Origin of the sequence: Reyranella sp. (genome assembly GCF_965249915.1) — a bacterium.
Classification (GTDB): Bacteria; Pseudomonadota; Alphaproteobacteria; order Reyranellales; family Reyranellaceae; genus Reyranella.
The window spans coordinates 2,453,171-2,563,939 of sequence record NZ_OZ252257.1 but is presented as its reverse complement, the minus strand read 5'-3'; the positions used below and the strand labels follow the sequence as shown (position 1 = coordinate 2,563,939).

Sequence of the window (110,769 nt, the reverse complement as noted above, 5' to 3'; positions counted from 1 at the left end):
CAAGACCGTCAGCTACGGCAAGGAGCGTCCCGATCCGGTCGGCTCCGACGAAGCTTCGTGGGCGCGCAACCGCCGCGCCGTGACGGCCCTGGAATAGAACCCGCCTCGAACCGAGGCGGAGTACAGGAAACGCCGGTCGTCATGCGACCGGCGTTTTCGTTTGGAGGCAGGACGGTCATGCCTGAAAATGGCCGCGTTTGATGTGAACAAAGCGTTGGCCATGAAGATCCTTTCGTCCCGGCTCGTCCTCCTGATTGCCCTCGCTTTGCCCACGGCAGCGGCCGCGCAGCGTGGGGGCGACGCGGTCTACCTCGAGGACCGGTTCAATCAGCTCCAGCAGTCTCTCACCAACCTGACCGGCCAGATCGAGCAGCTGCAGAATCGCAACGCGAAGCTGCAGCAGCAGATGGAGAAGATGCAGACCGACTACGAGTACCGGATCGAGCAGCTGGAGAAGGGCGGGGGTGCCCGCCCTGGGGCAGCCGCGCCGCGTCCGGGCGCGCCGGCCGTCGCCTCCGGGGCGCCCTCGGCGCCGACGCCAGGCCCGGCGCCGGCGGGGGCCACGCCCGAGCAGCTCTACGACGAGTCCGTCAAGAAGCTGCAGGACGGCGACTACGCGGGCGCCGAGCGCGGCTTCAAGACCTTCATACAGCGCAGTCCACAGAACAAGCTGGCCGGTAACGCGCAATACTGGCTTGGCGAGACCTATTACGCACGTCGCGACTACAACAGCGCCCTGACCGCCTTCGCCGAGGGCTACAAGGTCTACAAGACCAGCCCGAAGGGCCCAGACAATCTCCTGAAGCTCGGCATCACGATGTCGGTGCTGGGCCGCAAGCCCGATGCCTGTGCGGTGTTCGCCCGGTTCAACCAGGACTATCCGCGCGCGACCGACCTCCAGAAGCGGCGGATCGAACAGGAGCGCCAGAAGAACGGTTGCGGGTGATCGAGCTCGCCGAGCCGCGGCCCGTCGACGGAGCGACCTTCGCGCGCCTGATGGCGCCGTTCGACCCATTCGAGAGCAATCCCGATCTCGCCGTCGCCGTCTCCGGCGGCCGCGATTCGCTCAGTCTCGCCCTGCTGGCGCAGGAATGGGCGGCCGGGCGGGGCGGCCGGGTCGTTGCGCTGATCGTCGATCACGGCTTGCGACCCGCGGCGGCGCAGGAAGCGCTGACGACCGCGGGCGTGCTGCAGCGATGTGGAATCGAGAGTGTTCTCCTGCATTGGACGGGGGACAAGCCGCAGGCGGGCCTGCAGGAGGCCGCACGCGCTGCCCGTTATCGGCTGCTGCGGGAAGCCTGCCGGGAGCGGGGCATCCTCCACCTTCTCGTGGCGCACCACGCAGACGACCAGGCCGAGACGATCGCAATGCGGGCTGCGCGGGCGAGCGGTGCCGACGGGCTTGCCGGCATGGCGGCGCTGGTCGAATGGCCGGAGGTTCGTCTCCTGCGACCGCTGCTCCCCGTGCCGCGTGCGCACCTGACAGACACACTCCGCTCTCGCGGCATCGCCTGGATCGACGATCCCTCCAACGGCGATCCGCGCTTCGAGCGGGCCCGTCTGCGCCGCGCCGGGGCGGTTGCAGTCAGCTCGCCGGATGCAGATCGTGTGAGGTCTGGCCACGAGCTGCAGGCTGCCCGTACCGGTGTGGCGCTGCTCCAGGCGCGTGAGGATGGCAGCATCGCGCTCGACCGCGCGGCCATCGAGCGCCTGCCCCTCGATCTACGTCGCAGGTTGGCCAGTCGCGTCGTGCAGGCCCTCGGCGGCGGCGATCATCCGCCGCGGCGGGAACGGCTCGACCGGGCGCTGGCCCGACTGTCCGGAGCGCCGGAGCGCGGCAAATCGGGCCGGGGGCAGGATTTTACCCTGTCGGGCTGCCAGTTTGCCCTGCGGCAAGCGACCGGCTCGCGGCAGCTTGAGTGGATTGTCCGACCTGAAAATGGCAGGAAAGGAAGGCAGCCCTTGATTCCAGCTGCATTTTTCGCTTGCTACCCTGCGGCCGCAACCCATCTTGATCGTAGCCCCACTTAACGGAAGCCATCAGTGAACCCGTTCAATCGCAACGCCGCCCTCTGGATCGTCATCGTCCTGCTGCTCGCGCTGCTCTACAGCGTCTTCCAGGGTGGGGCCACGCGGACTCCCGGCAACACGATCTCCTACTCCGAGTTCGTTCGCGCGGTTGAGCAGCGGCAAATCCAGGATGTCCGCATCCAGGGCAATACGATCAACGGCACCTTCCGCGAGCCGCGCAACGGCGTGCAGAAGTTCTCGACCTACGCGCCCAGCACCCCGCCCGACGACCAGCTGATGCCGATGCTCATCAAGAACGTCGATCGCGTCGATGCGGGGCCGGCGGAAGAGGGCATGAACCTCGGCAGCATCTTCGTGAGCTGGCTGCCCGTGCTCGTGCTGGTCGGCGTTTACATCTTCTTCCTGCGCCAGATGCAGAGCGGCACCGGCCGCGCCATGGGTTTCGGCAAGTCCAAGGCGCGCCTGCTGACCGAGAAGCACGGCCGCGTCACCTTCGACGACGTCGCCGGCATCGACGAGGCCAAGGGCGAACTCGAGGAGATCGTCGACTTCCTGAAGGACCCGCAGAAGTTCCAGCGTCTGGGTGGCAAGATCCCCAAGGGCTGCTTGCTGGTCGGCCCTCCGGGTACCGGCAAGACGCTGCTGGCGCGCGCCATCGCCGGCGAGGCCAACGTGCCGTTCTTCACCATTTCCGGTTCGGACTTCGTCGAGATGTTCGTGGGCGTCGGCGCGAGCCGCGTGCGTGACATGTTCGAGCAGGCCAAGAAGAACGCACCCTGCATCGTGTTCATCGATGAAATCGACGCCGTCGGCCGCCATCGCGGTGCGGGCCTGGGTGGCGGCAACGACGAGCGCGAGCAGACACTGAACCAGTTGCTGGTCGAGATGGACGGCTTCGAGGCGAACGAGGGCGTCATCCTGATCGCCGCCACCAACCGTCCCGACGTGCTCGATCCCGCGCTGCTGCGTCCGGGCCGCTTCGACCGCCAGGTCGTGGTGCCGAACCCCGATGTCGGCGGCCGCGAGAAGATCCTCAAGGTCCATATGCGCAAGGTGCCGCTGGCGCCCGACGTCGATCCGCGCGTGCTGGCCCGCGGCACGCCGGGTTTCTCCGGCGCCGATCTGGCCAATCTCGTGAACGAGGCCGCGCTGCGCGCCGCGCGCGTCGGCAAGCGTCTCGTGACCATGGGCGATTTCGAGTACGCCAAGGACAAGGTGCTGATGGGCACCGAGCGCCGCTCGATGGCGATGACCGACGAGGAAAAGACGCTCACGGCCTATCATGAGGCAGGCCACGCGCTGGTCGCCATGCATGTTCCCAAGAGCGATCCGCTGCACAAGGTGACGATCATCCCGCGCGGTCGCGCGCTGGGCGTCACCATGCAGCTCCCCGAGCGCGATCATCTCAGCCACACCAAGCAGTATCTTGAGTCGCGGCTGGCCATCATGTTCGGTGGTCGCCTGGCCGAGGAACTGGTGTTCGGCCCGGAGAACGTCACGACGGGTGCCGCCAGCGATATCCAGGTCGCGACCCAGACGGCGCGCGGCATGATCACGGCCTACGGCATGTCCGAGAAGCTCGGCCGCGTGCGCTATCAGGCGAACGAGCAGGAGGTCTTCCTGGGCCATGCCGTCACGCAGACGCAGAACGTTTCCGAGGCGACGTCGCAGCTGATCGACCAGGAGGTTCGCCGACTGATCGAGGAGGCCGAAGGCCGGGCCCGGACGATTCTGACCGAGCGGCTCGAGGATCTGCATACGATCGCCCGGGCGTTGCTCGAGTATGAGACGCTGAGCAACGACGAGATCGGCACGATCCTGCGCGGCGAGAAGGTCGTGCGCGACGACACCGGCGGTGCCGGTACGACCGATCGCCGTCGCCGCGCCTCGGTTCCGACCACCACCGGTCCCGCGCCGGGTGCCAATCCCGAGCCTCAGCCGGGCGTTTGACGCGAAGCTTCGCGGGCCTCGCGCTCGATCGCCCTCTCGTGATGGCGATCGTGAATGTGACGCCCGACTCCTTTTCCGACGGCGGTGAACGCCTCGACCCGGCGCGGGCCATCGACGATGGCCTGCGCTTCGTGGCAGAGGGAGCCGACATCCTCGATGTCGGCGGAGAGTCCACCCGTCCCGGCTCGGCCGCCGTTTCGCCCGAGGAGGAATGCCGGCGGGTTCTTCCCGTCGTGGAAGGCCTGGTGCGGCAGGGCGCCGTCGTCTCGCTCGATACACGTCGGGCCCTCGTTGCAGAGGCGGGATTGGCGGCCGGCGCTCGGATCGTGAACGATGTGTCGGCGCTGCGCGATGACGTCGCCATGCTGCCCGTGGTGGTGCGAAGCAAGGCTTCGGTCGTCCTGATGCACCGTCGGGGAAGGCCGGAGGAGCGCTATGCCGGCCCGGCCTATCAGGATGTGGTCGAAGACGTCCGGCGGTTCCTGCTCGATCGCGCCGCGGCCTGCGAAGCGGCGGGCGTGGATCGGGAGCGCATCGCTCTCGATCCCGGCCTCGGTTTTGGCAAGAAGGTCGAGGAGGAGCTCGCGCTGATCGCGGGCACGAAGCGCCTGGGGGAGGAGGGCTATCCGGTGTTGATCGGCTGTTCCCGAAAGAGCTTCATCGGCCGGCTGACGGGCCTCGATAAGCCCGCCGATCGCGATCCGGCCTCGGCCTGGCTGGCGGCGGAGGCTGTGCGTCGCGGCGCTTCGATCGTGCGCGTTCACAACGTCGTGGCCACCCGGCAGACCCTCGCCGTTTGCGAGGCGATGCGCTAAAAGCCAGTCAGATGGCTCGTTCACTCTTCGGCACCGACGGCGTTCGCGGTCGTGCAAACACCGCTCCGATGACCGCCGAGATGGCCATGCGCATCGGCATGGCTGCCGGCCAGGTCTTTCACCGCGGCGCCCATCGCAACCGCGCCGTGATCGGCAAGGACACGCGCCTGTCGGGCTACATGCTGGAGCAGGCCCTGACGGCCGGCTTCCTCTCGGTGGGCGTCGACGTGTTCCTGCTGGGTCCCATTCCCACGCCCGCGGTCGGCTTCCTGACGCGGTCGATGCGCGCCGATGTCGGCGTGATGATCTCCGCGTCGCACAATCCCTATGAAGACAACGGCATCAAGCTGTTCGGCCCGGACGGCTTCAAGCTGTCCGATGCCGTCGAGAGCGAGATCCAGGCGCTGGTGATGAGCCCCTCCGACCTCGTGCTTGCCGACGCCGCCGCGATCGGCCGCGCCAAGCGGCTCGACGACGTGCAGGGCCGCTACATCGAGTCCGTCAAGGCATCGGCCCCGCGCGGCCTCGACCTCAGCGGCCTCAAGGTCGTCGTCGATTGCGCCAACGGGGCCGCCTACAAGGTGGCGCCCACGGTGCTCACGGAACTGGGCGCCGAGGTCGTTCGCGTCGGCGTCGCGCCTGACGGTTTCAACATCAACGGCAATTGCGGCTCGACGCATCCCGGCGTTCTGCAGGAGCAGGTCGTCGCCCACCATGCCCATATCGGCATCGGGCTGGACGGTGATGCCGATCGCGTCATCCTGGTCGACGAGACGGGACGCGTGATCGATGGCGACCAGCTGATGGCAACGATTGCCGATCAATGGAAGCAGAGCGGCCTGTTGTCGGGCGGCGGCGTCGTGGCCACGGTCATGTCCAACCTCGGGCTGGAGCGCCACCTCGACGCGCGGGGTTTGAAGCTCGTGCGCACCCAGGTCGGCGACCGCTACGTCCTCGAGCGCATGCGGGCGGACGGCTACAATCTCGGCGGCGAGCAGTCGGGCCACATCATCATGACGGACTATGCCACCACCGGCGACGGGCTGATGGCGGCGCTGCAGGCGCTGTGCGCGCTGATCCGCTGCGAACGTCCGGCCAGCGAGTTCTTCCGCGCCTTCGAGCCGGTGCCGCAGCTGCTCAAGAACATTCGTGTCGCCGATGCGACGGCCGCGCTCGATGCCGCCTCCGTAGCAAAGGCCATCGCCTCCGGGGAAGAACGCCTCGGCAAGGGCGGGCGCATCCTGGTCCGTAAGTCGGGTACCGAGCCTTTGATCCGCGTCATGGCCGAGGGCGACGATTCCGAACTCGTGCGCAGCGTGGTCGACCAGATCATCGACGCGATCCCCCGGCAGGCCGCATGAAGGGCCGGGTGCTGATCGTCGCCGGATCGGACTCCGGCGGCGGGGCCGGTATCCAGGCCGATATCAAGGCGGTCACGGCGATGAACGGCTTTGCGGCGACGGCCATAACGGCGCTCACGGCACAGAATACCGAGGGCGTGCATGGCGTGATGGGTATCGAGCCTTCCTTCATTGCCCAGCAGATCGAGGTCGTGCTGAGCGACATCGGCGCGGACGCGGTGAAGACCGGCATGCTGCACAGCGCCGAAGTGATCGCGGTGGTGGTGGCCGGCATCGCCCGGCATGCGGCCGGCGTGCCGCTGGTCGTCGATCCGGTGATGGTGGCAAAGGGCGGGCACCGGCTGCTGCTCACCGAAGCCGAAGCGGCGCTGCGCGACACGCTTCTGCCGATGGCGGCGCTCATCACGCCCAACCTGCCCGAGGCCGAAGTGCTGGTGGGCTTTCCGGTGAGGGTCGAGGCCGACATGAAGCGCGCCGCCGAACGTCTGGCCGAACTGGGCGCCGGCGCGGTGCTGATGAAGGGCGGCCATCTCGAGGGCGACCGCGTCGTCGACCTGCTGTTCCATCACGGCAGGTTCGACCGCTTCGAGGATGCGAGGATCGAGAGCCGCAGCACCCATGGGACGGGCTGCACGCTGGCCTCCGCGATCGCGGCGGGACTCGCCCAGAAGATGACGCTGCGCGATGCCGTCGCGCGGGCCCGCGACTATGTTCGCAGGGCCATCGAGACCGCGCCGGGCTTCGGGCGCGGTCATGGGCCGCTCAACCACGCCGTTACGGTCAGATAAGACCGGCGCCCTTGGCGACCGGTTGTCGGCCCGTCCACTTGCCGGCTTCCGCCAGGACGATGAAATTCCAGAGCTCGCGGTTGAACGCGTCCGGCTCCTCGAGGTTCACCGCGTGGCCGGTCTTGGCGAACATCGCGAGGCCGGCATTCGGCAGGACCTGTTTCAGATACAGGCTGGTCTGCAGGCAGGGATCGTCCTCGTCGCCGCAGATGATCAGCGTCGGCAGGTCGAGCTTCTTCCAGTCCTGTTCGAAGTCGTAGAGCGATGGCCGCTTGCCCTGGTAGTTCTCCATGGTGTTGGCGGCGCCGACGGCTGGATGCTCGGAGAGATGCTTGGTGAACTCGTCGAAGCCGCGCGGATCCTTCACCTTGAAGCGCGAGCGCGTCGGGTTGGTGGTGAGGCTTTCGGCGTACGTCGCCATGCCCTCCTTGCGGATCAGCCCGGCCGTCGTCACGGCATCCTTCTTGAACTGCTCGTGCCCGTCACGGCCCGCGCCGGAACCGACACCGGCGAGGGTGAGCGAGAGGGCGCGGTCGGCATAGCAGCGGCCGAAGTGGACCGTCGCGAAGGCGCCCTGCGACAGGCCGACGATATGCGCCTTCTGGATCTTCAGGTGATCCAGCATGTGCAGGGCATCGTCGACGGCAGGTTGCTGACCGTACATTTCGCCGTTCGGCGGCACGTCCGATCCGGGATAGCCGCGGAAGGAATAGGTGATGCAGCGGTGACGGCGTGCGAAGAAGCGCATCTGCGGCTCCCAGGCTCGCCAGTCGCCACAGTATTCATGGACGAACAGGATCGGCGTGCCGCTGCCGGCTTCCTCGTAATAGAGCTTCACCCCGTCGGGCGTGGTGGCGTGCGGCATGGCGCGGTTCCTCTTCGCAGCGTTGATGGCGGCGGCCAGGCTGGCATTCCTACACGCCGAAGCGCTCCAGTCGCTCCAGCACCGTCGGGATCTTGTCGTCGGTGACGTTGGCGAAGGCGAGGCGGATGAAGCGCTCCTGGCCCGCGCCGAACATGTCGCCCGGGATGGTGAGCAGGTTCTCCTCGTCGGCCATGCGCTTGGCGACCTCCGTGGAAGCCGTGCCCGCGAAAGGATGCTCCACGTAGGCGAAGTAGGCGCCGATGCTGACGAGGCGCCAGCGGTTGGACCGTTCGAGGCCCTGGCCCAGCAGGTCGGCGCGTGCCTTGAGGCCGGCCGTGTTGTTCCTCGCCCACGGCAGCAGGTTGCGCAGGCCGTACAGCGCGGCCTCCTGCGCAAGGCGCGGCGGGCAGATCGAGACGCAGTCCATCGCTTTCTCGATCTCGGCCATCAGCCCGGTGCCCGCGGTGACGGCGCCGACGCGATAGCCGGTCAGCGCGAAGACCTTGGAGAAGCTGTAGAGATGCACGAGCGTGCCGCGCCAGTCCGGCCGGCTGAAGAGATCGTGCGGACGCTCGCCGGCGGGGAGGAAGTCCTTGTAGGTCTCGTCGAGCAGCAGCGCGATGCCGTGCTTCTTCGCGAGCTCGAAGAAGGCGTGGATCGTCTCGGGCGGGTAGACCGCGCCCGTCGGGTTGTTGGGCGAGATCAGGATGATCGCGCGGGTGCGCGGCCCGATCAGCTTCGCCGCATCCTCGGCGTTCGGCACCGCGCCGGAGCCCGGCCGGAAGTCGAGCGGCACGGGCTCGACCCCCTGCATGCGCATCCACATGTCGTGATTGAAGTAGTGCGGCCGGGGCACGATCACCTGGTCGCCCGCCTTGGCGATGCTCATCAGCGCGAGGCAGAAGGCCTGGTTGCAACCCGACGTGATGCCGACTTCGGCGGGCGTGACAGGGGCGCCATAGAAGTCGGACAGATGGTCCGCATAGGCCTCGCGCAGCACGGGCAGGCCGAGGATCGGCGTGTAGCCGTGCATCGTCGGATCGAGCAGAAGCTCGCCCAGGTGCTGGCGCAGCTCGAGCGCCGGCGGATAGCCCGGCACGGCCTGGCTGAGATCGACCAGCGGCCGGTCGGCGGGAAAGGTGCGGCCCAGCACCCAGCGCTTGGTCTCGCCGATAGGCGAGGGGGCGACGGCGGCGAGCCAGGGATTGGGTGTCGGAACGGTATTCATAAGCAGCGAACGCTTCTTTCAGGACAGGTGGCCGGGAATTCCGGCGATCTTGATGCGCGAGGGTAATTCACAGCAACTTCTCGCAGGAATTGCAGGCCTCGCATGGGCTTGGGGCGCGGAGCATCCAAGGCTCTCGCTGGCCTGTCAAATCGATCCCGAGTCCGTCTCTCATGTCAAAATGCGTTGCTTGCCCGGCTTCTTGTGCATAGCATCGCCTCAAGGCTCCGAATGAGAGCCATTGCCTTTGCGTCACAGCAGGCCCGGGTCAATCGGCCGTACGAAACGGCTCTGAGGAGGAAACATGGTCTCGAGGAAGGTCAATCGTCGTCGATTCGTGGCCGGTACCGCCGCGGCTTCTGCAGCCTTCGTGGCTGCGCCCTTCGTCCGCGGCGCTCACGCCGCCGGCAAGCTCACCTGCGGCTTCTGGGACCACTGGGTCCCGGGTGCGAACAAGGCCACCGAGGATCTCTGCAAGGAGTGGGGCGAGAAGAACAAGGTCGAGGTCCAGATGGACTTCATCACCTCGCAGGGCAACAAGCTGCTGCTGACTACCGCCGCCGAAGGCCAGGCCAAGTCCGGCCACGACGTACTCGCCTTTTCGACCTGGCTGCCGGCACGTTACTCCGACCAGCTCGTCGCCATGAACGATGTCATGGAGCCGCTCATCAAGGAGAACGGCGCGGTCAACGGCACCGTCGAGTATCTCGGCAAGCTGAACGGCAAGTGGCTCGCGGTGCCGGCCACGGCGGGCAGCCAGATCAAGGGACCGTGCTCGCGCATCGACCTTCTGAAGAAGCATGCCGGCATCGACATCCAGGCGATGTATCCGGCCGGGCAGGCGCCCAAGGCAGACGACTGGAACCTCGACAATTTCCTCAAGGCGGCGGAAGCCTGCCAGAAGGGCGGCAACCCGTTCGGCATCGGCCTCGGCACGACGTCCGACAATGTCGACACCGCGGGCGCGCTGTTCCATGCCTTCGGCGCCCAGCTCGTCAATGCCAAGGGTGACATCGTCGTCAAGAACGACCAGGTCCGCCAGGTTCTCGACTACTACAAGAAGCTGATGCAGTTCCTGCCGCCCGACGTGCCGTCGTGGGACGACGCCTCGAACAACAAGTTCCTGGTGTCGGGCCAGGGCACGCTGATCATGAATCCCCCTAGCGCCTGGGCCGTCGCCAAGCGCGATGCGCCGCAGATCGCCGAGCAGCTCTGGACGCACGGCTTCCCGGCCGGTCCGAAGGGCCGCTACGCGCCGTTCCTGCCGTATTTCTGGGGCATCTGGAACTTCAGCAAGAACCAGTCGGCGGCCAAGAGCCTGATCACCTTCCTCTCGCAGGCCAGCTCGGCCGAGAAGATGACCAACGCCTCGCAGGGCTACGACCTGCCGTCGTTCGAGAAGCTGACCACCTTCAAGGTCTGGTCCGAAGAGGGCCCGCCCAAGGGCACGCTCTATCACTACCCGAACCCGCACAACCACCAGACGCTCTCGATCGCCGCCGCGCCCGCGCCGCACAAGATCGCCGAGCAGATCTACACCCAGGCCATCCAGACACAGATGGTCGTGCGCTACGCCAAGGGCGAAGCGATGGACAAGACCATCGACTGGGCGGCCAAGGAGCTCGAGGGCTTCACCCGCAACTGATGCGTGGCCGTCTGCCGGGTCCCTCGAGAGGGTCCGGCAGGCGGTTCCGAGATCGGTCCCGGAATCGGCCTGCAGGACCGGTTCGGGAAGGAGCGGCGGCCGGTCCGCCGCTTCCGACAAGGCGGCCCGGTCCGACGTCGTTCTCGTAGCTGTTTCAACCTGGCGTTTCCCGCATGGCCCGACGGGGCCTGGAGTACCCGATGGCAGACATCGCCGCCCGCAATCCGGCCGGGCACCCGACACAGCAGCGCAGCGGCCTGCACAAGCTCATGCAGCGCAAGTCGACCATCGCCTTCCTGATGGCCCTGCCGCTGATCCTCCTGATCGCCATCCTGGTCGCCTATCCGGCGGGCTATGCCGTCTATCTCGCGACCCTCAACAAGGGCATGACCCGCTTCGTGGGCTTCGGGAACTTCGAGTTCCTGTTCGGCCGCGACACGTTCTGGCTGGTCGTCTACCAGTCCTGCCTGTTCGCCATCACCGCGGTGATCTTCAAGGCGATCATCGGCTTCGTGGTCGCCCATTTCGTGCACAACATTCCGGCCAAGGGCCAGCGCAAGTGGCGCGGCATGCTGCTGGTGCCGTGGGTCATTCCGCCCGCCATGAGCACGCTCGCCTGGCTGTGGCTGTTCGATCCGTCCTACAGCGCGCTGAACTGGCTGCTGGCGATCTTCGGCTTCGAGGGCATTCCCTGGACGGGCGAGGCGGGCTGGGCGCGTTTCTCGGTCATCCTGGTCAATGTCTGGATCGGCTCGCCGTTCTTCATGATCATGTATCTCGCGGCGCTGAAGTCGGTGCCCGAGCAGCTCTATGAGGCGGCTTCGATCGATGGCGCCACCTGGTGGCAGCGCATCTGGTACGTGACCCTGCCGATGATGCGCAACATCATCGCCATCACCGCGCTGTTCTCGCTGATCGTGACCTTCGCCAACTTCGACATCGTGCGCGTGCTGACGGCGGGCGGACCGCTCAACAGCACGCACATCTTCGGCACCTGGGCGTTCCGCGTCGGCATCGAGGGCGGTGACATCCCGCTCGGTGCGGCCGTGTCGCTGTTCATGGTGCCCATCCTGGCCGTCGCCGCGACCTTCATCCTGCGCGACATCACCAAGCGGGGGAGTGAAGTCTGATGGCAAACGCCACAATCGCCGCCGGAGAGCCGGGCCGACCCAAATACGGCAGCATGAGCCGCGACCGGACCTGGGCGCTGCGCTGGTCCTATTTCTTCCTCGTGCTGTTCGCCGTCTTCTTCCTGATGCCGCCGGTCTACATGCTGATCACCTCGCTGAAGACCAGCGCGGAGATCTCGGCAGCGTCCAACCCGTGGTGGATCAGCAATCCGACGCTGCAGAACTACATCGACCTGCTGTCGCAGAACCAGTTCCTGGTCTTCTTCCGGAACTCGGCGATCGTCTCGATCTGCGTCGTCATACTGACCATGCTCATCAGCGTGATCGCCGCCTTCGCGCTGGCACGCATGAAGTTCTGGGGATCGGCCACGCTGGCGACCGGTGTGTTCCTCACCTACCTGATCCCCGAAACGCTGCTGTTCATCCCGCTGTTCAAGATGTTCGCCTGGGTGAACGAGGTGTTCGACGTCCAGCTGATGAATCACTGGTGGACGATGATCATCCTCTATCCGACGCTGACGGTGCCCTTCGCCACCTGGATCATGATCGGCTACTTCGCGTCGATCCCCAAGGAGCTCGACGAGGCGGCCCTGATCGACGGCGCCACCTGGATGCAGACCTTGACCAAAATCTTCATTCCGGTGGCCCTGCCGGGGATCATTGCGGCGACGATCTTCACCTTCACGGTGGCCTGGGCCCAGTTCCTCTATCCGCTGGCCTTCACCACCTCCACCAGCGAGCTGGTACTGCCGGTGGGCATCATCACGACGCTGATCAAGGGCGACGTGTTCAACTGGGGGCAGATCATGACGGGCGCACTTCTCGGCGCGGCGCCGCCGCTCATCATCTACGCCTTCCTCATGGATTACTACATTGCGGGTCTGACCGCGGGCGCGACAAAGGGATAGTCGACACATGGCTCAGGTAACGTTGCGTAAGGTCGTCAAGAAGTACGACGAAGTCCTCGCCGTCCGCGGCATCGACCTCGACATTTCCGACAAGGAATTCATCGTCCTGGTCGGCCCGTCGGGCTGCGGCAAGAGCACCACGCTCCGCATGATCGCGGGCCTGGAGGAGATCAGCGGTGGCGACATCGCGATCGGCGGCGACATCGTCAACGACGTGCCGCCCAAGGACCGGGACATCGCCATGGTGTTCCAGAACTACGCGCTCTATCCGCACATGAACGTCTACGAAAACATGTCGTTCGGCCTGAAGCTCAAGAAGACACCGAAGGACGTGATCGACCAGCGGGTCAGGCAGGCGGCGCAGATCCTCGACATCACCGAGCTCCTGGATCGCAAGCCCAAGCAGCTGTCCGGCGGCCAGCGCCAGCGTGTCGCCATGGGGCGTGCCATCGTGCGCGATCCCAAGGTGTTCCTGTTCGACGAGCCGCTGTCGAACCTCGACGCCAAGCTGCGCGTGCAGATGCGCACCGAGATCAAGAAGGTGCACCAGAAAGTTCGCACCACCACGGTCTACGTGACGCACGACCAGGTCGAGGCGATGACCCTGGCCGACCGCGTGGTGGTGATGAACGGCGGCATCATCGAGCAGGTCGGCTCGCCGAACGATCTCTATCACTCGCCGGCGACCAAGTTCGTCGCGGGCTTCATCGGCTCGCCGGCCATGAACTTCATCACCTGCCAGCTCGAGCAGGCGGCCGGCGCCCTGCGCGTGCGGGTGAACGACACCCTGTCCTTCCCGGTGCCGGCCGACCGCACGGCCCGCTATACGGCCCATGTCGGCAAGCCCAACCTGATGCTGGGGCTGCGGCCCGAGCACATCATGGAGACGAGGCCCCACACCGAGCCCAACCAGCACGATTTCGACATGCTGATCGACGTCGTGGAGCCCATGGGCATGGAGACGCTGGTCTACTTCACGGTGAACGGCCGGGAAGTCTGCGGCCGCGTCAATCCGAATGCGGGCGCGGCGGCGGCACAGTCCATGAAGCTGAGGGCCGACCTCAGCAACATGCATCTCATCGACGACAGCACCGGCAAGGTGCTCTGAGCGCGCCCTGGGCGCGCTCTTCGCTAGGAGCGGCCTTCCGCAGTTTCTGCGAGGAAGCTTGAGACGAGGTCCTTTACGACCTCGGGCTGGTCGTCATGGACGTAGTGGCCGGCGTCGGCCACTTCCTTCCATCGCACCAGCGGGTTGCGGGCCGGCATCGCCTCGGCGGTTTCGCGCTTGAAATAGTCCGAACGGCCGCCGCGCAGCACCAGTGTCGGCGCCTGGAGAGCCTCGACATGGGGCCAGAGGTCGACCCGTCGGGCCGGATCGGGATCGAGGCGGGCGCGGGCGATGCCGTCATGGTCGTATTGCCAGCCCCACGTGCCGTCGGGATGCTGCTTCAGCATGTTGCGGAGCCGGTCGAGGCGCGCTTCCTCGGTGACGCTCGGGCGCAGGTTGCGCATGAAGGTGACGGCAGCGTCCCAGCTTTCGAAGGAGCGGGGCGCGGAGAGCAGCTCCTGGCGAATGCGAGCGGAGCCCGAGCTGTCCTCCGAGGCGCCAGGTCCGGCATCCTCGATGATCAGCCGGCGGATCTTGTGGGGATGGGTCGCGGCATAGACGTAAGCCGCGATGCCGCCCATTGAGTGGCCGAGCAGGTCGAAGCGGCCGAGGCCGAGATGCTCGACCACGTCCTCGATGTCCCGGACATAAGTGTCGTTGTAGTAGTTGCCCGCGGGGTCCCAGTCGCTGGCGCCGCGGCCGCGCTGGTCCCAGGCGATGGTGCGGAAGCCGGGAAGGAGCGCCTGTGCCAACGGGCCGAACGTGCGGGCGTAGCCCCTGATCCCGTGTAGCATCACGATGGGCGCCGCCGACGGAGCCCCCCATTCCAGCACGCGCAGCGACAGGCCGTCGCGGGTGCTGAGCCTGTACTCCCGTGATCCGTCGTCGATGGCCGTCATGCGATCCTCCTGTCAGGCGGCACGTGACTCTTCGGCGGTGGGACCGCCGAGACGTGCATGCAGACGCCCGCGCGTGGCGCACGCGAAGGCGATGACGATCTCGTCCGCATTCGGGGCATCCGCGAACATGGCGCTGATCGTGTCGTAGTGCGAGCGTACATAGAGCTCGTCCTTGTGGGCGAGCGGAATGTCGATCGACGCGCCTGGCGCGCCACGCTTGCCGGTCGAGGGAATCCAGGACTTCGCCCCGCCGATCGCCGAGCGCACGGGATCGGCAAAGACGGTCGTCAGCAGGGCGTTGCCGTGCTCGTATTCGCCAGCTGCGCCCACCAGGCAGGCCTTGCCGTAGCTCTCGACCTGCGCGGTGCCGACCGCCTCGCGGATGCGCCGGCCGAATTCCCGACCCAAGGCCTCCGAGGCCCGGATCGAGCCGCCGAGATCCTCGACGAACCGGCCCGCGTACGGGTTATGCAGGGCGGCAGCGATGACGATCTTGCGGACGGGTTCGCCGTCGGCCAGCTCGCCGGTCTCGTTGGCCAGAGTGTCCTCGATTTGCAGGTACCATTTGCGGATATGGAATTCGCCGAGATTGTTGGTGTGCATTTTCCGATGGTCTTCAGGTGGGGAGAGACGGCGCGGTTGGGCGCCGTTCAGGTGATCGAGCGGGGATGGGCGCGGACCGGGGCCTCGAAGGGCGTCCAGGCTATCGCCGTGATCTCCGGGAAGGCACGCCATTCCTTGAACCAGCTCTGGCCGCCGTCGAGCGAGCGGAAGAGGTCGCCGTACTTGGTACCGGCGAACACCAGGTTCGGGTCTGCTGGATGCAGGCCAAAGGCCCAGAAGGTCGAGTTCGGTGCGGCGTGGAGCAGGGCGGGGACCCAGCTGTCGCCGCGGTCGGTCGAGCGGTAGAGACGACTCCTCGTGCCGGGCGTGCCGTCGCCGACGGCCAGCATCAGCGCGTTGTCTCCGGCCAGCGGCTGGACGGCGCGCGTGTAGTAGAGCCCCTCGAAGCGGTCCTTCGAGGCCACTCCGGTCCAGGCCTTGCCGCCGTCGGTGCTGGTGAAGATCGAGTTGACGGTCGCCACGAAGATCCGGTGCGGCTGCTGGCCGCTCGCCGGCAGCATCGAGATGCAGTGAATGTCGGAATTGGTGATGCCGCACTCTGCATCGATGCGCAGCCACGTGGCTCCGTGGTCGCCGCTGCGCCACAGGCCGCCTTCCTCGACGCCGAACCACACCTGGGCAGTATCGGACGGGTCGATGTAGATCGTGAGGATGCGCGGGCGGTTAACGCCCTGGCAGAATTCCGGGATTTCCGGCGACAGGCGCTCCCAGCTCTTTCCGGCATCTGTCGACCGGAACATGGCTGCGCGCGAAGGCGCGCCCGTGCCAGCGTAAATGTAGGACGGGTTCGCCGGATCGATTGCGATCGACCATACCGCCTGACCGTTCATCGGGGAGTCGACGAGCGAGAAGTGCGCGCCGCCGTCGTTGCTGATGCAGAGGCCCGAATCGGCACCGGCCAGGATAACCTTCGGATCTCGGGGATGGACCACGACGCTGCGCACGACGCCGTCGAACTCGATGGCCTCCTTGAGGCCGAGTCGGTGCCAGCTCGCGCCATCGTCGACGCTGCGCAGGAAGCCCTGGCTCGCCGTTCCGACCAGAATCGTACCCTTCATGTCCGCTCCTCCATCGTCGTCAGATCCCGGATCGATCCGGGAGTCGCCCCTATATGCGGGGCTATGAAGAGCATCTTTGCCCACCCAAACCGGCTCTTTCAACAAAATTGTAGTACGAGACTTGTGCATTGAAACAAAATCGTCGTACCTTTCATTCCGGCAGCGAATGGGGTGGCTATGACAGGCTTGCTTCGAAGGGTCGTGCGTACCTGCGCCGCGATGGCGCTTCTTCTCTCGGGACCGGCGATGGCCGGGACCTATCCCGAGCGTGCTGTCACCATCGTCGTGCCGTTCGAGGCGGGCGGATCGACCGACGTCTCGGCGCGGGTCGTCGCCAAGGCCCTGTCGGACATACTTCGCCAGCCGGTGGTCGTGTTGAACCAGCCGGGGGCGGGCGGGCGCATCGGAACCCGCCGCGTGGCCAGCTCCGAGCCCGATGGCTACACGCTGCTGTGGGGCAGCGGCAGCACCTTGGCGGTCGCGCCGGTACTGTACCCCGACCAGACCTACCTGACGACGCTGGTGCCGGTGAGCCTCGGTGCGCTGCAGCCCTTCGTGTTCGTGACATCGCGAGCCACCGGCGCGCGAACCCTTGCCGAACTGCTCGATCAGGCCCGCGCCAAACCCGACGTCCTGAACTTCGCCTCGGCCGGCATCGGCTCCAGCAATCACCTGCTGGGTGAGATTCTGATGGCGGCGACGGGGACGAAGTTCGTGCACGTCCCCTACAAGGGCTCGATCTCGGCGCGCGACGCGGTGATCAACGGCGACGCCCAGCTCATGGACGAGGTGCTGGCGCCGTTGCTTGCGCAGATCAAGTCGGGGCAGCTCGTGCCGCTGATGGTGACCAGCGAGGCGCGCGATCCCGCGCTGCCCGACGTGCCGACGGCGAAGGAGGCGGGTCTACCCGATCTGTCCATCACCGGCTTCTTCGGCCTGATGGCGCCGCCGAAGACGTCGCCCGAGATCGTGGCGACGCTCAACGCGGCGATGAAGAAGGCGCTGGCCTCGCCCGAGCTGCGCAAATCCTTCGAGGCCATGAGCTTCGATGTCGGCAGCGGTTCGACCGAGGAACTGGCGGCGCTGATTGCGCGCGGCCGCGAGCGCTATGGCCGCATCGTGGCCGAACGCAAGATCACCGTGAACTGAACCCTACCCAGAACCAGCCCGTCACAGCGAGACCGAGATGAAACTGTACCTCACGCCCCATGCCTGCTCCCTCTCCGTCGACATCGTCGCACGCGAGCTCGACATCCCGCTCGCCCTCGAATGGGTCGATGTCCGGGCCAAGAAGCTGCGCGACGGTTCCGACTACTACAAGGTCAACCCGAAGGGGCAGGTGCCGACGCTGCAGCTCGACGACGGCGCGTTCCTGACAGAGGGGCCGGTGATCGTGCAGTATCTGGCCGACGGCAAGCCGGGCAACGCGCTGCTGCCGCCCGCCGGCACGCTGGCGCGCTATCGCGTGCTCGAATGGCTGAACTTCGTGGGCACCGAGTTGCACAAGGGCTTCACGCCGCTGTTCCGTCCGACCACGCCGCAGGAGTATCGCGAGATCGCGCGACAGAACCTCGCGACCCGCTTCAAGTGGCTCGATAGCGTGCTGGCCGGCCAGCCGTTCCTGACCGGCACCGCATTCACCGTGGCGGACGCCTACTGCTACACGATCCTGATGTGGTCGAAGCTGCACGACATCGACCTCTCGCCGTGGCCGAACCTCGCCGCCTACGTCGCCCGCGTCGCCGAACGCCCGTCCGTCAAGGCCGCCGAGGAGGCGGAGCGCCAGGCCAAGGCGGCCTGAGGGTGGGCGAGGCGATCATGAAGTTCTTCCACGAATCCCACGGATGTTCGCTCGCGGTCGACATCGTCGCGCGCGAGATCGGCATTCCGCTGGAGATCGTCTGGGTCGACATGCAGCGCAGGCTACTGCCCGACGGCACCGACCTCTACGCCATCAATCCGAAAGGGCAGGTGCCGTCGCTGCAGCTGCCGGACGGCCAGTTCCTCAGCGAGGGGCTGGCGATCATGCAGTACCTGGTCGACCAGCGGCCCGACAGTGATCTCGCATCGACCGCGCGAGGCGCGGAGAAGTACCGCGTGCTGGAGTGGATGAGTTTCATCGGATCGGACCTGCACAAGGGCGGATTCATGCCGCTCTTCAAGAAGACGACGCCGCCCGACTACCGGCCGATTGCGCTGCAGCACATCGCCGGTCGTCTGGAATGGCTGAACCGCCATCTGGCCGATCGCGACTATCTCGTGGGCGACCGGTTCACGATCGCCGACGCCCATTGCTATGCGATCGTCATTTGGACGAAGCGGCACGCGATCGACGTCACGCCCTGGCCCAGGCTCGAAGCCTACATGGCGCGGATCGCCGCCCGCCCGTCGGTGCGTGCCGCCGTCGAGGCCCAGCTCGTTCAGGAAGCGCTGGAGGCCAAGGCGCGCGCCGCCGCGCCCGAAGGGCTGCGCGATATCGCCCCTAAGGCGTCGTGACCATGACTGCCGCCAGCATGAAGCCCGTATCGCGTCGGATCGCCGGCCTGCTGGCCATCGGCCTGGGCTGCGCGCTGGCGATTTCCTCCGCGAGCGCGGCCTATCCGGAGAGGCCGGTAACCCTGGTCGTCACGTTCGAGGCTGGCGGCGCATCCGATGTTTCGGCGCGCGTCGTGGCAAAGGCTCTGTCGGAAGTGCTCAAGCAGCCGGTCATCGTCCAGAACCAGCCGGGCGCCGGTGGACGTATCGGTACACGGCGCGTGGCAGGTGCCGAACCGGACGGTTACACCCTGCTGTGGGGCAGCGGCAGCACACTTACCGCCGCACCAGCGCTCTACCCGGATGATAAGTATCTGGCGACCCTGATGCCGGTTGGCGTGGGCGCGCTGCAGCCGTTCCTCTTCGTGACCACGCCCGCGACGGGCGCCAAGACGGTCGCGGAACTCGTCGCGCTCGCAAAGCAGAAGCCCGGTCAGCTCAACTTCGCCTCGGCGGGGATCGGATCGAGCAATCACCTGTTGGGTGAGATCTTCATGTCTGCGACCGGCACGAAGTTCACCCATGTTCCCTACAAGGGGGCAGCGCCTGCGCGAGACGCCATGATCAGGGGCGATGCGCAACTGATGGACGAAGTGACCGCGACTCTGTTGCCTCAGATCAATGCCGGCCAGCTGGTTCCGTTGCTCACGACCAGTCAGACGCGCGATTCCGAGTTGCCGGGCGTGCCGACCGCGGCAGAGGCCGGACTGCCCGATCTGGCCATCACGGGCTTCTTCGGCGTCATGGCACCGCCCAAGATGTCACCCGAACTGCTCGCGACACTGAGCGACGCGATGAAGAAGGCGTTGCAGTCGCCAGAACTCAAGAAGTCGTTCGCCAGCATGCGTCTCGATGTCGGTAGCGGATCGGCGGAAGACCTGGCCGCCCTCATTGCCCGTGGACGCGAGCGCTACAGCAAGATCGTCGCCGAACGCAAAATTCGCGTCGACTAACCCTCACCTGCCAACCCAACGAGAAACCATGAAACTCTATCATGAAGTCCGCGGCTGCTCCCTTGCAGTCGACATCGTCGCCCGTGAGCTCGGCGTCCCCCTCGAGCTGATCTGGGTCGACGTGCCGCGCAAGCTGCTTCCCGACGGCTCCGACTACTACAAGGTCAATCCCAAGGGGCAGGTTCCGGCGCTCGAACTTCCCAACGGCGAGTACCTCACCGAGGGCGCCATCATCATGCAGTACCTCGCCGACCAGCGGCCGGAGAGTGATCTCTGCGCCGCGCCGGGCACGCTGCAGCGCTACCGCATCATGGAGTGGATGAGCTTCATCGCCTCCGACCTGCACAAGGGCGGGTTCATGCCGCTCTTCAAGAAGACGACGCCCGACGACTATCGGCCGCTGGCGCGCCAGCTCGTGGTGTCGCGCATGAAGCTGCTCGACGAGCAGCTGGCGGATCGCGACTACCTGACCGGTCCTGTCTTCACCATCGCGGATGCGCATTGCTACGCGATCGCCATGTGGACGCACTATCACGATGTCGACCTGGCGCCGTGGCCCAACCTCTCGGCCTATTTGGACCGCATCAGCAAGCGCCCGAGCGTGCAGGCGGCGAAGGCGGCCGAGCGTGAGGAAGCGAAACGCCAGGGATACGAGGGCAAGGTATGACCGCGCGTTGGAGCCGCCGACCCGACGGGTCGAACTGGGGCGAGTTCGGGGCCGACGACCAGCTCGGCGCGATGAACCTGGTCGGTCGCGAGCAGGTGCTGAAGGGGCTGGCCGAGGCGCGGACGGGGCAGACCTTCAGCCTGTCGCTGCCGCTCGACCTGCCCGGCGGGAACGCCCTGCATCCGAGCCGCCATCCGCCGCGCCGCTTCTCGACCCTGCGTGCGGGCAAGAGCGCGGGCGAGCAGTGTTTCTGCTTCGCCCTGCAGCGCGACAACCCGCTGCTCACCGACGTCGTGTCCGACGATGTGGTGCTGTTGCACACGCAATATTCGACCCAGTGGGACGGGCTCGCCCACATGGGCAGCCTGTTCGACTCCGACGGCAGCGGCACGCCGGAGATCACCTTCTACAACGGCTATCGTCCGCGGCACGGCCTGACGGTGGCCGAGCGTTGCGAGCGCAGCGAGGCGTGGGCGACCTACGAGAATCCGCGCGCCGACGTTCTGGGCATCGAGAACATGGCGCGGCATGGCGTGCAGGGGCGGGCCGTGCTGGTCGACCTCGCGCACCATTACGGTCGGGAGAACCACGCGGTCGGCTACGACGATCTGCAGCGCATCCTCGAGAAGGACGGCGTCGAGATCGAAAAGGGCGACATGGTGTGCTTCTACGCCGGGCTCGACGAGCTGATCCTCGGCATGGCCGGCAAGCCCGACGCGGCGGTCCTGCAACGCTCCTGCGCCGGTCTCGACGGCCGCGACGCGCGTCTCCTGTCCTGGATCACCGACACCGGCATCGCCGCGCTGATCTCCGACAATTTCGCCGTCGAGCTGATGGCGAAGGACGCGCCGCAGACCTCTCACGCGCTGCTGCCGCTGCACGAGCACTGCCTGTTCAAGAACGGCATCCATCTCGGCGAGCTGTGGTTCCTGCGCGACCTCGCCGCATGGCTGAGGAAGAACGGAAGGAATCGCTTCCTGCTGACGGCGCCGCCCCTCAATCTCCCGGGCGCGGTGGGCTCACCCGTGACGCCCATCGCCACAGTCTGAGGCGAACTCCGGAGGTTCACGATGAAGCGCAGGTTCTTCAACATGTCGGCCCTGGCCGCGGCGAGCGCGGCTGCGGCCGGGCTCGGCCGTCCCACGGCGCCGTGGGCGCAGGGAACCTCCTTCCCGCCGATCGTGTCGCTCGTCGTTCCCTTCGCACCGGGCGGCGGCGCGGACCAGCTTGCCCGCGAGTTCGCCAATGCGGCGGCGCCGATGCTGCCGGGCACGACCTTCGTGGTCGACAACAAGCCCGGCGCCAACGGCGTCATCGCCAACCGCCATGTCGCGCGGCAGAAGCCGGACGGCGCGACCTTCCTGCTGGGCACCTCCAGCACCCATGCGCTCGGCACGCTGATTCATCGCGGCGACGTCGACCCTGTGGCCGATTTCAGTCCGGCCACGTTGCTGGCCGAGACGGCGACGGCGTGGGCGGTCCAGGCGACCTCTCCCTGGAAGACGCTGCAGGAGGCGATCGCGGCGGCACGACAGAAGCCGGTTACCTACGGCACCTTCGGGGCGGGTTCCTCTGCCCATCTCTACGGGCTGGTGCTCGCCGGGGCGACCGGCGCGAAGCTGGAACACGTTCCTTACAAAGGCTCGGCCCAGGCCATCACCGACCTTCTGGCCGGACACGTCGACTCGGTTCTCCTCACGACCAGCGCGCTCGACGCGATGAAGAGGCAGGGCAAGATCCGGCTGCTCGCCGTGAGCGGCGAGAATCGGACGCAGCTCCTGCCGGACGTGCCGACGTTCAAGGAGCAGGGCGTGCCCCAGCTCGAGTTCAACGGCTGGTTCGGCCTGTTCGGACCGAAGGGTACGCCGGCGCCGCTCCTCGACCGGCTGGCGGCCATCGCCAAGGCGCTGGGCGAGAACCAGTCGTTTCGCAGCCGTCTCGTCGCCCAGGGCTACGACTGGGTCGGCTCCACCCCGGACGCGTTCGCCCGCGAGCTGGCGCGGACGATGGAGATCTATACGCGCATCATCGCCACCACGCCGGCCGGGGAGCTTTCGCGATGAGCGACAACACCGTGAACGGCGTCGAGAGCGCGACACCCCTGCGCAAGCAGGCGGAAGAGGATCTGCGCAAGGCAATCCTGTCGGGCAGGTACGACGCGGGTGAGCGCCTTAAGGAGCGCCAGCTCATGGAGACGCTGGGAGTCAGCCGCACGCTGCTGCGTGAGGCGCTGCGCCAGATCGAAGCCGAGGGGCTGGTGACGCTGGTGCCCAACCGCGGTCCGGTCGTTACCGTGCTCTCCTACGAGGACGCCGAGGAGATCTACGAGGTTCGCGGCATCCTCGAGGCGCAGGCCTGCGTGGGCTTCGTACTGCGCGCCTCCAGCGCTCACGTCCGCAAGCTGCAGGACGTCTTCGCCGAACTCAAGCGCGCCGCGCAGGCCGGCGACGTGATGCGCACGCTGGAACTCAGCAGCGACTTCTACGACGTCATCCTCGAAGGCAGTGGCAACAAGGTGCTGAGTTCGATGCTCAAGCTCCTGCACAACCGCATCGTGCTGCTGCGCCGCACCTCCATGTCCGAGCCCGATCGCCTTCCCGAGACGCTCGACGAACTGACCCGGATGTACGAGGCCCTTTGCGCGCGCGACGAATCCGCCGCCAGCAAGGCCTCCCAGCATCATGTCCGCCAGGCCTCCCGGGCCGCCCTGCGCATCATGCGCCAGCGGCAGTAGCGACGGCATGCCCGGCAGGATTTCAGTTCGCCGGCAACCGAGCCGGTTCTCACGGGGGAAGGCTCCATGTCGTCGATCAGAATCCTGTCTGCCATACTGCTCCTGGCTCTGAATTTCTCGGGGCCGGCGGGAGCGCAAGCGACCTATCCGGCAAAGCCGATCACGCTCGTGGCGGCCTTCGCGCCGGGCGGCGCCACCGATACGGCGGCCCGCATCATCGCCAAGGAGCTCTCGATCGAGCTCGGACAGCCGGTCGTTGTCGACAACCGCGTCGGCGCCGGCGGCGCGATCGGTGCATCGTCGGTCGTCAGGGCTGCGCCCGACGGCTACACGCTGCTGCTGGGGACGGGGTCCGAGATGGTGGTCCTGCCGGCCGTGAAGATCGTGCCACCCTACGATACGCTGAAGGACTTCACGCCCATCGCCGAGATCGGCACCGTCACCTTCGTGCTCGTGGCGCATCCGTCGGTTGCCGCCAACAGTGTCCAGGAGCTGATTGCGCAGGCGCGTGCCAATCCCGGCAAGCTGTCCTTCTCTTCGTTCGGCATGGGCTCGACCAACCATCTGCTGGGCGAGTTCTTCATGAAGAGGTCGGGCACCGACCTGCTGCACGTGCCTTACAAGGGCAGCGCCGCCGCGGCGACCGACCTCGTCTCCGGCGAGGTCAAGCTCTCCTTCGACACCACCACCGTGGTGATGCCCCTGGTGCAGAGCGGCAAGTTGAAGGCGCTCGGCCTCCTGTCGCCGCAGCGCTCCGACGCCGCGCCCGGCGTTCCCACACTGGCCGAAAGCGGCGTTCCTCTCTCGGTCGTCGGCTGGGTCGGCGTGGTGGGACCGCGCGGCATGCCGGCCCCCATCGTCGAGCGTCTCAACAAGGCCATCAACAAGGTGTTGGCAATGCCGGCCATCGTCCAGTCGTTCAACGATCGGGGTGTCACCGTCGTGACCTCCACGCCCGAAGGCTTTGGCAAATTCATCCAGTCCGAGGTCGCAGAATGGACGGAGGTCGTTAAGGATGCCGGCGTGAAGATCGAATAGAGCCGCATCGACCGGAAGGGCGGAGAGGGGCTTGCCGCAGGGCAGGCCCTTTTTCTTTGTACCCTATCATCGGCTTCCGACGCTCGGCTCGTGGGCCGCATCTCCGCGCGACGGGATCATCGTGAAGGCGTAGGCTCGCAGCCGCGCGGCCGGGGCCGCATGACACAGGGAAGAATGAACCTGAGAGAGAAGCGAGGAGAGAGCGTGATGGGTATTCTGACGGGCAAGGTCGCATGGGTGACGGGGGCGGGGTCTGGTATTGGCCAGGCGGCGGCGGTGGCGCTGGCCAAGGACGGTGCGACCGTGGTGCTGACCGGGCGGCGCCGCGAGGCGCTCGAGGAGACGGCCGAGATGATCCGTAAGGCGGGCGGCACGGCCGAGGTTAAGCCGGCCGACCTGATGAAATCCTCTGCGGTCGAGAAGATCGTCGCCGCCATCGCCAAGAAGCACCGCCGCATCGACATCCTGGTCAACAATGCCGGCCTCAACATCCAGAAGCGGAGCTGGAAGCAGCTGACGCCCAAGGGGGTCGACGAAGTCGTTCACGGCAACCTGTCGAGCGCCTTCTACTGCACCTCGGCGGTGCTGCCGCTGATGCGCAAGAACAAGGGTGGCGTGCTGATCCACACCTCCTCGGTGGCCGGCAAGGTGCCGAGCCTGCTGTCGGGCCCGGCCTATTCGGCGGCCAAGCATGGCGTGGTGGCGATGAGCCACACGATCAACATGGAGGAATGCGTCAACGGCATCCGCTCCTGCGTGGTCTGCCCGGGCGAGGTCGCGACGCCGATCCTCGACAAGCGGCCGATCCCGATCACCCCGGCCGAGCGCAAGCGCATGGCGCAGTCGGAGGATGTCGGCGACCTGATCCGCTACATCGCCTGCCTGCCGCCGCACATCGTGATCAACGAGGTGATGATCAACCCGACCTGGAACCGCGGCTACGTCGCGAGCCTGCAGCGCGGGAAGTCCTGACATGGGGAGCGTGACGATCAAGGCGAAGGAACTCGAATCCTTCGTCGCGGACATCTTTGCCACGGCGGGATGCTCGAAGGAGGAGGGCGGTCGCATCGGCCGCTACCTGGTCAGCGCCAACCTGTCGGGCCATGACAGCCACGGCGTGGTGCGCGTCCCGCGCTACGCCTCGCAGAAGAAGAGCGGCACGGTCATTGCCGACGTGACGGTCGACGTGCTGGTCGACACGCCGGTGATCGCCGTGGTCGACGGCAAGTATGGCTTCGGCCAGACCGTGACGCCGCAGGCGGTGCAAATCGGCATCGAGAAGTGCCTGAAGAACGGCCTCTCGGCCGTGACGCTGCGCAATGCCGGCCATGTCGGCCGGGTGGGCGACTGGGCCGAGATGGCGGCCGAGGCGGGTCTCGTCTCGGTGCATTTCGTCAACGCCTCGGGCAGCGTCCTCGTGGCGCCCTATGGTGGCGTCGAGCGCCGCTTCTCGACGGCTCCCTATTGTGTCGGTGTCCCGCGGCCCGGCCAGGATCCGCTGGTCCTCGACTTCGCCACCTCGATCGTGGCCGAGGGCAAGGTCCTGGTGACGAGCCAGGGCGGCAAGAAGCTGCCGGAGGGAGCGCTGATCGGCCCCGACGGCAAGCCGAGCGCCGACCCGCATCTGCTCTACGGCGATTACACGCCGACGGGCCCGCGCGACCACAGCAAGGGCACCGGCGCCATCCGCGCCTTCGGCGACCACAAGGGCTCGGGCCTCGCCTTCATGTGCGAGATCCTGGGCGGCTCGCTCTCGGGCACGGGCGCGACCGATCCCAAGCGCGGCCGCTTCGCCAACGGCATGCTGTCCTTCTACGTCGATCCCAAGGTGTTCGATGCCGAGGGCTTCTTCCCGACGGACATCGCCAAGTACGTCTCGTTCGTGAAGGGCTCCAAGCCGGCCACGCCCGGCGTCGAGATCCTGGTGCCGGGCGAGCAGGAATCGCGCACCCGCGCCCAGCGCCTCGCCGACGGCGTGCCGCTGCCGGACGATACCTGGGCCGCCATCGTCGAGACCGCCCGCTCGGTCGGCCTCGACGAGCGGCGCATCCAGCAGGCGACGATGTAAGGCTTCAGCGGTCGGCGGCGCGCTGCAGCCGGTAGACGGACCCGGCGACCGGATCGATGGACACTGGCGTAGCCACAAAGTCGGTGCGCAGCATGCGTTGCAGCGCACCGAGCCGGGCGGCATCGGCGACCATGCCGGTTTCGGTGAGCAGCTGCGCCTCGGGAATGTCCCACAGGCGTACGACGATCACCTCGTAGCCGAGCGCCAGGGCGCGGTCGATCTGCCGCCGCAGCGACTCGACGTGGCGTTCGGTTGTCCAGTCGGGATGGCGCAGGACGTCGCCGGTGAAGCCGATCCATTTGAACTTCGGAAGCGCCTGCGGGGCCTGTCCGAGGTCGGCGACACCGGGCTCCGCCGTGCCCCAGTGCAGCGAGGCATAGACCATCGTCCAGTCGAAATCGTGCAGCAGGAACACGGTGCGCGCCGGATCGCCCTGTCGTTCCAGGCGCCCGATGGCGTCGCGCCACTTGCTGTCGAGGCCGCGCAGCGGCGCGATGCTCCACACATTATAGGCGAACAGGGCAACGGTTACGGCGGCCATGACGGCGAGGCCGCGCGCGGGCCAGCGGCGGCGCACGGCCAGCAGCACCAGCGCCCAGGCCGGGGTCACCCAGGCCATGACGTTGATCTGCATCTGCGGGTCCTGCGGCTGGGAATAGAGGTTGAAGACCTCGCCGGCGAGGAAGGTGACGCCGAATACGGCCAGCACGGCGCGCGAACGGCCCTCGTCGCGGGCGCGCCACAGGATCGAGCCCGCGACCGCGGCGACGCCCAGCAACACGAAGGTCGTGGTGAAGCGCCAGATGTCCCAGCCGGGAAGCCCGTCGAACGTCGTGACACCGGTTCCCAGCAGATAGGCCACGATGCCGTCCCACAGATAGCCGACCTTGGCCCAGGTGAAGCCCGCCCACACCGAGCGTACCGCCTTGCCGGTCCAGATGAGATCGAACGGTCCGACGGCACCCGCATGGCCACGCGAGGCCAGTGCCACGATGGTCGCCGTCGCAACCATGCAGGCGAGGAACAGGGCGATCCAGACGAAGCGCCGGCCGGGACGCGGCTCGCAGACCCACAGCGCGGCCAGCATCGCCGGCAGGGTCGGGAACATCAGCCGCCATTCGAACAGCCAGCCGATCGAGAACAGGACGGCGACGGCCGCGATCCGCGCCGCCGACGGCCGCGCGAACCAGACCGCGCCCAGCGCCATGGCCGCGAACATCACCGTATAGCTGGGCATGATGTCCTCGTTGACGATGGCGAGGAACATCACGTGACTGGTCGCGAGGTGGAACGCGCCCGTCAGCCAGGCGATGGTGCGCTCGCCCGTCAGCGAGCGAGCAAGCAGGTAGGCCACCCCGGCGCAGAGGCTGGCGCTCACCGCGTTCAGGATGGTGAGCTGCCGCCGCGGATCGCCGGCGAAGAGTCCGAGCAGGTCGAGCAGCCGGCAGAGTGCGCCGTAGACGGGGTAGAAGAGATAGTTCGAAGGGTACAGCGGGGCGTTCGCCGGATCGACCACCCAGGGCTTCAGTTCGAGGCTCTTGAAGACGCCATTGCCCGTCAGGCCGCCCTGGGCATTGTCGAACCACAGGATGAGGGCGATCAGCAGGGCACTCCCGCCCAGAACGAGCAGGACGAGATCGGCGGGCGCGCCGCGGGCCTTGCGGTCCTCTCGGAAGGGTTCGGAAAGCGCCAAGGCGGTTACCCGGCCGCCGGGCGGCGTCGCCCAGGGTGCTTGCAGCAGGGCCGAAGCGCGCGCACCATCCCCTCCGAGAACAGAATCAGGCGGGTGGCATGTATCGAGTAACTTCCCAGTTCAAGGCGACGATATTGGCGCGTTTCGCGGCGGCGCTGCATCAGCTCGACGATTGGAATCGCGAGCCCAACTATCTTGAGGAGGAGCGTCTCTTCCGTGCCCTGGGCTACATGAAGCGCGGGAACTTCAAGCTGGCCGAGGCCGAGCTGAAGGAACTGAGCGGCGTTTTCGCCTCCCCGCCGGACAAGAATGCCGTCGTGCCGCTGATCACGCGTGAACGCTACACCAAGGCCCTTATGCGGCGCGGCCTCGCCCAGTTGCGAGGGGAGGCGGCCTAGCGCCGCGCCAGACACGCGAGATTGCCCCATAGAAATATTTCAGTAGCGGTTGTCTGCGGCATTCTCAACGATGCCGCCAATGAAGTTCTATGGAGGAAACGATGAAGAAGATGATGAGGCGCGCTGCCTGCGCGCTGGTACTGGCCGTGGTTGCGGGTCCGGTTTGGGCACAGGACTTTCCGTCCAGGCCTCTCAAACTCGTCGTGCCCTATGCGCCGGGCGGCGGTGCCGATTCGGTGGCGCGGATCGTCGCCAAGAAGGTTTCTGAGAATATCGGCCAGCCGATCGTCATCGAGAACAAGGGCGGGGCCGGCTCGATCGTCGGCACGGACCTGGTGGCCAAGGCCGAGCCCGACGGTTACACGCTGCTGCTCGGCCAGTCCGGCCCGATCTCGATCAATCCGGCCGTCTACAAGTCTCTGCCCTACGATCCGGTGAAGGACTTCGCGCCGATCACCATGACGACGGCCTATCCCTACATCCTCGTCGTCAATGCCGAGTCGCCGGCCAAGACCCTGCAGGAGTTCGTGGCGCTGGCGAAGAGCAAGCCCGGTGGCCTGAACTACGGATCGACAGGCGTCGGCGCAGCCAACCATCTGGTCGCCGAGCTGTTCGCCAGCAAGGCGGGCCTCAAGATGACGCACGTGCCCTATCGCGGCACGGCGCTGGCCGTCGGCGATCTCGTCAGCGGCACGCTGAACGTCGTGTTCGGCGATCCGATCAGCGTCCTGCCGCACATCAAGTCGGGAAAGCTGCGGGCGCTCGCCGTCACCAGCCTGGAACGCTCGCCGGTGGCGCCCGAGGTGCCGACCGTTGCCGAAAGCGGCTATCCGGGCTTCGAGGCGCTGGCCTGGCACGGCATCCTGGCGCCGGCGAAGACGCCGCCTGCCGTGGTCAATAAGCTGAACGCCGAGATCGTGAAGGCCTTGGCAGATCCCGCCACCAGGGAACTGCTGGAGAAGCAGGCCATGCAGACGGTCGGGAATTCGCCGGAAGCGTTTGCGGCCTTCATCCAGAAGGACATCGCGACCTGGAAGGCGGTCGCGGCGGCCGCCAACGTCACCGTCGAGTAGGCACCGCCAGCTCCAGCAGCGAGGAGACATCCTCGCTGCGGTCGAGCGCCCACACCGCGTCGATCAGCGGCTGGATGTCGTGGTCGGGCTCCCAGCGCCTCGCCTCGTCGCGCAGCTTGGCCTCGATCTCGGCATCCGTCAGCGGGTTCGACGAACTGCCGCGCGCCGCCTGGGTGGAAAGCGCGTGCTTGTTGCCGTCGGTGCTCCAGACATCCATTTCGGCGGCGATGGTCGAAATTCGCTCGTCGCTCGTGCACTCGAACTTGCCGCGCAGGGCCTTGATGGCGGGATCGGCGACGCAGGCGTCGGTCAACTGATCGAGGCCGGCCTTGCCGAGGACGAGCGCGGCCGCCACGCAATGCTGCAGGCTGACCTGGGCCTCGCGCCCCGTGGCGATCTCGGCGCGATCCGTGCGTTGCAGGAGCAGGGGATTGCCGCGCACGACGATGCGCTCGACGGCGACATCCGGATGGGCGCGACGCCAGTCCAGCGCGAGGTCGAGCAGCGGGTGGATCACGAATCCCGCGGCGTAAGGCTTGATCGAGTTGTGGTTGACCTGCCAGTCCTTGCCCAGACCGTCGAGCAGGGCGGCCCAGTTGGGCGGTTCCCCCATGGCGGCGAGGAAGCCCTGCGCGCCGGCGATCGGCTCGGGCGGGCCGGCAAAGCCCTTCTCCGCGAGCAGGGCGGAGAACAGGCCGTTGCGGGCGGCGTTACCGACGCTGACGCTCTTGGCGGGCCAGCCCAGGCATTCGCAGAGGCCTGCAGACTGCGTCGCTGCGCTGCCGAGGGCCCACACGGTGCGTTCGACGTCGAGGCCCAGCAGCTTGGCCGCGCCCGCCGCCGAACCGAAGACGCCGCAGGTCGAGGTGATGTGCCAGCCTTTGGGATAGTGACCGGGCGAGACCGCGCCGCCGACCCTGCATTCGATTTCGAAGCCGAGGGCGAAGGCCAGCAGGAGGTCCGGGCCGGTCACGTGGCGCATCTCGGAGAGGGCCAGCAGGGCTGGCGCCAGCGGCGAGGTCGGATGAACGACCGTCGGCAAATGGGTGTCGCAATAGTCGAAGACGTTGGCGCCCGCCGCATTCAGGAAGGCGGCGGTCAGCGGATCGATGCGCTCGGACCGGCCGACGATGGTGGCCTGCCGGCCGCCGGAGAATTCGCCCAAGGTCCGCAGCGCCAGTTCGACCGGCTGGGTGCGGCATCCCGTGATCGCCACGGCAAAGAAGTTCAGTAGCGCCCGCTTGGCTTCGTGGCGGGCCTTCTCCGGAAGGTCGTCCCGCTTCGTATTGACGATGAAACGGGCCAGTTCCGGGGTAACGCCTTGTTTGGGCAGCATGGTTACTCTTTCAATCGGTGAAGCGGGTCTATTCGCGGACCGGAGAGCCGTCGAGCCGGAGCGGCGCATCGGCGGCGGGCTTGATGCCTTCGTCGAGCCGCAGGCAGCCGGCGTTGAGCCCGTCCCCGGGCTTCTTGTCGACCGGCGCAATGAACAGGGCGGTGACCTTGATGTCGCCCACGGCGAGGCGCGCTTCGCTCAGCCAGCGCGTGGCCCGGATCGAGGCACCGCCCTTGTCGAGCGGGACCCAGCCGCAGATCACGGTGCGTTCACCCGACGGGTCGATGCGGACATGGGCCGTATCATTGCCCTTGAAGCTGCCGGCTGCGCTGTTCACCTGCCATTCGAAGGCGACGGCGCGGTAGAGCTTCGCGTCATCGGCGGATACGTCGATGGTCCCGACATAGTCGGCCTTCGCCAGCGACGGGTCGCGCAACCAGCCCTGTGAGACCGCGACGGCGTAGAGCGCGAACGCCGCGGCCGCCAGGAGCATCGCCCAGCGCGGAATGCCGGTCATGGTCTGGCCCGTCCCGATCAGGCGAGGATGGTGGTCAGGCCGCCATCGACCACCAGCGTGTGGCCGGTGATGTAACTGCCCGCGTCGGACGCCAGCAGCAGCAGGGCGCCGCGCAAATCCTCGGGCTTGCCCCAGCGCCCGGCCGCGGTGCGCCGTTCCAGCATGCCGCTGAAATCCTTGTTCTGCTGCAGAGGGACGTTGAGCTCGGTCCGGATGTAGCCGGGGGCGATTGCATTGGCGGTGACATGCGGCCCGAACTCGGCCGCCAGGTTCTTGGTGAGGCCGACGAGCCCATGCTTGGCGGAGACGTAACCTGCGACCGAGGCGCGGCCGAGGACCGCCATGACCGACGAAATGTTGACGATGCGACCGTACTTGCGGGCCAGCATGTGACGGCCGACCTCGCGGGCCACGATGAACTGCGAGACCAGGTCGGTTTCGATCACCTTGCGGAAATCGGCCGTTGCCGTGTCGACGATGTCCTGGCGGTGCACGATTCCCGCGTTGTTCACCAGCACGTCGATACGGCGGTGCTTGGCCACGATCGCCTGGACCTTGGCGACGACGTCCGCCTCGTCGGTCACGTCCATCGTGATAACGTGCGCCCGGCCGCCCTTGCGGTCGATGGCGCGGACTGTCGTCTCGAGTTCCTTCACCGTGCGGCCGGCGCAGAGCACGGTGGCGCCGGCCTCCGCCAGGGCCAGCGCCATGTCGCGCCCCAGTCCGCGCGAGGCGCCGGTCACCAGCGCCACGCGATTCTTCATCGAAAACAGATCCGCCATGATCCCGCCTGAGGTGCGTTTCTTTGCCTTACGGCCCGATCCTAGCCTATGAAAGGTGCCGCGAGATATCGGGAGAAGTGACATGGCGAAATCGAACAAGGTGGCGATCGTGACGGGCTCGGCGACCGGACTGGGCGCCTCCTGCGCGCTCGACCTGGCGGAGCGCGGCTGGAACGTCGCGATCAACTACACCAAGAGCAAGAAAGAGGCGGACGAGACCTACGAGGCGGTGAAGGCCAAGGGTGTCGAGGCGATCCTCGTGCAGGCCGACATGGGCCAGGATGCCGACTGCCGGAAGCTCGCCGACGAGACGATGAAGCAGTGGGGCCGCATCGACGGCCTGGTCAACAATGCCGGCACCACCAAGTTCCAGAACCAGGGCGACCTCGATGGCGTCACGCCGGAGGATTTCGACCGCATCCTGCGGGTGAACGTCACCGGCCCCTACATGATGAGCCGCGCCGTCTACCCGATGATGAAGAAGCAGTGGGAGACGCAACAGGATCGCGGCTCGATCGTGAACATCTCCTCGATCGCCGGCGTCATGGGGGTCGGCAGCTCGATCCCCTATGCCTGTTCCAAGGGCGCGCTCAACACCCTGACCCTGACCCTGGCGCGCTGGCTGTCCCCGGCGGTTCGGGTCAACACGGTGTGCCCGGGCTTCATCCAGACGCGCTGGCTGCTGGGCGGCATGGGCGAGGAGAACTACAACAAGATGAAGATGGGGCAGGAGCAGAACACGCCGCTGCGCCAGGCCGGCACGCCCGAGCAGATGGCTGAAGCCGTCATGTTCTTCCTGACCAGCGCCAGCAACATCACCGGCGAGTTCCTGATCGTCGATGCCGGCACCCATCTCGCCAGCCTGCCGATGAAGGCGCGCTGACGGGAAGGCGGCGCACAGTCAGCGCTGCCGGAACTCCAGCCACAGGCCATGGGTCTCGACCCAGAGGCTCTTGCGGGCACAGGCTTCGGCTTCCCTGACGGCGACACCGTTTGCGGTCAGGGTCCGCCGGGTCTCCGCGAGATCCTTGACGGTCAGTGTTGCGGCCACGATCGGACGGCCGGGGACGAGCTGCGCGCTTGCCGGCAGGAAAACGATCTCGCCTTCCTTCAAGGCGAGGAGTCTCGTACTCGAGCCGAACGGAGCACAGCGCTCCTCTGCGACCAGTTTCCCCGACGGCAGATCGAGGATCTGAGGTTCTGCCGGGCTGCCGGCCAGCCAGACGGCTGACAGGGTCTGGGCGCCGTTGGGATGGGCGAAATGCTCGGGCCGGTCCGTCGGGGAATGCTGCCGATTGTCGAAGAACAGGCCGGGCGGTCCCTCGCCCTGGGAACCCGGCCGGTAGAGGCCAAGGGAAACAGGTCCATCTCCGGTCTTCAGCCAATCGACATACTGAGTCGTGAGCGCGTCCGCGGCCGCCGAGGGCGTGATCAGTTCGATCTCGGTGCCATCGGCGAACTTGGCGTGATGGTTGCGCAGTCCGTTTGCGTGCACCCGGCCGCGCTTCAGGACGAAACCCAACGCCTCGAAATCCGATCGCGCGCGCTCGAGGTCCTTCACCACCACGGGGATGTGGTCGAGGCCCTGGACGGCTGGCTCGGCCGACGCCGGCGCGACAGCAACGAAAACCAGCAGCAACGCGAGGAAGGTTCGGAGCATCCTCAGTCGACATTACCATCGTCGCCCTGAAGAGCCACCGAGGCGCGGTGCGAACGCCAGACAACAGGAACTTGCCGCGAAGGTGCTGCGCGACAGAAGGGGTTTCCCTTTCGGATAACGTCTCTTCATGCGGCGTTGCACATCTTCTCCATGGTGAGGGAAAAGGTTCGTTCCCAGATCAACCGGACATCTTCGGAGGTCTGGGACCATGACGCTGCAAGAACAACTCGACGTCTTTTCGAACCTGTCGAGCGTTGTCGCCGACATGAACTATATCGCCCCGATGGTGGAGCGGCCGCGTAACTACACGTTCGATCCGCCGCCCGGCATCCCACGCAGCAACACGGAGAACGAGCCGCATACGGTCGCGATCCACGATGCGCGTCCCGTCGCCGACAAGGTATCGCTCGACGCCAACGGGTTCGCGCTCGTTCCGCATCGGAGCGCGGTGAAGGATTTCTTCGACGACGAGGAAGTCCGCCGCGTCTACTACCCGGAGGTCGAACGACTCGTGCGGGAGGCGACGGGAGCGGACCGCGTGCACATCTTCGATCATACGACCCGCCGTCGCGTGGCCGACGCGGAGACGTTGGCGGATGCACCCCGCCAGCCGGTCCGTCGCGTGCATATCGACCATACGGCGCGGTCCGGCCCGCAACGGGTCCGCGACCTCCTGCCCGATGAAGCGGAGGAGCTGCTGAAGGGACGGGTGCAGGTCATCAACCTGTGGCGCCCGATCAAGGGTCCACTGCTCGATTCACCGCTCGCCGTCTGCGATGCGACGACCATTGCGCTGGACGACTTGGTGCCCTCCGACCTCGTCTATCCGCACAGGGTGGGCGAGACCTACTCGGTGAAGTTCAATCCGGCGCATCGCTGGTACTACGTATCGAAGATGCGGACCGACGAGGCGTTGCTGCTCAAGTGCTGCGATACATCGGATGCCGTTCCAGCGCGCTTTACGCCGCACAGCGCGTTCATCGACCCGACGGCACCTGTCGATGCGCCGCCGCGCGAGAGCATCGAGGTCAGGACTCTGGTCTTTCACCGACCTTAGCCAAAGCCGTCGTCCTCAGCGCGGCTTCGCTCAGGGCGACGGAGGAGCTCTAAGGAATCTCGTGGCCGCGGCCGATGTTGCGGACCACTTCCTTGAGGTGCGGCTTCACCTCGAGCAGCGCCTTTCGATAGGCGACCAGGCCGCGCAGCATGGCGCCGTCGCGCTTCAGGAGCGTGTCGGCGAACTCGACCATGCGGGTGTTGGGCCAGCCGTGCTTGCGCAGGTCCAGCAGCTTCAGGAAGGCCTCTTCCTCGGTTCCCGGCGCGAACTGCGTCATCAGGATGGCGGCCGCCGCGGTCGAGCGCGAGATACCGGCGTGGCAGTGGACCAGCACGTGCCCGTCGGGCCGCGCATGGACCCGTTCGCCGAAGGCCAGGACCTTCTCTATATGCGCCTGCGTGCAGGCCTCGAAGCCGGGATACTCCGCCACCACGTCGTCGAAGCGGATCAGCTCGTGGTCGATGCCCGCATAGGTGTCGAGCGCGGGCGGGCGCGGCTCGTGGGTGTCGATGATAGACAGCACGTGGCTCACGCCGACGGCGCAATGTTCCGGCAGCTCGGGGATGCCGCAGATCGTGACCTTGAAGGGAGGGAGTGACATGGACCGACCCTACAACAAGCCACGTGCCATGTGCAGCCCGAGGGCGAGCAGCCCGATCAGGAAAACGCGGCGGAACATCTCCGGCGACAGGGCATTGCGCGACTTCTGGCCGAGCCAGACGCCGATCGAGGTCGGCACGATGGCGGCAACCCCGCCGATGACGTTCGTGGCGTCGAAGGCGCCCTGGCGGAACAGTGCGATGGTGAGCGAGCCGATCAGGAAGATGAAGAGGATGCCCAGCGCCTGGACGAGGTCGTCCTTGTCGATGTCCAGAGACTGCATGTAGGGCAAGAACGGCACGGCCGCGATTCCGGTGAAGCCGGCGACGCCGCCGCTGGCGATGCCCATCAGCGGGTTCATCCAGCGTTCGGCCCGGCGCGACACCCGCGGGCGCCACGCCAGGAGTACGATCGTGGAATAAAGAGCCAGCATGACGCCCAACCAGGCCGAGGCCTGGGCCGAGCCTAGCTTGTCCAAGCTCGCGGCCACGAGGATCAGCGTGACGGTGGCGGTCAGGGCGAGCGTCCAGAAACGGCGGAACAGGCGCAGCAGGCCGCGCCCATAGGCCGCCTGCCAGATGTTGGTGACCAAGGTCGGAATGGTCATGATCGCCAGCGCGTCTTCGAGCGGCACGGCCAGCGTCATAAGGCCGACGGCGATCGGCGGCAGCCCGATGCCGACTGCTCCCTTGGCGATGCCCGCGAAGATGAAGGCGACGAAGATCACCAGGATCTGAACTTCGGTCATCAGCTCAGCAAGCCCTTCACCAGACGGTCGAACGCCTCCCAGAACAGGGCCCGGATTTCGTCGGTCTCCATCATGATCTCATGCCGGGCATGGCCGATCGTGAAGTGCTCGCCGTGCTTCAGCCGGGCCACCAGCGGGGCATGGGACCGGGAGTCGATCAGCCGGTCCTCGCCGGCGCTGATGACGAGCAGCGGAATGTCGATGCGCTCGAGATAGCCGGGGGCCTGAACGGCGGCCATCGACCGGACGGCCTGCCGGGACCAGCCGAGCGTGGGACCGCCCATCGAGAGCCGCGGATCGGCCGTGTACCAGTCCTCGGTGAAGCGATAGCGGCGCTCGTCGTGGGTCACGAAGTTCGAGGCGAACTCGCGGGCCAGCAGGACGAAGGGGCCGGTCCCGAACAGGTAGCGTTCCTCGACGGCCGGCACCTCGGGCATGATCATCAGGACCGACCGAAGCATGGCTTCGCGGCGGAGCGCCGTCATCGGGGCCACGAACAGGGCGGCAGAGAAGGGACCGGTCCCGTTCTCCGCCATTTCGCGCATCATGATGTGGCTGCCCATCGAGTGGCAGAGGGCGAGCACCGGACGAGGTGCGTCAGGCGAAACCACGGTTTCGAGGAACAGCCGGACGTCGGCCATGTAGGTCGCGAAGGTGTCGATGTGGCCCTTGCCGCGATCCGGCAGCGGCCGGTCCGAGAGGCCCTGGCCACGCCAGTCCAGGGCGGCCACGGCAAAGCCGCGCTCCAGCAGGTCACCCACCACCTCGGTGGCATATTTTTCGATGAATTCGCCCCGGCCGGTGAGGATGACGACGGTGCCGCGGGGGACGGAGGCCAGGGCGTTCCAGCAGGCGTACCGGAGGCGCGCGCCAGCGCGCTCGAGGAAGCCATAACGATCCGCCGCGCGATAGGTTGCGCGAAGAGAGGGTGGGACCGCAGCGGGGGCTGCAGAGGGGGCGGGATCGGTCATGGTTTGTGGCGTTTTGGCGAAGGACGGGCCACAAGGCCAGCGACAATTGGGCATTTTAGCCATCATCACCTTGGGTCTCTTTACCGTACCCGGAGCCGCAGGCTATAGAATGCGACGTCGCCTTACCGACTGCGAAGGGTCGCAGTCGAGGAAATCGGGCGCAAGGAAACCTCGAAGAGGTCCGCCGCACTGCGTGGTAGTCGGCTCGCTGGAAGAGTCGATCCGGGCACGGTCCTTGCGTCGACGATTGTCGTCCGCAGGAGACATGCGACCGCGATCCCGAAGCGAGCGTCAACCACCGGCGGATTTGCCGGAGCGATTGTCCCTTTATGATGCGTCGGGGCTTGGTTCTACTCATCGTCGTCGCCGCCACGCTGGTCGGGTGGCGTCTGCTGGACAGTCATGTGACGGCGGCCGACGTGGAAGGGCCTCTGCATGGGGTCACATACGCCCCCTGGGCCAAGGACCAGGATCCGCTGGCCGGCAAGGCAAGCGGCATCTGGAGTTTCCTGCGTACGGCGGTGAACGAGACCGCCACGCCGCAGATCAAGCCGCGCAAGGAGCAGATCGAGCGTGACTTCGCCATGCTCGGCGGCAAGGTCAACTACGTCCGTACCTATCGCACCACCGACGGCGGCGATTCGATGCCGGCCCTGGCCGCCAAATACGGCCTGAAGCTGGTGCCCGGCGCCTGGATCTACAGTCCCAACGAGGCCAAGCTGCAGTTCGGCCGTGAGTCGAGCGAGGTCAATGCCGAGGAAACCGGCGCGCTGATCCGCATGGCCAACCAGAACCCGAACATCGAGCGCGTCCTGGTCGGCAACGAGAACATCCTGCGCTTCGACGGCGAGAAGGATCTGCGCGATCCCAACGCCACCAGCCCCGCCCAGCTCATCCGCGAGATCCGCAACGTAAAGCGTAACGTCAAGGTGCCGGTCAGCACCGCCGAGCCGTGGCACATCTGGGAGCGCTACCCCGAGCTCGCGCGCGAGGTCGACTATCTCGCCGTCCACATCCTGCCCTATTGGGACGAGCAGTCGAGTTCGACCCCGCTCGAGTATGTGAAGGAAAAGATCGGGCTGCTGCGCAAGCTCTATCCGAACAAGAACATCATCGTGACCGAGGTCGGCTGGCCGTCGAACGGCGCCGCGCGCCGCAGCCCCGGTTCAGGTGTCGTGAAGTATGCAACGCCGGCCGAGCAGGCCAAGAACGTGCGCGACATGGTGGCGTGGCTGCGCTCGCAGAACATCGACACGTTTGTCGTCGAGGCCGTCGACCAGCCGTGGAAGTCCTACGACCTGGAAGGCAAGGCGGGCGGCTACTGGGGCCTCTGGAACGCCGACCGCGAAGCGAAATTTTCCTGGACCGGCTCGATCGAGACCTTCCCCCAATGGCTGTCCTGTGCCGCTTGGTCGCTGGCGGCTTCGCTGCCGCTGATGCTGATCTTCCTGTGGCGTTGGCCGCGGCTCGGCATGGCGGGGCAGGTGGGCTTCTGCGCCCTGGTGGCCCTGTCGGCGAGCGCCGTGGCCTATGGCGCGTCGGTCGCTGCCGGAACCTACATGGTCGCCTCCGAGATGATCGGCTGGGGCGTGCTCGCCTTCTTCCTGGTGTCCAGCCTCGGCATGGCGCTCGTGCAGGCGCTCGAGATGGCCGAGACGATCTGGCGGGGCCGCTGGACGCGTGAGGCGCTGCCGGCCGCCGAGATGATCGCGCGCCAGCCGGCGGACCGCGACTGGCCGAAAGTCTCGCTGCATCTGGCGATCTGCAACGAGCCGCCGTCGATGGTCATGCAGACGCTCGATTCGCTGGCCGGGCTCGACTACCCCAATTTCGAAGTCATCGTCATCGACAACAACACCAAGGATCCCGCGGTGTGGCGCCCGGTGCAGGACTACTGCGCCCAGCTCGGCGAGCGCTTCAAGTTCTTCCATTTCGACGTCATGAAGGGCTTCAAGGCCGGCGCCCTCAACTTCGTGCTGAGCCAGACCGCGCCCGATGCCAAGGTGATCGGCGTCATTGACAGCGACTACATGGTGCGGCCGGACTGGCTGAAGGCGCTGGTGCCGTACTTCGACGACGCCAAGATCAGCTACGTGCAGGCGCCGCAGGATCACCGCGACTGGCGCGGCGACCGGTTCAAGGAAATGCTGAACTGGGAATATGCCGGCTTCTTCGACATCGGCATGTGCCTGCGCAACGAGTACGACGCCATCATCCAGCACGGCACGATGACCCTGGTGCGCCGCTCCTGCATGGAGGAGATGGGCGGCTGGGCGACCTGGTGCATCACCGAGGACACCGAGCTTGGTCTCCGCCTGATGGAGAATGGCTACGGCGCCATGTACAGCCGCGAGCGCTTCGGCCATGGCCTGACACCGGATCATTTCTCCGGCTACAAGAAGCAGCGCTTCCGCTGGGCCTACGGCGCCATGCAGATCATGAAGGCGCATGCCGGCAAGATGTTCTTCGGCGATACCAAGCTGACCTTCTGGCAGAAGTACCATTTCGTCGCCGGCTGGCTGCCGTGGTTCGCCGATGCGCTGAACCTGATCTTCACCTGGGCGGGCCTGGCCTGGGTGCTGGCGGTCGTCCTGCCGCCCTTGTTCGGCCTGAAGCCGGTCGGCCTGCCGCCGGCCGAGTTTATCGCACCGACCATCGGCATCTTCGTCTTCAAGCTGCTCTATTCGTTCGGGCTGTATTTCGACCGCGTGCGCTGCACCTTCCGGCAGAGCATCGGCGCGTCGCTGGCCGGCCTGGCGCTCACCTACACGGTGGGACGGGCGGTGATCTATGGCCTGGCGACCAGCCGCCTGCCGTTCATGCGCACGCCGAAGATGGACGAACGCGCGACGCTGGGTATGGCGCTCGGCATGGCGCGCGGCGAGGCGATCCTGGCCGCGCTGCTGTGGATCGCGGCTGCGGTGCTGTGGTTCGGCAACGGCGTCGTCGACCCCGAGGCCCGCCTGTGGTCGCTGTTCATGATCGTGCAGTCTCTGCCCTACGCGGCCGCGGTCTATGTCTCCATGGTCAACGCCGTGGAGCAGATGCGGCATGCCGAACCGGTGTTCGAGGCCCCGGCCCCGGCGCCGGCGACAGAGCCCGCCCTGCAACCCGCGCAATAGGGAGCGGCCGCTTTTTCCTGTCGAGCCGGAGAAGCGTCTGTTAGCGTTCTGCCATGCCCCCGATCGAGACTCGTGACGACCTCGGCTCTCGCGCCGGCACTGCCCTTTTCCTGAAACGCTGGCTGCGCCGGCCGTTTGCGGTGGGGGCGGTCGTGCCGAGCGGGCGCCTGCTGGCCGAGGCGATGGCCCGGACCACCCTTGCCGAGATGAGCGGCCGCGAGGGCCACGTGATCGAGCTGGGCGCCGGGACGGGCGAAGTCACCAAGGCGCTGCTCGCCGCGGGCATCCCGGCCGAGCGCCTTGCGCTGGTCGAGCGCGACCCCGAACTCGCCTCGTTCCTGCGCCGCCATTTCGCCGGGCCGCAGATCGTCGAGGGCGATGCCGCCCGCTTGCCGAAGATCCTGGCGGAGCAGGGGATCGCTTCGGTGTCGGCCGTCGTCTCGAGCCTGCCGCTGCTGTCGCTTCCCGCCGACGTGGTCCGCGGTATCGTGGAGGGTGTTTTCAACGCCCTGCCGCGCGGCGGCGCCTTGGTGCAATTCACCTATGGTCCGGCGCAGCCGGTGCCGCGCAACCTGTCCCAGGCGTTGCGGCTCGTCGGCACGCGCGGCCCCCGGATCTGGCGCAACATACCGCCCGCCGTGGTCTGGACGTTCCGGAGACCCGCCGGCCCGTGAGCCCGATTCCCTTCGATGAGGCCTTGCGCGCCAAGGTCACGGAGCATCTGGGCCGCTTCCACCTGCGTCGCCGCGTCGATGCCGGCGGGCTGAAGCGCGCGGCCGTGGCCATCGTCATCGCCGAAGCCGACGAACCCGGCGAGGCTGCGTTTCTGCTGACCCGGCGTACCCCGAAGCTGCGTGCCCATGGCGGCCAATGGGCCCTGCCGGGCGGGCGGGTCGATCCGGGCGAGACGATCGAGCAGACCGCCCTGCGCGAGCTGCACGAGGAGCTGGGCGTGCTGGCCTCGACCGACGACATCCTCGGGACGCTCGACGATTATCCGACCCGGTCGGGCTACCTGATCGCGCCGGTGGTGGTCTGGGCGTCCGGCGTCACGCTGACGCCCAATCCATCGGAAGTCGCGGGCGCCTACCGGATCGGCTGCGCGGAACTGTTCCGGGAGGGCTCACCGGAGATCCTGGCGATCGAAGAGTCCGACCGTCCGATCATCCGCCTGCCGCTGCCCGTGGCGACGGTGAATGCCCCGACGGCGGCGGTCCTGTTCCAGTTCCGGGAAGTGGCGCTGGCCGGCCGCGACACGCGGGTCGACCACTACGAACAGCCGGTCTTCGCCTGGCGCTAGGCCGCGGCGCGCCGCTTCAGGAAGACCGTCGTCTCCTGTTCCATGACCTGCTCACCGCGCTGGTTGATCGTGACCTGGCGCAACCGCGCAATGCCGCGGTCCGGCCTGGATGTAGAAGGCCGGAGCTGGACGATGTCGGACACCACGCGCAACGTGTCGCCGGGCCGGACGGGACGGGGAAACTGGACCTCGCCGATTCCGGGTGAGCCCAGGCTGCAGGCGCGGAAGATGCCGAGATCGAGCCACAGGCGCAGCGTCGCCGCCATCGTGTGGAGACCGGACGCGATCAGTCCGCCGAACGTCCACTTCGACGCGAACTCGGGATCCGTGTGAAAGGGTTGCGGATCCCACTGGCGCGCGAAGTCGATGATGGCGGCCTCGGTGATCGTCATGCCGCCGCTCATAAAGCGGTCGCCGACCTTGAAATCCTCGTAGAAGCGATCGGTCAAAGGACCAGCTCCATGTAGACGGTGCCGGGCACCGGACTGGGGTAATAGGGTGCGATTTCGGTGAAGCCCATCATCCGATAGAGCTTGATCGCCGCCTCCATTTTGGGACCGATTGTGTCGAGCCTGAGACGTCGATGGCCGCAGGCGCGTGCCGCGTCGACGATACGCAGGGCGAGTTCGCGGCCGATCGAATTTCCGGCCTCGGTCCGCTCCCGGCGGAAGTCGGGCCGGACGTAGAGCCGCTTCATCTCGCCGATGCCGGCCCCGAGTTGCCGCAGCGCCACCGTGCCGGCCGGTTGGCCGTCGACCCGTGCAAGCAGCAGGGCACCGCCCGGCGGCCCATACTTCGCGCCGAGATCGGCCAGTTCCGCCTCGAAGTCCTGGTAGTCGAGGGAGAAGCCGAGCGATCCTGCATATTCCCGGACCAGATCGGCGACGGCCTCGTGATCCGCCGTATCGCGGGGCGGAGCGATATGAATCCTGCCTGTCATGCGGTCATCTTCGGGTGCCTGTGCTACCCTGTCACTCCAAACGAACCGGGAGGCTCCAGAAATGAATCCGACGCGTCGCCATGTCATGGCGCTCGCAGGAGCGGCAGGCGCAGCGCTTGCCGGACCGGCCATCGCGCAGTCCGCGTGGCCCAACAAGCCCGTGCGCTTCATCGTTCCGTTCCCGCCGGGACAGGCGGCCGATATTTTTGCGCGCCTGATGGCCGAGAAGCTGTCGGAGAAGTGGAAGCAGCAGGTCATCGTCGACAACAAGGCGGGGGGCAGCGGTATCCCGGCCACCGAGTACGGCAAGATGGCAGCGCCCGACGGCTACACGCTGATGGTCGTGTCGAGCGGCACGTTCGGCGTGAATCCCAGCCTCTACCCCGACCTTCCCTACAAGCCGCTGACCGACTTCCTGCCGATCTCCAACATCTTCCTGGTCCCGCTGGTGATCGTGGCGCATCCCAGCCTGCCGGTGAACACGCTGCCCGAGCTGATCGCGCTCGCCAAGAAGGAGCCGGGCCAGCTCTCCTATGCTTCCGCCGGCCCCGGCACCTCGCAGCATCTGGCCATGGAGCTGTTCAAGCTCAAGGCCGGGGTCGACATCGTGCACATTCCCTACAAGGGCAGCGGGCCGGCGATGGCCGATCTGCTCGGCGGACATGTCAAGCTGATGATGGACAGCACCGCGTCGGCGCTGAATGCCATCAAGGACGGACGCATCAAGGCGATTGCCGTCACGACGACGCGCCCGGCGCCGCCGCCGCTCGACAAGATCCCGCTGATTGCGGCCACCATTCCGGGCTTCAATGCCGCCGGCTGGTCGGGCCTCGCGGCGCCGGCGCGCACGCCGCTCGAGATCGTGGCGAAGGTCAGCCGGGACATCCAGACGCTGTTGAACGACGAGGCGGTGATCAAGCAGATCGAGCAGCGTGCCGCGTTACCGGCTCCCGGCACGCCCATCCAGTTCGCCGAGTTCATCAAGAATGAGATCGATACCTGGGGCGAGGTCGTGAAGGCGACCGGCACCAAGCCGGGGAATTAGAGTCCCGCGGCCCGCAAGCCGTAGATCAGCCCGACGACCAGAAGGCCGACGAAGACCGTCTCGGTGATGAGCAGCATCACCGGGGCCATGCCGATGCGCACCAGCGCCAGCAGCGAGGTCTTCATCCCCAGCGCCGCGATGGAAGTGATGATCAGGAAGGCGGAGATCTGACCGACGGCGTCGCGCACGACGGCGGGAATGACGCCCAGCGAGTTCAGCGCGGCGAGCGCCAGGAAGCCGAACAGGAACACCGGGGGGGTCGGGCGGGTGGAGGTCTGCGGGCCACCGCTCCTGGCGACCCACCAGGCAATGCCCGCGATGGCCGGCAGCAGCGCTGCCACGCGCAGCAGCTTGGTGATGATCGCGTCACTCAGGACCTGCGGACCCATCGTCTGGCCGGCGCCCGCAACCTGCGCCACATCGTGGATCGCGCCGCCCAGGAAGACGCCCATCTCGAACAGGGAGAAGCCCAGCGACTCGCGCATTGTGGGATAGACCACCATCACCACCGTGCTGAGGAAGTTGACGCCCATGACGGTAAAGGCGAGGTCGCGGTCGGAATTCTCGTGCTTGGGCAGTACGGCAGAGGCGGCCATTGCCGCGGCCGCGCCGCAGACGCCGGTCGCGCAGCCGGTAAGCAGGCCGAAATTCTGGCTGAGGCCGAACAGGCGCGACACCCACGCACCGAACACGATCGTGCACCCGACGGCGGCCGCGGCGACAACGATCGGCAGTGCGCCGCCTTCGACGAGATTGCCCAGGGTCAGGCGCGCGCCCAGCAGGGCAACGCCGATACGGAGGAGCGTGCGACCGGCGAACTCGAGGCCGGGCTTGAGCACGGGTTTCGCCGACAGCGGCTGCAGCGCCATGCCAATGACGAGGGTGAGGATCAGCGGCGGTATCCAGACCGCGCCGAAGCGCAGAAGGCTCCTCGTGTCGGCGTAGTAGGCGACGGCGGCAATGGCAGCACACAGGGCGATGCCCGGTGCCGAGCGGCGGAGATTGTCGAGAGCCCAGAGCTTGGCGAGGTCGCTGGCGACGGCGCTGTTACGCATCGAGCACGGCCACGAGCTGGCCTTCGCCGATTGCCTCGCCTTCGCTGACCTTGAGTTCCTTGATGACGCCCGCCTTGGGCGACAGGACGGGAATTTCCATCTTCATCGATTCGAGGATCATGATCTCGCCGTCGGCCTCGATCCGATCGCCCGCCTTGACCAGGATCTTCCAGACATTGCCGGCGATTTCCGACTTCACATTGACGACGGCCATGCCCCAAGCATCTCCCGTTCAGCTTTGCCCCGCTTTTTCTGCCAGTGCGCGCGTTAGTGCAAGGGCGGAGCCTCCCACACGCGCGCCGAGCCGGTATGCGGCAGCATTGGAAGCGGAAATTGTTCCGTCTCGCAACGTCGAGCGGCCATCGCCGATCCGCGCCGACTGCGCAGCGACTGCGATGGCGGCGATCTCCTCCTTGTCGAGTTCCGGAAGCGCGAGCACGCCACCGCGATCGGCGCCAAAACCTGCGTCGTTGAACATCAGCAGCATTGGCCGGAATGGCGCCGTTGCCCTGTAGGAGTTGAGCGCACCATGGCTGCCGGTCGCGACGATGCGGCCGCGATCCTCCGGCACCAGCAGCGTTGCCGAATCGGCGCAGACGGCACCCTCGATCACGTACCGGCTTTCGCCCTTTGCGGGCGGCACCGTGTGCGGCCACGGCGCCCGCTTCAGCAGCTCGGCCGCCTCGCGGGCCGACATGCCGGGGACCACGCCGCAGGCGGTGGCGAGGCCATTGGCGCGGCTGACGAGGCCACGCGCTTCCAGATCCGCGCCGTCGCCGATGCGGGCACTATCCGTTGCCACCGCCGCCATCGCCATGCCGAGCTTGTCGGCGTAGGCGAGGCCACTGACGCCGGCCTCGTCCTTGCCGATGCCCGCATCGTGGTGGATCGCGGCGCGGCATCCGAATTTTGCCGACATATAGGCGGCATAGACCGCGGCATGGCTTCCGCCGATGACGACCGCGCCGTCTGACTCGGGCGGCAGCTTGGTCACGCTATCGAATACGAGGACTGGGACGTGAGGAGGGACGGGCATCGCGCAACCCTAGCCGGGAGGCTATACCCTCGGCCATGACTCAGCCGGTGGACAACAGTGTCACGATCCTCGTCCTGCAGCATCCGCAGGAGCAGGACCGCGTGCTGGGCACGGCGGGCCTGCTGGTGGGTGGGCTCGCGAATGCCAAAGTGGTTGTGGGCTTGTCCTGGCGAAACCTCGCCCATGCGCTGGGCGAGCCGGCCGAGCCGCGCGATTGGGGCGTGCTTTATCTCGGGTCGACGCAAACCAAGGGCCAGACGACCCCGCTGGTCGCGATCGATGGCAAGGGCCAGCCGCTGCCCGACCAGGAAGCGGCACGCGCCGGCTTGAAGGGCTTGATCGCGCTCGACGGCAACTGGGCGCAGGCCAAGGCACTTTGGTGGCGGAACGCCTGGCTGACCAAGCTGCGCCGCTTCGTCGTGGTGCCGGACGGTCCCTCGCTCTATGGCGACCTGCGTCGGGAGGCGCGGCCCGATGCCGTTTCGACCCTGGAGGCCGTGGCGCTTTCGCTGCAGGTGCTCGAAGGCGATGCTGCGGTGCGGGAGAAACTTCTCGTGCCGTTTCGCGCCCTGCTGGTGAAGGCGCGGCGCGAGGGCGTTCGCGATTCCAAACGGGATCGTCGCGTCCGGCGTTAGCCCCTATACTTCCTGCCATGCTCGACCAGCCGGCGGCCCGATTTCCCATTTCTCAGCGGACCAATCCCGAGCGCTCCTTCACCGCCGAGGTACGTGCCCTGCGGCTGGGCGACGGCGAGATCTTCCGCGGCGAGGGAATCATGGTCGAGCCCGAGGGCGATTCTCTTTCGAAGACGCTGCCCGCCATCGCCCACGCGACGGGACCGCTTCGGCAGCCCGCAGAATGATCGACGTTTCTGCACTGGCCCGGCGGGATGTCTTTACCCGCAGTCTCGGCATCGAATTCGTCGAGGCCTCGCTCGGCCGGGCGGTGACGCGGGTTGGGATCGAGGAGCGCCATCTCAACTTCAATGGCGTGGGCCACGGAGGCCTGACCTTCACCCTGGCGGATGCAGCGTTCGGCTATGCCTGCAACTCGCAGGGCGTCGTCTCGGGCAGCATCGACGCGCACATCGTGTACAGCGTCGCCGTCCGCCTGGGCGATGTGCTGACCGCGACCGCCGTCGAGATCTCGCGCTCCAGCAAGGCCTCGAACTATCGCATCGACGTGGTGCGCGGCGACGGCAAGCTGGTCGCTGCGATGACCGGCACCGCGCTCATCAGCGGCAAGCCGGTCGTCGTTTAGCCCTGCCGCTCGTGTCGTCTTGAGCGGAAGCGAAGGAAGGTCCTTCGCTCCGCTCGGGGCGACAGGTTATTTGCTCAGGCCGCGCCCTTCAGAATGTCCGCCATCTTCTCGCCGACCATGATCGAGGGCGCGTTGGTGTTGCCCGAGGGCATGGTCGGGAAGATCGAGGCGTCGGCCACGCGGAGGCCCTGGATGCCGTGGACGCGGAGCTTGTCGTCGACCACGGTACTCGGGCCCTCGGGACCCATGCGGCAGGTGCCGATCGGGTGATAGGCGGTCTGCGAATTGTTGCGGATCCAGGTGAGGATCTCCTCGTCGGTCTGGACCGACGGGCCCGGCGAGTATTCCTCATCGCGGTAGGGATCCATCGGCTTGGCGTCGACGATCCTGCGCATCATGCGGAAACCGGCGGTCATCGCGTCCTGGTCGATCCTGTCGGCCAGGAAGTTGAAGCGGATGGCGGGGTGCGCCTTGGGATCGGCCGAGCGGATGTGGATCGAGCCCAAGCTCTCGGGGCGCAGCTGGTAGCAGGCGATCGTCATCGACGGGAAGTCCTGCAGCTTGCGGGTCTTCGGATCCTTGATCGAGTAGGGCACGAGATGCATCTGCACGTCGGGCGTCTCGAGCTCCGGCCGAGTCTTCAGGAAGCCCAGCAGCGGCGCCGAGGGCAGGCTCATGAAGCCGCCGCCGGTGGCAAGGTACTTCATCATCTGCGTCACGGCGCCGATGCCGCGCGCCATGTGGTTGTAGGAGACGCTGGCCACCTTCAGGCGCCAGATGATGCGGGCATTGATATGGTCGCGGAAGTTCTCGCCGACCGCCTTCAGCTCGTGCTTCACCTCGATGCCGTGCTTCTTCAGCAGCTCCGGCTGGCCGATGCCGGAGAGCTCGAGGATCTGCGGGCTGGCGACGCCGCCGGCCGAGAGGATCGTCTCCTTAGCCTTGGCCTGAACCGTCTTGCCGTCCTTCTCGTACTCGACGCCGATGCAGCGCTTGCCCTCGAGCAGGACGCGCAGCGTGTGGGCGTTGGTGACGACGTGCAGGTTCGGCCGCTTCATCGCCGGCTCGATGTAGCAGTGCGCCACGCTCATGCGACGGCCCTTGTAGATCGAGGTCTGCGTCTTCACGACGCCTTCCTGGTCCTCGCTGTTGTAGTCCGGGTTGGTCTTGAAGCCGGCGGCCTTCGACGCCTCGAACAGCGCGTCGTAGAGCGGGTTCTGGTCGGGCACGGTCGAGACCTTGAGCGGCCCGTCGGTGCCGCGGCCGTTCGAGCCGTCGCCGTCGACGAAGTTCTCCATGCGGGTGAAGAGCGGCGCCACGTCGCGCCAGCTCCAGCCGCGGCAGCCCATCTGCGCCCAGGTGTCGAAGTCGAGCGGTTGGCCGCGGACCCAGACCAGGCCATTGATCGAGCTGGAGCCGCCCAGCACCTTGCCGCGCGGCACCGGGATGACCCGGTTGGCCGTGCCGGGCTCCGGCTCCGACTGATAGAGCCAGTTGGCGGCGGGATTGTCGATCAGCAGGCCGAAGGACAGCGGCATGCGGGAGTAGGGGTGGCTCGCCGCGCCGGCCTCCAGCAGCAGCACCTTGTTGGTCGGCACTTCCGTGAGCCGTGCCGCCAGGGCACCCCCCGCCGAACCCGCGCCAACGATGATGTAGTCGTACTCGGCCATTTCCCCTGATCTCCCCGGGCATTCGCTGTCATGCAAGCGTAGCGCACCGCCATGCAGATGACAGGGGCAATCTCGCCTCGACAGGTCAGAACAGCCATGTTCCGATGGGCGAGCCGCCACGGCTGGGGAGCGCAGCGGCTCACACTTGGGTGGAAGTACAGCCTAGATGATTGGTTTGGTCCGGGTCGCGCTCAAGCGTCCCTATACGTTCGTCGTGATGGCGCTCCTGATCCTGATCGTCGGGCCGCTCGCGGCCCTTCGGACGCCGGTCGACATCTTCCCTGAAATCCGCATCCCCGTCATCGCCGTGGTCTGGCAGTACACGGGCCTGCCGCCCGACCAGATGTCGGGCCGCGTGATGCTGAATTTCCAGCGCTCGCTCACCACCACCGTCAACGACATCGAGCATATCGAGGGCACGTCCTATACCGGCGTCGGCATCGTTAAGGTGTTCTTCCAGCCGGGCGTCGACATCAGCATCGCCAATGCCCAGGTCACCGCGATCGCGCAGACCGTGCTGCGGCAGATGCCGCCCAACATCACGCCGCCGCTGATCCTGAACTACAACGCCGCGACCGTGCCGATCATCCAGCTGGCGCTGGCCGGCAAGGGCGTCTCGGAACAGGCCGTGTTCGACCTGGCCATCAACACGGTGCGCACGCCGCTGGTGACGGTGCCCGGCGCGGCCATTCCTTTCCCGTTCGGCGGCAAGTTCCGCCAGATCCAGATCGACCTCGACCCGGCGGCCCTGCAGGCGCGCGGCCTGTCGGCTGCCGACGTGGCCAATGCGCTGGCGGCGCAGAATCTGCTGACGCCGGTCGGCACCCAGAAGATCGGTGGCCACGAGTACGCCATCCAGCTCAACAATGCCCCGGTCGACTTCAACGCTCTGGCGGACATCCCCGTGTTCGCCGCCAACGGCACGGTCGTCTACCTGCGCGACGTGGCGCAGGTGCGTGACGGCAACCCGCCGCAGCAGAACATCGTCCATGTCGATGGCGGCCGGTCGGTGCTGCTGGCCGTGCTGAAGAACGGCGCCACCTCGACGCTCGCGATCATCGCCGGCATCAAGGAGCGCGTGGTGGAGCTCAAGAGGGCGCTGCCCGAGAACGTGTCGCTCGCGATCCTCGGCGACCAGTCGCTGTTCGTCGAAGGCGCCGTGTCGGGCGTGGCGCACGAGGCCGTTCTGGCCGCGGTGCTGACCAGCCTGATGATCCTGCTGTTCCTCGGCAGCTGGCGGTCGACGGTGATCATCGCCATCTCGATTCCACTGGCCATCCTGGGCTCGATCGCGCTGCTCGCGGCGTTCGGCGAGACCCTGAACATCATGACCCTGGGCGGTCTGGCGCTCGCCGTCGGCATCCTGGTCGACGACGCCACGGTCACCATCGAGAACATCAACTGGCACCTGGAGCAGGGCAAGGACGTCGAGACCGCCATCATGGACGGCGCCCAGCAGATCGTGGCCCCGGCCTTCGTGTCGCTGCTCTGCATCTGCATCGTGTTCGTGCCGATGTTCTTCCTCGAGGGCGTGGCGCGCTTCCTGTTCGTGCCGATGGCGATGGCGGTGATGTTCGCCATGGTCTGTTCGTTTATCCTGTCGCGCACCCTGGTGCCGACGATGGCAAACTTCCTGCTGAAGCCGCATGTCCTGCACGAGCACGGCGCGGAGCCGCCGCGCTCGCGCAACCCGCTGGTGCGCTTCCAGCGCGGCTTCGAGGCGCAGTTCGAGAGTCTGCGCGCCGTCTATCACGACCTGCTGGGGCTGGCGCTGCGCCACCGGCCGGTGTTCATCGCCTGCTTCATGGCCTTCGTGCTGGGGTCGTTCGCGCTGGTGCCGTTCCTCGGCCGCAACTTCTTCCCGTCCGTCGACTCCGGCCAGATCCTGATGCATGTGCGGGGACCGATCGGCACGAGGGTCGAAGAGACCGCCAATCAGTTCGTGGCAATCCAGAAGGCGATCCGCACCATCATCCCCTCCAATCAGATCGCGACGATGGCCGACAATGTCGGCATGCCGGTCAGCGGCATCAACATGGCCTACAACAATACCGGCACGATCGGGCCGCAGGACGGCGACATCCAGATCAAGCTCACGCCGGACCACCGGCCGACCGAAGTCTACGTCGCCGAGCTGCGACAGCGTCTGCCCGAGCTGTTTCCCGGCTTCACCTTCTCGTTCCTGCCGGCCGACATCATCAGCCAGATCCTGAATTTCGGCGCGCCGTCGCCGATCGACGTGCAGGTCCGCACCTCCGATATCGGCGCCGGCTTCGAGCACGCCAACAGGCTGCTGGCGCGGATCCGCAAGATCCCTGGCGTGGTCGATGCGCGCATCCAGCAGGCGCGCGGCGCGCCGGTTTTCGCCGTCGACGTCGACCGCTCGCGTGCCCAGACGGTCGGCCTGACGACGCGCGACGTCACCAACTCGCTGGTCGTCAATCTTGCGGGCTCCAGCCAGGTGGCGCCGACCTACTGGCTCAATCCGGCGAACGGCGTGACCTACAACATCGTCATGCAGACGCCGCAGTACCGGCTGGATTCTTTGGCCTCGCTCAGCAACCTGCCGATCATGGCGCCGGCCGCCACCCAGCTGCAGGTGCTGGGCGGTGTGGCCGACATCCGGCGCGACACCGCCAACGCCGTGGTCTCGCAGTACGATCTCCAGGGCGTGGTGCAGGTCTATGCCGCCGTGCAAGGACGCGACCTGGGCTCAGTGGCGGCCGATGTGCGTGCCGTCGTGGCCGACCTGGCGCCGCTCCAGTCGCCGCGTATCCGCTCGGTCAAGGTCCAGGGGCAGGTCAAGACCATGGAGTCGGCGTTCTCCGGCCTGCTGTTCGGCCTGCTGGGCGCGGTCGTCCTGATCTACCTGCTGATCGTGGTGAACTTCCAGTCGTGGAGCGATCCGTTCGTCATCATCACGGCCCTGCCGGCCGCCTTGGCGGGGATCGTGTGGATGCTGTTCGCCACCGACACGACGCTCTCGGTGCCGGCGCTGACCGGCGCCATCATGTGCATGGGCGTGGCGACCGCGAACTCCGTGCTGGTGATCTCCTTCGCCCGGGAGCGCCTGGCGGAGCTGGGCGACGCCACGGCGGCCGCGCTCGATGCCGGCTTCGTGCGCTTCCGCCCCGTCATCATGACCGCGCTCGCCATGATCATCGGCATGGCCCCCATGGCGCTGGGCATGGGCGAGGGCGGCGAACAGAACGCCCCGCTCGGCCGGGCTGTCATCGGCGGCCTCATTTTTGCTACGATCGCCACGCTGATCTTCGTCCCCGTGGTCTTCAGCCTCGTCCATCGGAAGCACGGCAAGTCGGCCGACAAAGCCAACGCCGCTCTCCCCGGAGCACCTCATGTCGCCTGATACCCCTCCTGCAGTGCCCAAGCCGCGGTCGCGCCGTGGGCTCGCCCTGTTCGGGATCGCCGCCGCCCTCGGCCTGGGCGCCGTCGTGGTCAACGGCATCTGGAGCCGGCAGGCCAGCGAGGCCAGGCTGAAGGAATGGACCGACACCCAGGCCGTGCCGACCGTCAGCGTGATCAACCCGACGACGGGAGCGAACAAGACGTCGCTCGACCTGCCGGGCCGCCTGGAGGCCTATTCCCGCGCGCCGATCTACGCCCGCGTCGGCGGCTTCCTGAAAGCCTGGTATGTCGATATCGGCGCACCCGTGAAGGCGGGCCAGCTCCTTGCCGAGATCGAGGCCCCCGATCTCGACCAGCAGCTCCTGCAGGCCAAGGCGTCGCTCGCGAGCGCCCAGGCCTCCGAGCAGCTGGCGACCGTGACGGCCGGACGCTGGCAGCAGCTCGGCGGCGCCAATACCGTGTCGCGCCAGACGGTCGACGAGAAGACCGGCGACCTCACGGTTAAGCAGGCCCTGACCAAGGCGGCGCAGGCCGCCGTCGACCGACTCGAAGTCCTGTCTGCGTTCAAGCGCATCACCGCGCCGTTCGATGGCATCGTGACCACCCGCAACACCGATGTGGGCGCCCTCATCGGCGCGGAATCGAGCTCCGGCCTGGCGCTGTTCGTGATTTCCGACGTGAACAAGCTCCGCCTCAACGTCAGCATTCCGCAGAGCTACGTGCCGGCGGTGAAGCTGAACAGCGCGGTGCAGATCACGGTCCCGGAGTACCCCGGCAAGGTCTACAACGGCGTCGTCGAGGCGTCGGCGCGCGCGGTCGATGCCCAGACCGGCACGACCCGGATGCAGGTCGTGGTGGACAATGCCAACGGCGAGCTGATGCCCGGCGCGTTCGCCAACACCCGCATCGAGCTGCCCTCCAGCATGCAGTCGCTGGCCGTGCCGTCGGGAGCGCTGATCTTCGACCAGAAGGGCCTGCGCGTGGCCACCGTGGACGCCAACAGCAAGGTCGTCCTGAAGCCGATCACCATCGCCCGCGACCTCGGCCAGATCGTCGAGATCGGCAGTGGCCTCACCGCGCAGGATCGTGTGATCGAGAGCCCGCCGGACGGGCTGGCGAACGGCGACCCGGTTCGCGTGATCGATACCGCCAAGCCTGCCGCCGTGCGATAAGCTTCGCCGCCAACGGGGGCGGGGGAGGCGGCGATGATCGACACGGAAAAGGGCAGGGCGGACGTCACTCGGTTTGCGATCGACGTGGCGATCCGCCTCGGCCTCATCGCCACCGTCATCTATGTGAGCCTGCTCCTGCTGCAGCCGGTGGCGGCGCTGATGATGTGGGCCATCATCCTGTCGGTGGCCGTCTATCCCTTGTTCGATATGGCCCGGCGCCGCCTGCACCTGCGGGATGGGGTCGCGGCCTCGCTGTTCTCCATCCTGCTGCTCGTGCTGCTGCTGACGCCGGTCGTACTTCTCGCCGTATCCGCCGTGGGAAGCCTCGACGACTATGCGCGGATGCTGCTGCGCGGCGAGCATGTCGTGCCGCCGCCGCCCGAGTCGGTGAAGGACTGGCCGATGGTCGGCGCGCGCGTCTACGACTTCTGGCTGAACGCGTCCAACGACGTGCGCGCCATGGTGACCACCCATGTCGGCCAGCTGGCCTCGGTCGGCCGTTGGGTCGGGGGTATCGCGGCGGGAGTTTTTCTGGGCGTCCTGCAATTCGCCGGCGCCATCGTCGTGGCCGGCGTGCTTCTGGCCTATTCCGACGAGTTGACGGGAACGCTGCGCGCCCTCGCGGTGCGGGTAGCCGAAACGCGCGGCCGGCACTTCCTGGAGATCGGCGGCTCGACCATCCGCAACGTGTCGCAGGGCGTCATCGGCATCGCCCTCCTGCAGTCGGTGCTCCTGGCGATCGGCATGCTGGTGGCGGGCGTGCCGTTTGCCGGCGCCATCACCTTCGTCTGCCTGGTGCTGGCGATCGTGCAGGTCGGGCCCAACATCGTCATGATCCCGGTGATCATCTGGACGTGGATGTATCTGCCGGCCCTGCATGCCGGCCTGTTCACGGCCTATACGCTGCCGCTGCTGCTGGTCGACAATGTGCTGCGACCCATCCTGATGGCGCGCGGCCTGCCGACCCCGATGGCGGTGATCGTGGCCGGCGTCATCTGCGGCACGCTGGCCGGCGGCCTCATCGGCCTGTTCGTGGGCCCGGTGGTCCTGTCGGTCTTCTACGATCTGCTCGTGGCCTGGATCGCGGCGGGCCGAAAGGTCGATCAGGTCGACGTTCCGGCCCCCGGGCCCTGATTACTTCTTCTTCGGACGGAGCGCGTCCCACTGCTCGTCGGTCCAGTCGAGCATGGCCGAGGTGTTGGCGCCGCCGCCGCCCGACTGCAGCATCTTGCCGCCGTCGATGACGATCGCATCGCCGTTGATGTAGCCCGCGCCGTCGCTCACCAGGAAGGCGGCGAGGTTGGCGAGCTCGATATGCTCGCCGGTGCGGCGCATCGGGATCGCCTTGATCATGTCCTCGTTGCCGCCGCGTTCCTTCGGCATCAGGCGGCTCCAAGCGCCTTCGGTCGGGAAGGGGCCGGGCACGATCGCGCAGGTACGGATGCCCTTGGGGCCCCATTCGACCGCCAGGCTCTTGGTCATGGCCAGCACGCCCGCCTTGGCCATCGCCGAGGGGACGGTGAAGGGCGCGCCGGTCAGCGACGAGACGGTGAGGATCGACATCACCACCTTGTTGCGCTCGCCGGCGTCGATCCAGCGGCGCCCGGCCGCCACGGTGCAGTAGGCCGAGCCGTGCAGCACGATGCCCAGCACGGCATCGATTGCCCGCGAGGACATCTTGTGGGTCTGGGCGAGGATCTGGCCGGCGGCGTTGTTGACCAGGATGTCGAGCGGGCGCTTCTCCCAGATCTTGTCCATCATCGCCTCGACGGCGTCGGGGATGCGCACGTCGCAGCCCACCGTCTCGATCTCGCCGCCGGTCTCCTTCGCGAGTTCGGCCGCTGTCTCCTTCAACACGTCCTCGCGGCGGCCGCAGATGATCACGTTGGCGCCCAGTTCGAGGTAGCGGTGTGCCATCGAGCGGCCGAGACCGGTACCGCCGCCGGTGACCAGGATACGCTTGCCCTTGAGCAGGTCGGGTTGGAACATCGCTCTTCTCCTATTTCTTGATCTCGGTGAGCGCGATCCCGGAGGCGACGAACGCGTCGATCTCGGCGGCGGAGTAGCCGGCCTCCTCGAGGACGGCGCGCGTGTCGGTGCCGAACTTCTTGGGCTTGGTGCGCACCTTGGGCGGGGTGCGGGAGAGCTTCACGGGATTGCCGACGTTGCGCCAGCCATCCTTCTCCCACACCATGCCGCGATGCTTCGTGTGCGGCGCCTCCATCACGTCGGAGACCTCCAGCACGGCGGCCGAGGGCACGCCGCCCTTCATCAGCTCCTGCGAGAGTTCGTTGGCGTCGCGGTCCTTCAGAAGGGCGCGCAGTTCGGTCTCGAGCTCGGCGCGATGGGCGACGCGGTCCTTGTTGGTCTTGAAGCGCGGATCGTCGGCCAGTTCCGGCTTGCCCAGCATATGCGTGAGCTTCCGGAATTGGCCGTCATTGCCGGCGCCGACCACGATGTTGCGGGTCTTCGTCGGGAAGTTGGAATAGGGCACCAGGCTCGCATGGCTGTTGCCGACGAGCTTGGGCTTGAGGCCTGCCATGAAATAGTTCGGTGCATGCGGCTGATGCAGCGCGATGGCGCTGTCGTACAGCGTCGCGTCGACGAACTGGCCCTTGCCGGAGCGGCTTCGCTCATAGAGCGCCATCATGATGCCGATCGTGGCGTTCATGCCGGTCGAGAGGTCGACCACCGGCACGCCGATGCGGACCTGGCCGCCCTCGGGCGAGCCGTTGACCGAGACGAGGCCGGCCGAGGCCTGCACCATGGCGTCGTAGCCCGGGAAGCCGCCCAGGGGCCCATCCGCGCCGAAGCCCGAGACGCGGGCATGGACCAGCCGCGGGAACTTCGCAGCCAGCACGTCGTGATAGCCGATGCCCCACTTTTCCATCGTGCCGGTCTTGAAGTTGTCGATCAGCACGTCGGCCGTCTCGAGCAGCTTCAGCAGCACCTCGCGGCCCTCGGGCTTGGAGAGGTCCAAGGCGATCGTGCGCTTGTTGCGGTTGATGCCGGCGAAATAGGCCGAGATGCCCTCGGCGTCGAACGGAGGGCCCCAGGTGCGGGTCTCGTCGCCTTGCGGCGGCTCGATCTTGATCACGTCGGCGCCGTGGTCGGCCAGCATCTGGCCGCAATAAGGACCACCCAGCACACGCGACAGGTCGATCACTTTCAGGCCCTCGAGCGCGCCCCCGCTTGCCAACGCCATTTCGTTCCACTCCTCGCAGTCAGACAGGAGGCGCGGTTATAGACCATGGGACTGGAGCCCGGTACCGTCCGGGCATGATCGAACGCGAGCTGGATATCGCCACGCAAGATGGCGCCCTGAACACTTATACGGTGCGGCCCGACGATGGCGGGGCGCTGCCGGTCGTCATCATGTTGATGGACGCGCCGGGAGTGCGCGAGGGGCTGAGGGAAATCTGCCGGCGGATTTCGCAGTCCGGCTACTACGTCCTGCTGCCCAATCTCTACTATCGCAGCACACGCGAATTCGTCTGCGGCCCGACCCGCAACCATCCCGACGGCGAAGCCAACCTGAAGCGCATGTTCGGCCTGATGGAGTCGATCTCCAACGCCAGGGTGGCGGCCGACACGGGCGCGGTGCTCGACGTGCTGCCGACCCTGCCCGACGCAAAGCCCGGCAAGGTGGGGCTGGTTGGTTACTGTATGAGCGGCGCCTTCGTGACCGCGGCGGCGGCGGCGCATCCCGACCGGATCGGCTGCTTCGCCTCCTACTATGGAACGCGCCTGATTACCGACAAGCCCGACTCGCCGCATCTGATGCTGGGGAACATCACCGCCGAGGGCTACTATGCCTTCGCCGAGCACGACACCTACGTGCCGCTGTCGGACGTCGCGAAGTTCGAGCAGCTGCTGGCCGCCGCGCCGTTTCCGTCGCGCGTCGAGACCGAGGCCGGCACACATCACGGCTATGCCTTCTCCGACCGAGGCAACCTGCACGAGGCCGCCCGCGAGAAGCACTACGAACGCATGCTGGCGCTGTTTCGCCGGCACATCGGATAGTCCTGTCGTCCTGAGCGCCGCGAAGGAGCTTGCAGAACGATCAGAATGGATGTTGCCGAGACGCCAGATCCTTCGCTTCGCTCAGGATGACAAAGAGAGAGCAAGAACATGTTGAATGGCATCCACGGACATCAGGACATCGAGCGCGTGGTCTATGGCAGGCCGGCGGGCGCCGCGCTCAGAGCCGAGGCTGAACGGCTGGGGGCGAAGAAGGTGTTCATCACGACCTCGAAGTCGGTGGCGCAGAGCGCGCTGCTGGCGTCGGTGATCGACGGTCTCGGCGACCTGCATGCGGGCACCTATGCCGGCATCACCGCGCACTCGCCGCGGCCCTGCGTGGTCGAGGGGGCTGCGATGGCCCGCGCGGCCGGTGCCGATCTGGTCGTCGCGGTGGGCGGCGGCTCGGTGATCGATGCCACCAAGACCATCCTGATCGCGCTGTGGCAGAACGTGACCACGGTCGATGAGCTGGACGCCTATCGTGCGGGCAAGCCGAAGGAGGGCGCCGCGCCGCCGTCCGAGGCCATCCGGCCGCCGGCCGATGCAATCCGCATGATCGCCGTGCCGACGACGCTGTCGGCCGCCGAGTTCAACGCCTTTGCCGGCATCTCCGATCCGCGCAAGGGTATCAAGGAGAGTTTCGGCCATCGCCTGATCGTGCCGCGGGTCATTGTGCTCGATCCCGCCGCCACCCTGGCGACGCCGATTGACCTCATGCTTTCGACCGGCCTCAAGGCCGTCGATCATGCGGTCGAGCGGCTTTGTTCTCAACAGGCCCATCCCTTCGTGCTGGGCACCGCCACCGAGGCGCTGAAGTTGCTCGCCCGCGCCCTGCCCGCGCACAGGGCAAACCCCGATGACACGGCGACGCGGCTCGATCTCCAGTTCGGCATGTGGCTGTCGATCGGCGCCGGAACTTCGGGCGTCGGTGTCGGCGCGAGTCATGGGATCGGCCATGTGCTGGGCGCCGCCTGCCATGTGCCGCACGGCCATACGTCCTGCGTGATGCTGCCGTCGGTGCTGCGCTGGAACCTGCCGGCCAATGGCGAGCGTCAGAAGCGGGTGGGCGAGGCCTTCGGGCAGCCGGAGGCCGCGGCAGGAGACCTGGTGGAAGGGCTGGTGAAGGCGCTCGGCCTGCCGGGACGGCTCTCCGAGGTCGGCGTCGGCCGGGACCGCTTCCGCGAGATCGCCGAGAAGTCGATGCACGACCGGGCGGTGCTGAACAATCCGCGGCCCATCAAGGGCCCGGAACAGGTCATGGAGATCCTCGAACTCGCGGCCTAGGGATCGATCAGGCCGGGGCGACATGACCCCATGAATTCTTCTCGTGAGCCCGAGGGGTGGCAAGCGGCTAAAGCCACACGACCTAAGGGGAGCAACGCAAATCACGGGTGAGACCATGGTCGATGTTCGAACCGCCGAATCCGCCGTCATGCGGCCGCCGCTCGCGGCCTGGGTCGATGCGCCGGTGAACTACCTGGCCGATCTCAGCATCAAGCCGGTCACCTACAATCCGCCTCACGGCACGGGCCTGCCGCGGCGCGACGGCAACTATCGGGACTTCACGGTTCGCATCCACGATGCCCGTCCGATCGCGCGAGACCTCTCGCTCGATCGTCAGGCCTTCATCCTGACCCATCACGACACGGCGGTGCGCGACTTCTACGACGAGGAAGAAGTGCGCACGAAGTACCACGCCGAGGTCGAGGCGCTGATCAAGCGCGAGACCGGCGCGTCGAAGGTGGTGGTGTTCGACCATACGGTGCGCACCGCCGACCGTGCCGTCGAGCGCGGCCTCAGGACGCCGGTGCGCAGCGTTCACAACGACTACACCGAGAAATCGGGCCCGCAGCGGGTGCGAGACCTGCTGCCGCCTGAGGAGGCCGAGTGGCGCCTCAAGCAGCGCTTCGCCGAGTACAATGTCTGGCGCAACATCGATCACGCGCCGATCGAGATGGCACCGCTCGGCTTCGTCGATTCGGAGAGCATCGCGCCGCGCGACCTGGCGGTGTGCGATCTGGTCTATGCCGACCGCACGGGCGAAATCTACCAGGGCGTCTACAACGCCGATCACCGCTGGTTCTACTTCCCCAAGATGACCCGGGACGAGGCCATCCTGATCAAGTGCTACGATTCGCTGAAGGACGGCCGCGCCCGCTTCTCGCTGCATTCCGCCTTCGACGACCCGACGTCCCCCGCCAATCCGCGGCCACGGCAGAGCATAGAAGCGCGGGCGTTTGCATTCTTTGAATAGGTGCGCAATTGGAGCCGTGCGGGCTCTCGCGCCTCAGAAGGCGCTGCCGCCCGCCGGCGCGTCTGAACGCGCCGCCGCAATCGTCTCCAGATGCTCGACGAGTTCTTCCGGATTGCTGAAGAACGGCGAGTGCCCGCTTTCCAGCCGCAGCACCTTGCACGGCGTTGCCTTCACCATCGTGCGCTGCAGGGCGATGCGGATGGCGTTGTCGTGGAGGCACTCGATGTACCAGCGCGGCACAGAGCCGAAGCGCTCCTCGGTGAGGGTCAACGGGGTGGTCGAGATGGCGATCGGCTGCGGGCGCAGCCGTTCCATCGCCTTGTAGCGATCCTCCGGCGAGACATCGGCGTAGAACAGGCTCGGCAGCTTGTCGCGCGCGAAGGTGTAGGTCTTGCCGTCGGGGCTGACCTGTCGCGACAGCCGGAACATCGTGTCCGGTTCCAGCGCCGTCATGTCCTTGCCGCTCTTGCCCGAGGTCGGCAGCAGGGCGCAGAGATAGACCAGCGCCTTGATCTTGCGCCGCCGGGCCTCCGCGAGCTGGCTGATCGTGACGCCGCCCAGCGAATGGCCGACCAGGATGACCTGCTCCTCCATCTTGTCGAGGAGGCGGGCCAGCTTCTCGACATTGTCGGCGAGCGTGACGTTGGCCGGCGGCGTCTGGTCCTTGCCGAGGCCGGGAAGGTCGGGCGCGCAGACCTTGTGGCCGGCTGCTTCCAGCAGCGGCACGACCTTCTCCCAGCACCAGCCACCGGCGCAGGCCCCATGGACCAGCAGGAACGTCGCCACGCCTAGGCCTTTCCGACGACGGTGCGCGCGCCGGGGGCGGGCACGAAGAAGTCGGGCATCAGCGGCGTGCCCGGGGAGACGGCGTACTGGTCGAAATCGGTGACGCCCTCGGCCGTCAGCACCTCGTCGTCGATGAAGAAGTTGCCGGTGCAGTCGCGCGACGGGCGGCTGAAGATCGCGTGGGCGGCATCGGCCATGATCTCGGGCTTGCGGCACTGCTTCATGCCTTCGTCGCCGCCCAGGATGTTCTGGATCGCCGCGGTGGCGATGGCGGTGCGCGGCCACAGGCAGTTGAAGGCGACACCCTTGTCCTTGAACTCTTCCGCCATCGACCAGGCGAAGACCGACATGCCGTACTTGGCGAGCGTGTAGGCGGGGTGATTGGCGAACCACTTCACGTCGAAGTCGAGCGGCGGCGACAGGTTCAGCACGTGCGGGTTGGCGGCCTTCAGCAGGTGCGGGATGCACTTCTGCGAGACCATGAAGGTGCCGCGCGCGTTGATCTGGTGCATCAGGTCGTAGCGCTTCATCGGCGTGGCCAGCGTGCCGGTCAGGCTGATGGCGCTGGCATTGTTCACCAGGATGTCGATGCCGCCGAACTTGGCGACGGTCTCGGCCACGGCCTTCTCGACGCTCTGCTCGTCGCGAATGTCGCAGGCGAGCGGCAGCGCCTTGCCGCCGGCCTTTTCGATCTCCTCCGCCGCGGTGAAGATCGTGCCGGGAAGGCGCGGGTCGGGCGTCACCGTCTTCGCCGCGATGGCGATGTTGGCGCCGTCGCGCGCGGCCCTCAATGCGATGGCCAGTCCGATGCCGCGGCTGCCGCCGGTCACGAACAGGGTTTTGCTAGCCAAGCTCATGTCGTCCCCAAGAAATCTTCGGGCTCTATAGCCGGGCCGGGGCTGCTGGGGCTAGTGTCACGGCACTCAAGGGAGGCATGCATGAATCCGTGCTTCGAAACGGCGACGCGACTTGCACGCGCCATACGAAACGGACGCTTGAGTTCGGTGGAAGCGACCAAGGCGCATCTCGAGCGGATTGGACGGGTGAACGGGACGCTCAACGCACTCGTGCTGATTGACGAGGCTGGAGCGATGAAGGCCGCCCGCGCCGCCGATCGTGCCCGCAGCCAGAAGAAGGCCGTGGGGCCGCTGCAGGGCGTGCCGATCACCATCAAGGAAGCCTTCGACGTCGCCGGCCTCAAGACGACCTCCAGCCATCCCCCCTTGAAGGACAATGTCGCCACGCAAGATGCCAGCCTCGTCGCGCGTCTGCGGGCAGCGGGCGCGGTGATCCTCGGCAAGACCAACGTGCCTGAACTGTGCGCAGACTTTCAGACGGACAGCCCGATATTCGGCACCACCCGCAATCCTTGGGACGAACGTCGTACGTCGGGCGGCTCCACCGGCGGGGGCGGCGTCGCCGTGGCGGCTCGCCTGTCGCCGCTGGAACTGGGCAGCGACATTGGCGGTTCGGTGCGCAATCCGGCGCACTTCAACGGCATCTTCTCGCTGAAGCCCACCGAGTGGCGCGTGCCGGGACATGGCCACGTGCCGGATCTGCCTGGTCAGACGCGCAGCACGCGTTACATGGGCACGTTCGGCCCGCTGGCGCGCTCGGTCGACGATCTCGAGGTCGCGCTGCGTATCATCGCGGGGCCGGACGGCCACGAGACCGAGGCGGCGCCCGTGCCGCTCGGACCGACGCCCAGGCTCACCGCCAAGGGACTGCGCATTGCCGTCCTGACCAGCAATCCGCTGGTGCAGGTGTCGGCCGCCACGGCTTCGGTCGTTGAGGCGACGGCGAAGTTGCTGTCGAAGGCCGGCGCCAAGGTGAAGCATGCCGAGCCCGAGGGATTGGACTGGCAGCAGGGCTGGGACGACTGGTCGGACCTGTTCCAGTACATGATCCAGAGCGAGAAGCCGCTCGCCGAGCGCGAACGGCATTTCGACAGGCTCGAGTCATCCGATCCGACCAGACGCTCGGTCGCTCGTGCCGCGCGTCTCAGCATGGGCCAGTTCTTCGCCGTGCTCGACCGGCGGGACCGGATCGTGCGTCAGTGCGAGACCTTCCTCGACGACTACGACGCCTGGCTGATGCCCGTGATGCCGGACGCGGCCTTCGTCCGGCAGTCGCAGAAACTGCCGCTCAAGGTCGACGGCGTCGACCATCCCTATTTCTTCGCAGGCACCGCCTACAACTTCCTGGCCAACCTGACGGGCCAGCCCTCGATCGTGCTGCCCTGCGGCTTCTCGAAGGAGGGCCTGCCGATCGGTCTGCAGCTCACCGGCAAGCGCTGGGGCGAGGCAAAGTTGCTTGGCGTTGCCAAGGTGCTGGAGAAGCTTCTCCCGCCCTGTCCGATTCCGCCGAGCTTTGCGTCGTGAGGGGCGCGCCTCACTCCACCTTCACGCCGGCCTTGTCGATGATCGGCTTCCATTTGGCGAACTCCGCCTTCTGGTAGGCGCCGAACGCATCCGACTTCATCTGCTCGGGCGTCGGAATGTCCTGACCGAGATCCTCAAGCTTGCGGCGGATTTCAGGATCCTGCAGGGCCTTTATGGCGGCGGCGTTGAGCTTCTCGACGATGTCCTTCGGCGTTCCCTTGGGCGCCCAGAGCCCGTGCCAGATCGCGACCTCGATGCCGGGGAACCCGGCCTCGGCGGTCGTCGGGATCTCCGGCGCCGCCGCGGTACGCTGCCGGGCGGCCACCGCGTAGACCTTGAGCTTGCCGGCGCGGACATGCGGCAGCGAGTTCGACGACTGGTCGATCATGACCTGGATTTGGTTGGCGATCAGGTCCTGCACGGCGGGGCCGGTGCCGCGATAGGGCACGAGCTGGTAGTTGGTGCCGGTCACGGCGAAGAAGGCCAGGGCGCCGATATGCGAGCCCGAGCCCATGCCCGCCGTGCCGCCCGAGATCTTGTCGGCATTGGCCTTGAGGTAGGCCACCAGCTCCTTGAGGTCCTTGGCCGGGACCTGGTTGGAGGTCACGACCAGCAGCGGGTTGGACGGCAGGAGCGCGATCGGCTCGAGGTCGTTGATCAGGTCGTAGTTCAGGTTCTTGTAGATCGCGCCGTTCACGACGTTGGTGCCGAGATGGCCGATGCCGATCGTGTAGCCGTCGGGCGTGGAGCGGGCGAGCTTGCCCATGGCGATCGATCCGGCCGCGCCGGTCACGTTGTCGATGATGAACTGCTGGCCCAGTTCCTTGCCCATGCGCTCGCCGACGATGCGCGCCATGAGATCGGTCGGGCCGCCGGCCGCGAAGGGAACGATCAGGTTGATGGGCTTGTTGGGATAGGCCTGGCCAAAGGCGGGGCCGGCAGCGGCCACCGCGAGCAAGGCGAGCGCAACTCTACGCAGCATGGCAATTCCTCCCTGAACTTCTCTTGTTGGGAGGAGCCTAGCGTCAACCGGCGTCCGGCTCCATCGTGACCAGCACCGTGCGGCTGGAGACCTGCTGGCCTTCCTGGACTGAGATTCCGTCCACCTTGGCATCGAGCGCCGCCTTGAGCTGGTGCTGGATCTTCATGGCCTCCAGCACGATCAGGGTCTGGCCGCGGCTCACCTTCTCACCGGCAGCTACCTTGATCGACACGATGCGCCCGTCCATCGGCGCGCGCAGCTTGCCGTCGCTGCCGGCTGCCGCCGTCTCGGGCGGAGCGTAGGTCTTGTCGGTGAAGCGAACCGTCAGGGCATCGATGTCGAGCACGATGTCGTTGCCGTCGATGTGGAACGGCACCTCGACCGGATCGGGCTCTCGGACCTGCATCAGCCGCTCCTGACCGCCGGCGGCCAGCCGGATCGGCGTCGGCTCGGGATTGGAATTGCGCCAGCCGCGCATCGACGGCGGATATTTTTGCGCCGACGCCTGCCACAGCAGGTTCGCCGCGGCGGTCCAGTGCGCGTCGCTGATCGCCGGTGCGGGGAACTCGTGCTTGGTGAGAAAGGCGGTGGTGGCCTCGCCCGCGGCGAAGTCGGGATGCTCCAGCAGGCGGATCAGGAAATGCCGGTTGGTCGTCGGCCCCAGTACGACCGTCTCGGCCAGCGCTCGGACCAGGCGCAGGCGCGCTTCCTCGCGCGTGGCGCCATGCGCGATCACCTTGGCGATCATCGGATCGTAGTAGGGCGAGATCGCGAGCCCGTCCTTCATGCCATGGTCGATGCGAACGCCGGGGCCGGTCGCCGGACGCCACACGTCGATGCGGCCGGTCTGCGGCAGGAAGCCGGCATAGGCGTCCTCGGCGTACAGGCGCACCTCGATCGCATGGCCGGTGAACGTTACCCGGTCCTGGCGCAGGGGCAGATGCTCGCCGCGTGCGACGCGGAGCTGCCATTCGACCAGGTCGAGTCCGGTGATGGCCTCGGTCACCGGATGCTCGACCTGCAGGCGGGTGTTCATCTCCAGGAAGTAGAAGGCGCCGTCGGCGCCCAGCAGGAACTCGACCGTACCGGCGCCGCGATAGCCGATGGCCCGCGCGGCCGCCACGGCCGCGGCGCCCATGCGGTCGCGAAGGGTGGCATCGACGGCGGGCGAGGGCGCTTCCTCGATCACCTTCTGGTGGCGGCGCTGCACCGAGCAGTCGCGCTCGCCGAGATGAATGACCTCGCCGTGGGCGTCGGCAAAGACCTGGATCTCGACATGCCGCGCATCGACGACGGCCTTCTCGAGGATCAGCTCGCCCGAGCCGAAGGCGCTCTCGGCCTCGGTGCGCGCAGTGCGGATCGCTTCCACCAGATCGCCCGCGTGTTCGACGAGGCGCATGCCCCGCCCGCCGCCGCCGGCCGCGGCCTTGACCATGACCGGCAGGCCGATCTTGCGTGCCTCGGCTGCGAGATTGGCGTCGCTCTGGTCGGCGCCCTGATAGCCCGGCACACAGGGCACCCCGGCGTCGATCATCCGCCGCTTGGCGGCCGCCTTGTTGCCCATCGCGGCGATGGCTGCCGGCGGCGGGCCGATGAAGGTGAGGCCTGCCTTCTCGCAGGCGGTGGCAAAGGCTTCGTTCTCGGACAGGAAACCGTAGCCGGGATGGATCGCGTCGGCGCCGCTCCCGTGGGCGGCCTCAAGGATGCGATCGATGCTGAGATAGCTCTCGCCCACGGGCGGCGGGCCGATGCGAACCGCCTCGTCGGCGAAGGCGACATGCGGCGCGTCCTTGTCGGCATCGGAATAGACCGCGACCGTGCGGTAGCCCATCGCCTTGGCCGTCCGCATCACCCGCCAGGCGATCTCGCCGCGGTTGGCGACCAGGATCTTGGAGAAGGATGTCATTCGACGGCCCAACGCGGCGGGCGCTTCTCGGCGAAGGCACGCAGGCCCTCGCCGGCCTCGGGGCCGCGGCGCGCCTCGGCGAATTTGTCGGCGGCGAAGTCGAGCACGGCCGACAGCGGCTCGGTCCCGACCTTCATCACCACCTGCTTGGTGAGCGCGTTGGCGATGGGGGCGCATTTGTCGATCTGCTTCAGCACTTCCTCGAGCTTGGCATCGAGGGCGGCGGAATCGGCCACCAGATAATGCGCGATGCCGAGCCGCAGCGCCTCGGGCCCCTTGAAGCGCGCCGCCGTGAGCGCCAGGTGCCGCGTTTGCGGCACGCCGATGCGCTGGGCGACGAAGGGCGCGATCTGGGCCGGCACGATGCCGATCGCCGTTTCCGTCATGGCAAAGCCCGCGCCCTCGGTGCAGATCGCCACGTCGGAGACGCAAAGGATGCCGAAGCCGCCGGCAATGGCGTAGCCCTCGACCGCCGCCACGACCACCTGCGGCGTGCCGTTCAGCATCTCGAGGAAGGCGCCGAACTGGCGGTTCCAGACGGCGATCGGGTCCTTCTCGCCGGGTTTGGGCTTGTCGGTGAAGCTCTGCTCCATGTTCTTGAGGTCTGCGCCGGCGCAGAAGGTGCCGCCCGCACCGCGCAGGATCACGACCTTGATGTCGCGACGGTCGCGCAGGATACCGAACACCGACTTCAGCTCCTCGATCAGCGTCGGGTTCAGCGCGTTCTTCACCTCGGGCCGGTTGAGCGTCACGTAGAGACGCGAGCGCTCACGACGGAGGATGAGGGCTTCGTATTTGTCGGCGAATTCAGTCATGACTCAAGCTCCGTGTCATCCCGAGCGTAGCGAGGGATCCTTGATCGGTGTCGCTAAGGATCCCTCGCTGCGCTCGGGATGACACCGTCTTTTTCATTATCGACTTTCCAAGCGCGGCAGCGTGCCCATGTGCTTGGAGATGATCTGCAGCATCACCTCATCGGCGCCGCCGCCGATCGAGGCGAGGCGCGAGTCGCGGAAGGCGCGCGCGGTCGGCGATTCCCAGAGATAGCCGGCGCCGCCCCAGTATTGCAGGCAGCCATCGGTCACCAGGCGCACCATGCGGCCGGCCTTCAGCTTGGCCATCGAGGCCAGCATCGTGACGTCGGCGCCGTCGAGATACTCCTCGCAGGCGCGGTAGCAGAGCGAGCGCACCAGCTCGATCTCGGTGCGCAGTTCGGCCAGCTTGAAGTGGATCACCTGGTTGTCGAGCAATGGGCGGCCAAACACCTTGCGCTCGCGCGTGTATTCGATCGTCTGGTCGATCAGCCGTTCCATGCCGACGACGGCGCTGATCGCGCCCCACAGCCGCTCCTCCTGGAACTGCTGCATCTGGTAGATGAAACCCATGCCCTCCTGGCCGATCAGGTTCCGGACCGGCACCTTCACCTCGTCGAGGAAGATCTGCGCGGTGTCGGAGGAGCGCATGCCGAGCTTGTCGAGCTGCTTCACCACCTCGACACCCTTGGTCTTCATCGGCAGGCAGATCAGCGACTTGTTCTTGTGCATCGGGCCTTCGCCCGTGCTGGCGAGCAGGCACATCCAGTCGGCCTGGGTGCCGTTGGTCGTCCACATCTTGCCGCCGTTGATCACCCAGTCGCCGCCGACCCGCCGGGCCGTCGTCTTGATCGAGGCGACGTCCGAACCGGCGCCGACCTCGGAGACGCCGAGGCAGGCCACGTAGTCGCCGGCGATCGAGGGTGCGAGGAATTCCTTCCGCAGCTCGTCGCTGCCGTGGCGGGCCAGCGCCGGTGTGGCCATGTCGGTCTGCACGCCGATCGCCATCGGCACCGAGCCGCAATGGATGTGACCCAGCTCCTCGGCCATTACCATGGCGTAGGAATAGTCGAGCCCCATGCCGCCGAACTCGGCAGCCTTGTTGATGCCGAGCAGGCCGGCATTGCCGAGTTTCTTGAAGACCTCGTGGGCCGGGAAGATGCCGTCCTCTTCCCACTGGTCGACATGCGGATTGATGTCCCGGTCGATGATCGCCCGCAGGGTGCGGCGGATCTCGTCATGTTCCTGGGTGAATTGCATGGTGGGCTCCTAGCGATTTCCCAGCCGCGGGAGCGTGCCCATCAGCTTGGAGATGATCTGCAGCATGACCTCGTCGGCGCCGCCGCCGATCGAGCCCAGCCGGCCGTCGCGGTAGCTGCGCGCGACCGGATTGTCCCAGAGGTAGCCGGCGCCGCCCCAGTATTGCAGGCAGGCGTCGGAGACCTCGCGGCGCAGGCGGCCAGCCTTCAGCTTGCCCATCGAGGCCAGCATCGTGACGTCCTTGCCGGCGAGATAGTCCTCGCAGGCGCGATAGACGATGGAGCGCAGTGCCTCGACCTCGCTCTTGAGTTCGGCCAGGCGGAAATGGACGACCTGGTTGTCGAGCAGGGGGCGGCCAAACACCTTGCGCTCGCGCGTATAGTCGACGGTTGCGTTGATGATGCGGTCGCAGCCCATCAGCGTGCCGGCGCCGGCCCACAACCGCTCCTCCTGGAACTGCTGCATCTGGTAGATGAAGCCCTGGCCCGGCTGTCCGATCGTGTAGCGCACCGGCACCTTCACGTTGTCGAAGAAGGTCTGCACCGTGTCCGAGGCCCGCATGCCGAGCTTGTCGAGCTTCTTGGCGATGGTGATGCCCGTTGTCTTCATCGGCACGACGATCAGCGACTTGTTTTTATGCGCCTGGCCGTCGCCGGTGTTGGCCAGCAGGCACATCCAGTCCGCCTGGGCGCCGTTGGTGGTCCACATCTTGCCGCCGTTGATCACCCAGTCGCCGCCGACGCGGTGGGCCGTAGTCTTGATCGAGGCGACGTCGGAGCCGGCGCCGGTCTCGGAGACGCCGAGGCAGGCCACGTAGTCGCCGGTGATGGAGGGGACGAGGAATTCCTTCCGCAGCTCGTCGCTGCCGTAGCGGGCGAGGGCGGGCGTCGCCATCGAGATCTGAACGCCCGTCGCCATCGGGATCGAGCCGCCATTCACCCAGCCCAGCGATTCGGCGCAGACCATGGCATAGGAGAAGTCGAGGCCGGAGCCGCCATATTCGATCGGCTTGTCGACGCCCAGCAGCCCGGCATCGCCCATCTTCTTGAACAGCTCGTGGGCGGGGAACTGGCCGTCCCTTTCCCACTGGTCGACATGAGGATTGATCTCGCGATCGATCAGCGTCTTCCAGGTCTGGCGCAGCGCCTCATGCTCGGGGGTGAACTTCATTGCTTACATCCTCGCCCTACATACGGGCCACGCCGAAGGAGATGGGATTGAGCGGTCGCACGATCGATTCGCGGGCGATCGACAAGGTGAAGGCCAGGACCCGGCGGGTGTCGCGCGGATCGATGATGGCGTCGTCCCACAGGTGGGCGGTGCCGTAGAGGGCGGTCGATTCGCGATCGAACTGATCGACGATGCCCTTGAACATCTTGTCGATCTGCTCCCGGGGAGGCTCCTTGCCCTCGCGCAGGAACTTCTGCTCGGTCACGGTCTTCATGACGCCGGCCGCCTGTTCGCCGCCCATCACGGCCGTGCGGCTGTTTGGCCAGGCGAAGATGAAACGCGGATCGAAGGCGCGGCCGCACATGCCGTAGTTGCCGGCGCCGAAGCTGCCGCCGATCACGATGGTGATCTGCGGCACCGTCGCGTTGGCGACCGCCTGGATCATCTTGGAGCCATGCTTGACGATGCCGCCGCGCTCGCTCTCTGTGCCGACCATGTAGCCGGTCGTGTTCTGCAGGTAGACGATGGGTGTGCCCTGCTGGCAGCAGAGCTGGATAAACTGCGCGGCCTTAACGGCGCCCTTGGCGGTGATCGGGCCGTTGTTGCCGATCAGCGCCACCGGCTCGCCTTCGATGGCGGCCCAGCCGCAGATCGTCTGCTGGTCGAACAGGGCCTTGAACTCGAGGAAGTCCGAGCCGTCGACGAGGCGCGCGATCACCTCGCGCACATCGTAGGGATCCTTGTGCGACGGGGGTACCACGCCGCACAGTTCCTCGACGTCGTAGAGCGGCTCCTTGAAGGACCGTTGCGCGCGCGGCGGCAGCCGGTCGTTCCAGTGCCACTTGGCGATCACGTCGCGCGCCATGCGGATGCCGTCGGCGTCGTTCTCGGCCATCCATTCGGCGACACCCGAGACGGTGGCGTGCATCTCCGCACCGCCCAGCTCTTCGTCGGTCGCGATCTCGCCGGTCGCGGCCTTGAGCAGCGGGGGCCCCGCCAGGAAGACCTTGGCCTGGTTGCGCACCATGATGACGTAGTCGGAGAGGCCCGGCAGATAGGCGCCGCCCGCCGTCGAGGAGCCGTGGACCACCGTGACCTGCGGGATGCCGCGCGCGGACATGCGCGCCTGGTTGGCGAAGCCGCGGCCGCCGGGCACGAAAATCTCGGCCTGGTAGAGCAGGTTGGCGCCGCCGGACTCGACCAGGTTCACGACCGGCAGCTTGTTCTCCATGACGATCTGCTGCACGCGCTGGCCCTTGCGCTGGCCGGAGGGCGCCACGGTGCCACCCTTGATCGCGCTGTTCGACGCCGTCACGACGCAGCGCACGCCCTCGACATAGCCGATGCCGGCAACCGAGCCACCGCCGGCGCTCGATCCGTCCTTGTCGTCGTGCATGCGATAGCCGGCCAAGGGCATCAGCTCGAGGAAAGGGGCGCCGCGATCGAGCAGCAGCGCGATGCGCTCGCGCGGCATGAGCTGACGGCGCTTGGCGAAGCGCTCGCGCGACTTCTCGGAGGCCGCCTGGACGCTGGCTTCGGCCTCGCGGAATTCGGCGATGGCGGCGAGCATGCGTTCGCGGTTCTGCTTGAACTCGTCGCTGTTGCGGTCGATCTGGCTCTCGAGAATCGGCATGTCGTCCTCAGCCGCCCAGGACCTTGGGCGTCACGGCCAGATGGAAGCCGTCGAACGGCTTCGAGCGGTCGGTGGCCGGCAGCTCGACCGAGCGGTTGGCGAGCGGCACGCCGCCGTCGATTCGGATCTCCGTGCCGGTGATGTAGGAGGAGGCGTCGCTCAGCAGGAAGCAGACGGCGGCGGAGACTTCGCTCTCGGTGCCGAGACGGCCCAGCGGGCAGTAGCCCTTGAGCTTGGGGATCTGCTCCTTGAACTCGCCAGTATAGGTGTCCATGCCGGAGGAGGCGATCCAGCCCGGCGCCACCGAGTTCACCCGCACACCGGCCGCCGCCCATTCGAAGGCGAGGGTCATGGTGAGGTTCGCCATGCCGGCGCGCGCGGCCCCGGTGTGCACCATGTTGGGGAAGCCGTTGCGGTAGTCCGCCGTCATGTTGACGATCGAGCCGCCGTGGTTCTGCATCGACTGGGTGAAGACCTCGCGGCTCACGATGAAGCCGCCCGTCAGGTTGTTGCGTACCACCACGTCGAAGCCCTTGGCGCTGAGCGACGCCGCAGGGGAGGGGAACTGGCCGCCGGCATTGTTGAACAGGCCGTGGATGCGGCCGTTCTTCGCGACGATCGCGGCGACCGCTTCCTTGACCTGGGCTTCCTCGCGGATGTCGAAGATATGCGTCTCGCAAGTGCCGCCTGCGGTCTCGATCTCGGCCTTCACCGTGTCGAGTTTCTCCTGCTTGCGGCCGGTGATGACGACGTGGGCGCCCAGCGCTGCGATCTCGTGTGCCGTGCACCGGCCGATACCGCTGCCGCCACCGGTCACGATGACCGTCCGGCCCTCAAACAGTCCCGGTTTGAAGACCGAGCGATAGGTCATGTTTCCTCCGATTGAACGACCGTTTACCGGCCTGTAGTTGACGTTTACGTAAAGGTCAAGTAATCCCCCAGACCATTGCCGACCGGAGGAGCTCGCTCATGACCTTGCAGGAAATCACCGCGAAAATGAAGGAAGGCGCTTCGAAGAAGTCGGCCTTCGGAAGCAGCGTCAAGTTCGCCACGGATCAGGGCGTCGTCCATATCGACGGCAACCAGAATCCGCCCGCCGTCACCAACGAAGACACGGCCGCCGACTGCACCATCAAGATGGATTTCAGCGACTTCGCCGACCTGATCGAGGGCAAGCTCGACGGCATGAGCGCGTTCATGACCGGCAAGCTCAAGATCGAAGGCGACATGGGCGTCGCCATGAAGCTGCAGTCGATCCTGCGTTAAGCGCTCCGCGCTTAACGCCGGTGGGCGACAGCGTGTTCAGGCGGCTTGGTTACAAGCCGCGAAGCGCGAAAGCCCACACGGGAGTAACAAGGGCCCCTTCCTCGGGGCCCTTTTTGCGTCTTCTCAGCCCTGCTTGCTCTTGTGGTAATGGCGCCGCGCCTTGGCGCGGTTGCCGCAGGACGACATGGTGCACCAACGGCGCTTGCCCGCCCGGCTCTCGTCGAGAAACAGGTAGAGGCATTCCGGGTTGGCGCAGCGCCGGACTTTGGCCAGCTTGCCGCTCGCCAGCAGGTCACCCGCCGACCACAGGACGGGGGCGAGAAGGGCCAGCGCCGTGCCCGATCTCGCATCGAGTTCCCAGTCGAAGGCTTCCTTGCCGCGCTTCAGCCTCTGACGCGCGGGCGCGGCGGCGAGCGCTGCATTCAGCCCGTCGAAATCGCGAGCGGCAGGGGCCTTGGCCTGGGCGACGGCGTCGAACAGCCGATGGATGGTTTCGCGCAGCTCCAGCGCCCGTTCGAACTCCTTCTGCGAGGGAGGCTTGGGCGCCTTGGTCCAGGCCGCCAGGTCTGCCGGCGCGTTCAGCGTCTCTGTGGGCGTGGCCTGCCCGCGCCAGTAACGCGTGTTGGCGAACTCCAGGCAGAGGTCGGGCCGATTCATCGCCGGGACTTACTAACCGGTTGTGCGGTTGACAAGGAGGGCTGCCCGAATAACCATATAACCGGTTATATTGTCAGGAAGAGGAAATGCCATGTTCGACCATGTTTCCATCGGCGTTGCCGACATCGCGCGCACGCGAAAGTTCTACGATGCTGCACTGACGCCGCTCGGCTACACGCGGCTCAGCGACGGCGAGACGTCGCTCGGCTATGGTGACAAGGAGGTCGGCCTGTGGATCGGCAAGTCCGCCCGCCCGGTGAAGGCCGACAGCGACTCCGGACTGCATTTCTGCCTGGTGGCGCAGAACCGCGAGGCGGTCGACGCGTTTCACGCCAGCGCCCTGGCGGCCGGTGGGACGGACAATGGCAGGCCGGGCGTTCGGTCCGACTACAGCCCGACCTACTATGCGGCCTTCGTTATCGACCCCGACGGTTACCGGATCGAGGCCTATTGCGGGAAGTGATCACAGCCTGAGCCAAGGGAGGGACGATGCTCAAAGGAGGGTGTTTCTGCGGCGCCGTGCGCTACGAGGCCGAGGGCGACCCATGGCATGAGACGGTGTGTCATTGTTCGATCTGCCGCCGCACCACCGGCGCGCCGATCGTGGCGTGGTTCACCGTCAGGACCGGCGACTTCCGAATCGTTGCGGGAGAGCCGGTGCGCTTCCGGTCCTCCACGGCTGCGACGCGAACCTTCTGCGGCGCGTGCGGCACCGCGCTCGCCTTCCAGGCCGACGACCATCCCGCTGAGATCGACGTGACGACGGGCTCGCTCGACGACCCCGAACGGCTGCCGCCGAAATCCCACACATGGCGGGCGTCCGGCCTGTCGTGGGTGAAGAGCGCGGACGGCCTGCCTTCCTACCCGGCGAAACGGCCGGACTAGCCGTGCGAGGTCAGGCCGCCTTCTTGCCGTGATGGCTGTGCAGCTTGGTGCTCAGCACGCGGCGGATGGCATTGAACTCCGGGCTGGCGACGTCGCGCGGGCGCGCCAGCTCGAGCGGATTGTCACTCTCGATGCGGCCGGGACCCGGTGTCATCACGACCACGCGGTTGGCCAGCAGGATCGCTTCCTCGACCGCGTGGGTCACGAACACGACGGTGAGCTTGGTGCGCTCCCAAATGTCCAGAAGCTCGTCCTGCAGGCGCTCGCGCGTCATGGCGTCGAGGGCGCCGAACGGCTCGTCCATCAGCACGAGCTCGGCGTCGTTGGCCAGCACGCGGGCGATCGCCACGCGCTGCTTCATGCCGCCCGAGAGCTGGTGTGGATAGGCGTTGGCGAACTTGGCGAGGCCCACCAGGTCGATGAACTTGTCGACGATCTGCTTGACCTCGGCGGCGCCGAGGCCGCGCGCGGCCGGACCGAATCCGATGTTGGCGCGCACGCTCAGCCACGGAAACAGCGCATAGTCCTGGAAGACCATGCCGCGCGATGGATCGGGGCCGGCGATCGGGCGGCCCCACATCAGCGCTTCTCCCGACGAGGGCTGGTCGAAGCCGGCCATGATCCGCAGCAGGGTGGACTTGCCGCAGCCCGAGGCGCCGATCAGGCAGATGAACTCGCCCTTGTTGATCGAGAGGTTGGCGTCCGAGAGGGCGTGGATCGTCTGGTCCTGGAGCTGGAAGACCTTGGATACGCCCTTGATCTCGATGATCGGTGTGGTGGCGTCAGCCATGATGGTTGGGGCTCCAGCGCAGCAGGTAGTTGCCCAGCGCCACGACGGCGCGGTCGGAAAGGTAGCCCGCGAGGCCGATCACGATCATGCCGCAGATCACCAGTTCGGTGCGCGACAGGGTGCGACCGTCCATGATCACGGCGCCCAGCCCCTGCGGCACGCCGGTCATCTCGCCTACGACGATGACGAACCAGGCGAGGCCCAGGCCGAGTCGCAGGCCGGTGAAGATCGACGGCGTCGCCGCCGGCAGGACCACCTTGTAGAACTGCGCGTTGCCGCGGCAGCCCAGCATGGAGGCCGCTTCGAACAGCTTGGGATCGACCGAGCGCACGCCGAAGATCGTGTTGAGCAGGATCGGGTAGAAGGCGCCGAGGCAGACGAGGGCGAAGGCCGACTTGGCGCCCAGGCCGAACAGGATCATCGACAGCGGCAGCCAGGCGGTGACCGGGATTGGCCGCATGACCTGCAGGAACGGATCGAGCAGCATGCGAGCGGTCGGTACGCGCCCGACCAGGATACCGATCGGCAGCGCGAAAATCGCGGCCAGCGCGAAGCCGCCATAGACGCGGCTCATCGAGGCCAGCAGGTGGGTGGCCAGTGTGGCGGAGTAGGCGTCGTCGTAGATGCCGCCCACGGCGAAATCGATCATGTATTCGCCGACGGCGAAGGGCGTCGGGATGAGCCGGGTCCATTGCTGGGTGGTCGCCACCTGCCAGAAGGCGAGCAGCAACAGCGGCACGATCAGCGCCAGCACCGTCGGCTTGAAGCGCGCCCATGTCGAACGCGCGGCTCCGCGCGGCACGACGGCGACCGGTTCCGCCGCGGGAACCGATCCTGTCTCGACGATCGCCATGGTGCGCTCTCCGTCGCCCGTCGTTCGCCTAGCTGGCGATCTCGTTCGAGAACTTGGGATTGAGGAAGACGTCGAACTTCGGCAGCGCACGGATCTGCTTGAGCTCCAGCATGTGCTGGGCGTAGGTCTTGGCCTGGCCCTGCACCTTGTCGTCGAGCTTCCAGACATACTCGACATTGTCGGCGCCGAGCGCCTGTTCGACCGCCGCGCGGTTGGCGCCGAGCTTCTGCACCGTCATCTCGACCACGGCCGGCTTGTTCGCCGCCATGAACTCGACGGCCTGACGGTGAGTCTTCAGCATGGCGCGGATCATGTCCGGGTTCTTGGTGACGGTCTCTTCGTTGGTGCCGATGATCATGTTGAGGCCGCCCATGGCCGTGCCATAGGGATACTCGACGAGCTGACCGACGCCGGACGTGATGGAAAGCGCGGGGCCCGGCTCGGCGCCGACATAGGCATCGATGTCGCCGCGCGCGAGCATGGCCGGCATCTCGCCGAACGGGACGCGGACCGAGGTGATGTCCTTCGGCGTGAGGCCCTCCATGCGCATGCGCTCAAGGATGAAGACTTCCTGCGTGGAGCCCGGCCAGATGCCGACCTTCTTGCCCTTGAGATCCTTGATCGTCTTGACGTCGGAGCCGGCCTTGGAGATCACGCCCATGCCCTTGTTGGACATCGCGCCCACCACGACGACCGGTTCGCCGGCGGCGGCGCCCAGGATGCCGGCGGCGATGCCGAACGTGCCGAGGTCGACCGACTTGGTGACGACGGCGTTCTTGCAGTCGGTCGGGCTGTCGAAGGTAATGATCTCGATCTTGAGGCCGGGAGGCGCGAACTTCTCGTAGAAGTGCGGCGGCATCGAATGAACGAGGCGGAGGGCGCCCATCTTGACGGTCTGCCCGGCTTGCGCGCGGAGAATGGACGGCGCAGCCAGGGTTCCCACGGCAGCAAAGCTGGCCCCGGCCAGCAGACGACGACGATTGATCATTTAAATGCCTCCCAAGCAGTTCCCTTGGAAGGCAACAAGCGTGCCAACATTGGCACGCTTGTTGTGGAAGGTCTCGCGAAGGGGTGTTCTTAGAACCCGACTGCAGCGCCGTCGCGGCGGCTCTCGGAGGCGCCGAGATAGGGGCCGCCGTCGGGGAAACGCCAGATGATCTGGCTCGATCCGAAGGCGAAGCTCGGCCAGCCCGTGCGCGTGATCCTGTGGCCGCGCTCCTCGAGGCCCGTCGCGGTCGCCGCCGGGAAGTGATCCTCGGTCCAGACGGTGCCGTCGGTCTCGTGCACGCGCCAGCGCGCCGCGTCGATGGCGGCTTGCGGGTTCTGGCCGTAGTCGACGATGCGCGAGAAGACCTGCATGTGGCCCTGCGGCTGCATGGCACCGCCCATCAGGCCGAAGGTCGCGACCGGCTTTCCGTCCTTGGTGATGAAGGCCGGGATGATCGTATGGAAGGGCCGCTTCTTGGGGCCGACCTCGTTGGGATGACCCTTCTTGGTGACGAAGCCGGTGGCGCGGTTCTGGAGCGCGATGCCGGTGCCGGGGACGACGACGCCCGAGCCGAAGCCGGTGTAGTTCGACTGGATCAGCGACACCATCATGCCGGACTCGTCGGCGGTGCCGAGATAGATCGTGCCGCTCTCCTTGGGCGTGCCGGGACCGAAATCCTGCGCCTTCTTCGGGTCGATCAGCTTGGCGCGGCTCTTCAGGTAGCCCTTGTCGAGCATCTGAGCCGGCGTCACTTCCATGAAGCGCGGGTCGGCCACGTAGCGATAGATGTCGGCGAAGGCGAGCTTCATCGCCTCGATGCGCAGATGCGCGACCTCGGGCCCGTCCGGATCGCGGCCCGCCAGCTCGAAGTTCTCGAGGATGCCCAGCGCCATGCAGGCGGCGATGCCCTGGCCCGACGGCGGGATCTCATGCAGCGTCGTGCCGCGATAGGTGAGGCCGATCGGATCGACCCAGTCGGGCTTGTGCTCGGCGAGGTCTTCCTTGCGCAGCGCGCCGCCGGTTTCGCGGGCGTACTTGTCCATCATCTCGGCGAGTTCACCGCGATAGAAGGCCTCGCCCTTGCTCTCGGCGATCTTGGTCAGCGTTTTTGCCTGGTCGGGAAACTTCCAGAGTTCACCCGGCTGCGGCGCGCGGCCGTTCGGCAGGAACGCCTTCACCCAGCTCTCCTGGCCCTTCAGCCGGTCGATGGCCTGCTCCCACTGGCGTGCCACCATGTAGGAGACGCGGAAACCGTCATGGGCGTACTTGATGCCGGGCTCGAACAGGTCGGCGAACGGCAGCTTGCCGTAGCGCTTGTGCAGCTCCATCCAGAGCGACACCGCGCCCGGCGTGGTGACGCTGCCCCAGCCGACATTGGGCATGTTGGCCTGGCCGGCATATTTGTCGGGCGTCATCAGTGCCGGCGAATGGCCGTGGGCATTGAGGCCGACCAGCTTCTGGCCGTCCCACAGGATGCAGAAGGCGTCGGCACCGATGCCGTTCATCGTCGGCTCGACGACCGTGATGGCGACGGCGGCCGCGATCGCGGCGTCGACGGCGTTGCCGCCCTTGGCCAGCATGCGCAGGCCCGCGGTGGCCGCGAGATGCTGCGAGGAGGCCACCATGTTCGAGGCGAAGACCGGCAGTTTCTTGGACGCGTAGGGAAACTCATACGAAAAAGACGGCACCTCGAAATCCTTTCTACTTCTTCGAAGCCTGGAGGGCCTCGATGCGCGCCACGAAGCGTGGCGTCTGCAGGAACTGGCGATGCTCTGCGGTGCTCTTGCCGAACAGACGGGAGAGATCCAACAAGCCGGAGCCTGCGATCTCACCCATCCGGCCGGAAAGCGTCACCCTTTCGCCAAGCCGCAGGGTTTTTAGCGCCGCGACGGCCGGTTCGGAAAGGCCCGGCGGCGGCGTGGCACGCGATCGTGTGGAGAAAAAGTCCGTGACCGTGCCGGCAAAGGCCAGCGCCCAGTCGTTGAAGGCGTAGAGCGAAACCTGCCGGCCGATGTCGATCGTGACCGCCGCGGTCTGGGCGTTTCCTTCGATTTTGGTCAGCGTACCGCACCAGTCGCCGAAGGCCCCGACCTTGTCGGCGAGGGCCACGCTCTGGCGGGCGGCTTCCTCGACCCGCAGCGGATTGTTGGAAGCCAGCGCCGGCTTTGCCAGCTCCTGCAGCCCGTCCAGAAACGCCTTCTGCGCCGGATTGCGCTCATGGCACGGCCGGTCGAAGCAGCCGCCCAGCACGAGGCTGGCACCGCCAACCAAGACAGTCCGTCTGAACATGTCCTCTCCGCCCGCGGCAGCGGGGGGAGAGGAAGGGGCCCCACGCGTCAGCGTGGGGGAGGTGAGGTGGGTCATGCGCCGCATCACCCTTCACTTTACCTCAATATGAGGATCACGCCGCCTTCGACTGTGCCTTGGCGCGCTCTTCTTCCTTGAGTTCCTTCTTGGAGAGCTTGCCGACCGGCGTCTTGGGCAGCTCCGCGCGGATCTCCAGGGCGACCGGCATCTCGTGCTTGCCGATCTTGCCCTCGAGATGCTTCTTCAGCTCCTCGAAGGTGAGCGAGGCGCCGGGCTTCAGCTTCACGAACACCTTGGGCGCTTCCTGGCGATAGGGATCGGGGATGCCGATCACGATCACCTCGTCGACCGCCGGATGCTCGTAGACGGCCTCCTCGATCATGCGCGGATAGACGTTGTAGCCCGACGAGATGATGAGGTCCTTCGACCGGTCGACCAGGTAGAGCCAGCCGTCTTCGTCCATGTAGCCCATGTCGCCGGTGCGCAGGCCCATCCAGTTGCTCGACGGATGGCGGAACAGGACCTTCTCGGTCTCCGTCGGGTTCTTCCAGTAGCCCTTCATGACCTGGGGCCCGATGATGCAGACTTCGCCGACATGCTCCTTGCCGACGGGCAGCACCTTGTTGCCGTCCTCCATGTCGCGGATCTCGATGATGGTGCCCGGCATCGGCACGCCGCACGAGCCGACCCGGCGCACGCTCTTGTCGACCGGGCAGATCGCACCGGTGGGCGACGTCTCCGTGAGGCCGTAGCCCTCGATCAGGGTGGCGCCCGTCAGCTTCTCGAAGCTCTGCTGCACCTCGACCGGCAGCGGCGCGCCGCCCGACATGCAGATCTTCAGCGAGCTGAGGTCGAGCCCCTGCGCCTTGGGGTGCTTGTTGATCGCGGTGTAGAGCGTCGGCACGCCGGGCAGGAAGGTCGGCTTCTTCTTGGCCAGATCGCTCACGATCATGTCGATGTCGGGCCGCGGGTAGAGGATGAGCTGGTTGCCGTTGCGCACCGCGCCCAGCATGATTCCCGACAGGGCGTAGATGTGGAACAGCGGCAGCACGCACACCACCTTCTCGGTGCCGGGCGTCGTGTAGGGCGTCGTCCAGGCCTGGCCCTGGCTCATCGCCGCCATCACGCAGCCATGCGTCAGCATCGCGGCCTTGGGCAGGCCGGTGGTGCCGCCGGTGTATTGCAGCAGCGCGACCTCGTCCCACAGGTTCTCGCTCGCGGGCTGGTAGGCCGCGTAGGCGCCGTCGTTGGCCAGCAGGTCCTTGAACGACATGTGCCAGTCGTCGCGCGGCCAGGCCGACAGGTCTTTCTTCTTGGCGATCGGGTAGAGCCAGTTCTTGGGCCACGGCAGGTAGTCGGCGATCGATCCCACGATCAGCTTCTTGAGCCGCGTCTTGCCGCGCATCGCCGCCATCTTCGGATAGAGCGCGGTGACGTCGAGCGTGACCAGGATGTCGGTCTCGGAGTCGCCGATCTTGAATTCGAGTTCGCGCGCGGCGTCGAGCGGCGAGTAGTTCACCACCCGTCCACCGGCCTTCAGCACGCCGAAGAAGGCGATCAGGTAGTGCGGCGTGTTGGGCAGATAGAGGCCGACATTGACGCCGGGCTTGACGCCCAGCTTCTGGAAGCCGGCCGCCGCGCGGTCTGAGGCCTCCTTGTAGTCGCGGAACGTCATCACCTTGTCGAGGAAGTCGGTAAAGGGCCGGTCGCCATATTTGGCGCAGCTTTCCTCGAAGCTCTGATGGATCGTCATCTTCGGGACGTCGAGTTCCCACTTCACGCCCGGCGGATAGCTCTTTTCCCACGCATAGTTCGACATTTATGGATTTCCTCCCTGCATCGACTATGCGAGGCCTGACGCGGGAGGGTCAAGAAGTCGGCGGGATCAGATACTCGTACTCGTAGACCGTGCGGAAACCCTGCGCTGCATAGAGCGGCATCGCTGCCGCGTTGGTGGCGACCACCTGCAGATAGGCGAAGCGAGCGCCGCGGTCCCAGGCCCAGGCATAGAGGCTCTCGGTGACGCGTCGCGCCAGACCCTGCCGCCGCGCCTCCGGCATCACCAGCACATCGAACAGCCCCATGTGATCGCCTTCGACCGCGCCGATCGCCATCGCCATGGGCCGGCCCTCCTGCTGGACGAAGGCGAAGCCGGCCGGCTGGGCGATCGCCTGCAGCATCTTCCGCATGGTCTCGCGATGTTCGGGTTTCACGGGGCTATGGGCCGCGAAGGCGTCGATCCAGGCGGGGGACGGGCTCGGGGAAATCTCGACGGCGGGATCGGGCCGAAACCCATCATGGAGCGGGCAGCGCTGGAGGAGGCTGCGCTCGATCGGCGCGTAGCCCCGGGCCTTCAGGAGATCGGACATGGCGGCGGGCGCCAGGGGCGTGAGACGCCAGACCGGCATTCTTCCGCGCTCGCGGCAGGCCGCCTCAACGCTTTCGATATCAGTTGAAGGCTGTTCTCCTAGAGCGTTGATAGAATTAGCTCTTTTTGTGTAGCCGCCAGAGAAGCGCAGATGCCATCCCTGGACATCCTGGCTTTCGAGAGCGGGCCAGCCCCGGAAGGCCAGGGCTTCGAGCCGACGAACTTCATCCAAATTCTTAAGAGATGACATGATGCGCAATCTCTGCTAGTTTAAATGACAATTATAACAGTCGTTTATTTTGTAAACTGTATGTGACGCATGAAGTCTGACCCCCTCGATGTCGGCTTTCGCGTTTGCTGGCAGCCGCCTTCCGGTCGTTCCCATTGTTTCCCGACCGGTCACCGGCTGCCAGCACTCCTTTCGCTCGTCCTCATGCTGGCACTTGCTCTGGCCGGATGCGGAGGGGGCGGATCATCGGGCCCGGATGACAGGCCGCCCAGCGACAAGGTCGCCTACACCGCCTGGAAGGAATGGTCGAAATTCGGCCGGGCCACCGTGGTCTATGGCGGGCAGGCCAATGGCTATACCAACCGCTACGGCATCACCGAGCGCAGCGAGCCCCTGTCCAGCCGCGTCGGTGAGTATTGGGGGGCCTGCGGCCGGCCGCAGTGGAACGGCACCTCCGACAAGCCCTGGTCGGGCGCCTTCGTCACCTGGGTGATGGTCCAGTCGGGCTACAGCGCCTCGCAGTTTCCGCGCGACGGGCGCCACGGCAGCTATCTGGCCGCGCTGTACGATCGCGAGCGGTCGTCGCGCAGCGCCCCGTTCCTGCTGCACTCGCCGAGCGAATATTCGCCCAAGCCGGGCGATCTCGTCTGTTCCGGCTCGGCCGGTCCGACCTGGCGCTATGCCGACCCGCGTACCGCCCACCGCCGCATCGACAACACCGCCGCCCATTGCGACATCGTCACCGAGGTGCGCGGCGGATACGTCCACGCGATCGGCGGCAACGTGAAGGACAGCGTGGCGATGAGCCTCTTCCCGGTCGACTCGCGCGGCCGCCTGATGAACGTCTCGGGCCGGCCCTGGCTCCTGGTCGTGGAGAAGCGCGGTTAAGCGTTAAGCGGTCGCCGCCGGCCTAGTTGGTCATTCCCGCCGCGTGCATGATCGCGGCGGTGCGCTCGGCGAGCATGATGGTGGGCGCGTTGGTGTTGCCGCCGATCAGGGTCGGCATGACCGAGGCATCGACGACGCGCAGGCCCTCGACGCCGTGCACCAGCAGCTTGTCGTCGACCACCGCCATGGGATCGCTGGCCGGGCCCATCTTGCAGCTGCCGACCGGGTGATAGATCGTCTCGCACTTGGCGCGGATCCAGTGCTCGATCTCGGCGTCGGTCTTCACGGCCGCGCCCGGCGCCAGCTCGCCGGCACGATACGGATCGAAGCCGGACTGGGCGAGGATGTCGCGGCCCATCTTCACGCCGGCGATCAGCGTATCGAGGTCCTGGCGCTCGCTGAGATAGTTCGGGTCGATCAGCGGATGTTCCTTGGGGTCCTTGCTGCGCAGCCGGATCGTGCCCTTGCTCTCCGGCCGCAGCGTGCAGACGTGCAGGCTGTAGCCGTCCTTGTTCAGGCGGGTGCGGCCATGGTCCATCACCAGCACGGGCAGGAAATGAAGCTGGATGTCCGGCGCCGCGAGGCCGGGCCGAGTCCGCAGGAAGCCGCCCGATTCGGCGATCGGCGAGGTGCCGGGGCCCTTCTTGTTGACGACATACTGGTAGAGCGACGCCAGCTTGTTGGCGCGGTCGTAGGTGTCGCGCGTCTTGCAGAACTGCAGCAGCGAGGCGTCGAGATGGTCCTGCAGGTTGGCGCCGACGCCGGGCAGATCAAGCAACGGCCGGATGCCGATCGACTTCAGGTGATCGGCCGGGCCGATGCCCGACAGCATCATGAGCTGCGGCGAGTTGATGGCGCCGCCGCACAGGATGATCTCGCGGGTGACGCGGGCGACCTCGTCGCGGCCCTCCAGCGTGTAGCGCACGCCCATGGCGCGCTTCTGGTCGAAGATGATGCGTTCGGTGAGAGCGCCGGTGACGACCTTGATGTAGGCGCCGCTGTTCTCGACCGCGGGGCGCAGGTAGGCGCTCGCGGCGCTCCAGCGCTGCTTGTTCTTCTGCGTCACCTGGTAGAGCCCGACGCCGTCCTGCTCGGCGCCGTTGAAGTCCTTGTTGCGCTTGTGGCCGGCCTGCTCGGCGGCCTTGAGGAAGGCCTCGTTCAGCCTGCTGGGATCGACCTGGTCGGCGACGTTCAGCGGGCCGCCGGTGCCGTGGAAGGCGTCGGCGCCACGCTCGTTGTTCTCCGCCTTCTTGAAGTACGGCAGCACATCTTCATAGGACCAGCCTTCGTTGCCGAGCTGGCGCCAGTGGTCGTAGTCCGAGGCGTGGCCGCGAACGTAGAGCATCGCGTTGATGGCCGAGGAGCCGCCCAGCGTCTTGCCGCGCGGCCAGTACATGCGGCGATCGTTGCAATTCTTCTGGGGCGTCGTCTCGTAGTGCCAGTTGTAGGGATTTTTCTCGCCCAGCGAAGCGAAGCCGGCGGGCATCTTCAGCATGAACGACTTGTCGGGACCCCCGGCCTCGAGGACCAGGATGCGCAGGTTCGGCCGTTCCCAGGCGAGTCGTGCAGCCAGGGCGCAACCGGCCGAGCCGGCGCCGACGATGATGTAGTCGTAGAGCGAAGACATTGTCCTTCCTTCAGGGCAGCCGGTTTTCGATGACCGCGAAGACGGGTCGGCCGGATATGGGCGACAAAATACCGTTCGCGTCCAGTGGAAAGACGCTGCGGGTAACGGAGTCACCTACATTGCCGCCGATCGCGGAGACATGGCCCGGCTGGACGTCGACCACGATGTCGCAATGTCCTGCCCCTCGATTCAGGTTCTGCAACGTCGTGCCGCTGCCCTCGCGCGAGGCGCACACGAGGTCGCCGACCTTGGGCACATAGGCGTCGGGCTGGTGCGGGATGAACACCGCACCCGGCCTCATCGCACGTTCGACGATTCGCTCGACGTAGATCGTATGGCGCTGGTCGGGGCAGAAGAGGTCGCGCGGCACGCCCGCACTCTCGATGTCCCATGAGATGAAGGCGGCCGACCACGGCACGTCGTTCAATCCGCTCAGCCGGTTGCCGACGGCAGCCCAGTAGTCTGCGATGCGCTGCGGCGCCTCGCGCTCCTTGATCCCGAGTTGTTCCGTCCGGGGGGGCGCGTTCGTCGAGTAGGTGATCACCTGCTTGCCGTAACGGCCCCATTCGCCGACCGCCAGCAGGACCATCGAGGTCCGGGCGCTCGACGAGGGCGGCGGGGCTTCGGGCTTCCAGGACGATGCGGGGCAGGGACCGAGCGGCGGCAAGTCCTTGGCCTGCACGACCGGCTTGTCCGTCGTCGGCGGCGTCGTACAGGCGGCGGCGAGGACGAGAAGCAGGAGCGCGAGGAGGGGACGCATGGGGTTGCTCAACCGCCTCCCTGCCAGCGGCCGACGCCGCCGATCAGGATCGTCGGCACGCCCTCGGTCCCATTCTTCACGGTGCAGATCTGGCTGCCCGGCCGGCGCCCGTCGCGCGGTTCGGAGACGTCGAGGCCGGCGGCCTTCAGCCGGGCCTGGGCGGCCCCGATGTCGGGCACGCGCCACGACAGGCCCCAGAGATGATCGGGTTCGTCGGACACGCCCTTCTTGAGGTCGTGGGCGATCTCGACCACCAGGTCGCCACAGCGGAAGAACAGCAGGCGCGCGCCCCACTTGGGATTGCTGCGGTCGAGCCTGAGGTCGAGGCCGAGCCGACCGCCGTAGAAGGCGACGGCGCGCTCGGGGTTGGGCGTGCGCACGACGACATGGTCGAGGCTGGCGACGGCCGCCGGCGCCTCCACCACCAGCGGAGACGGAGCTTCCTCCGACTGCGCGCACAGTCCGATCTCGACGCCATGACCGAGGAGTGCCAGACCTTCGTCCGTTCTCGTCGACGCGACGGCGCGGCGCTCCAGAAGCGTCGCTGCCTTGTCGAGGTCTTGCGTCGCGAACACCATCGATCGCAGGCCCGACGCTTCGGGCTCGAAACGCACGCCGACATTGTCGGTGCGAAGGCGCCCGTCCACCGCACGTCGCCCCAGCAGCGTCTCGTACACGGCGGGCGAACCGCCGACGACGAGATGGTCGAGTGCCGCGATCATGGTGTCAGCCGATGCGCTTCAGGTTCGCCTTGTAGTCCTGACCGCGCTGGACGTAGCTCTCCGCGCTCATGGCCAGACGCGAGGCGTTCTCCTCGCTCAGCTCGCGCACGACCTTGGCCGGCGAGCCCAGGATCATCGACCGGTCGGGAAAGCTCTTGCCTTCGGTGACGATCGAGCCGGCGCCCACCAGGCAGTCCTTGCCGATCACCGAGCGGTTGAGCACGACCGACTGGATGCCGATCAGCGAACCGTCGCCGATGGTGCAGCCGTGCAGCATCACCTGATGACCGACCGTCACGTTGCGGCCGATGGTGAGCGGCGCGCCGGGATCTGTATGCAGGACGCTCAGCTCCTGGATGTTGCTGTCGTCACCGATGACGATCGGCTCGTTGTCGCCGCGCAGCACGGCGCCGAACCAGATGCTCACCCGCTCGCCCAGGATCACCGACCCGATGATGGTGACGCCCTCCGCGATGTAGCAGGAGGCGGGAATCACCGGCACGCGGTCGTTCAGCTGGTAAATCGGCATCTTGGATCCCTTTGCTTGCGCCAAGCATTGTCTTTTGTATGGTCCGGCATGCCACCTTGACCGGGCTAATTCAATAGCTCGGCAGCAGCGTGGCCCGGCGCGACTCGAGTACTTTTGATGTCGACCCAAGAGGCCACTGGCGTGGCGCCGACGGAAATCCGCCGCGTGGTTGCGATCGATTGGGCGCATTCTGCATTCAGCTTGGTTGTCATGCGTCGTTCGGCATGCAACCTGTTCGTATGGCTTTCGGATTGGTATCTCGCATGGGCCAGCTCGGGCGATTTGTTATAATGATCGCCGTCATCTTGTTGACGTTCTCGGGCACGTTGCGTGCCGATGTTCTCGACGACCTTGTCAACCGCGCTCCGAACTCGTGGGCTGCAGTCAAGATAGGCGAAGCGCGGGCTGGAAACCCAGATGCGCAGTACGTGGTCGGCCACGGGCTTGTCGACGGATCCTGGGTCGGCTTGGAAACGAAGATGGGTCTGGAATGGCTCAGGAGGGCCGCTGACAATGGCCAGCCCAACGCGTCCTTCACTCTCGCTCGCCTATACGAGTTGGGGCAGTACGGCATTCAGATCGACGTCGACCAAGCCGAATATTGGTATGAAAGAAGCTTCAATGCGGGCATGTCGTATGCGGCAAGGAAGCTTGCGCTTCTGAACGAAAGCAAATCCCCGCCTGACATCGAGAAGGCGCTTTCATGGTCTCGTAAAGGTGCAGAAGCCGGCGATTTCGAGTGCCAGCTAGAACTGGGCGGATTCTACGGATCCGGGTTCAGGCTGCGATTGGACTATAGCCAATCGCTGTACTGGTATCTGCGGGCGATGGCGCAGGATCTGGCTAGTAGCTCGCAATATGCTGACCGGGCCCAAGCCGTGCTTGGAGCCTACTACGAGAACGGCTTAGGGACGGCACGGAGCATGCCCGACGCTCTGCAATGGTACCGACTAGCCGCCCGAAACGGCAATACCGATGCCAACTATGCCTTGGGCAAGATTTACGAGAGCGGGGAGGGTGTCGCTCCCAACCAAGAGGAGGCTATGGACTATTTTGGAGCCGCGGCAGAGAGAGACCACCAGCTGGCGCAATATCGGCTCGGCCTTGGCTTCGCCAATGGGACAGGCGTCGCCGCTGATCGAGTCCAGGCCATCAAGTGGTTGACGTTAGCCAGCCGCAGGTGCTGCGAGCTCACGAAGGGAGAGGTGGAGCAACTCCAATTGCATAGAGTTGAGTCTCTGCTTAGCTGGCGCGTTGAGCCCCGAGATGTTCAGAATACGCTAGAGGACTCAATGAAGGTGGCGCGCGCGGAACTCAATCGGATCAAGCACCTATCGACGGCGGATGAGATCAAAGCGGGCGAAACGCAGGCTCGGGATTTCAACCCTGTCCGACCACCGTTGCCTATTCCCTAGCCTCGCTGAGTTCCGAGCTTTCCGTTTACGTAAAGCGTTATTGACGTTTACGTAAACGTCAACTACATCAGCGCGATCATGCCGATCGCCGCAAATTCCTCGGCCCAGACGTCCGCGTTGCGAGACGCCCAGCGCATCTACAGCATCGCCGAACTGTCGCGTGAGTTCGCGATCACGCCGCGCACGATCCGCTTCTACGAGGATGAGGGGCTGATCAAGCCGCGGCGGCATGGCACGACCCGTCTTTACACCGTGGGCGATCGCACGCGGCTGAGCTGGATTCTGCGCGGCAAGCGCCTGGGATTCTCGCTCGCCGAGATCCGCGAACTGCTCGACCTCTACCAGGTCGACCGCACGGGCCTGCAGCAGCTGCGCGAGCTGCTGCGTCGATGCCAGCTCCATATCGGCGATCTGGAGCGCAAGCGCGCCGATCTCGACCAGCACATCGGCGAATTCAGGGAAGTCGAAGCACAAGTGAGTGCCGAGCTGAAGCAGCGCGGTCTCGATCCGGAAAGCGATTAGGAAAACTGCGACCGAGGAGGAAGCCATGGCCGTCTACAAGGCCCCGATCAAGGACATCCAGTTCGTTCTGAACGAAGTCATCGACGTGTCGAAGCTCGCCAAGCTGCCGGGCTACGAGGACGCGACGCCGGACACGATCCACGCCATCGTCGAGGAAGCCGCCAAGCTCTGCGAGAACGTACTGTTCCCGCTGAACCGGACCGGCGACGAGGAAGGCTGTCACTACGAGAACGGCGTCGTGCGCACGCCCAAGGGCTTCAAGGAAGCCTACAAGCAGTTCGCCGAGGGCGGCTGGACCGGCATCACCTGCGATCCCGAGTTCGGCGGGCAGGGGCTGCCGGCGACGGTGGGCTTCGCGTTGCAGGAGATGTTCACCGCCGCGAACCAGGCCTTCGCGATGTATCCGGGCCTCAGCCACGGCGCCTACGAGGCGCTGTCGCGCCACGGTTCCGACGAGCTGAAGAAGCGCTACCTGCCGAAGCTGGCCGACGGCACCTGGTCGGGCACCATGTGCCTTACCGAGCCCCATTGCGGCACCGACCTCGGCATGCTGCGCACCAAGGCCGAGCCGCAGGCCGACGGCAGCTACAGCATCACCGGCACCAAGATCTTCATCTCCGCCGGCGAGCACGATCTCACCGAGAACATCGTCCATCTCGTGCTGGCGCGCCTGCCGGATGCACCGGGCGGCACCAAGGGCATCTCGCTGTTCATCGTGCCGAAGTTCCTGCCGAAGGCGGACGGCTCGGTCGGCGAGCGCAACGGCATCCGCTGCGGCGCCCTCGAGCACAAGATGGGCATCAAGGCCAACGCCACCTGCGTGATGAACCTCGACGGCGCCACCGGCTGGCTGGTCGGCGAGGCCAACAAGGGCATGACGGCGATGTTCGTCATGATGAACGCCGCGCGCCTCGGCGTCGGCATGCAGGGTCTCGGCATTGCCGAGACGGCCTACCAGAGCGCCGTCGCCTATGCGCGCGACCGCCTGCAGGGCCGCTCGCTCACGGGACCGAAGAACGCCAGCGGCCCGGCCGATCCGATCATCGTGCACCCCGACGTGCGCCGCATGCTGATGATCCAGAAGTCCTTCACCGAGGGGGCGCGCGCGCTCTCGCTGTGGGTCGGCATGCTGATCGACGAGGCGCATTCGCATCCCGACGCCGCGACGCGCGAGGCGGCCGACGATCTCATCCAGATGCTGACGCCGATCATCAAGGCCTACTTCACCGACATGGGCAGCGAGTGCGCCAACCTCGCGGTGCAGACCTGGGGCGGTCACGGCTTCATCCGCGAGAACGGCGTGGAGCAGCTCGTCCGCGACGCCCGCATCACCCAGCTCTACGAAGGCACCAACGGCATCCAGGCGCTCGACCTGGTCGGCCGCAAGCTGCCGATGAAGGGCGGCCGCGCCGCGCAGCGTCTGCTCGGCGAGATCGGAGGCTTCATCGCGAAGCACAAGGCCGACGAGACGATGAAGGAGTTCGTCGAGCCGCTCGAGAAGGCGATGGGCCGGGTGCAGGACTCGGCGCTCTTCCTGATGCAGAACGCGATGAAGAACCCTGACGAGGCCGGCGGCGCCGCCACCGACCTGCTGCGCCTCATGGCGCTGACGGCGATGGCCTATATGTGGAACCGCATTGTCGTCGCCGCGCACAAGGGACTGGCGGCCGGCAACGACAACGGCTTCTACGAGGCCAAGATCGCGACCGCGCGCTTCTTCATGGCCCGCGTCCTGCCGCAGACCGTGTCGCTCAACCATCAGATCAAGGCCGGCGCCTCGACCCTGATGGCGCTGCCGGCCGACGCCTTCTGAAGTCGATCCTCGCCTACGGGGCAGCGGCGTTCCTCGAGATCGCCGGCTGCTTCGCCTTCTGGGCGTGGCTGCGGCTCGGCGCCTCGGCCTGGTGGCTGGCGCCGGGCCTCGTGGCCCTGGGCCTGTTCGCCTGGCTGCTCACCTTCGTTGAGTCGGACGCGGCGGGCCGGGCCTATGCCGCCTATGGCGGCGTCTACATCGCCGCGACGCTCGTCTGGCTGTGGGCCGTCGAGGGCACGCGGCCCGATCGCTGGGACATAACCGGCGCGCTCGTCTGCCTGATCGGCGCCGGCATCATTCTTTTCGCACCGCATCGCGCGACGGGCTAACCTTCAGGCGTTGTCCAATAAACGCCTGAGGAAATCGCTCCATGTCCGCACCGCACGTTCTCGCCGAAGTCAAAGATGGCATCGGCTGGATGACGCTCAACCGTCCCGAATCACTGAACGCGCTGTCGATGGAGATGCGCGACCTTCTGATCGAGCACAGCGCGAAGTTCGAGAAGGACCCGGCGGTGCGCTGCGTGGTGATCCGCGGCGCCGGCACGCATTTCATGGCGGGTGGCGACATCCGCGGCTTCCACAAGTCGCTGACCGAGGACAAGGAGGCCCATCTCGCGGGCTTCGAGATGCGGGTCGTCAAGGCCCACCAGGCGATCTACCAGATCCGCCGCATGAACAAGCCGGTCCTGGCCTCGGTGCAGGGCGCCGCTGCCGGCTTCGGCCTGTCGCTGATCCTGAACTGCGACCTGGCCATCGCCTCCGACGATTCGTTCTTCACCCTGGCCTATCGCCATATCGGCCTCAGCGCCGATGGCGGCGCGACCTACTTCCTGCCGAGGGTCGTGGGCGAGCGGAAGGCGCTGGAGATTGCCCTGCTGGGCGAGCGCTTCTCGGCCCAGGAGGCCAAGGACAACAATATCCTCAACTGGGTCGTGCCGAAGGACCAATTGGTTGCCGAGACGGAGAAGATGGCGCGCAAGCTGGCCGACGGTCCCACCTATGCTCTGGGCGTTGCCAAGAAGCTGATCCGCAACTCGTTCGACAACAGCTGGGACGAGCACTCGCACCGAGAGGCCGAGGGCCTGGCCGCCTGCGCCGCGACCGAAGACCATTTCGAGGGCCTGAGCGCCTTCCTCGAAAAGCGGAAGGCCAAGTTCAAGGGGCGGTGAGGTGAGGTTTCTCAGGCTGGCGTTTGTCGCGATGGTCGGGCTGATCCCAACCGCGGCGGAACTGCAAGCCAGCTATCCGTGGATTCCACCGTCACGCCAAGGCGTATGCTTCATAGTTGACTCACTGACGCCCTCTTCAATGGGTCGCGGCAGTGCTGCGGACCTCGAGAAGTTCGCGAATTTTGTTGTCGCGGTTGAAGCCAACGTTGTCATCGAAGCGCACGCCGATCTGGCAGAAGCCGACCCTTTGGCCGCGTCTCGCGCGCGTGGGGAGACGATCAAATCTGTGTTCGTCCGATTGGGACTTCCCGATGGCAATATCATTATCAAGGCATTGGGTGGAACACGGCCCATCGTGCCGCACCGGCCAGGAATAGTTGAACCTCAAAATCTTTGCGCGCAAATCATCGTTGGGAAATGGCGCCGCCGCGCTCAGGGCCAGCCGTACGCCTCACAAGCATCCAATTGGTATGAGAGAGAGTGCGATCCAGTCCGACCTGGACCGGATAGTGCGGAGTGCGAAAATGCCCGCCCGGCCTACGGCGGTAGGTAAGGCGCCCTATAGGCCAAGAACATTTCCGCGGTAGCGCCGCCACTTTGGGCGCTGCCGCGTTGAGTTATCCAATAGTTCTCGAAGCGCCTCAGCGGCCCTTCCAGTTGGGCTTGCGCTTCTCAGCGAAGGCCTTCGGGCCCTCGACCGTGTCCTCGCTGTGCGCCATGGCGACGAAGGCGGGGTAGGTCTGGTTGCGCATGCCGATCTCGAGCGACGGCTGGTCGAGCGAACGCATCACGACCTGCTTGGTGGCGCGGATCGACATCGGCGAGCATTCGAGGATCTGGGCGGCCCACTTCCTGGCCGAGGCCATCAGCTCGGCGTGCGGCACCACTTCGGTGACGAAGCCCATCTCGTAGCCTTCCTTGGCCGGCACGTGGCGGCCGGTCAGCATCATGCCCATGGCCTTCTTGAGCGGTATCATGCGGCTGAGGCGCTGCATGCCGCCGGCGCCGGCGGCCAGGCCGACGCGCGGCTCGGGCAGGGCGAACTTGGCCTGGTCGGAGGCGATAATGATGTCGCAGGCCAGCGCGATCTCGAACCCGCCGCCCATGGCGATGCCGTTCACCGCGGCGATCACCGGCTTGTCGAGGTCGAAGCGGTTGGCGAGGCCGCCGAAGCCCTTGGCCGGGTGGACCGGGCGCTTGCCGGTCTTGGCCTGGATCTCGGCGTGGTACTTGAGGTCGTTGCCGGCGCAGAAGGCCTTGTCGCCGGCGCCGGTGATGATGGCGACCCAGAGGTCCGGATTGGTCTGGAACTCGTCGAACGCCTCGACCATCTCCTGGTTCGCCATGGGATGGCAGGCGTTATAGACCTCGGGGCGGTTGATCGTGACGATCATCAGATGGCCGTCGGTCTCGACTTTGCTGTACTGGCCCATGGCGACTACTCCCTATTTCGTGAACGCCGATTTACCGTCCAAAGTGCCGCGGTGAAAAGCCGGACGATGCTGCCTATCTGCATCGTGAAATGGCATTCTCAGTGTTCAGACCCGCAGTCGGCGCCTTGCTGGGGGCGCTCGTCGCGCTGCCGAGCGGATTCACTTGGGCGGCGACCTTAAACCAGAATCTTCAGATGCGCCTGGACGGACCACAACCCATTGTAGTGGCGGATCGCGCGACCGCGTCGCCGGACAGTGCCGCCGAAATCGTCGGCAGGATGTTGGCTCCCGGCGCCTCCAATCCGGACGTACCTTTGCCGCATCCTGGTCTTTCCGAAGAGTTCTCCGTCAGGACCGACGTCGAAGGACCGCTGACGGGCCTCACCCCGTTCGGCCGTGGAGAGACGGGCGGCGGCGTTCTGGGCTTCCGGTTGCCCCTTCCGGCGCCACGCGGCCCAACGGACCGCACCACTACATCTAGTCCTTGAGATCTGCGGCCGGGACACCGCCCGGAGGGCCTTTCGAGGCCTCCATAATCGGCACTGTTGCGTCCGTGTCACAGGTTCCAAGCGAGTCGGCGCGGGCCGGGCGGTTCGGTTGCACCGCACCAGTGGTGGTGTGTATATTGAGGAAGTTGGCGAAACCACAGCCGCCGACGGTCAAGAAACAGTTTCAGTCTGCAAGTATCAGAACGAGGGGAAGAACTCATGAAGAAGGCTCTTCTGGCGGCCGCCGCCATTGTCGCGCTGCCGGTGGCAGCGCAGGCGCAGGCCCCGCAGCCGGGTCTGTACATTGGTGCCGAAGGCGGCATCAACTGGCTGACGAACTTCACGGCCAACACGAACATCCCGGCGTGGCCGACGGTGAGCGTGACCCCGCAGCTGGGCTGGATGGCCGGTGGCGTGATCGGCTACGACTTCGTTGGTCCGCGCGTTGAGTTGGAAGGCATCTATCGCTGGAACCCGACGAACGTCGGCGTCCCGGGCACGGCCGTGAACAACCAGGTCGGCCAGCTGGGCATCATGGCGAACCTGCTGTACGACTTCATGCCGGGTTCGGTCATCACCCCGTACATCGGCGCTGGCGCCGGTCTGGGTCTGGTCGACGGCAACTCGTCGCTCTCGAGCACGGTGTTCGCCTATCAGGGCATCATCGGTCTCGGCTGGAACGCCGACACGAACTTCCGCGTGAACCTGGACGGCCGCTACTACGGCACGTCGAACCCGACCGTGAACGGCGTGGGTTGGACGAACAACAACTTCAGCATCATGCTGGGCCTGCAGTACAAGTTCGTCTCGGCTCCGGCTGCTCCCCCGCCGCCGCCGCCGGTCGTTGCTCCGCCGTCGTTCATGGTGTTCTTCGACTGGGATCGCTCGAACCTGTCGGCTCAGGCTCTGACCACGATCAAGCAGGCTGCCGGCGCCTACAAGGCGAAGGGTAACGCCCGCATCACGGCGACCGGCCACACCGACACGTCGGGCGCGCCGGCCTACAACATGGCGCTGTCGCTGCGTCGTGCGAACGCCGTCAAGGACGCTCTGGTTCGCGAAGGCGTGCCGGCGACCGCGATCGCGGTGGTTGGCCGTGGCGAGCAGGGCCTGCTGGTCCAGACCGGCCCGAACGTCCGCGAGCCGCAGAACCGCCGCGTCGAAATCGTCATCCAGTAAGACGATCCGAAGCATTGACTTCAGGAACGGCCGGGGGCAACCCCGGCCGTTTCTATTTTCGGCTATGTGCTTTTCGGGTTGGCGGCAGGGGAGCCGGCCTCTATATCCGGGCACAGGAGAGTGAATTCATGTCTCAAGTGTTGATGCCCAAGGCGACCGCCGTCTGGCTGGTCGAAAATACGACCCTGACCTTTGACCAGATCTCGGCCTTCACCGGCCTGCATCCGCTCGAGATCCAGGCGATCGCCGACGGCGAAGTCGCGGGCGGCATGACGGGATATGACCCGACGACCAATGGTCAGCTCACCAAGGAAGAGATCAAGCGAGTCGAGGCCGACAGCAACGCGCGGTTGAAACTCAGCCCGCGCGATGTGCCGATGCCGCAGGCCCGCTCCAAGGGACCGCGCTACACGCCGGTGGCCAAGCGCCAGGATCGTCCCGACGCCATCGCCTGGCTGCTGAAGACCCATCCCGAACTCCAGGACAGCCAGGTCGCCAAGCTCGTCGGCTCGACCAAGAGCACGGTCCAGTCGGTCAAGGATCGCTCGCACTGGAACATGCAGAACGTGCGCCAGCGCGATCCGGTGACGCTCGGCCTGTGCTCGCTGAAGGACCTGAATGACGCGGTCGACCGCGCGCGCCGCAAGGCCGCCCGCGAGGACGCGGCCCGCAAGAAGGAAACGGCTCAGGCCGGCGTGGTCGAGGACGTCGTCGAGGAGGCCGACCTCGATCCGGCCGAGGCCGACCAGCCCGACGTCGCCGAGCGTTAGACCTAGACGGTCATCATCACCTTGCCGACATGGTCGGCGCGCTCCAGTTCGGCATGCGCGCCGGCGGCGTCCCGCAACGGGAACGTCTTGTAGATGATCGGCTTGATCTTGCCGCCTTCGAGCAGCGGCCAGACCTTCTCCTTCAGACCGCGCGCCATGCGGCCCTTGCTCTCGATGCTCTGAGGACGCAGCGTCGAGCCGGTGAGGGTGAGGCGATTGACCATCAGGAAGCCGGCGCTGATCGTGGCGGTCGCGCCGCCCTGGACGGCGATCACGACGCAACGTCCGTCGAGCTTGAGCAGCGACAGGTTCTTCGGCAGGTAGTCGCCGGCCACCATGTCGAGCACGACATCGACGCCGCCCGACAGCTTCTTCACCTCGGCCGCCCAGTCATTGTCCTTGTAGAGGATGGCATGATCGGCGCCGAGCGCCTTGACCGCCTCCGCCTTCTCCTGCGTCCGCACCGTGGTGAGCACCGTCGCGCCGAACGCCTTGGCGAGCTGGATCGCCGTCGTGCCGATGCCGCTCGCGCCGCCATGGATCAACGCGGTTTCGCCGGCCTTGAGCTGGCCGCGCTCGAACAGGTTGTGCCAGACGGTGAAATAGTTCTCCGGCAGCGCCGCGGCGTGCAGCAGGTCGAAGCCCTTGGGCGGGGGGAGGCACTGCGGCGCCGGCACGATGCAGTATTCGGCATAGGCGCCGCCCGGCGTCAGCGCACAGACCGCGTCGCCGATGGCCCAGCCGCTGACCCCTTCGCCCAACTCGGCGACGGTGCCGGAAGCCTCGAGGCCCGGCAGGTCCGAAGCGCCCGGCGGCGGCGCGTAGTTGCCCTGGCGTTGCGAGATATCAGGCCGGTTGACCGCGGTGGCGGCGACCTTGATCAGGATTTCGCCGGCCTTGGGCCGGGGCACCGGCCGGGTCGCCGGCACCAGCACTTCCGGGCCGCCATACTTGGTGATTTCGATGCAGGTCATCGTGGCGGGCAGGGCACTCATGGTCGGCCTTTCGAAGCGGGTGGAGCGGTGCTAGTCCTGCCTTAGCCGCTTCCGTGGAGACGCGCCATGGCCTTCGATCTCGACGATCTCGACCCCAGACAGAAGAAGACACAACCGAAGAATCTCGACGTCATGAACGTCGAGGACCTGAAGGAGTACGTGGTCGCGCTCAAGGCCGAGCTCGAGCGGGTCGAAGCGAAGATCAAGGCCAAGCAGAGCCACGCCGCGGTGGCGGCCTCGCTGTTCAAGAGATAGCGGCGGCAAGACCGCCCGCTGAGAGGGAGACGACGTGGTCGAAGCCAAGTTCCTGAGGCCCGATACGCTGGCGCTGCATGCCGGCCAGCATCCCGATCCGGTGACCGGCGCGCGCGCCGTGCCGATCTACCAGACGACGTCGTTCGTGTTCCGCGACGTCGACCATGCGGCGAGCCTCTTCAACCTCGAAGTGGGCGGCCACATCTACAGCCGCATCTCCAATCCGACCGTATCGGTGTTCGAGGAGCGGGTGGCGGCGTTGGAGGAAGGCTCGGGCGCGCTGGCGGTGTCGAGCGGGCAGGCGGCGCTGCACATCGCCATCGCGACGCTGATGGGGGCGGGCAGCCACATCGTCGCCTCGACCTCGCTCTACGGCGGCACGCGCAACATGCTGGCGCTGACGATGCCGCGCTTCGGCATCGAGACGACCTTCGTGCATCCGCGCGACCATGACGGCTTCCGCAAGGCCATCCGTCCCAATACGCGCCTGGTGCTCGGCGAGACGATCGGCAATCCGGGCGGCGAGGTGCTCGACATCCCGGCCATTGCCGCGATCGCCCACGAGGCCAGGATCCCGCTGATGATCGACAATACCTTCGCCTCGCCGGTCCTGTGCAAGCCGCTGACCCTGGGCGCGGACATCGTCTTCCATTCGGCCACGAAGTTCATCGGCGGCCATGGCGTGGCGATCGGCGGCGTGATCGTCGAGTCCGGCCGCTTCGACTGGGAAGCCTCGGGCAAGTTCCCGACGCTCACCGAACCCTATGCCGGCTATCACGGCATCGACTTCGCCGAGGAGTTCGGCCCGCATGCCTTCGTGATGCGGGCCCGCAGCGAGGGCGTGCGCGACTTCGGCTGCTGCCTGTCGCCGCAGAACGCCTTCTATCTGATCCAGGGTCTCGAGACGCTGCCGCTCCGGGTCGCGCGTCACGGCGAGAATGCCCGCAAGGTCATGGCGTTCCTGAAGGCCAACCCGGCGGTCGAGCGCATCGCTTCGCCCGACATGCCCGATCATCCCGACCATGCGCTGGCGCAGCGCATGCTGCCCAAGGGGACGGGGTCGATCTTCAGCTTCGACATCAAGGGCGGGCGCGAGGCCGGCCGGCGCTTCATCGAGCGGCTGAAGCTGTTCTCGCATCTGGCCAACGTGGGCGATGCAAAGTCTCTTGTGATCCACCCTGCCTCGACCACGCACGCCCAGCTCGATGCCGCGGCGCTGGCGCAGGCGGGCATCGGCGAGGGCATGATCCGGCTCTCGGTCGGCCTCGAGGATCCCGAGGACCTGGTCGACGATCTCGGACAGGCGCTGCGCGCCTCGCAGAAGGGCTGACCATGAAGCTCACCGTCGATGGCCGGACCGTCTTCGCGACGACCGGCGGCACCGAATTCGATGCGGCCAGGCCCGCGATCGTGTTCCTCCATGGCGCGGGCTTCGACCGCACGGCTTGGCGCCTGCAGACGCGCTGGTTCGCCCATCACGGCCGCAGCGTGCTGGCCGTGGATTTCCCGGCGCATGGCTGGTCGGACGGGCCGGCGCTCGACAGCATCCCCGCGATGGCCGACTGGACGGCGCGCGTGATCGACGCCGCGGGGTTGAAGCAGGCGGCGCTGGTCGGCCATTCGATGGGTGCGCTGGTCGCTCTCGATTGCGCGGCGCGCCACGGCGACAAGGTGCGGGCGCTCGGCCTGTGCGGTGTCGCCTCGGAGATGCCGGTCCATCCCGAGATGCTCGAATCGGCCAAGGCCAATACGCAGAAGGTTCAGGAGCTCATGACCTTCTGGGGCATGGGCACGGCGCTGCACAAAGGCGGCATGGTCTCGCCCGGCCTGTGGCTGCGCCGTGAATCGCTGGCCGTGCTGGCGGGCAACGAACCGGGCGTGATCCATAGCGATCTGGCGGCGTGCAATGCCTACAAGGACGCGCCCGCGCGGGCGGCGGCGGTGACGTGCCCGACCGTGTTCGTCCTGGGCGACGGCGATCTCATGACGCCTGCCGCCAAGGCCAGGTCGCTGGTCGCCGCCATCGCAGGGTCGACGGCCGTGACCATTCCCGACTGCGGGCACTTCATGATGGTGGAGCGTCCCGACGAAACGCTGGAGGCGTTGAAGTCCCGTGTCTGATCGCGTTGCTCTCGTCACCGGCTCGACCTCCGGGATCGGCGCCGCCATTGCGCGCCGTCTGGCGCACGACGGCTACACCGTAGCGCTTCATTCGCGCAGCTCCGCCGAGGTCGGAAAGGCGATGGCCGCCGAGCTGCCACGGGCGAGCTATCACCAGGCCGATCTCGGTGACGAGACGGCGGCGCGCGGGCTCGTCGCGTCGGTCCTGGAGGCGCATGGGCGGCTCGACGTGCTGGTCAACAATGCCGGCCTGTCGATCCGCATTCCGCACACGGACCTCAAGGCCGCGACGCCGGCGCTGTGGCGGCAGATGCTCGACGTCAACCTGATCGCGCCCTTCGTCCTGGTCGCGGAGGCGGAAGCCGCGCTCCGCGCATCGGCCGGGGGCGGCCGTGCGGCCAGCATCGTGAACATCGGCACGCATGCCGGCTCGCGCCCCAAGGGCTCGTCGATCCCGTATGCGGCGTCGAAGGCGGCGCTGCATCACGTCACCAAGCTGCTGGCGCTGTCGCTGGGGCCGGACATCCGCGTCAATGCCGTGGCGCCGGGCCTCGTCGAAACGCCGATGACGGCCAGCTGGCCCGATATGCTGGAGACCTGGAAGGCGAAGTCGCCGATGAAGCGCCCTGCGAAACCGGAGGACATCGCCGATCTCGTGGCCGCGCTGTGCGCCAACGATTACGTTACCGGAGAGATCGTCATCGCCGATGGTGGGTTGAACCTCACCTAGCCAGACACGGAGGAAACAACAATGAACGTCCAGACGCTGCCGCCGGGCTACAAGACCGCCCCATGGACGCCGCCCGAAACCATCACCGGCGCCATGCTGGCCGAAGCCAGCAACAAGCTGATCGAACTGCTGCGCATCCGCACCCAGCCGATCGGCATGCGCCTGTTCGAAGACCCGGCCGAGATGGACAAGATCAAGGGCGTGCGCAAGCCGACCGAGGGCTTCAAGTTCACCATGTGCCAGATGGTGACCCAGTCGCGCTGGTACGGCTTCACGCTCGGCATCACCGTCGACAATACGCGCGGCGGCAATTGCGGCGGCGTCGTCGGCCTCAACCATCCGGGCGAGGGCTTCCTCTCGGGCGACCACATGAACGGCGTCTGGTTCGGCAACAAGGAAGCCTCGGCCGCCCATCAGGCGCAGATGCCCCGGGTGCCGGACGGCAAGTACAACGGCCTCGTCGTGGCGCCGCTGCGCTCGGCGCGCCTCGACCCGCCCGACATCTGCCTGTTCTACGGCACGCCCGGCCAGATGATCTATTTCATCAACGGCCTGCAGTATCACCGCTACCGCCGCTACGACTTCACGGTGACGGGCGAGAGCGCCTGCGCCGATTCCTGGGGGCGGGCGCTCGCCACGCGCCAGACCTCGCTGTCGCTGCCGTGCTTCGCCGAGCGCCGCTATGGCGGCGTCGCCGACGACGAGCTGCTGATGGCCTGCCCGCCGGACGAGCTGCTGCGGGCGGTCGAGGGCATGGGCCATCTCGGCAAGAACGGCCTGCGCTATCCGTTCCCGCCCTATGGCGCGGTGATGGATCCGGCGCTGGGCATGGCCAAGAGCTACAGCTGAGATGCTCTACGTCGTGGCCTGGCCGGTGCTCGGCGAGGCCGACGATACGGCGCTGCGCCGCCTGCGGGCGCAGTACCATCCGGGTGAGGCCGCGCTGATCGGCCCGCACTTCACGCTCGTGTTCGGTGCTGCGGCCGAACGCGAGGAAGGGCTGCGCACGACGCTGCAGGGCGTCACCCAACGGCCCTTCTGGTTCCTGATCGAGCGCATCGTGCGCTCCGACCTCTATCTCTATGCCGAGCCGTCCGACGGCGCCGCCGAACTGGCGGCGCTGCATGAGGCGCTGAATCCCGTGCCGGGTCGCGAGCCGTTCGAGCCGCACGTCACCCTGGGGCGGTTTCGCAGCCCCGCCGAGGCCGAGCAGGTGGCGCGCATCGTGGGCCGCCAGAACCTGCCGATGACCGGCCGGATCGAGGAGCTGGCGCTGTTGCGGCGCAGCGGCGACACGCTCGAGACATTGGCCAGCGTGCGCCTCGGCGCATGAAGGCGCTGCGCCGTCTCGCGATCGTCCTGGCGGCGGGGCTCGCGCTGCTGTTCATCTTCGGCCGGCCGATCGTCTGGGCCGAGGCCCTGCTGGTCATGTGGGACGTGGCGGCCGGCGGCACGCCGACCCTGTGGCAGAAGCTGACCGCGGCGCCCGAAGAACAGGCGATGCGCTGGGAGACGGGCGAGTGGGACCTCTACCTGCCGGCCAGCCAGGCCCGGGCCGCGATGCTGCTGGTCCCCGGGGCGGCCGTGCTGGGGCGCGACGAGCCGCGGCTGCAGGCCCTCGCGCGGACGCTCGCCCGGGCGGGCTTCGCCGTGCTGGTGCCGGAACTGCCCGAGGTGCGCCAGCTCGTACTCTCTCGCGCCGATGGCGACCGGGTGGCCAACGCGCTGCGGCAGCTGAACAAGCGTCTGCCCGATCTGCCGCTCGGCGTGGCCGCGATCTCCTATGCCGCCGCGCCCGCCATCATCGCGGCGATCAAGGACGATCTCGCCCCGCGGGTCGCCTTCGTGGTCGCCATCGGCGGCTATCGCGATGCCTACGCGGCCATCCGCTTCGTGACCACGGGCGCCTTCCGGCCGCGAGGCGACGGTCGCGAGTTCCGGGTCGAGCCGAACGCCTATGGCCGCTGGGCGATCCTGCGCGCCAATGCCGGCCGCCTCGACGACCCCCGAGACGCGCGCCTCCTCGAAGAGATCGCGCTGCAGCGCTTCCATGACCGCAATGCCGACATCTCCCGCGAGGTCTCGATGCTGGGCCCGCAGGGCCGCGCGGTGCTGGCGCTGGTCGACAATCGCGATCCCGATGCCGTCAACCGCCTGATCGAGGAACTCCCCGAGAGCGTGCGGCGCGAGATCGATGGCCTGAACCTCGCCTTCTACGATCTGTCGAAGCTGCACGGTCGTCTGATCCTGGTGCATGGCCGCACCGACCCGATGGTGCCCTACAGCGAGAGCCAGGACCTTGCCGTGGCAGCGTCGAAGGCGCGTGTATCGCTGTTCCTGATCGATGATATCGGCCACGTCGAGTTCACGGCGGTCAACGTCGGCAATGCCTGGAAGATGTGGCAGGCGATCGTCGCGCTCCTGGAGGAGCGGCGTTAACTTGGCCGACGTTGAGCACAATTAGTAAATCCGTCGTCTCGACCGGAGCGCCGCAGGCGCGAAGCGGAGAGACCTTTTTTCTACCACAAGCCGGCTATTCGTAGAGAGAAGGTCTCTCCGCTACGCCTCGCTGCGCGAGGCTTCAGTCGAGACGACGGATTGGGTTTTTTACGTGAGGTTGCGATCCGATCAGCGCCAGAGCGGCGGCAGCGGCGGCAGGCGGACGTTGCCGGGGCGCGTCGCCACGCCGAACTTCGCCAGGGCCTCGCGGATCTCGCGGGGCATCGCCAGGTTCGGGGACGCCGTGACGCCGGCCAGTTTGAACACCCGGTCGATCAGGCGCTGAAAGCGGTCGGTCTCGTCGGGATAGCGGCGGATTTCGACCTTGCGGCCCTCGTCGATGCCGGCCTTTGCCTTGGCGATGTTGAGGGCAAGCTGCAGGCCGCCCAGCTCGTCGACGAGACCGGCGCGCTTGGCATCGATGCCGCTGAACACGCGCCCGCGGGCCGCCGCGTCGATGCGGTTGGCATCGAGGTTGCGCGACTCGGCCACCTGGGCGGTGAAGGCGGCATAGATCACGTCGAGCTCGCGGTTGATGGCGGCACGCTGGGCCGGCGTCGGCGGCTGGAAGGTCGAATGCATGCCGGCATTGCGGCCGACCGACAGGCGCTCGACGTTGACGCCGAGAGAGGTCAGCAGTTCCTGGGCCATCGGCCAGATGCTGAACACGCCGATCGAGGCGGTAATGGTCGTCGGCTGGGCGACGATGACGTCGCCGCGCACCGCGGCCAGGTAGCCGCCGGAGGCGGCTATGTCGCCCATCGACACGATCACCGGCTTGCCGGCGGCGCGGGCGCGGCCGACCGCGTCGGCAATCGCGTCGGCGGCGGGATAGGTGCCGCCGGGCGAGTCGATGCGCAGCACGATGGCGCGCACCTCCTTCGCCTGCGACGCGTTCTCCAGCGCCTCGACGACGTCCTCGGCATTGGCCATCGCTTCGTCGTCGAGCGGACTGCCGCTGCCGCCGCCGGATGCGATCGCGCCGCTGGCCCGCACCAGGGCGATGACTTCGCCGTTCGTCTTGGGACGCGCCCCGTCGCCGGCATATTCGTCGAGGGTCACGAGATCGCGCTTGCCGTTGGCGCGCTGGTAGACGTCCTCGAGCGCATCGGCGCGATAGCCGATCTTGTCCACGAGACCCTCGCGGCGGGCCTGCTCGGACTCGTGCGGCGCGGTGTCGATCAGGCGGCGAAGCTGGGCGGCCTCCATCTTGCGGTCGCGGGCCACGTCGGCGACGAACTGGTCGAACAGGCTGTCGATGAGCCGCTGCAGGTTCTCCCGCGCGGGGCGGCTGTAGCCCGTCTCCGTGAACGAGTCGGGCGCGCTCTTGTACTCGTAGCGCTTGCCGCCCTCGACCTTGACCCCGAGCTTGTCGAGGCCGCCCTTGAGGAACGGCGTCTCGACGGCGATGCCGGTGACACCGAAGCCGCCGCTCGGCTGCAGCCAGATCTGCTCCAGTGCGGCCGCGAGATAATAGTCGGCGACATGGCTGCCGCCGCTGCCGAGCGATTCGGCGAAACCCACCGTGAACTTGCCCTTGCCGCGGAAATGGGCGATCGCCTGACGCAGCTCCTGGACGCGGGCCATCCCGCCATCCTCGTCGCCGATCTCGACGTAGAGGCCGACGACGCGCGGATCGTCGGCCGCCTGCCACAGAAGCTGAACGGTTTCGACGATGTCGCGCGAGCCGCCGAACAGGCCGCCGCTCAACAAACCCGTCGAGGTCGTCTCCGGCGGCAGGGAGCGCAGGTCCAGCGATAGGACCATCTGCTGCGGCAGCGGCTTGGGCGAGAAGGGCCCCGAGGCGAAGAAGGCCACGCCGGCCACGACCCCGAGGAGAACGAGGGTGCCGATGGTCGCAAGAAAGCCGACGATGAAACGCCGCATGCGAAAGTTTCCTACTTGTGACTGTGTGTGCTGGCTAGGACTGGACGAGATTCGGCCGGAACGCCTTCACGGCGTCAAGCATGGCCACGGCTTTTGTATCGAGGCCGTTGTCGCGGACCAGGATGGCGGTGGGCATGCCCCGGATCGGGCGCAGGCTGTCGTCGAGGTTGAGAAGCGACAGCCGCAGGTCGGCTGCGAGAAAGGCCTGGGGGTCGACACCGATCTGAAGCTGGGGGCGCAGGGCGAGACGACGCAGCCGGACCCACTGGATGTCGTTCCAAGCGAGGCGGGCGTTGCGGCCAAATCCCAGGGTGATGCCGTCATGGTCGATGACGATCTGCGGTGTGCGATCGAGATAGCGGCTGATGCCGGCATAGACATAGTAGGCCATCGCCAGCGCGAGGACCGAGAACAGCACGAACCGCGGATCGTTCAGGGAAAGCGTCGGCGCGTTGGCCGAGTTGCCCGAGGCGAAATGGGCGATTGCCGTGCCGATCATCAACAGCGAGACGATGGCCATGCCCGCGTTGTGAAGCGTGCCGTAGCGCGCTTCCAGGGCTTGCCGGGCGGCCACCGCGGAGCGCTAGCCGGCCTGCGCGCGGTGGCGCAGCAGATGGTCCGCCAGGACACAGGCCATCATCGCCTCGGCGACCGGCGTGCCGCGGATGCCGACACAGGGATCGTGGCGGCCCTTGGTGCGCAGTTCGATCTCGCGGCCATTGCGGTCGACGCTGCGGACCGGAGTCAGGATCGAACTGGTCGGTTTGACCGCAAGCCGGCAGACGATGTCCTGGCCGGTCGAGATGCCGCCCAGGATGCCGCCGGCGTGATTGCTGAGGAACGCCGGGTTGCCGTCGCGCATGCGCATCTCGTCGGCATTCTCCTCGCCGCTCATCGCGGCCGAGGCGAAGCCGTCGCCGATCTCCACGCCCTTCACGGCATTGATGCTCATCATCGCCTTGGCGAGGTCGGCGTCGAGCTTGTCGTAGACCGGGTCGCCGAGACCGACGGGCACGCCCGAGGCCACGACCTCGATGACCGCGCCGCACGAACTGCCGCGCTTGCGCACGTCGTCGAGGTAGCCCTCCCAGTTCTGCGCCGCCTGACGGTCGGGGCACCAGAAGGGATTGTCGCCGGTGGCGTCCCAGTCCCAGTTGGCGCGGTCGATCTTCTGCGTGCCGATCTGGACCACGGCGCCGCGAATGGTGACGCCATCGCCCAGGATTTTGCGCGCGATCGCGCCGGCCGCGACGCGCACCGCGGTCTCGCGCGCCGATTGGCGGCCGCCGCCGCGATAGTCGCGCACGCCATACTTCATTTGATAGGTGTAGTCGGCGTGGCTGGGCCGGAACTGGTCCTTGATCTCACCGTAGTCGCGGCTGCGCTGGTCGACATTGTCGATGTGCAATCCGATCGGCGTGCCGGTCGTGACACCCTCGAACACGCCGGACAGGATTTTCACCGTGTCCGGCTCCTGGCGCTGGGTGACGAAGCGCGACTGGCCCGGGCGGCGCTTGTCCATCCACACCTGGATATCGGCCTCGCTGAGGGCGATGCGCGACGGCGTGCCGTCGACCACGCAGCCGATCGCAGGCCCGTGGCTTTCGCCCCAGCTGGTGAACCGGAAGAGGGTACCGAAACTGCTGCCGGCCATGGCCTGCCGGCCTCCTGCGCTACTCGCCTTCGAAGTTGCCGAGCAATTCGGCGATCTGCTTCGCGGACGAGGTGTTGATCATGCCGACGACATGGTAGCCGGCATCGACGTGCATCACTTCACCGGTCACGCCGGTGCCGAGATCGGACAGGAGATAGAGGCCGGCATTGCCGACTTCCTCGGTCGTGACGTTGCGCTTGAGCGGGGAGTTGAGCTCGTTCCACTTCAGGATGTAGCGGCCGTCGTTGATGCCGGCGAAGGCCAGCGTCTTGATCGGGCCGGCCGAGATCGCGTTGACGCGGATCTTCTGCTCGCCGAGATCGGCCGCCAGGTAGCGCACGCTCGCCTCGAGGGCGGCCTTGGCCACGCCCATGACGTTGTAGTGCGGGATGACCCGCTCGGCGCCGTAGTAGGTGAGGGTGAGCAGGCTGCCGCCGTCCTTCATCAGCGGCACGGCGCGCTGCGATACGGCGGTGAAGGAGTAGACGCTCACGTTCATCGTGAGGGTGAAGTTGTCCGACGTGGTGTCGAGGTAGCGGCCGCGCAGCTCGTCCTTGTTGGAAAAGGCGATGGCGTGGACCACGAAGTCCAGCTTGCCCCATTCCTTCTCCAGCTTGGCGAAGACGGCGTCGATGCTGGCGGGGTTGGTCACGTCGCACGGCTCGATGATCTTGGCGCCGATCGAGTTGGCCAGCGGCCGCACACGCTTCTCCAGGGCTTCGCCCTGGAAAGTGAAGGCCACCTCGGCCCCCTGGTCGTGGCAGGCCTTGGCAATCCCCCAAGCGATCGAGCGTTCGTTGGCGACGCCCATTACGAGGCCTTTTTTACCGGCCATCAGTTGTGCAGCTACGGTCATGCCTCGTTCTAGCTGGGGAACGCTATTGGGACAAGATGCCGGTGGTGGAACGCGTCGGCCCCCCTCATATTGTGGTCATGATCAGGGAAACGACCGATCCGCTTGAGCTTTTCGCCGCCTGGTATGGCGAAGCGGCCACTTCCGAGCCCAACGACCCCTCCGCCATGGCCCTGGCCACGGTCGGTCCGGACGGCACGCCCGCCGTGCGCATGGTCCTTTTGAAGGACTATGACGCTGACGGCTTCGTGTTTTACACAAACTATGAAAGTCGCAAGGGCAACCATCTTCTGGCCCATCCGAAGGCGGCGCTGCTTTTCCACTGGAAGTCGCTGCGGCGCCAGATTCGCCTCGAGGGGCCGGTCACCCGGACGACCGCCGTCGAGGCCGATGCCTATTTCGCGAGCCGGGCGCGGGGAAGCCAGATCGGCGCCTGGGCCTCGGAACAGTCGCGGCCGCTGGAGAGCCGGTTCGCGCTGGAGAAGCGAGTGGCGGAGTATGGCGCCCGCCACGTGATCGGCACGGTGCCCCGGCCGCCCCACTGGTCGGGATTCCGCCTGCAGCCGAACCTGATCGAATTCTGGCAGGACGGCGCCTTCCGGCTGCACGACCGGCTGGAATATCGCCGTGGCTCTGCGGCGGAGCCGTGGACGACGCGGACGCTTTATCCCTGAGGGGATGACGGCGATGGAGCCCCAACGGCTGATGCGACTGGCGACCGTCGCTTCGATATCGACGGCGCTCCTCCTGATCGTCGCCAAGTTCGCGGCCTGGCGGCTCACCGATTCGGTGAGCATGTTGTCCTCGCTGGTCGATACGTCGCTCGATCTCGTCAGCTCGATGGTGACCTTCTTCGCGGTGCGGCAGTCGCTCGTGCCGGCCGACGACAATCATCGGTTCGGTCACGGCAAGGCCGAGGGATTGGCCGGGCTCATCCAGGCCGGCTTCATCGCCGCCTCGGGATGCGCGCTCCTCGTCGCGATCGTCGAGCGGCTGGGCAATCCCAGGCAGGTTCGCGAGGAAGGGATCGGCCTTGCCGTCAGCGCGGTGGCGATCGGGCTGACGCTGTGCCTGGTCACGTTCCAGAAGTACGTCGTGCGGCGCAGCGGTTCGCTCGCCATCAGTGCCGACATGGCCCATTACAACACCGATCTGGTGGCGACGCTGGTCACCGGCGCGGGCGTCTTCCTGTCGGGCCTGCTGGATCTGCCGCTGATCGACAGCGGTGTAGCGGCCCTCGTGGCGCTCTACCTGATGCATGGCGCCTGGAATGTCGGCCGGGAGTCGCTGAACGTGCTGATGGACCACGAGCTGCCGGCCGAGGACAGCCGGAAGATCGAGGCGATCGCGCGGGCGCATCCCGGCGTGAAGGACGCGCACGATCTGAAGACCCGGTCGAGTGGGCTCACCAGGTTCATCCAGCTCCACATCGAGGTCGATCGTGACCTCTCGGTCGTGCTGGGCCACGCGATCGGCCTCGAAGTGCAGGCCGAGATTGCGAGGGCCTTTCCCGGAGCGGAGATCATCATCCACGTCGATCCGTCGCCCGCCCTATGACCGCGCGCCCTTCCTTCATCGTCGAGGACCAGTCCGAGACGGTTGCCTTCCTCGAGGCCGAGCTGAAGCCGGAGCGGAAGATCGACACGCACGGTGCCGTCGTCTTCCTGTGCCGCGAGCGCGCCTACAAGCTCAAGCGGGCCGTGAAGTTCCCCTACATGGACTTTTCGACCGAGGCCCGGCGCGCCGCGATGTGCGCCGCCGAAATCGACGTCAACCGGCGCTCCGCCCCGGAAATCTATCTCGGCATCGCCCCGGTTATACGGCGCGACGGCAGGCTGGCGCTGGGCGAGGTCGGTGAAACCTCCGTGCACGCGGTCGACTGGCTGGTGGTGATGCGGCGCTTCGACGAGGAGGGGCTGCTCGACCGCATGGCGGCGCGCGGCGCGCTGACGCCCGAGCTCATGGCCGCACTCGGCGCCCGCGTGGCGCGGTTCCATGACGCGCTGCCGGCCATCGCTTCGGGCTTCTGCTCGCCCGACGATTACCGTCATTCGGTGGCGGCCGATGTCCGCCAGATGCGCGAGGCGGGGGACCGTCTCGATCCGCCGACCAGCGAGGCGCTGGCCGAGGCGATGCCGCGGTCGCTCGAACCCTTCGTGGATATCGTGGCGCGCCGCGTCGCGGCCGGCGCGATCCGGCGCTGCCATGGCGACCTGCACCTGCGGAACATCGTGAGCCTGAACGGCCAGCCCGTGCCGTTCGATGCCATCGAGTTCTCCGACAAGATCGCCAATATCGACGTGCTCTACGATCTCGCCTTCGCGCTCATGGACCTGGCGCGACAGGGGCTGGGCGCGTTGGCCAACCGGCTGCTGAACGAATGGCTGTGGCGGGTCGGCGAGGTCGAGGGCGCCTCGCATGAGGAGGCGCTGGCGCTGCTGCCGATGTTCCTCGCGCGACGGGCGGCGATCCGCGCCTACGTCGATTCGGCTGTCACGGCCGTCAGCGGCGCCGACAATGCGCCGGCGCGTGCCTATCAGAAGGCGGCGCTGGCCTTCCTGCAGCCGGCGCCGCCGTGCCTGGTCGCGGTCGGCGGCCTGTCGGGCAGCGGCAAGACCACGCTGGCGCTGAAGCTGGCTCCGGAGATCGGCCGTACGCCGGGGGCGGTCGTGGTGCGGACCGATGTCGAGCGCAAGCGGCAGGCCGGAATCCGATTGGAAGATCGCATGCCGGCGGGCAGCTATTCGCCCGAGGCGTCCGCTCGAATTTACGCCGCGTGTCTCGCGCGTGCCGAGCGCGTGCTGCGCGCGGGGCACAGCGTCGTGCTCGATGCCGTCTTCGCCCGGCCCGAGGAACGCGCCGCGGCCGAGGCGCTGGCGCGCACGGTGGGCGTGCCGTTCCGGGGGATCTGGCTCGACGTCCCGAAGGACGTGGCGCAGCAGCGCGTGACGGATCGGAAGGGCGACGCTTCCGACGCGACGGCAACGGTGGTCGAGCGCCAGTTCGCCTACGATTTGGGACATATCGACTGGGACCGTCGCTGACCTCGGCTTGACGGCAATAGATTGAGTGAGTAATCACTCACTTATGAAATCGGTGAAGCTGATCGATGTGTCGGACGGCGCGGCCTCCGGGCATGTGCGCCAGCGGGAGGCCGAAGCCTTGGCCGTTCGCGACGCCTGCCTGGGATGGCTGCCGCTCGGGGGACTTCTGGCCCGCCTCGCCGATCCGATCGTGCGCGCCTGGATGAAGCGGTCAGGGACGGCCTATGCCGCCGAAATCGACGTCGTCGCCCGCACCCTGAAGAAGCCGGGCATCTGGCTGCTGCACGGCGCCTACCTCTTCGGCTGCACCGCGCTCGGTGACGAGGGCGAGAAGGGGCCGCGTCTGCGGCGCACGCTCGACTGGCCGTTTCCCGGTCTCGGCCGCCTCGTCGAGGTGAGGCGCCAGCGCGGCGCGGCTGGTGAATTCCTGAACGTCACCTGGCCGGGCTTCGTCGGCGTTTTGACCGCGGTGGCGCCGGCGCGCTTCGCCGCCTCGATCAACCAGGCGCCGATGCGCCGGCGGTGGCGGACACCGGTGTTGCTGTGGCTCGACTACGTGCTGAACGCGCTCCATAGCTTGCGCGGCAGCGGACGCCTGCCGCCCGAACATCTGCTGCGCCACGTCTTCGAGACCGCCGCGACCTTCGACGACGCGCGCCGCCAGCTCGAGACCATGCCGGTCGCCCGACCCGTCCTGTTCCTACTGGTCGGCGCCCGGTCCGGCGAGCGCATCGTGATCGAGCGCGAGGAGACGCGTGCGCGGACCTATCGCTGCGACACGGTCTTCGCCAACGACTGGCGCGAACGCCATCCGCATTGGCGGCCCCGCGCCTGCGGCGCGGGCGAGCCGGTCGAGAACAACATCCGCCGCCGCAGCGCGCTCGCCGCCTGGTCAGGGCGCGATGCCAATGACTTCGATTGGGTGACGGCGCCGGTCCTCAACGCCTGCACGCGCCTGTCGGTCGAGATGTCTCCCGCGACCGGCCAACTGACCGTCGCCGGCTGGGAAGCCGACGAACGAGGCAGCGCCACCCGCGTCACCGCGATCTCGACCTTCCAGCAGGCTGTTTAGAACCCAAGTCCCGGCGAATAAACGAAACAACCGAGATAAACGAAATAAATGAATCCAATGTCGCACCCCTCGAATCCGGTGTCGTGGCGGTGGTTGAAAGAGCGATCTTGCTTGACTTCCGAAAGACATTTTCCGCCGGCCGGCCGGAGCCGTCGTCAGGAGGCGCGATGAGCAAGCCGGAAGCATCCGAGCGCAAGACAGGAAGCAGGGCGGGGCTCCTGCTCACCCTTCGAGACGCTCCCTGCGTTCGCTCCTCAGGATGAGGTAAGTGCTCGAATCGATTCAATTCATTTCCAGCCAGCCTCTCAGGATGAGGCCAGTGTGGGATGTTCGGATCGATTCAATCTCGCCCCGAAGGGCTCTAGCTCCTAAGCGCGCTTCTTCGCTGTCGAACTGCGCGGCAGCAGGCGGGCGAGGTATTGGCCCGTATAGCTCTCCGGTACCTTCACGATCGCCTCGGGCGGTCCCTCGGCGACCAGGCGGCCGCCGCCCGAGCCGCCGTCGGGGCCCATGTCGAGCACCCAGTCGGCGGTCTTGATGACTTCGAGATTGTGCTCGATCACCAGCACCGTGTTGCCGGTCTCGACCAGGCGATGCAGCACTTCCAGCAGCTTGCGCACGTCCTCGAAGTGGAGACCCGTCGTGGGCTCGTCGAGGATGTAGAGCGTGCGGCCCGTGGCGCGGCGCGACAGTTCCTTGGCGAGCTTGACCCGCTGGGCCTCGCCACCCGACAGGGTCGTCGCCTGCTGGCCGATATGGATGTAGCCGAGACCGACCTGCTGGAGCGTCAGCAGCTTGTCGCGGATCACCGGCACCGCCTTGAAGAACTCGCAGCCCTCGTCGACGGTCATGTCGAGCACGTCGGCGATCGACTTGCCGCGGAACACGATCTCCAGCGTTTCGCGATTGTAGCGCTTGCCCTTGCAGACGTCGCACTCGACGTACACGTCGGGCAGGAAGTGCATCTCGATCTTGATGACGCCGTCGCCCTGGCAGGCCTCGCAGCGGCCGCCCTTCACGTTGAAGGAGAAGCGTCCGGGCTTGTAGCCGCGCTCGGTCGATTCCGGCAATTGCGAGAACCAGTCGCGGATCGGCGAGAAGGCACCGGTATAGGTCGCTGGGTTCGAGCGCGGCGTGCGGCCGATCGGCGACTGGTCGATGTCGACGATCTTGTCGAGATGGTTGACGCCCTCGAGCGCGGCGTGCGTGCCGGCATGTTCGCGCGCCTTGTTCAGCTGCTTGGCCAGTGCCTTGTAGAGCGTCTCGACGATCAGAGTGCTCTTGCCGCTGCCCGACACGCCGGTGACGCAGGTGAAGGTGCCGAGCGGGATGCTCGCCGTCACGTTCTGGAGATTGTTCTCCTTGGCGCCCTTCAGCGTGAGCCAGCGGCCGTTCTTCGGTGGCGGCTCGCGCCGCACCTTGGGAATGGGGACCTGGCGGAAGCCGGAAAGATACTGGCCGGTGAGGCTCGCGCTGTTGCGCATCACCTCCTCGGGCGTGCCCTGGGCGACGACGGTGCCGCCGAGCGCGCCGGCGCCGGGGCCCATGTCGACCAGATAGTCGGCCGAGCGGATCGCGTCCTCGTCATG

112 protein-coding genes (2 of these 112 only partly in view) are annotated in these 110,769 nt (G+C 66.7%); 63 read left to right on the top strand and 49 right to left on the bottom strand.

Annotation, left to right across the window (positions count from 1 at the left end):
* The 7 genes from pal to thiD all read left to right on the top strand — a co-directional run.
* On the top strand, positions 1–97 hold the 3' portion of the coding sequence (gene pal, locus ACP15H_RS12695) for a peptidoglycan-associated lipoprotein Pal (RefSeq protein ID WP_425066543.1). The gene continues 368 nt to the left of window position 1, outside the view; 97 of the gene's 465 nt are visible here — the last part of the coding sequence; its start codon lies beyond the left edge, outside the window; its stop codon occupies positions 95–97.
* A 123-nt stretch (positions 98–220) separates the two neighbouring features.
* Entirely contained in the window at positions 221–946 is a 726-nt protein-coding gene (gene ybgF / locus ACP15H_RS12690; RefSeq protein ID WP_425066542.1) for a tol-pal system protein YbgF, read from the top strand.
* A complete protein-coding gene (tilS, locus tag ACP15H_RS12685; protein WP_425066541.1) occupies positions 943–2,031 on the top strand; it encodes a tRNA lysidine(34) synthetase TilS in 1,089 nt (362 codons plus the stop codon). Before ybgF ends, tilS begins: the two co-directional genes overlap by 4 nt.
* A 12-nt stretch (positions 2,032–2,043) precedes the next feature.
* Complete coding sequence (gene ftsH, locus ACP15H_RS12680; RefSeq protein WP_425066540.1) at positions 2,044–3,981, top strand: ATP-dependent zinc metalloprotease FtsH; 1,938 nt, start codon at positions 2,044–2,046, stop codon at positions 3,979–3,981.
* 41 nt (positions 3,982–4,022) lie between these two features.
* Positions 4,023–4,796 (top strand): dihydropteroate synthase, encoded by a 774-nt coding sequence (gene folP / locus ACP15H_RS12675; protein WP_425066539.1) that lies wholly within the window; start codon positions 4,023–4,025, stop codon positions 4,794–4,796.
* A gap of 11 nt (positions 4,797–4,807) precedes the next feature.
* Positions 4,808–6,157 carry a phosphoglucosamine mutase gene (gene glmM, locus ACP15H_RS12670; RefSeq protein WP_425066538.1) on the top strand — a complete coding sequence of 450 codons (1,350 nt, stop codon included), beginning with the start codon at positions 4,808–4,810 and terminating at the stop codon, positions 6,155–6,157.
* Positions 6,154–6,945 (top strand): bifunctional hydroxymethylpyrimidine kinase/phosphomethylpyrimidine kinase, encoded by a 792-nt coding sequence (gene thiD, locus ACP15H_RS12665; RefSeq protein WP_425066537.1) that lies wholly within the window; start codon positions 6,154–6,156, stop codon positions 6,943–6,945. Before glmM ends, thiD begins: the two co-directional genes overlap by 4 nt.
* Here thiD and ACP15H_RS12660 read toward each other — a convergent pair.
* Both ACP15H_RS12660 and ACP15H_RS12655 read right to left on the bottom strand, forming a co-directional pair.
* Positions 6,938–7,810 (bottom strand): alpha/beta fold hydrolase, encoded by an 873-nt coding sequence (locus ACP15H_RS12660; protein WP_425066536.1) that lies wholly within the window; start codon positions 7,808–7,810, stop codon positions 6,938–6,940. The two genes, thiD and ACP15H_RS12660, sit on opposite strands and share 8 nt — an antisense overlap.
* Before the next feature lie 49 nt (positions 7,811–7,859).
* Positions 7,860–9,038, bottom strand: coding sequence for an aminotransferase (locus ACP15H_RS12655; RefSeq protein WP_425066535.1), 1,179 nt, complete (start codon positions 9,036–9,038; stop codon positions 7,860–7,862).
* A 301-nt stretch (positions 9,039–9,339) separates the two neighbouring features.
* Here ACP15H_RS12655 and ACP15H_RS12650 point away from each other — a divergent pair, with 301 nt between their 5' ends.
* The 4 genes from ACP15H_RS12650 to ACP15H_RS12635 all read left to right on the top strand — a co-directional run bounded on the left by ACP15H_RS12650 (position 9,340) and on the right by ACP15H_RS12635 (position 13,826).
* Positions 9,340–10,680, top strand: a complete 1,341-nt coding sequence (locus ACP15H_RS12650; RefSeq protein WP_425066534.1) for an ABC transporter substrate-binding protein — start codon at positions 9,340–9,342, stop codon at positions 10,678–10,680.
* Positions 10,681–10,880: 200 nt separating this feature from the next.
* Positions 10,881–11,810, top strand: a complete 930-nt coding sequence (locus ACP15H_RS12645; RefSeq protein WP_425066533.1) for a carbohydrate ABC transporter permease — start codon at positions 10,881–10,883, stop codon at positions 11,808–11,810.
* The gene (locus ACP15H_RS12640; protein ID WP_425066532.1) at positions 11,810–12,718 is read left to right on the top strand and encodes a carbohydrate ABC transporter permease; all 909 of its coding nucleotides are present in this window, start codon (positions 11,810–11,812) and stop codon (positions 12,716–12,718) included. The genes ACP15H_RS12645 and ACP15H_RS12640 overlap by 1 nt, the downstream gene beginning before the upstream one ends.
* Positions 12,719–12,725: 7 nt before the next feature.
* Positions 12,726–13,826, top strand: coding sequence for an ABC transporter ATP-binding protein (locus tag ACP15H_RS12635; RefSeq protein WP_425066531.1), 1,101 nt, complete (start codon positions 12,726–12,728; stop codon positions 13,824–13,826).
* Positions 13,827–13,849: 23 nt separating this feature from the next.
* Here ACP15H_RS12635 and ACP15H_RS12630 read toward each other — a convergent pair whose 3' ends face one another.
* The 3 genes from ACP15H_RS12630 to ACP15H_RS12620 are packed head-to-tail and all read right to left on the bottom strand — an operon-like array spanning position 13,850 to position 16,407.
* On the bottom strand, positions 13,850–14,725 hold the full coding sequence (locus ACP15H_RS12630) for an alpha/beta fold hydrolase (protein ID WP_425066530.1): 876 nt from the start codon (positions 14,723–14,725) through the stop codon (positions 13,850–13,852).
* Positions 14,726–14,737: 12 nt separating this feature from the next.
* On the bottom strand, positions 14,738–15,328 hold the full coding sequence (locus tag ACP15H_RS12625) for an amino acid synthesis family protein (protein WP_425066529.1): 591 nt from the start codon (positions 15,326–15,328) through the stop codon (positions 14,738–14,740).
* 47 nt (positions 15,329–15,375) lie between these two features.
* Positions 15,376–16,407: a hypothetical protein gene (locus tag ACP15H_RS12620; RefSeq protein WP_425066528.1), complete on the bottom strand. Its 1,032-nt coding sequence runs from the start codon at positions 16,405–16,407 to the stop codon at positions 15,376–15,378.
* A gap of 219 nt (positions 16,408–16,626) precedes the next feature.
* Here ACP15H_RS12620 and ACP15H_RS12615 point away from each other — a divergent pair, with 219 nt between their 5' ends.
* The 11 genes from ACP15H_RS12615 (at position 16,627) to ACP15H_RS12565 (ending at position 26,402) form a co-directional block, all read left to right on the top strand.
* The gene (locus ACP15H_RS12615; protein ID WP_425066527.1) at positions 16,627–17,556 is read left to right on the top strand and encodes a Bug family tripartite tricarboxylate transporter substrate binding protein; all 930 of its coding nucleotides are present in this window, start codon (positions 16,627–16,629) and stop codon (positions 17,554–17,556) included.
* A gap of 37 nt (positions 17,557–17,593) precedes the next feature.
* Positions 17,594–18,208, top strand: coding sequence for a glutathione transferase GstA (gene gstA, locus ACP15H_RS12610; RefSeq protein ID WP_425066526.1), 615 nt, complete (start codon positions 17,594–17,596; stop codon positions 18,206–18,208).
* A gap of 2 nt (positions 18,209–18,210) precedes the next feature.
* Positions 18,211–18,903, top strand: a complete 693-nt coding sequence (gene gstA / locus ACP15H_RS12605; protein WP_425066525.1) for a glutathione transferase GstA — start codon at positions 18,211–18,213, stop codon at positions 18,901–18,903.
* 2 nt (positions 18,904–18,905) lie between these two features.
* Complete coding sequence (locus ACP15H_RS12600; protein WP_425066524.1) at positions 18,906–19,895, top strand: Bug family tripartite tricarboxylate transporter substrate binding protein; 990 nt, start codon at positions 18,906–18,908, stop codon at positions 19,893–19,895.
* A gap of 28 nt (positions 19,896–19,923) precedes the next feature.
* On the top strand, positions 19,924–20,562 hold the full coding sequence (gstA, locus tag ACP15H_RS12595; RefSeq protein ID WP_425066523.1) for a glutathione transferase GstA: 639 nt from the start codon (positions 19,924–19,926) through the stop codon (positions 20,560–20,562).
* The gene (locus ACP15H_RS12590) at positions 20,559–21,611 is read left to right on the top strand and encodes a cyclase family protein (protein ID WP_425066522.1); all 1,053 of its coding nucleotides are present in this window, start codon (positions 20,559–20,561) and stop codon (positions 21,609–21,611) included. Before gstA (ACP15H_RS12595) ends, ACP15H_RS12590 begins: the two co-directional genes overlap by 4 nt.
* Before the next feature lie 21 nt (positions 21,612–21,632).
* Entirely contained in the window at positions 21,633–22,625 is a 993-nt protein-coding gene (locus tag ACP15H_RS12585; RefSeq protein ID WP_425066521.1) for a tripartite tricarboxylate transporter substrate binding protein, read from the top strand.
* On the top strand, positions 22,622–23,296 hold the full coding sequence (locus ACP15H_RS12580; RefSeq protein ID WP_425066520.1) for a GntR family transcriptional regulator: 675 nt from the start codon (positions 22,622–22,624) through the stop codon (positions 23,294–23,296). Before ACP15H_RS12585 ends, ACP15H_RS12580 begins: the two co-directional genes overlap by 4 nt.
* Before the next feature lie 66 nt (positions 23,297–23,362).
* Positions 23,363–24,334, top strand: coding sequence for a Bug family tripartite tricarboxylate transporter substrate binding protein (locus ACP15H_RS12575; protein ID WP_425066519.1), 972 nt, complete (start codon positions 23,363–23,365; stop codon positions 24,332–24,334).
* A 207-nt stretch (positions 24,335–24,541) separates the two neighbouring features.
* Positions 24,542–25,306, top strand: a complete 765-nt coding sequence (locus tag ACP15H_RS12570) for an SDR family oxidoreductase (RefSeq protein ID WP_425066518.1) — start codon at positions 24,542–24,544, stop codon at positions 25,304–25,306.
* Between the two features lies 1 nt (position 25,307).
* Positions 25,308–26,402: a malate/lactate/ureidoglycolate dehydrogenase gene (locus ACP15H_RS12565; protein WP_425066517.1), complete on the top strand. Its 1,095-nt coding sequence runs from the start codon at positions 25,308–25,310 to the stop codon at positions 26,400–26,402.
* Positions 26,403–26,406: 4 nt separating this feature from the next.
* Here ACP15H_RS12565 and ACP15H_RS12560 read toward each other — a convergent pair whose 3' ends face one another.
* Positions 26,407–28,095 (bottom strand): hypothetical protein, encoded by a 1,689-nt coding sequence (locus ACP15H_RS12560; RefSeq protein ID WP_425066516.1) that lies wholly within the window; start codon positions 28,093–28,095, stop codon positions 26,407–26,409.
* A 98-nt stretch (positions 28,096–28,193) separates the two neighbouring features.
* On the opposite strand from ACP15H_RS12560, the gene ACP15H_RS12555 reads away from it, so the two are divergent.
* Entirely contained in the window at positions 28,194–28,493 is a 300-nt protein-coding gene (locus ACP15H_RS12555; protein WP_425066515.1) for a hypothetical protein, read from the top strand.
* Between the two features lie 101 nt (positions 28,494–28,594).
* Positions 28,595–29,566, top strand: a complete 972-nt coding sequence (locus tag ACP15H_RS12550) for a Bug family tripartite tricarboxylate transporter substrate binding protein (protein ID WP_425066514.1) — start codon at positions 28,595–28,597, stop codon at positions 29,564–29,566.
* On the opposite strand, the gene ACP15H_RS12545 is transcribed toward ACP15H_RS12550, so the two are convergent.
* The 3 genes from ACP15H_RS12545 to ACP15H_RS12535 are packed head-to-tail and all read right to left on the bottom strand — an operon-like array spanning position 29,553 to position 32,201.
* Positions 29,553–30,902: an MmgE/PrpD family protein gene (locus ACP15H_RS12545; RefSeq protein WP_425066513.1), complete on the bottom strand. Its 1,350-nt coding sequence runs from the start codon at positions 30,900–30,902 to the stop codon at positions 29,553–29,555. The two genes, ACP15H_RS12550 and ACP15H_RS12545, sit on opposite strands and share 14 nt — an antisense overlap.
* Positions 30,903–30,930: 28 nt before the next feature.
* Positions 30,931–31,419: a hypothetical protein gene (locus tag ACP15H_RS12540; RefSeq protein ID WP_425066512.1), complete on the bottom strand. Its 489-nt coding sequence runs from the start codon at positions 31,417–31,419 to the stop codon at positions 30,931–30,933.
* 17 nt (positions 31,420–31,436) lie between these two features.
* On the bottom strand, positions 31,437–32,201 hold the full coding sequence (locus ACP15H_RS12535; protein ID WP_425066511.1) for an SDR family NAD(P)-dependent oxidoreductase: 765 nt from the start codon (positions 32,199–32,201) through the stop codon (positions 31,437–31,439).
* 82 nt (positions 32,202–32,283) lie between these two features.
* Here ACP15H_RS12535 and ACP15H_RS12530 point away from each other — a divergent pair, with 82 nt between their 5' ends.
* Complete coding sequence (locus ACP15H_RS12530) at positions 32,284–33,084, top strand: SDR family NAD(P)-dependent oxidoreductase (RefSeq protein WP_425066510.1); 801 nt, start codon at positions 32,284–32,286, stop codon at positions 33,082–33,084.
* An 18-nt stretch (positions 33,085–33,102) separates the two neighbouring features.
* On the opposite strand, the gene ACP15H_RS12525 is transcribed toward ACP15H_RS12530, so the two are convergent.
* Complete coding sequence (locus ACP15H_RS12525) at positions 33,103–33,861, bottom strand: VOC family protein (protein WP_425066509.1); 759 nt, start codon at positions 33,859–33,861, stop codon at positions 33,103–33,105.
* 208 nt (positions 33,862–34,069) lie between these two features.
* Here ACP15H_RS12525 and ACP15H_RS12520 point away from each other — a divergent pair, with 208 nt between their 5' ends.
* Positions 34,070–34,918 carry a CmcJ/NvfI family oxidoreductase gene (locus tag ACP15H_RS12520; protein ID WP_425066508.1) on the top strand — a complete coding sequence of 283 codons (849 nt, stop codon included), beginning with the start codon at positions 34,070–34,072 and terminating at the stop codon, positions 34,916–34,918.
* Positions 34,919–34,967: 49 nt separating this feature from the next.
* Here the strand turns inward: ACP15H_RS12520 and ACP15H_RS12515 are convergent, their stop codons facing one another.
* From ACP15H_RS12515 to ACP15H_RS12505, 3 genes are read right to left on the bottom strand one after another with little or no spacing between them, the layout of a single operon-like run.
* Positions 34,968–35,519: a tyrosine phosphatase family protein gene (locus tag ACP15H_RS12515; RefSeq protein WP_425066507.1), complete on the bottom strand. Its 552-nt coding sequence runs from the start codon at positions 35,517–35,519 to the stop codon at positions 34,968–34,970.
* A 9-nt stretch (positions 35,520–35,528) separates the two neighbouring features.
* The gene (locus tag ACP15H_RS12510; RefSeq protein ID WP_425066506.1) at positions 35,529–36,266 is read right to left on the bottom strand and encodes a sulfite exporter TauE/SafE family protein; all 738 of its coding nucleotides are present in this window, start codon (positions 36,264–36,266) and stop codon (positions 35,529–35,531) included.
* Positions 36,266–37,237 carry an alpha/beta fold hydrolase gene (locus ACP15H_RS12505; RefSeq protein ID WP_425066505.1) on the bottom strand — a complete coding sequence of 324 codons (972 nt, stop codon included), beginning with the start codon at positions 37,235–37,237 and terminating at the stop codon, positions 36,266–36,268. The genes ACP15H_RS12510 and ACP15H_RS12505 overlap by 1 nt, the downstream gene beginning before the upstream one ends.
* A 344-nt stretch (positions 37,238–37,581) precedes the next feature.
* Between ACP15H_RS12505 and ACP15H_RS12500 the strand changes: the two genes are divergently transcribed.
* Genes ACP15H_RS12500 through ACP15H_RS12490 form a run of 3 tightly spaced genes read left to right on the top strand, consistent with a single transcriptional unit; the run spans position 37,582 to position 41,659 of the window.
* Positions 37,582–40,359: a glycosyltransferase gene (locus ACP15H_RS12500; protein WP_425066504.1), complete on the top strand. Its 2,778-nt coding sequence runs from the start codon at positions 37,582–37,584 to the stop codon at positions 40,357–40,359.
* A 53-nt stretch (positions 40,360–40,412) separates the two neighbouring features.
* The gene (locus ACP15H_RS12495; protein ID WP_425066503.1) at positions 40,413–41,033 is read left to right on the top strand and encodes a class I SAM-dependent methyltransferase; all 621 of its coding nucleotides are present in this window, start codon (positions 40,413–40,415) and stop codon (positions 41,031–41,033) included.
* Positions 41,030–41,659 carry an NUDIX hydrolase gene (locus ACP15H_RS12490; protein WP_425066502.1) on the top strand — a complete coding sequence of 210 codons (630 nt, stop codon included), beginning with the start codon at positions 41,030–41,032 and terminating at the stop codon, positions 41,657–41,659. The genes ACP15H_RS12495 and ACP15H_RS12490 overlap by 4 nt, the downstream gene beginning before the upstream one ends.
* Here the strand turns inward: ACP15H_RS12490 and ACP15H_RS12485 are convergent.
* Together ACP15H_RS12485 and ACP15H_RS12480 are read right to left on the bottom strand one after the other, a co-directional pair.
* Positions 41,656–42,108, bottom strand: coding sequence for a MaoC family dehydratase (locus tag ACP15H_RS12485; protein ID WP_425066501.1), 453 nt, complete (start codon positions 42,106–42,108; stop codon positions 41,656–41,658). The genes ACP15H_RS12490 and ACP15H_RS12485 overlap by 4 nt on opposite strands.
* On the bottom strand, positions 42,105–42,599 hold the full coding sequence (locus tag ACP15H_RS12480) for a GNAT family N-acetyltransferase (protein ID WP_425066500.1): 495 nt from the start codon (positions 42,597–42,599) through the stop codon (positions 42,105–42,107). Before ACP15H_RS12480 ends, ACP15H_RS12485 begins: the two co-directional genes overlap by 4 nt.
* Positions 42,600–42,660: 61 nt before the next feature.
* Here ACP15H_RS12480 and ACP15H_RS12475 point away from each other — a divergent pair, with 61 nt between their 5' ends.
* Positions 42,661–43,644 (top strand): Bug family tripartite tricarboxylate transporter substrate binding protein, encoded by a 984-nt coding sequence (locus ACP15H_RS12475; RefSeq protein WP_425066499.1) that lies wholly within the window; start codon positions 42,661–42,663, stop codon positions 43,642–43,644.
* Here the strand turns inward: ACP15H_RS12475 and ACP15H_RS12470 are convergent.
* Genes ACP15H_RS12470 through ACP15H_RS12460 form a run of 3 tightly spaced genes read right to left on the bottom strand, consistent with a single transcriptional unit; the run spans position 43,641 to position 45,693 of the window.
* Positions 43,641–44,699 carry a YeiH family protein gene (locus ACP15H_RS12470; RefSeq protein WP_425066498.1) on the bottom strand — a complete coding sequence of 353 codons (1,059 nt, stop codon included), beginning with the start codon at positions 44,697–44,699 and terminating at the stop codon, positions 43,641–43,643. The genes ACP15H_RS12475 and ACP15H_RS12470 overlap by 4 nt on opposite strands.
* Positions 44,692–44,913 (bottom strand): biotin/lipoyl-binding carrier protein, encoded by a 222-nt coding sequence (locus tag ACP15H_RS12465; RefSeq protein ID WP_425066497.1) that lies wholly within the window; start codon positions 44,911–44,913, stop codon positions 44,692–44,694. The genes ACP15H_RS12470 and ACP15H_RS12465 overlap by 8 nt, the downstream gene beginning before the upstream one ends.
* Positions 44,914–44,931: 18 nt before the next feature.
* Positions 44,932–45,693 (bottom strand): hypothetical protein, encoded by a 762-nt coding sequence (locus ACP15H_RS12460; protein WP_425066496.1) that lies wholly within the window; start codon positions 45,691–45,693, stop codon positions 44,932–44,934.
* A 77-nt stretch (positions 45,694–45,770) separates the two neighbouring features.
* Between ACP15H_RS12460 and ACP15H_RS12455 the strand changes: the two genes are divergently transcribed.
* From ACP15H_RS12455 to ACP15H_RS12445, 3 genes are read left to right on the top strand one after another with little or no spacing between them, the layout of a single operon-like run.
* Positions 45,771–46,370, top strand: coding sequence for a tRNA-uridine aminocarboxypropyltransferase (locus ACP15H_RS12455; RefSeq protein ID WP_425066495.1), 600 nt, complete (start codon positions 45,771–45,773; stop codon positions 46,368–46,370).
* A 17-nt stretch (positions 46,371–46,387) separates the two neighbouring features.
* Positions 46,388–46,597 (top strand): hypothetical protein, encoded by a 210-nt coding sequence (locus tag ACP15H_RS12450; protein WP_425066494.1) that lies wholly within the window; start codon positions 46,388–46,390, stop codon positions 46,595–46,597.
* Positions 46,594–46,995 (top strand): PaaI family thioesterase, encoded by a 402-nt coding sequence (locus ACP15H_RS12445; RefSeq protein ID WP_425066493.1) that lies wholly within the window; start codon positions 46,594–46,596, stop codon positions 46,993–46,995. The genes ACP15H_RS12450 and ACP15H_RS12445 overlap by 4 nt, the downstream gene beginning before the upstream one ends.
* Before the next feature lie 74 nt (positions 46,996–47,069).
* Here ACP15H_RS12445 and ACP15H_RS12440 read toward each other — a convergent pair whose 3' ends face one another.
* Positions 47,070–48,665: a GMC family oxidoreductase gene (locus tag ACP15H_RS12440; protein ID WP_425066492.1), complete on the bottom strand. Its 1,596-nt coding sequence runs from the start codon at positions 48,663–48,665 to the stop codon at positions 47,070–47,072.
* A 166-nt stretch (positions 48,666–48,831) separates the two neighbouring features.
* On the opposite strand from ACP15H_RS12440, the gene ACP15H_RS12435 reads away from it, so the two are divergent.
* From ACP15H_RS12435 to ACP15H_RS12425, 3 genes are read left to right on the top strand one after another with little or no spacing between them, the layout of a single operon-like run.
* Positions 48,832–52,032: an efflux RND transporter permease subunit gene (locus tag ACP15H_RS12435; protein WP_425066491.1), complete on the top strand. Its 3,201-nt coding sequence runs from the start codon at positions 48,832–48,834 to the stop codon at positions 52,030–52,032.
* Positions 52,022–53,203: an efflux RND transporter periplasmic adaptor subunit gene (locus ACP15H_RS12430; RefSeq protein ID WP_425066490.1), complete on the top strand. Its 1,182-nt coding sequence runs from the start codon at positions 52,022–52,024 to the stop codon at positions 53,201–53,203. The genes ACP15H_RS12435 and ACP15H_RS12430 overlap by 11 nt, the downstream gene beginning before the upstream one ends.
* Before the next feature lie 33 nt (positions 53,204–53,236).
* Entirely contained in the window at positions 53,237–54,337 is a 1,101-nt protein-coding gene (locus ACP15H_RS12425; RefSeq protein ID WP_425066489.1) for an AI-2E family transporter, read from the top strand.
* On the opposite strand, the gene ACP15H_RS12420 is transcribed toward ACP15H_RS12425, so the two are convergent.
* Entirely contained in the window at positions 54,338–55,192 is an 855-nt protein-coding gene (locus tag ACP15H_RS12420) for an SDR family oxidoreductase (protein ID WP_425066488.1), read from the bottom strand.
* A gap of 10 nt (positions 55,193–55,202) precedes the next feature.
* On the bottom strand, positions 55,203–56,408 hold the full coding sequence (locus ACP15H_RS12415) for a CaiB/BaiF CoA transferase family protein (protein ID WP_425066487.1): 1,206 nt from the start codon (positions 56,406–56,408) through the stop codon (positions 55,203–55,205).
* Between the two features lie 74 nt (positions 56,409–56,482).
* Here ACP15H_RS12415 and ACP15H_RS12410 point away from each other — a divergent pair, with 74 nt between their 5' ends.
* The 3 genes from ACP15H_RS12410 to ACP15H_RS12400 all read left to right on the top strand — a co-directional run bounded on the left by ACP15H_RS12410 (position 56,483) and on the right by ACP15H_RS12400 (position 59,480).
* On the top strand, positions 56,483–57,226 hold the full coding sequence (locus ACP15H_RS12410; RefSeq protein WP_425066486.1) for a dienelactone hydrolase family protein: 744 nt from the start codon (positions 56,483–56,485) through the stop codon (positions 57,224–57,226).
* 108 nt (positions 57,227–57,334) lie between these two features.
* Positions 57,335–58,510, top strand: a complete 1,176-nt coding sequence (locus tag ACP15H_RS12405; RefSeq protein ID WP_425066485.1) for an iron-containing alcohol dehydrogenase — start codon at positions 57,335–57,337, stop codon at positions 58,508–58,510.
* Between the two features lie 115 nt (positions 58,511–58,625).
* Positions 58,626–59,480 carry a CmcJ/NvfI family oxidoreductase gene (locus ACP15H_RS12400; protein WP_425066484.1) on the top strand — a complete coding sequence of 285 codons (855 nt, stop codon included), beginning with the start codon at positions 58,626–58,628 and terminating at the stop codon, positions 59,478–59,480.
* 33 nt (positions 59,481–59,513) lie between these two features.
* On the opposite strand, the gene ACP15H_RS12395 is transcribed toward ACP15H_RS12400, so the two are convergent.
* The gene (locus ACP15H_RS12395; RefSeq protein ID WP_425066483.1) at positions 59,514–60,266 is read right to left on the bottom strand and encodes an alpha/beta fold hydrolase; all 753 of its coding nucleotides are present in this window, start codon (positions 60,264–60,266) and stop codon (positions 59,514–59,516) included.
* Between the two features lie 2 nt (positions 60,267–60,268).
* Positions 60,269–61,123: an SDR family oxidoreductase gene (locus tag ACP15H_RS12390; RefSeq protein ID WP_425066482.1), complete on the bottom strand. Its 855-nt coding sequence runs from the start codon at positions 61,121–61,123 to the stop codon at positions 60,269–60,271.
* A gap of 147 nt (positions 61,124–61,270) precedes the next feature.
* Between ACP15H_RS12390 and ACP15H_RS12385 the strand changes: the two genes are divergently transcribed.
* Positions 61,271–62,647 (top strand): amidase, encoded by a 1,377-nt coding sequence (locus ACP15H_RS12385; protein WP_425069893.1) that lies wholly within the window; start codon positions 61,271–61,273, stop codon positions 62,645–62,647.
* Between the two features lie 10 nt (positions 62,648–62,657).
* On the opposite strand, the gene ACP15H_RS12380 is transcribed toward ACP15H_RS12385, so the two are convergent.
* From ACP15H_RS12380 to ACP15H_RS12350, 7 genes are all read right to left on the bottom strand, one after another.
* Entirely contained in the window at positions 62,658–63,629 is a 972-nt protein-coding gene (locus tag ACP15H_RS12380) for a Bug family tripartite tricarboxylate transporter substrate binding protein (RefSeq protein WP_425066481.1), read from the bottom strand.
* 43 nt (positions 63,630–63,672) lie between these two features.
* Positions 63,673–65,535 carry an acetyl/propionyl/methylcrotonyl-CoA carboxylase subunit alpha gene (locus ACP15H_RS12375; protein WP_425066480.1) on the bottom strand — a complete coding sequence of 621 codons (1,863 nt, stop codon included), beginning with the start codon at positions 65,533–65,535 and terminating at the stop codon, positions 63,673–63,675.
* Positions 65,532–66,350 carry an enoyl-CoA hydratase/isomerase family protein gene (locus tag ACP15H_RS12370; protein ID WP_425066479.1) on the bottom strand — a complete coding sequence of 273 codons (819 nt, stop codon included), beginning with the start codon at positions 66,348–66,350 and terminating at the stop codon, positions 65,532–65,534. The genes ACP15H_RS12375 and ACP15H_RS12370 overlap by 4 nt, the downstream gene beginning before the upstream one ends.
* A 96-nt stretch (positions 66,351–66,446) precedes the next feature.
* Positions 66,447–67,607, bottom strand: a complete 1,161-nt coding sequence (locus ACP15H_RS12365; RefSeq protein ID WP_425066478.1) for an acyl-CoA dehydrogenase family protein — start codon at positions 67,605–67,607, stop codon at positions 66,447–66,449.
* 9 nt (positions 67,608–67,616) lie between these two features.
* Positions 67,617–68,777: an acyl-CoA dehydrogenase family protein gene (locus ACP15H_RS12360; protein ID WP_425066477.1), complete on the bottom strand. Its 1,161-nt coding sequence runs from the start codon at positions 68,775–68,777 to the stop codon at positions 67,617–67,619.
* A gap of 16 nt (positions 68,778–68,793) precedes the next feature.
* Positions 68,794–70,410, bottom strand: a complete 1,617-nt coding sequence (locus ACP15H_RS12355) for an acyl-CoA carboxylase subunit beta (RefSeq protein ID WP_425066476.1) — start codon at positions 70,408–70,410, stop codon at positions 68,794–68,796.
* Positions 70,411–70,417: 7 nt separating this feature from the next.
* Positions 70,418–71,281: an SDR family oxidoreductase gene (locus ACP15H_RS12350; protein ID WP_425066475.1), complete on the bottom strand. Its 864-nt coding sequence runs from the start codon at positions 71,279–71,281 to the stop codon at positions 70,418–70,420.
* 98 nt (positions 71,282–71,379) lie between these two features.
* On the opposite strand from ACP15H_RS12350, the gene ACP15H_RS12345 reads away from it, so the two are divergent.
* A complete protein-coding gene (locus ACP15H_RS12345) occupies positions 71,380–71,676 on the top strand; it encodes an SCP2 sterol-binding domain-containing protein (RefSeq protein WP_422015251.1) in 297 nt (98 codons plus the stop codon).
* Positions 71,677–71,799: 123 nt separating this feature from the next.
* On the opposite strand, the gene ACP15H_RS12340 is transcribed toward ACP15H_RS12345, so the two are convergent.
* Entirely contained in the window at positions 71,800–72,333 is a 534-nt protein-coding gene (locus ACP15H_RS12340; RefSeq protein WP_425066474.1) for a CGNR zinc finger domain-containing protein, read from the bottom strand.
* A 91-nt stretch (positions 72,334–72,424) separates the two neighbouring features.
* On the opposite strand from ACP15H_RS12340, the gene ACP15H_RS12335 reads away from it, so the two are divergent.
* Together ACP15H_RS12335 and ACP15H_RS12330 are read left to right on the top strand one after the other, a co-directional pair.
* Entirely contained in the window at positions 72,425–72,796 is a 372-nt protein-coding gene (locus ACP15H_RS12335) for a VOC family protein (protein WP_425066473.1), read from the top strand.
* A gap of 26 nt (positions 72,797–72,822) precedes the next feature.
* The gene (locus tag ACP15H_RS12330) at positions 72,823–73,218 is read left to right on the top strand and encodes a GFA family protein (RefSeq protein ID WP_425066472.1); all 396 of its coding nucleotides are present in this window, start codon (positions 72,823–72,825) and stop codon (positions 73,216–73,218) included.
* 10 nt (positions 73,219–73,228) lie between these two features.
* Here ACP15H_RS12330 and ACP15H_RS12325 read toward each other — a convergent pair whose 3' ends face one another.
* From ACP15H_RS12325 to ACP15H_RS12295, 7 genes are all read right to left on the bottom strand, one after another.
* The gene (locus ACP15H_RS12325; protein WP_425066471.1) at positions 73,229–74,008 is read right to left on the bottom strand and encodes an ABC transporter ATP-binding protein; all 780 of its coding nucleotides are present in this window, start codon (positions 74,006–74,008) and stop codon (positions 73,229–73,231) included.
* Positions 74,001–74,861 (bottom strand): ABC transporter permease, encoded by an 861-nt coding sequence (locus ACP15H_RS12320; RefSeq protein WP_425066470.1) that lies wholly within the window; start codon positions 74,859–74,861, stop codon positions 74,001–74,003. The genes ACP15H_RS12325 and ACP15H_RS12320 overlap by 8 nt, the downstream gene beginning before the upstream one ends.
* A gap of 28 nt (positions 74,862–74,889) precedes the next feature.
* Entirely contained in the window at positions 74,890–75,849 is a 960-nt protein-coding gene (locus ACP15H_RS12315; RefSeq protein ID WP_425066469.1) for an ABC transporter substrate-binding protein, read from the bottom strand.
* 89 nt (positions 75,850–75,938) lie between these two features.
* A complete protein-coding gene (gene ggt / locus ACP15H_RS12310) occupies positions 75,939–77,537 on the bottom strand; it encodes a gamma-glutamyltransferase (protein ID WP_425066468.1) in 1,599 nt (532 codons plus the stop codon).
* Between the two features lie 13 nt (positions 77,538–77,550).
* A complete protein-coding gene (locus ACP15H_RS12305; protein WP_425066467.1) occupies positions 77,551–78,213 on the bottom strand; it encodes a hypothetical protein in 663 nt (220 codons plus the stop codon).
* A 37-nt stretch (positions 78,214–78,250) separates the two neighbouring features.
* On the bottom strand, positions 78,251–79,975 hold the full coding sequence (locus ACP15H_RS12300; RefSeq protein ID WP_425066466.1) for a long-chain-fatty-acid--CoA ligase: 1,725 nt from the start codon (positions 79,973–79,975) through the stop codon (positions 78,251–78,253).
* Between the two features lie 49 nt (positions 79,976–80,024).
* A complete protein-coding gene (locus tag ACP15H_RS12295) occupies positions 80,025–80,774 on the bottom strand; it encodes a GNAT family N-acetyltransferase (protein WP_425066465.1) in 750 nt (249 codons plus the stop codon).
* A 183-nt stretch (positions 80,775–80,957) separates the two neighbouring features.
* On the opposite strand from ACP15H_RS12295, the gene ACP15H_RS12290 reads away from it, so the two are divergent.
* On the top strand, positions 80,958–81,641 hold the full coding sequence (locus ACP15H_RS12290) for a DUF2272 domain-containing protein (RefSeq protein WP_425066464.1): 684 nt from the start codon (positions 80,958–80,960) through the stop codon (positions 81,639–81,641).
* 22 nt (positions 81,642–81,663) lie between these two features.
* Here ACP15H_RS12290 and ACP15H_RS12285 read toward each other — a convergent pair whose 3' ends face one another.
* The 4 genes from ACP15H_RS12285 to ACP15H_RS12270 are packed head-to-tail and all read right to left on the bottom strand — an operon-like array spanning position 81,664 to position 85,279.
* A complete protein-coding gene (locus tag ACP15H_RS12285; protein ID WP_425066463.1) occupies positions 81,664–83,268 on the bottom strand; it encodes a GMC family oxidoreductase in 1,605 nt (534 codons plus the stop codon).
* Positions 83,269–83,278: 10 nt separating this feature from the next.
* Positions 83,279–84,028 (bottom strand): DUF2272 domain-containing protein, encoded by a 750-nt coding sequence (locus ACP15H_RS12280; protein ID WP_425066462.1) that lies wholly within the window; start codon positions 84,026–84,028, stop codon positions 83,279–83,281.
* Between the two features lie 8 nt (positions 84,029–84,036).
* On the bottom strand, positions 84,037–84,750 hold the full coding sequence (locus ACP15H_RS12275; RefSeq protein ID WP_425066461.1) for a VOC family protein: 714 nt from the start codon (positions 84,748–84,750) through the stop codon (positions 84,037–84,039).
* Positions 84,751–84,754: 4 nt separating this feature from the next.
* Complete coding sequence (locus ACP15H_RS12270; RefSeq protein WP_425066460.1) at positions 84,755–85,279, bottom strand: gamma carbonic anhydrase family protein; 525 nt, start codon at positions 85,277–85,279, stop codon at positions 84,755–84,757.
* Between the two features lie 290 nt (positions 85,280–85,569).
* Between ACP15H_RS12270 and ACP15H_RS12265 the strand changes: the two genes are divergently transcribed.
* From ACP15H_RS12265 to ACP15H_RS12240, 6 genes are all read left to right on the top strand, one after another.
* Positions 85,570–86,694: a tetratricopeptide repeat protein gene (locus ACP15H_RS12265; protein ID WP_425066459.1), complete on the top strand. Its 1,125-nt coding sequence runs from the start codon at positions 85,570–85,572 to the stop codon at positions 86,692–86,694.
* Positions 86,695–86,772: 78 nt separating this feature from the next.
* Entirely contained in the window at positions 86,773–87,216 is a 444-nt protein-coding gene (locus tag ACP15H_RS12260) for a MerR family transcriptional regulator (protein ID WP_425066458.1), read from the top strand.
* Positions 87,217–87,241: 25 nt separating this feature from the next.
* Positions 87,242–89,029, top strand: a complete 1,788-nt coding sequence (locus ACP15H_RS12255) for an acyl-CoA dehydrogenase C-terminal domain-containing protein (protein ID WP_425066457.1) — start codon at positions 87,242–87,244, stop codon at positions 89,027–89,029.
* Positions 89,026–89,358: a YnfA family protein gene (locus ACP15H_RS12250; protein WP_425069892.1), complete on the top strand. Its 333-nt coding sequence runs from the start codon at positions 89,026–89,028 to the stop codon at positions 89,356–89,358. The genes ACP15H_RS12255 and ACP15H_RS12250 overlap by 4 nt, the downstream gene beginning before the upstream one ends.
* A gap of 41 nt (positions 89,359–89,399) precedes the next feature.
* On the top strand, positions 89,400–90,200 hold the full coding sequence (locus tag ACP15H_RS12245; RefSeq protein ID WP_289298448.1) for an enoyl-CoA hydratase/isomerase family protein: 801 nt from the start codon (positions 89,400–89,402) through the stop codon (positions 90,198–90,200).
* A 31-nt stretch (positions 90,201–90,231) separates the two neighbouring features.
* Positions 90,232–90,753, top strand: coding sequence for an OmpA family protein (locus ACP15H_RS12240; RefSeq protein ID WP_425069891.1), 522 nt, complete (start codon positions 90,232–90,234; stop codon positions 90,751–90,753).
* Between the two features lie 88 nt (positions 90,754–90,841).
* On the opposite strand, the gene ACP15H_RS12235 is transcribed toward ACP15H_RS12240, so the two are convergent.
* Complete coding sequence (locus ACP15H_RS12235) at positions 90,842–91,633, bottom strand: enoyl-CoA hydratase-related protein (protein ID WP_425066456.1); 792 nt, start codon at positions 91,631–91,633, stop codon at positions 90,842–90,844.
* 707 nt (positions 91,634–92,340) lie between these two features.
* On the opposite strand from ACP15H_RS12235, the gene ACP15H_RS12230 reads away from it, so the two are divergent.
* Together ACP15H_RS12230 and ACP15H_RS12225 are read left to right on the top strand one after the other, a co-directional pair.
* Complete coding sequence (locus ACP15H_RS12230; RefSeq protein ID WP_425066455.1) at positions 92,341–93,300, top strand: OmpA family protein; 960 nt, start codon at positions 92,341–92,343, stop codon at positions 93,298–93,300.
* Positions 93,301–93,428: 128 nt separating this feature from the next.
* Positions 93,429–94,070 carry a DUF1013 domain-containing protein gene (locus tag ACP15H_RS12225; RefSeq protein ID WP_425066454.1) on the top strand — a complete coding sequence of 214 codons (642 nt, stop codon included), beginning with the start codon at positions 93,429–93,431 and terminating at the stop codon, positions 94,068–94,070.
* 2 nt (positions 94,071–94,072) lie between these two features.
* On the opposite strand, the gene ACP15H_RS12220 is transcribed toward ACP15H_RS12225, so the two are convergent.
* Positions 94,073–95,065 carry an NAD(P)H-quinone oxidoreductase gene (locus ACP15H_RS12220; protein ID WP_425066453.1) on the bottom strand — a complete coding sequence of 331 codons (993 nt, stop codon included), beginning with the start codon at positions 95,063–95,065 and terminating at the stop codon, positions 94,073–94,075.
* Positions 95,066–95,131: 66 nt separating this feature from the next.
* On the opposite strand from ACP15H_RS12220, the gene ACP15H_RS12215 reads away from it, so the two are divergent.
* From ACP15H_RS12215 to ACP15H_RS12185, 7 genes are all read left to right on the top strand, one after another.
* A complete protein-coding gene (locus tag ACP15H_RS12215) occupies positions 95,132–95,320 on the top strand; it encodes a DUF1192 domain-containing protein (protein WP_425066452.1) in 189 nt (62 codons plus the stop codon).
* 34 nt (positions 95,321–95,354) lie between these two features.
* Positions 95,355–96,650: an O-acetylhomoserine aminocarboxypropyltransferase gene (locus ACP15H_RS12210; RefSeq protein ID WP_425066451.1), complete on the top strand. Its 1,296-nt coding sequence runs from the start codon at positions 95,355–95,357 to the stop codon at positions 96,648–96,650.
* 2 nt (positions 96,651–96,652) lie between these two features.
* Positions 96,653–97,441, top strand: coding sequence for an alpha/beta fold hydrolase (locus ACP15H_RS12205; RefSeq protein ID WP_425066450.1), 789 nt, complete (start codon positions 96,653–96,655; stop codon positions 97,439–97,441).
* Positions 97,434–98,171 (top strand): SDR family NAD(P)-dependent oxidoreductase, encoded by a 738-nt coding sequence (locus tag ACP15H_RS12200; protein WP_425066449.1) that lies wholly within the window; start codon positions 97,434–97,436, stop codon positions 98,169–98,171. The genes ACP15H_RS12205 and ACP15H_RS12200 overlap by 8 nt, the downstream gene beginning before the upstream one ends.
* Positions 98,172–98,264: 93 nt before the next feature.
* Positions 98,265–99,020, top strand: a complete 756-nt coding sequence (locus ACP15H_RS12195; RefSeq protein ID WP_298307523.1) for a DUF169 domain-containing protein — start codon at positions 98,265–98,267, stop codon at positions 99,018–99,020.
* A gap of 1 nt (position 99,021) precedes the next feature.
* The gene (locus tag ACP15H_RS12190) at positions 99,022–99,504 is read left to right on the top strand and encodes a 2'-5' RNA ligase family protein (protein WP_425066448.1); all 483 of its coding nucleotides are present in this window, start codon (positions 99,022–99,024) and stop codon (positions 99,502–99,504) included.
* Complete coding sequence (locus tag ACP15H_RS12185) at positions 99,501–100,610, top strand: alpha/beta hydrolase family protein (RefSeq protein WP_425066447.1); 1,110 nt, start codon at positions 99,501–99,503, stop codon at positions 100,608–100,610. The genes ACP15H_RS12190 and ACP15H_RS12185 overlap by 4 nt, the downstream gene beginning before the upstream one ends.
* A gap of 189 nt (positions 100,611–100,799) precedes the next feature.
* On the opposite strand, the gene sppA is transcribed toward ACP15H_RS12185, so the two are convergent.
* Genes sppA through fabI form a run of 4 tightly spaced genes read right to left on the bottom strand, consistent with a single transcriptional unit; the run spans position 100,800 to position 105,067 of the window.
* Positions 100,800–102,557 (bottom strand): signal peptide peptidase SppA, encoded by a 1,758-nt coding sequence (gene sppA, locus ACP15H_RS12180; protein WP_425066446.1) that lies wholly within the window; start codon positions 102,555–102,557, stop codon positions 100,800–100,802.
* Between the two features lie 34 nt (positions 102,558–102,591).
* On the bottom strand, positions 102,592–103,131 hold the full coding sequence (locus ACP15H_RS12175) for a hypothetical protein (RefSeq protein ID WP_425066445.1): 540 nt from the start codon (positions 103,129–103,131) through the stop codon (positions 102,592–102,594).
* A gap of 9 nt (positions 103,132–103,140) precedes the next feature.
* Complete coding sequence (aroC, locus tag ACP15H_RS12170; RefSeq protein ID WP_425066444.1) at positions 103,141–104,211, bottom strand: chorismate synthase; 1,071 nt, start codon at positions 104,209–104,211, stop codon at positions 103,141–103,143.
* A gap of 19 nt (positions 104,212–104,230) precedes the next feature.
* Positions 104,231–105,067: an enoyl-ACP reductase FabI gene (fabI, locus tag ACP15H_RS12165; RefSeq protein ID WP_425066443.1), complete on the bottom strand. Its 837-nt coding sequence runs from the start codon at positions 105,065–105,067 to the stop codon at positions 104,231–104,233.
* A 77-nt stretch (positions 105,068–105,144) separates the two neighbouring features.
* On the opposite strand from fabI, the gene pdxH reads away from it, so the two are divergent.
* Genes pdxH through ACP15H_RS12145 form a run of 4 tightly spaced genes read left to right on the top strand, consistent with a single transcriptional unit; the run spans position 105,145 to position 109,180 of the window.
* Positions 105,145–105,738, top strand: a complete 594-nt coding sequence (gene pdxH / locus ACP15H_RS12160; RefSeq protein WP_425066442.1) for a pyridoxamine 5'-phosphate oxidase — start codon at positions 105,145–105,147, stop codon at positions 105,736–105,738.
* 13 nt (positions 105,739–105,751) lie between these two features.
* Entirely contained in the window at positions 105,752–106,621 is an 870-nt protein-coding gene (locus tag ACP15H_RS12155) for a cation diffusion facilitator family transporter (RefSeq protein ID WP_425066441.1), read from the top strand.
* A complete protein-coding gene (locus ACP15H_RS12150) occupies positions 106,618–108,108 on the top strand; it encodes an AAA family ATPase (RefSeq protein ID WP_425066440.1) in 1,491 nt (496 codons plus the stop codon). Before ACP15H_RS12155 ends, ACP15H_RS12150 begins: the two co-directional genes overlap by 4 nt.
* 43 nt (positions 108,109–108,151) lie before the next feature.
* Positions 108,152–109,180 carry a hypothetical protein gene (locus tag ACP15H_RS12145; RefSeq protein ID WP_425066439.1) on the top strand — a complete coding sequence of 343 codons (1,029 nt, stop codon included), beginning with the start codon at positions 108,152–108,154 and terminating at the stop codon, positions 109,178–109,180.
* A gap of 368 nt (positions 109,181–109,548) precedes the next feature.
* Here ACP15H_RS12145 and uvrA read toward each other — a convergent pair whose 3' ends face one another.
* A protein-coding gene (gene uvrA, locus ACP15H_RS12140) for an excinuclease ABC subunit UvrA (protein ID WP_425066438.1) crosses the window boundary here: on the bottom strand, positions 109,549–110,769 show its final stretch. The gene runs 1,668 nt beyond the window's last position; the window shows 1,221 of its 2,889 coding nt (coding positions 1,669–2,889); its start codon lies off the right edge, out of view; its stop codon occupies positions 109,549–109,551.

Bases quoted from the DNA above. Each gene is read 5' to 3' on its own strand.
- ybgF (WP_425066542.1), top strand. From the start codon at position 221: ATGAAGATCCTTTCGTCCCGGCTCGTCCTCCTGATTGCCCTCGCTTTG.
- folP (WP_425066539.1), top strand. From the start codon at position 4,023: ATGGCGATCGTGAATGTGACGCCCGACTCCTTTTCCGACGGCGGTGAA.
- glmM (WP_425066538.1), top strand. From the start codon at position 4,808: ATGGCTCGTTCACTCTTCGGCACCGACGGCGTTCGCGGTCGTGCAAAC.
- thiD (WP_425066537.1), top strand. From the start codon at position 6,154: ATGAAGGGCCGGGTGCTGATCGTCGCCGGATCGGACTCCGGCGGCGGG.
- ACP15H_RS12660 (WP_425066536.1), bottom strand. From the start codon at position 7,810: ATGCCGCACGCCACCACGCCCGACGGGGTGAAGCTCTATTACGAGGAA.
- ACP15H_RS12655 (WP_425066535.1), bottom strand. From the start codon at position 9,038: ATGAATACCGTTCCGACACCCAATCCCTGGCTCGCCGCCGTCGCCCCC.
- ACP15H_RS12650 (WP_425066534.1), top strand. From the start codon at position 9,340: ATGGTCTCGAGGAAGGTCAATCGTCGTCGATTCGTGGCCGGTACCGCC.
- ACP15H_RS12645 (WP_425066533.1), top strand. From the start codon at position 10,881: ATGGCAGACATCGCCGCCCGCAATCCGGCCGGGCACCCGACACAGCAG.
- ACP15H_RS12640 (WP_425066532.1), top strand. From the start codon at position 11,810: ATGGCAAACGCCACAATCGCCGCCGGAGAGCCGGGCCGACCCAAATAC.
- ACP15H_RS12635 (WP_425066531.1), top strand. From the start codon at position 12,726: ATGGCTCAGGTAACGTTGCGTAAGGTCGTCAAGAAGTACGACGAAGTC.
- ACP15H_RS12630 (WP_425066530.1), bottom strand. From the start codon at position 14,725: ATGACGGCCATCGACGACGGATCACGGGAGTACAGGCTCAGCACCCGC.
- ACP15H_RS12625 (WP_425066529.1), bottom strand. From the start codon at position 15,328: ATGCACACCAACAATCTCGGCGAATTCCATATCCGCAAATGGTACCTG.
- ACP15H_RS12620 (WP_425066528.1), bottom strand. From the start codon at position 16,407: ATGAAGGGTACGATTCTGGTCGGAACGGCGAGCCAGGGCTTCCTGCGC.
- ACP15H_RS12615 (WP_425066527.1), top strand. From the start codon at position 16,627: ATGGCGCTTCTTCTCTCGGGACCGGCGATGGCCGGGACCTATCCCGAG.
- gstA (WP_425066526.1), top strand. From the start codon at position 17,594: ATGAAACTGTACCTCACGCCCCATGCCTGCTCCCTCTCCGTCGACATC.
- ACP15H_RS12600 (WP_425066524.1), top strand. From the start codon at position 18,906: ATGACTGCCGCCAGCATGAAGCCCGTATCGCGTCGGATCGCCGGCCTG.
- gstA (WP_425066523.1), top strand. From the start codon at position 19,924: ATGAAACTCTATCATGAAGTCCGCGGCTGCTCCCTTGCAGTCGACATC.
- ACP15H_RS12590 (WP_425066522.1), top strand. From the start codon at position 20,559: ATGACCGCGCGTTGGAGCCGCCGACCCGACGGGTCGAACTGGGGCGAG.
- ACP15H_RS12585 (WP_425066521.1), top strand. From the start codon at position 21,633: ATGAAGCGCAGGTTCTTCAACATGTCGGCCCTGGCCGCGGCGAGCGCG.
- ACP15H_RS12580 (WP_425066520.1), top strand. From the start codon at position 22,622: ATGAGCGACAACACCGTGAACGGCGTCGAGAGCGCGACACCCCTGCGC.
- ACP15H_RS12575 (WP_425066519.1), top strand. From the start codon at position 23,363: ATGTCGTCGATCAGAATCCTGTCTGCCATACTGCTCCTGGCTCTGAAT.
- ACP15H_RS12570 (WP_425066518.1), top strand. From the start codon at position 24,542: ATGGGTATTCTGACGGGCAAGGTCGCATGGGTGACGGGGGCGGGGTCT.
- ACP15H_RS12565 (WP_425066517.1), top strand. From the start codon at position 25,308: ATGGGGAGCGTGACGATCAAGGCGAAGGAACTCGAATCCTTCGTCGCG.
- ACP15H_RS12555 (WP_425066515.1), top strand. From the start codon at position 28,194: ATGTATCGAGTAACTTCCCAGTTCAAGGCGACGATATTGGCGCGTTTC.
- ACP15H_RS12550 (WP_425066514.1), top strand. From the start codon at position 28,595: ATGAAGAAGATGATGAGGCGCGCTGCCTGCGCGCTGGTACTGGCCGTG.
- ACP15H_RS12545 (WP_425066513.1), bottom strand. From the start codon at position 30,902: ATGCTGCCCAAACAAGGCGTTACCCCGGAACTGGCCCGTTTCATCGTC.
- ACP15H_RS12540 (WP_425066512.1), bottom strand. From the start codon at position 31,419: ATGACCGGCATTCCGCGCTGGGCGATGCTCCTGGCGGCCGCGGCGTTC.
- ACP15H_RS12535 (WP_425066511.1), bottom strand. From the start codon at position 32,201: ATGGCGGATCTGTTTTCGATGAAGAATCGCGTGGCGCTGGTGACCGGC.
- ACP15H_RS12530 (WP_425066510.1), top strand. From the start codon at position 32,284: ATGGCGAAATCGAACAAGGTGGCGATCGTGACGGGCTCGGCGACCGGA.
- ACP15H_RS12525 (WP_425066509.1), bottom strand. From the start codon at position 33,861: ATGCTCCGAACCTTCCTCGCGTTGCTGCTGGTTTTCGTTGCTGTCGCG.
- ACP15H_RS12520 (WP_425066508.1), top strand. From the start codon at position 34,070: ATGACGCTGCAAGAACAACTCGACGTCTTTTCGAACCTGTCGAGCGTT.
- ACP15H_RS12515 (WP_425066507.1), bottom strand. From the start codon at position 35,519: ATGTCACTCCCTCCCTTCAAGGTCACGATCTGCGGCATCCCCGAGCTG.
- ACP15H_RS12510 (WP_425066506.1), bottom strand. From the start codon at position 36,266: ATGACCGAAGTTCAGATCCTGGTGATCTTCGTCGCCTTCATCTTCGCG.
- ACP15H_RS12505 (WP_425066505.1), bottom strand. From the start codon at position 37,237: ATGACCGATCCCGCCCCCTCTGCAGCCCCCGCTGCGGTCCCACCCTCT.
- ACP15H_RS12495 (WP_425066503.1), top strand. From the start codon at position 40,413: ATGCCCCCGATCGAGACTCGTGACGACCTCGGCTCTCGCGCCGGCACT.
- ACP15H_RS12480 (WP_425066500.1), bottom strand. From the start codon at position 42,599: ATGACAGGCAGGATTCATATCGCTCCGCCCCGCGATACGGCGGATCAC.
- ACP15H_RS12475 (WP_425066499.1), top strand. From the start codon at position 42,661: ATGAATCCGACGCGTCGCCATGTCATGGCGCTCGCAGGAGCGGCAGGC.
- ACP15H_RS12470 (WP_425066498.1), bottom strand. From the start codon at position 44,699: ATGCGTAACAGCGCCGTCGCCAGCGACCTCGCCAAGCTCTGGGCTCTC.
- ACP15H_RS12465 (WP_425066497.1), bottom strand. From the start codon at position 44,913: ATGGCCGTCGTCAATGTGAAGTCGGAAATCGCCGGCAATGTCTGGAAG.
- ACP15H_RS12455 (WP_425066495.1), top strand. From the start codon at position 45,771: ATGACTCAGCCGGTGGACAACAGTGTCACGATCCTCGTCCTGCAGCAT.
- ACP15H_RS12450 (WP_425066494.1), top strand. From the start codon at position 46,388: ATGCTCGACCAGCCGGCGGCCCGATTTCCCATTTCTCAGCGGACCAAT.
- ACP15H_RS12445 (WP_425066493.1), top strand. From the start codon at position 46,594: ATGATCGACGTTTCTGCACTGGCCCGGCGGGATGTCTTTACCCGCAGT.
- ACP15H_RS12440 (WP_425066492.1), bottom strand. From the start codon at position 48,665: ATGGCCGAGTACGACTACATCATCGTTGGCGCGGGTTCGGCGGGGGGT.
- ACP15H_RS12435 (WP_425066491.1), top strand. From the start codon at position 48,832: ATGATTGGTTTGGTCCGGGTCGCGCTCAAGCGTCCCTATACGTTCGTC.
- ACP15H_RS12430 (WP_425066490.1), top strand. From the start codon at position 52,022: ATGTCGCCTGATACCCCTCCTGCAGTGCCCAAGCCGCGGTCGCGCCGT.
- ACP15H_RS12425 (WP_425066489.1), top strand. From the start codon at position 53,237: ATGATCGACACGGAAAAGGGCAGGGCGGACGTCACTCGGTTTGCGATC.
- ACP15H_RS12420 (WP_425066488.1), bottom strand. From the start codon at position 55,192: ATGTTCCAACCCGACCTGCTCAAGGGCAAGCGTATCCTGGTCACCGGC.
- ACP15H_RS12415 (WP_425066487.1), bottom strand. From the start codon at position 56,408: ATGGCGTTGGCAAGCGGGGGCGCGCTCGAGGGCCTGAAAGTGATCGAC.
- ACP15H_RS12410 (WP_425066486.1), top strand. From the start codon at position 56,483: ATGATCGAACGCGAGCTGGATATCGCCACGCAAGATGGCGCCCTGAAC.
- ACP15H_RS12405 (WP_425066485.1), top strand. From the start codon at position 57,335: ATGTTGAATGGCATCCACGGACATCAGGACATCGAGCGCGTGGTCTAT.
- ACP15H_RS12400 (WP_425066484.1), top strand. From the start codon at position 58,626: ATGGTCGATGTTCGAACCGCCGAATCCGCCGTCATGCGGCCGCCGCTC.
- ACP15H_RS12390 (WP_425066482.1), bottom strand. From the start codon at position 61,123: ATGAGCTTGGCTAGCAAAACCCTGTTCGTGACCGGCGGCAGCCGCGGC.
- ACP15H_RS12380 (WP_425066481.1), bottom strand. From the start codon at position 63,629: ATGCTGCGTAGAGTTGCGCTCGCCTTGCTCGCGGTGGCCGCTGCCGGC.
- ACP15H_RS12375 (WP_425066480.1), bottom strand. From the start codon at position 65,535: ATGACATCCTTCTCCAAGATCCTGGTCGCCAACCGCGGCGAGATCGCC.
- ACP15H_RS12370 (WP_425066479.1), bottom strand. From the start codon at position 66,350: ATGACTGAATTCGCCGACAAATACGAAGCCCTCATCCTCCGTCGTGAG.
- ACP15H_RS12365 (WP_425066478.1), bottom strand. From the start codon at position 67,607: ATGCAATTCACCCAGGAACATGACGAGATCCGCCGCACCCTGCGGGCG.
- ACP15H_RS12360 (WP_425066477.1), bottom strand. From the start codon at position 68,777: ATGAAGTTCACCCCCGAGCATGAGGCGCTGCGCCAGACCTGGAAGACG.
- ACP15H_RS12355 (WP_425066476.1), bottom strand. From the start codon at position 70,410: ATGCCGATTCTCGAGAGCCAGATCGACCGCAACAGCGACGAGTTCAAG.
- ACP15H_RS12350 (WP_425066475.1), bottom strand. From the start codon at position 71,281: ATGACCTATCGCTCGGTCTTCAAACCGGGACTGTTTGAGGGCCGGACG.
- ACP15H_RS12345 (WP_422015251.1), top strand. From the start codon at position 71,380: ATGACCTTGCAGGAAATCACCGCGAAAATGAAGGAAGGCGCTTCGAAG.
- ACP15H_RS12340 (WP_425066474.1), bottom strand. From the start codon at position 72,333: ATGAATCGGCCCGACCTCTGCCTGGAGTTCGCCAACACGCGTTACTGG.
- ACP15H_RS12335 (WP_425066473.1), top strand. From the start codon at position 72,425: ATGTTCGACCATGTTTCCATCGGCGTTGCCGACATCGCGCGCACGCGA.
- ACP15H_RS12330 (WP_425066472.1), top strand. From the start codon at position 72,823: ATGCTCAAAGGAGGGTGTTTCTGCGGCGCCGTGCGCTACGAGGCCGAG.
- ACP15H_RS12325 (WP_425066471.1), bottom strand. From the start codon at position 74,008: ATGGCTGACGCCACCACACCGATCATCGAGATCAAGGGCGTATCCAAG.
- ACP15H_RS12320 (WP_425066470.1), bottom strand. From the start codon at position 74,861: ATGGCGATCGTCGAGACAGGATCGGTTCCCGCGGCGGAACCGGTCGCC.
- ACP15H_RS12315 (WP_425066469.1), bottom strand. From the start codon at position 75,849: ATGATCAATCGTCGTCGTCTGCTGGCCGGGGCCAGCTTTGCTGCCGTG.
- ACP15H_RS12305 (WP_425066467.1), bottom strand. From the start codon at position 78,213: ATGACCCACCTCACCTCCCCCACGCTGACGCGTGGGGCCCCTTCCTCT.
- ACP15H_RS12300 (WP_425066466.1), bottom strand. From the start codon at position 79,975: ATGTCGAACTATGCGTGGGAAAAGAGCTATCCGCCGGGCGTGAAGTGG.
- ACP15H_RS12295 (WP_425066465.1), bottom strand. From the start codon at position 80,774: ATGTCATCTCTTAAGAATTTGGATGAAGTTCGTCGGCTCGAAGCCCTG.
- ACP15H_RS12290 (WP_425066464.1), top strand. From the start codon at position 80,958: ATGCTGGCACTTGCTCTGGCCGGATGCGGAGGGGGCGGATCATCGGGC.
- ACP15H_RS12285 (WP_425066463.1), bottom strand. From the start codon at position 83,268: ATGTCTTCGCTCTACGACTACATCATCGTCGGCGCCGGCTCGGCCGGT.
- ACP15H_RS12280 (WP_425066462.1), bottom strand. From the start codon at position 84,028: ATGCGTCCCCTCCTCGCGCTCCTGCTTCTCGTCCTCGCCGCCGCCTGT.
- ACP15H_RS12275 (WP_425066461.1), bottom strand. From the start codon at position 84,750: ATGATCGCGGCACTCGACCATCTCGTCGTCGGCGGTTCGCCCGCCGTG.
- ACP15H_RS12270 (WP_425066460.1), bottom strand. From the start codon at position 85,279: ATGCCGATTTACCAGCTGAACGACCGCGTGCCGGTGATTCCCGCCTCC.
- ACP15H_RS12265 (WP_425066459.1), top strand. From the start codon at position 85,570: ATGATCGCCGTCATCTTGTTGACGTTCTCGGGCACGTTGCGTGCCGAT.
- ACP15H_RS12260 (WP_425066458.1), top strand. From the start codon at position 86,773: ATGCCGATCGCCGCAAATTCCTCGGCCCAGACGTCCGCGTTGCGAGAC.
- ACP15H_RS12255 (WP_425066457.1), top strand. From the start codon at position 87,242: ATGGCCGTCTACAAGGCCCCGATCAAGGACATCCAGTTCGTTCTGAAC.
- ACP15H_RS12245 (WP_289298448.1), top strand. From the start codon at position 89,400: ATGTCCGCACCGCACGTTCTCGCCGAAGTCAAAGATGGCATCGGCTGG.
- ACP15H_RS12240 (WP_425069891.1), top strand. From the start codon at position 90,232: ATGGTCGGGCTGATCCCAACCGCGGCGGAACTGCAAGCCAGCTATCCG.
- ACP15H_RS12235 (WP_425066456.1), bottom strand. From the start codon at position 91,633: ATGGGCCAGTACAGCAAAGTCGAGACCGACGGCCATCTGATGATCGTC.
- ACP15H_RS12230 (WP_425066455.1), top strand. From the start codon at position 92,341: ATGAAGAAGGCTCTTCTGGCGGCCGCCGCCATTGTCGCGCTGCCGGTG.
- ACP15H_RS12225 (WP_425066454.1), top strand. From the start codon at position 93,429: ATGTCTCAAGTGTTGATGCCCAAGGCGACCGCCGTCTGGCTGGTCGAA.
- ACP15H_RS12220 (WP_425066453.1), bottom strand. From the start codon at position 95,065: ATGAGTGCCCTGCCCGCCACGATGACCTGCATCGAAATCACCAAGTAT.
- ACP15H_RS12215 (WP_425066452.1), top strand. From the start codon at position 95,132: ATGGCCTTCGATCTCGACGATCTCGACCCCAGACAGAAGAAGACACAA.
- ACP15H_RS12205 (WP_425066450.1), top strand. From the start codon at position 96,653: ATGAAGCTCACCGTCGATGGCCGGACCGTCTTCGCGACGACCGGCGGC.
- ACP15H_RS12195 (WP_298307523.1), top strand. From the start codon at position 98,265: ATGCTGGCCGAAGCCAGCAACAAGCTGATCGAACTGCTGCGCATCCGC.
- ACP15H_RS12190 (WP_425066448.1), top strand. From the start codon at position 99,022: ATGCTCTACGTCGTGGCCTGGCCGGTGCTCGGCGAGGCCGACGATACG.
- ACP15H_RS12185 (WP_425066447.1), top strand. From the start codon at position 99,501: ATGAAGGCGCTGCGCCGTCTCGCGATCGTCCTGGCGGCGGGGCTCGCG.
- sppA (WP_425066446.1), bottom strand. From the start codon at position 102,557: ATGCGGCGTTTCATCGTCGGCTTTCTTGCGACCATCGGCACCCTCGTT.
- aroC (WP_425066444.1), bottom strand. From the start codon at position 104,211: ATGGCCGGCAGCAGTTTCGGTACCCTCTTCCGGTTCACCAGCTGGGGC.
- fabI (WP_425066443.1), bottom strand. From the start codon at position 105,067: ATGACCGTAGCTGCACAACTGATGGCCGGTAAAAAAGGCCTCGTAATG.
- pdxH (WP_425066442.1), top strand. From the start codon at position 105,145: ATGATCAGGGAAACGACCGATCCGCTTGAGCTTTTCGCCGCCTGGTAT.
- ACP15H_RS12155 (WP_425066441.1), top strand. From the start codon at position 105,752: ATGGAGCCCCAACGGCTGATGCGACTGGCGACCGTCGCTTCGATATCG.
- ACP15H_RS12150 (WP_425066440.1), top strand. From the start codon at position 106,618: ATGACCGCGCGCCCTTCCTTCATCGTCGAGGACCAGTCCGAGACGGTT.
- ACP15H_RS12145 (WP_425066439.1), top strand. From the start codon at position 108,152: ATGAAATCGGTGAAGCTGATCGATGTGTCGGACGGCGCGGCCTCCGGG.